The organism is Flexivirga caeni, from assembly GCF_003724155.1.
Classification (GTDB): Bacteria; Actinomycetota; Actinomycetes; order Actinomycetales; family Dermatophilaceae; genus Flexivirga; species Flexivirga caeni.
On sequence record NZ_RJJQ01000001.1, the window covers coordinates 283,406 to 396,140 of the forward strand.

At 67.5% G+C, this 112,735-nt stretch carries 116 protein-coding genes, 3 tRNA genes and 1 riboswitch (2 of these 120 cut by a window edge); of the genes, 62 read left to right on the plus strand and 57 right to left on the minus strand.

Translation table 11 applies throughout. The features are described 5' to 3' along the window. The 3 genes from dnaK to EFY87_RS01415 all read right to left on the minus strand — a co-directional run. Positions 1-702, minus strand: the beginning of a protein-coding gene (gene dnaK / locus EFY87_RS01405) for a molecular chaperone DnaK (RefSeq protein ID WP_123269509.1). Its footprint begins 1,185 nt before the window's first position; only the first 702 of its 1,887 coding nucleotides appear in the window; it begins with the start codon at positions 700-702; its stop codon lies off the left edge, out of view. A gap of 254 nt (positions 703-956) precedes the next feature. Then, complete coding sequence (locus EFY87_RS01410) at positions 957-1,457, minus strand: GNAT family N-acetyltransferase (protein WP_158607460.1); 501 nt, start codon at positions 1,455-1,457, stop codon at positions 957-959. Positions 1,458-1,707: 250 nt separating this feature from the next. Next, entirely contained in the window at positions 1,708-2,286 is a 579-nt protein-coding gene (locus EFY87_RS01415) for an NUDIX hydrolase (protein ID WP_181445419.1), read from the minus strand. Positions 2,287-2,336: 50 nt separating this feature from the next. On the opposite strand from EFY87_RS01415, the gene EFY87_RS01420 reads away from it, so the two are divergent. The 3 genes from EFY87_RS01420 to EFY87_RS19960 all read left to right on the plus strand — a co-directional run bounded on the left by EFY87_RS01420 (position 2,337) and on the right by EFY87_RS19960 (position 4,678). Then, positions 2,337-3,338, plus strand: a complete 1,002-nt coding sequence (locus EFY87_RS01420) for an isochorismatase family protein (RefSeq protein ID WP_123269511.1) — start codon at positions 2,337-2,339, stop codon at positions 3,336-3,338. Positions 3,339-3,441: 103 nt separating this feature from the next. Beyond that, positions 3,442-4,275, plus strand: a complete 834-nt coding sequence (locus EFY87_RS01425) for a protein phosphatase 2C domain-containing protein (protein WP_123269512.1) — start codon at positions 3,442-3,444, stop codon at positions 4,273-4,275. A gap of 133 nt (positions 4,276-4,408) precedes the next feature. Further along, complete coding sequence (locus EFY87_RS19960; protein WP_148043202.1) at positions 4,409-4,678, plus strand: hypothetical protein; 270 nt, start codon at positions 4,409-4,411, stop codon at positions 4,676-4,678. 61 nt (positions 4,679-4,739) lie between these two features. Here the strand turns inward: EFY87_RS19960 and EFY87_RS01435 are convergent, their stop codons facing one another. Further along, positions 4,740-5,186, minus strand: a complete 447-nt coding sequence (locus tag EFY87_RS01435) for a GNAT family N-acetyltransferase (RefSeq protein WP_123269514.1) — start codon at positions 5,184-5,186, stop codon at positions 4,740-4,742. A gap of 225 nt (positions 5,187-5,411) precedes the next feature. On the opposite strand from EFY87_RS01435, the gene EFY87_RS01440 reads away from it, so the two are divergent. After that, positions 5,412-5,957 (plus strand): GrpB family protein, encoded by a 546-nt coding sequence (locus EFY87_RS01440; RefSeq protein ID WP_158607461.1) that lies wholly within the window; start codon positions 5,412-5,414, stop codon positions 5,955-5,957. A 207-nt stretch (positions 5,958-6,164) separates the two neighbouring features. Here EFY87_RS01440 and EFY87_RS01445 read toward each other — a convergent pair whose 3' ends face one another. Then, on the minus strand, positions 6,165-6,755 hold the full coding sequence (locus EFY87_RS01445; RefSeq protein WP_123269516.1) for a class I SAM-dependent methyltransferase: 591 nt from the start codon (positions 6,753-6,755) through the stop codon (positions 6,165-6,167). A gap of 52 nt (positions 6,756-6,807) precedes the next feature. On the opposite strand from EFY87_RS01445, the gene EFY87_RS01450 reads away from it, so the two are divergent. From EFY87_RS01450 to EFY87_RS01460, 3 genes are all read left to right on the plus strand, one after another. After that, positions 6,808-7,425 carry a TetR/AcrR family transcriptional regulator gene (locus EFY87_RS01450; RefSeq protein WP_123269517.1) on the plus strand — a complete coding sequence of 206 codons (618 nt, stop codon included), beginning with the start codon at positions 6,808-6,810 and terminating at the stop codon, positions 7,423-7,425. After that, positions 7,422-7,961 carry a hypothetical protein gene (locus EFY87_RS01455; RefSeq protein ID WP_123269518.1) on the plus strand — a complete coding sequence of 180 codons (540 nt, stop codon included), beginning with the start codon at positions 7,422-7,424 and terminating at the stop codon, positions 7,959-7,961. Before EFY87_RS01450 ends, EFY87_RS01455 begins: the two co-directional genes overlap by 4 nt. A 118-nt stretch (positions 7,962-8,079) precedes the next feature. Further along, a complete protein-coding gene (locus EFY87_RS01460; RefSeq protein ID WP_281276140.1) occupies positions 8,080-9,798 on the plus strand; it encodes a GTP-binding protein in 1,719 nt (572 codons plus the stop codon). 362 nt (positions 9,799-10,160) lie between these two features. On the opposite strand, the gene EFY87_RS01470 is transcribed toward EFY87_RS01460, so the two are convergent. From EFY87_RS01470 to EFY87_RS01490, 5 genes are all read right to left on the minus strand, one after another. Then, positions 10,161-10,364: a FitA-like ribbon-helix-helix domain-containing protein gene (locus EFY87_RS01470; RefSeq protein WP_123269520.1), complete on the minus strand. Its 204-nt coding sequence runs from the start codon at positions 10,362-10,364 to the stop codon at positions 10,161-10,163. A 210-nt stretch (positions 10,365-10,574) separates the two neighbouring features. Then, positions 10,575-11,018, minus strand: a complete 444-nt coding sequence (locus EFY87_RS01475; RefSeq protein ID WP_123269521.1) for an HIT family protein — start codon at positions 11,016-11,018, stop codon at positions 10,575-10,577. A gap of 187 nt (positions 11,019-11,205) precedes the next feature. Then, positions 11,206-11,550: a hypothetical protein gene (locus EFY87_RS01480; RefSeq protein WP_148043203.1), complete on the minus strand. Its 345-nt coding sequence runs from the start codon at positions 11,548-11,550 to the stop codon at positions 11,206-11,208. Beyond that, positions 11,543-11,779, minus strand: a complete 237-nt coding sequence (locus EFY87_RS01485) for a hypothetical protein (RefSeq protein ID WP_123269523.1) — start codon at positions 11,777-11,779, stop codon at positions 11,543-11,545. The genes EFY87_RS01480 and EFY87_RS01485 overlap by 8 nt, the downstream gene beginning before the upstream one ends. A gap of 40 nt (positions 11,780-11,819) precedes the next feature. After that, on the minus strand, positions 11,820-13,514 hold the full coding sequence (locus EFY87_RS01490; RefSeq protein ID WP_123269524.1) for an amidase: 1,695 nt from the start codon (positions 13,512-13,514) through the stop codon (positions 11,820-11,822). A gap of 116 nt (positions 13,515-13,630) precedes the next feature. On the opposite strand from EFY87_RS01490, the gene EFY87_RS01495 reads away from it, so the two are divergent. Next, complete coding sequence (locus EFY87_RS01495; RefSeq protein ID WP_123269525.1) at positions 13,631-14,212, plus strand: nitroreductase family protein; 582 nt, start codon at positions 13,631-13,633, stop codon at positions 14,210-14,212. A 50-nt stretch (positions 14,213-14,262) separates the two neighbouring features. Here the strand turns inward: EFY87_RS01495 and EFY87_RS01500 are convergent, their stop codons facing one another. Continuing rightward, the gene (locus EFY87_RS01500) at positions 14,263-14,694 is read right to left on the minus strand and encodes a histidine phosphatase family protein (RefSeq protein ID WP_148043204.1); all 432 of its coding nucleotides are present in this window, start codon (positions 14,692-14,694) and stop codon (positions 14,263-14,265) included. Positions 14,695-14,865: 171 nt separating this feature from the next. Here EFY87_RS01500 and EFY87_RS01505 point away from each other — a divergent pair, with 171 nt between their 5' ends. Next, positions 14,866-15,333: a hypothetical protein gene (locus EFY87_RS01505; protein WP_123269527.1), complete on the plus strand. Its 468-nt coding sequence runs from the start codon at positions 14,866-14,868 to the stop codon at positions 15,331-15,333. A gap of 107 nt (positions 15,334-15,440) precedes the next feature. On the opposite strand, the gene EFY87_RS01510 is transcribed toward EFY87_RS01505, so the two are convergent. Next, positions 15,441-16,694, minus strand: coding sequence for an MFS transporter (locus tag EFY87_RS01510; protein ID WP_123269855.1), 1,254 nt, complete (start codon positions 16,692-16,694; stop codon positions 15,441-15,443). A 104-nt stretch (positions 16,695-16,798) separates the two neighbouring features. Continuing rightward, on the minus strand, positions 16,799-17,260 hold the full coding sequence (locus EFY87_RS01515; RefSeq protein WP_123269528.1) for a phage tail protein: 462 nt from the start codon (positions 17,258-17,260) through the stop codon (positions 16,799-16,801). Between the two features lie 151 nt (positions 17,261-17,411). Here EFY87_RS01515 and EFY87_RS01520 point away from each other — a divergent pair, with 151 nt between their 5' ends. The 8 genes from EFY87_RS01520 (at position 17,412) to EFY87_RS01555 (ending at position 22,710) form a co-directional block, all read left to right on the plus strand. Continuing rightward, positions 17,412-17,768, plus strand: a complete 357-nt coding sequence (locus EFY87_RS01520) for a YciI family protein (RefSeq protein WP_123269856.1) — start codon at positions 17,412-17,414, stop codon at positions 17,766-17,768. An 80-nt stretch (positions 17,769-17,848) separates the two neighbouring features. Beyond that, positions 17,849-18,352 (plus strand): NUDIX hydrolase, encoded by a 504-nt coding sequence (locus EFY87_RS01525; RefSeq protein WP_123269529.1) that lies wholly within the window; start codon positions 17,849-17,851, stop codon positions 18,350-18,352. 4 nt (positions 18,353-18,356) lie between these two features. Beyond that, positions 18,357-18,803 carry an AAA family ATPase gene (locus tag EFY87_RS01530; RefSeq protein ID WP_123269530.1) on the plus strand — a complete coding sequence of 149 codons (447 nt, stop codon included), beginning with the start codon at positions 18,357-18,359 and terminating at the stop codon, positions 18,801-18,803. A gap of 83 nt (positions 18,804-18,886) precedes the next feature. Further along, a complete protein-coding gene (locus EFY87_RS01535; RefSeq protein WP_123269531.1) occupies positions 18,887-20,008 on the plus strand; it encodes a 13E12 repeat family protein in 1,122 nt (373 codons plus the stop codon). Then, complete coding sequence (locus tag EFY87_RS01540; RefSeq protein ID WP_123269532.1) at positions 20,005-20,478, plus strand: HNH endonuclease signature motif containing protein; 474 nt, start codon at positions 20,005-20,007, stop codon at positions 20,476-20,478. The genes EFY87_RS01535 and EFY87_RS01540 overlap by 4 nt, the downstream gene beginning before the upstream one ends. 106 nt (positions 20,479-20,584) lie before the next feature. Then, entirely contained in the window at positions 20,585-20,995 is a 411-nt protein-coding gene (locus tag EFY87_RS01545) for a YciI family protein (RefSeq protein WP_123269533.1), read from the plus strand. Positions 20,996-21,021: 26 nt separating this feature from the next. Continuing rightward, positions 21,022-22,161, plus strand: coding sequence for an RNA polymerase sigma factor (locus EFY87_RS01550; protein WP_123269857.1), 1,140 nt, complete (start codon positions 21,022-21,024; stop codon positions 22,159-22,161). A gap of 9 nt (positions 22,162-22,170) precedes the next feature. Next, positions 22,171-22,710 (plus strand): NUDIX hydrolase, encoded by a 540-nt coding sequence (locus EFY87_RS01555; RefSeq protein WP_123269534.1) that lies wholly within the window; start codon positions 22,171-22,173, stop codon positions 22,708-22,710. 28 nt (positions 22,711-22,738) lie between these two features. Here the strand turns inward: EFY87_RS01555 and EFY87_RS01560 are convergent, their stop codons facing one another. Further along, entirely contained in the window at positions 22,739-24,403 is a 1,665-nt protein-coding gene (locus tag EFY87_RS01560) for a peptide-N4-asparagine amidase (protein ID WP_123269535.1), read from the minus strand. A gap of 131 nt (positions 24,404-24,534) precedes the next feature. On the opposite strand from EFY87_RS01560, the gene EFY87_RS01565 reads away from it, so the two are divergent. Genes EFY87_RS01565 through EFY87_RS20175 form a run of 3 tightly spaced genes read left to right on the plus strand, consistent with a single transcriptional unit; the run spans position 24,535 to position 25,803 of the window. Beyond that, positions 24,535-25,209 (plus strand): class I SAM-dependent DNA methyltransferase, encoded by a 675-nt coding sequence (locus EFY87_RS01565; RefSeq protein ID WP_123269536.1) that lies wholly within the window; start codon positions 24,535-24,537, stop codon positions 25,207-25,209. A gap of 33 nt (positions 25,210-25,242) precedes the next feature. After that, the gene (locus tag EFY87_RS01570; RefSeq protein WP_123269537.1) at positions 25,243-25,617 is read left to right on the plus strand and encodes a nucleoside triphosphate pyrophosphohydrolase family protein; all 375 of its coding nucleotides are present in this window, start codon (positions 25,243-25,245) and stop codon (positions 25,615-25,617) included. Between the two features lie 27 nt (positions 25,618-25,644). Beyond that, positions 25,645-25,803 carry a hypothetical protein gene (locus tag EFY87_RS20175; protein ID WP_158607462.1) on the plus strand — a complete coding sequence of 53 codons (159 nt, stop codon included), beginning with the start codon at positions 25,645-25,647 and terminating at the stop codon, positions 25,801-25,803. Here the strand turns inward: EFY87_RS20175 and EFY87_RS01575 are convergent. Then, complete coding sequence (locus tag EFY87_RS01575; protein WP_342769090.1) at positions 25,787-26,287, minus strand: nucleoside deaminase; 501 nt, start codon at positions 26,285-26,287, stop codon at positions 25,787-25,789. The two genes, EFY87_RS20175 and EFY87_RS01575, sit on opposite strands and share 17 nt — an antisense overlap. A 16-nt stretch (positions 26,288-26,303) precedes the next feature. Here EFY87_RS01575 and upp point away from each other — a divergent pair, with 16 nt between their 5' ends. Further along, positions 26,304-26,942, plus strand: a complete 639-nt coding sequence (gene upp, locus EFY87_RS01580) for a uracil phosphoribosyltransferase (protein WP_123269538.1) — start codon at positions 26,304-26,306, stop codon at positions 26,940-26,942. On the opposite strand, the gene EFY87_RS01585 is transcribed toward upp, so the two are convergent. The 3 genes from EFY87_RS01585 to EFY87_RS01595 form a co-directional block, all read right to left on the minus strand. Further along, entirely contained in the window at positions 26,927-28,177 is a 1,251-nt protein-coding gene (locus EFY87_RS01585) for an MFS transporter (RefSeq protein ID WP_123269539.1), read from the minus strand. The genes upp and EFY87_RS01585 overlap by 16 nt on opposite strands. Then, positions 28,174-28,734: an ArsR/SmtB family transcription factor gene (locus EFY87_RS01590; protein WP_123269540.1), complete on the minus strand. Its 561-nt coding sequence runs from the start codon at positions 28,732-28,734 to the stop codon at positions 28,174-28,176. The genes EFY87_RS01585 and EFY87_RS01590 overlap by 4 nt, the downstream gene beginning before the upstream one ends. A 69-nt stretch (positions 28,735-28,803) precedes the next feature. Continuing rightward, positions 28,804-29,790 carry a small ribosomal subunit Rsm22 family protein gene (locus EFY87_RS01595; RefSeq protein WP_123269541.1) on the minus strand — a complete coding sequence of 329 codons (987 nt, stop codon included), beginning with the start codon at positions 29,788-29,790 and terminating at the stop codon, positions 28,804-28,806. 212 nt (positions 29,791-30,002) lie between these two features. Here EFY87_RS01595 and EFY87_RS20480 point away from each other — a divergent pair, with 212 nt between their 5' ends. The 6 genes from EFY87_RS20480 to EFY87_RS01620 all read left to right on the plus strand — a co-directional run bounded on the left by EFY87_RS20480 (position 30,003) and on the right by EFY87_RS01620 (position 33,158). After that, the gene (locus EFY87_RS20480; RefSeq protein ID WP_181445420.1) at positions 30,003-30,176 is read left to right on the plus strand and encodes a hypothetical protein; all 174 of its coding nucleotides are present in this window, start codon (positions 30,003-30,005) and stop codon (positions 30,174-30,176) included. Between the two features lie 12 nt (positions 30,177-30,188). Further along, positions 30,189-31,004, plus strand: coding sequence for a PH domain-containing protein (locus EFY87_RS01600; RefSeq protein WP_123269542.1), 816 nt, complete (start codon positions 30,189-30,191; stop codon positions 31,002-31,004). A gap of 69 nt (positions 31,005-31,073) precedes the next feature. After that, positions 31,074-31,649: a peptide deformylase gene (gene def / locus EFY87_RS01605; RefSeq protein WP_123269543.1), complete on the plus strand. Its 576-nt coding sequence runs from the start codon at positions 31,074-31,076 to the stop codon at positions 31,647-31,649. Between the two features lie 24 nt (positions 31,650-31,673). After that, a complete protein-coding gene (locus EFY87_RS01610) occupies positions 31,674-32,543 on the plus strand; it encodes an SMP-30/gluconolactonase/LRE family protein (RefSeq protein WP_123269544.1) in 870 nt (289 codons plus the stop codon). 74 nt (positions 32,544-32,617) lie between these two features. Then, positions 32,618-32,690, plus strand: a tRNA-Arg gene (locus tag EFY87_RS01615). 72 nt (positions 32,691-32,762) lie between these two features. Next, positions 32,763-33,158, plus strand: a complete 396-nt coding sequence (locus EFY87_RS01620; RefSeq protein WP_123269545.1) for a (deoxy)nucleoside triphosphate pyrophosphohydrolase — start codon at positions 32,763-32,765, stop codon at positions 33,156-33,158. Between the two features lie 18 nt (positions 33,159-33,176). On the opposite strand, the gene EFY87_RS01625 is transcribed toward EFY87_RS01620, so the two are convergent. Both EFY87_RS01625 and EFY87_RS01630 read right to left on the minus strand, forming a co-directional pair. Next, positions 33,177-33,854, minus strand: coding sequence for a response regulator (locus tag EFY87_RS01625; protein ID WP_123269546.1), 678 nt, complete (start codon positions 33,852-33,854; stop codon positions 33,177-33,179). Next, entirely contained in the window at positions 33,851-35,005 is a 1,155-nt protein-coding gene (locus EFY87_RS01630) for a sensor histidine kinase (RefSeq protein ID WP_123269547.1), read from the minus strand. Before EFY87_RS01630 ends, EFY87_RS01625 begins: the two co-directional genes overlap by 4 nt. 129 nt (positions 35,006-35,134) lie before the next feature. Between EFY87_RS01630 and EFY87_RS01635 the strand changes: the two genes are divergently transcribed. From EFY87_RS01635 to EFY87_RS01650, 4 genes are all read left to right on the plus strand, one after another. Further along, positions 35,135-35,812: a hypothetical protein gene (locus EFY87_RS01635; RefSeq protein ID WP_148043205.1), complete on the plus strand. Its 678-nt coding sequence runs from the start codon at positions 35,135-35,137 to the stop codon at positions 35,810-35,812. A gap of 62 nt (positions 35,813-35,874) precedes the next feature. Next, the gene (locus EFY87_RS01640; protein ID WP_123269549.1) at positions 35,875-36,786 is read left to right on the plus strand and encodes a glutaminase; all 912 of its coding nucleotides are present in this window, start codon (positions 35,875-35,877) and stop codon (positions 36,784-36,786) included. A gap of 41 nt (positions 36,787-36,827) precedes the next feature. After that, positions 36,828-38,945: a phosphoinositide-specific phospholipase C-related protein gene (locus tag EFY87_RS01645; RefSeq protein ID WP_148043206.1), complete on the plus strand. Its 2,118-nt coding sequence runs from the start codon at positions 36,828-36,830 to the stop codon at positions 38,943-38,945. A gap of 213 nt (positions 38,946-39,158) precedes the next feature. Then, the gene (locus EFY87_RS01650) at positions 39,159-39,971 is read left to right on the plus strand and encodes a hypothetical protein (protein WP_148043207.1); all 813 of its coding nucleotides are present in this window, start codon (positions 39,159-39,161) and stop codon (positions 39,969-39,971) included. Positions 39,972-40,017: 46 nt separating this feature from the next. Here the strand turns inward: EFY87_RS01650 and EFY87_RS01655 are convergent. Continuing rightward, positions 40,018-40,104: transfer RNA gene (locus EFY87_RS01655), tRNA-Ser, on the minus strand. A gap of 149 nt (positions 40,105-40,253) precedes the next feature. Between EFY87_RS01655 and EFY87_RS01660 the strand changes: the two genes are divergently transcribed. From EFY87_RS01660 to EFY87_RS01670, 3 genes are all read left to right on the plus strand, one after another. Beyond that, complete coding sequence (locus tag EFY87_RS01660; protein ID WP_123269552.1) at positions 40,254-40,628, plus strand: hypothetical protein; 375 nt, start codon at positions 40,254-40,256, stop codon at positions 40,626-40,628. Positions 40,629-40,826: 198 nt separating this feature from the next. Beyond that, on the plus strand, positions 40,827-41,105 hold the full coding sequence (locus EFY87_RS01665; RefSeq protein WP_123269553.1) for an HU family DNA-binding protein: 279 nt from the start codon (positions 40,827-40,829) through the stop codon (positions 41,103-41,105). Between the two features lie 99 nt (positions 41,106-41,204). After that, entirely contained in the window at positions 41,205-41,498 is a 294-nt protein-coding gene (locus EFY87_RS01670; RefSeq protein ID WP_123269554.1) for a DUF2087 domain-containing protein, read from the plus strand. Between the two features lie 54 nt (positions 41,499-41,552). Here the strand turns inward: EFY87_RS01670 and EFY87_RS01675 are convergent, their stop codons facing one another. From EFY87_RS01675 to cysK, 3 genes are read right to left on the minus strand one after another with little or no spacing between them, the layout of a single operon-like run. Beyond that, positions 41,553-42,326 carry an SDR family oxidoreductase gene (locus tag EFY87_RS01675; RefSeq protein WP_123269555.1) on the minus strand — a complete coding sequence of 258 codons (774 nt, stop codon included), beginning with the start codon at positions 42,324-42,326 and terminating at the stop codon, positions 41,553-41,555. 25 nt (positions 42,327-42,351) lie between these two features. Continuing rightward, a complete protein-coding gene (gene epsC / locus EFY87_RS01680; protein WP_123269556.1) occupies positions 42,352-42,987 on the minus strand; it encodes a serine O-acetyltransferase EpsC in 636 nt (211 codons plus the stop codon). Positions 42,988-42,993: 6 nt separating this feature from the next. Then, positions 42,994-43,926: a cysteine synthase A gene (gene cysK / locus EFY87_RS01685; protein WP_123269557.1), complete on the minus strand. Its 933-nt coding sequence runs from the start codon at positions 43,924-43,926 to the stop codon at positions 42,994-42,996. 185 nt (positions 43,927-44,111) lie between these two features. Here cysK and EFY87_RS01690 point away from each other — a divergent pair, with 185 nt between their 5' ends. After that, positions 44,112-46,388, plus strand: coding sequence for a (Fe-S)-binding protein (locus EFY87_RS01690; RefSeq protein ID WP_123269558.1), 2,277 nt, complete (start codon positions 44,112-44,114; stop codon positions 46,386-46,388). A gap of 82 nt (positions 46,389-46,470) precedes the next feature. On the opposite strand, the gene EFY87_RS01695 is transcribed toward EFY87_RS01690, so the two are convergent. The 3 genes from EFY87_RS01695 to EFY87_RS01705 are packed head-to-tail and all read right to left on the minus strand — an operon-like array spanning position 46,471 to position 49,253. Next, positions 46,471-47,214, minus strand: a complete 744-nt coding sequence (locus tag EFY87_RS01695; RefSeq protein ID WP_123269559.1) for an amino acid ABC transporter ATP-binding protein — start codon at positions 47,212-47,214, stop codon at positions 46,471-46,473. A 1-nt stretch (position 47,215) separates the two neighbouring features. After that, positions 47,216-48,313, minus strand: a complete 1,098-nt coding sequence (locus EFY87_RS01700) for an amino acid ABC transporter permease (protein WP_123269560.1) — start codon at positions 48,311-48,313, stop codon at positions 47,216-47,218. Positions 48,314-48,350: 37 nt separating this feature from the next. Continuing rightward, the gene (locus EFY87_RS01705) at positions 48,351-49,253 is read right to left on the minus strand and encodes an ABC transporter substrate-binding protein (RefSeq protein ID WP_123269561.1); all 903 of its coding nucleotides are present in this window, start codon (positions 49,251-49,253) and stop codon (positions 48,351-48,353) included. A 237-nt stretch (positions 49,254-49,490) separates the two neighbouring features. Here EFY87_RS01705 and EFY87_RS01710 point away from each other — a divergent pair, with 237 nt between their 5' ends. Genes EFY87_RS01710 through EFY87_RS01720 form a run of 3 tightly spaced genes read left to right on the plus strand, consistent with a single transcriptional unit; the run spans position 49,491 to position 51,894 of the window. Next, positions 49,491-49,799 (plus strand): hypothetical protein, encoded by a 309-nt coding sequence (locus tag EFY87_RS01710; protein WP_123269562.1) that lies wholly within the window; start codon positions 49,491-49,493, stop codon positions 49,797-49,799. Next, entirely contained in the window at positions 49,796-50,437 is a 642-nt protein-coding gene (locus EFY87_RS01715; RefSeq protein WP_123269563.1) for a hypothetical protein, read from the plus strand. Before EFY87_RS01710 ends, EFY87_RS01715 begins: the two co-directional genes overlap by 4 nt. Further along, positions 50,434-51,894, plus strand: coding sequence for a PGAP1-like alpha/beta domain-containing protein (locus EFY87_RS01720; RefSeq protein ID WP_123269564.1), 1,461 nt, complete (start codon positions 50,434-50,436; stop codon positions 51,892-51,894). The genes EFY87_RS01715 and EFY87_RS01720 overlap by 4 nt, the downstream gene beginning before the upstream one ends. 27 nt (positions 51,895-51,921) lie before the next feature. Here the strand turns inward: EFY87_RS01720 and EFY87_RS01725 are convergent, their stop codons facing one another. From EFY87_RS01725 to dcd, 9 genes are all read right to left on the minus strand, one after another. After that, a complete protein-coding gene (locus EFY87_RS01725; RefSeq protein ID WP_123269565.1) occupies positions 51,922-53,928 on the minus strand; it encodes an ABC transporter ATP-binding protein in 2,007 nt (668 codons plus the stop codon). Beyond that, complete coding sequence (locus EFY87_RS01730; RefSeq protein WP_123269566.1) at positions 53,928-55,664, minus strand: ABC transporter ATP-binding protein; 1,737 nt, start codon at positions 55,662-55,664, stop codon at positions 53,928-53,930. The genes EFY87_RS01725 and EFY87_RS01730 overlap by 1 nt, the downstream gene beginning before the upstream one ends. Next, entirely contained in the window at positions 55,664-56,296 is a 633-nt protein-coding gene (locus tag EFY87_RS01735) for a TetR/AcrR family transcriptional regulator (protein ID WP_220093454.1), read from the minus strand. Before EFY87_RS01735 ends, EFY87_RS01730 begins: the two co-directional genes overlap by 1 nt. 86 nt (positions 56,297-56,382) lie before the next feature. Beyond that, positions 56,383-57,312, minus strand: coding sequence for an ABC transporter substrate-binding protein (locus EFY87_RS01740; protein WP_123269567.1), 930 nt, complete (start codon positions 57,310-57,312; stop codon positions 56,383-56,385). A 37-nt stretch (positions 57,313-57,349) separates the two neighbouring features. Continuing rightward, positions 57,350-58,084 (minus strand): ABC transporter permease, encoded by a 735-nt coding sequence (locus EFY87_RS01745; RefSeq protein ID WP_123269568.1) that lies wholly within the window; start codon positions 58,082-58,084, stop codon positions 57,350-57,352. Continuing rightward, positions 58,081-58,725, minus strand: coding sequence for an ABC transporter permease (locus EFY87_RS01750; RefSeq protein WP_123269569.1), 645 nt, complete (start codon positions 58,723-58,725; stop codon positions 58,081-58,083). The genes EFY87_RS01745 and EFY87_RS01750 overlap by 4 nt, the downstream gene beginning before the upstream one ends. Positions 58,726-58,730: 5 nt before the next feature. Then, positions 58,731-59,873 (minus strand): ABC transporter ATP-binding protein, encoded by a 1,143-nt coding sequence (locus EFY87_RS01755; protein WP_123269570.1) that lies wholly within the window; start codon positions 59,871-59,873, stop codon positions 58,731-58,733. Between the two features lie 171 nt (positions 59,874-60,044). Next, positions 60,045-60,692 carry an alpha/beta hydrolase gene (locus EFY87_RS01760; protein WP_123269571.1) on the minus strand — a complete coding sequence of 216 codons (648 nt, stop codon included), beginning with the start codon at positions 60,690-60,692 and terminating at the stop codon, positions 60,045-60,047. A gap of 3 nt (positions 60,693-60,695) precedes the next feature. Continuing rightward, complete coding sequence (gene dcd / locus EFY87_RS01765; RefSeq protein ID WP_123269860.1) at positions 60,696-61,271, minus strand: dCTP deaminase; 576 nt, start codon at positions 61,269-61,271, stop codon at positions 60,696-60,698. 99 nt (positions 61,272-61,370) lie between these two features. Between dcd and EFY87_RS01770 the strand changes: the two genes are divergently transcribed. From EFY87_RS01770 to EFY87_RS01790, 5 genes are all read left to right on the plus strand, one after another. Next, positions 61,371-61,441, plus strand: a tRNA-Gly gene (locus EFY87_RS01770). Positions 61,442-61,726: 285 nt separating this feature from the next. After that, positions 61,727-61,956: riboswitch (cobalamin riboswitch) on the plus strand. A gap of 123 nt (positions 61,957-62,079) precedes the next feature. Beyond that, positions 62,080-64,737, plus strand: a complete 2,658-nt coding sequence (locus EFY87_RS01775; RefSeq protein ID WP_123269572.1) for a ribonucleoside-diphosphate reductase subunit alpha — start codon at positions 62,080-62,082, stop codon at positions 64,735-64,737. Continuing rightward, the gene (locus EFY87_RS01780) at positions 64,728-65,744 is read left to right on the plus strand and encodes a ribonucleotide-diphosphate reductase subunit beta (RefSeq protein WP_425459339.1); all 1,017 of its coding nucleotides are present in this window, start codon (positions 64,728-64,730) and stop codon (positions 65,742-65,744) included. Before EFY87_RS01775 ends, EFY87_RS01780 begins: the two co-directional genes overlap by 10 nt. Before the next feature lie 2 nt (positions 65,745-65,746). Further along, positions 65,747-66,988, plus strand: a complete 1,242-nt coding sequence (locus tag EFY87_RS01785) for an Nramp family divalent metal transporter (RefSeq protein ID WP_245988295.1) — start codon at positions 65,747-65,749, stop codon at positions 66,986-66,988. A gap of 45 nt (positions 66,989-67,033) precedes the next feature. Continuing rightward, the gene (locus tag EFY87_RS01790) at positions 67,034-67,648 is read left to right on the plus strand and encodes a TetR/AcrR family transcriptional regulator (protein WP_123269577.1); all 615 of its coding nucleotides are present in this window, start codon (positions 67,034-67,036) and stop codon (positions 67,646-67,648) included. 3 nt (positions 67,649-67,651) lie between these two features. On the opposite strand, the gene EFY87_RS01795 is transcribed toward EFY87_RS01790, so the two are convergent. After that, a complete protein-coding gene (locus tag EFY87_RS01795; RefSeq protein WP_123269579.1) occupies positions 67,652-68,560 on the minus strand; it encodes a LysR family transcriptional regulator in 909 nt (302 codons plus the stop codon). Positions 68,561-68,609: 49 nt separating this feature from the next. Here EFY87_RS01795 and EFY87_RS01800 point away from each other — a divergent pair, with 49 nt between their 5' ends. The 7 genes from EFY87_RS01800 to EFY87_RS01830 all read left to right on the plus strand — a co-directional run bounded on the left by EFY87_RS01800 (position 68,610) and on the right by EFY87_RS01830 (position 77,942). Beyond that, complete coding sequence (locus EFY87_RS01800; protein ID WP_123269581.1) at positions 68,610-72,092, plus strand: bifunctional proline dehydrogenase/L-glutamate gamma-semialdehyde dehydrogenase; 3,483 nt, start codon at positions 68,610-68,612, stop codon at positions 72,090-72,092. Positions 72,093-72,256: 164 nt separating this feature from the next. Further along, a complete protein-coding gene (locus EFY87_RS01805) occupies positions 72,257-73,579 on the plus strand; it encodes a lipopolysaccharide biosynthesis protein (RefSeq protein WP_123269582.1) in 1,323 nt (440 codons plus the stop codon). After that, positions 73,567-74,589: a glycosyltransferase family 2 protein gene (locus tag EFY87_RS01810; RefSeq protein ID WP_148043208.1), complete on the plus strand. Its 1,023-nt coding sequence runs from the start codon at positions 73,567-73,569 to the stop codon at positions 74,587-74,589. Before EFY87_RS01805 ends, EFY87_RS01810 begins: the two co-directional genes overlap by 13 nt. Further along, positions 74,580-75,317 (plus strand): glycosyltransferase family 2 protein, encoded by a 738-nt coding sequence (locus EFY87_RS01815; protein WP_123269586.1) that lies wholly within the window; start codon positions 74,580-74,582, stop codon positions 75,315-75,317. Before EFY87_RS01810 ends, EFY87_RS01815 begins: the two co-directional genes overlap by 10 nt. Further along, on the plus strand, positions 75,314-75,745 hold the full coding sequence (locus tag EFY87_RS01820; RefSeq protein ID WP_123269588.1) for a DUF2304 domain-containing protein: 432 nt from the start codon (positions 75,314-75,316) through the stop codon (positions 75,743-75,745). Before EFY87_RS01815 ends, EFY87_RS01820 begins: the two co-directional genes overlap by 4 nt. 74 nt (positions 75,746-75,819) lie before the next feature. After that, positions 75,820-76,404, plus strand: a complete 585-nt coding sequence (locus EFY87_RS01825; protein ID WP_123269590.1) for a class I SAM-dependent methyltransferase — start codon at positions 75,820-75,822, stop codon at positions 76,402-76,404. 35 nt (positions 76,405-76,439) lie between these two features. Beyond that, a complete protein-coding gene (locus tag EFY87_RS01830) occupies positions 76,440-77,942 on the plus strand; it encodes a DUF6020 family protein (RefSeq protein WP_148043209.1) in 1,503 nt (500 codons plus the stop codon). Positions 77,943-78,071: 129 nt separating this feature from the next. Here the strand turns inward: EFY87_RS01830 and paaE are convergent, their stop codons facing one another. From paaE to paaA, 5 genes are all read right to left on the minus strand, one after another. Further along, the gene (paaE, locus tag EFY87_RS01835; RefSeq protein WP_123269593.1) at positions 78,072-79,160 is read right to left on the minus strand and encodes a 1,2-phenylacetyl-CoA epoxidase subunit PaaE; all 1,089 of its coding nucleotides are present in this window, start codon (positions 79,158-79,160) and stop codon (positions 78,072-78,074) included. Positions 79,161-79,162: 2 nt separating this feature from the next. Next, positions 79,163-79,675, minus strand: coding sequence for a 1,2-phenylacetyl-CoA epoxidase subunit PaaD (gene paaD / locus EFY87_RS01840; protein ID WP_123269861.1), 513 nt, complete (start codon positions 79,673-79,675; stop codon positions 79,163-79,165). A gap of 5 nt (positions 79,676-79,680) precedes the next feature. Then, complete coding sequence (paaC, locus tag EFY87_RS01845) at positions 79,681-80,607, minus strand: 1,2-phenylacetyl-CoA epoxidase subunit PaaC (RefSeq protein ID WP_123269594.1); 927 nt, start codon at positions 80,605-80,607, stop codon at positions 79,681-79,683. Positions 80,608-80,680: 73 nt separating this feature from the next. Continuing rightward, the gene (paaB, locus tag EFY87_RS01850; protein ID WP_123269596.1) at positions 80,681-80,974 is read right to left on the minus strand and encodes a 1,2-phenylacetyl-CoA epoxidase subunit PaaB; all 294 of its coding nucleotides are present in this window, start codon (positions 80,972-80,974) and stop codon (positions 80,681-80,683) included. Continuing rightward, positions 80,967-81,911, minus strand: a complete 945-nt coding sequence (gene paaA, locus EFY87_RS01855) for a 1,2-phenylacetyl-CoA epoxidase subunit PaaA (RefSeq protein ID WP_123269862.1) — start codon at positions 81,909-81,911, stop codon at positions 80,967-80,969. The genes paaB and paaA overlap by 8 nt, the downstream gene beginning before the upstream one ends. 82 nt (positions 81,912-81,993) lie before the next feature. On the opposite strand from paaA, the gene paaZ reads away from it, so the two are divergent. Beyond that, entirely contained in the window at positions 81,994-84,021 is a 2,028-nt protein-coding gene (gene paaZ / locus EFY87_RS01860; RefSeq protein WP_245988299.1) for a phenylacetic acid degradation bifunctional protein PaaZ, read from the plus strand. Here the strand turns inward: paaZ and EFY87_RS01865 are convergent, their stop codons facing one another. Next, positions 84,022-84,477, minus strand: a complete 456-nt coding sequence (locus EFY87_RS01865) for a Fur family transcriptional regulator (protein ID WP_123269598.1) — start codon at positions 84,475-84,477, stop codon at positions 84,022-84,024. 260 nt (positions 84,478-84,737) lie between these two features. On the opposite strand from EFY87_RS01865, the gene EFY87_RS01870 reads away from it, so the two are divergent. The 4 genes from EFY87_RS01870 to EFY87_RS01885 all read left to right on the plus strand — a co-directional run bounded on the left by EFY87_RS01870 (position 84,738) and on the right by EFY87_RS01885 (position 90,409). Further along, positions 84,738-86,591, plus strand: coding sequence for a CDP-glycerol glycerophosphotransferase family protein (locus tag EFY87_RS01870; RefSeq protein WP_220093455.1), 1,854 nt, complete (start codon positions 84,738-84,740; stop codon positions 86,589-86,591). Further along, positions 86,588-87,334, plus strand: coding sequence for an IspD/TarI family cytidylyltransferase (locus tag EFY87_RS01875; RefSeq protein WP_123269599.1), 747 nt, complete (start codon positions 86,588-86,590; stop codon positions 87,332-87,334). The genes EFY87_RS01870 and EFY87_RS01875 overlap by 4 nt, the downstream gene beginning before the upstream one ends. Then, positions 87,331-88,395, plus strand: coding sequence for an NAD-dependent epimerase/dehydratase family protein (locus tag EFY87_RS01880; RefSeq protein ID WP_123269601.1), 1,065 nt, complete (start codon positions 87,331-87,333; stop codon positions 88,393-88,395). The genes EFY87_RS01875 and EFY87_RS01880 overlap by 4 nt, the downstream gene beginning before the upstream one ends. Positions 88,396-88,549: 154 nt before the next feature. Beyond that, on the plus strand, positions 88,550-90,409 hold the full coding sequence (locus EFY87_RS01885; RefSeq protein WP_123269602.1) for an acyl-CoA dehydrogenase: 1,860 nt from the start codon (positions 88,550-88,552) through the stop codon (positions 90,407-90,409). Positions 90,410-90,440: 31 nt separating this feature from the next. Here the strand turns inward: EFY87_RS01885 and aroQ are convergent, their stop codons facing one another. Genes aroQ through EFY87_RS01900 form a run of 3 tightly spaced genes read right to left on the minus strand, consistent with a single transcriptional unit; the run spans position 90,441 to position 93,214 of the window. Further along, on the minus strand, positions 90,441-90,881 hold the full coding sequence (aroQ, locus tag EFY87_RS01890) for a type II 3-dehydroquinate dehydratase (RefSeq protein ID WP_123269865.1): 441 nt from the start codon (positions 90,879-90,881) through the stop codon (positions 90,441-90,443). Between the two features lie 40 nt (positions 90,882-90,921). Continuing rightward, on the minus strand, positions 90,922-92,757 hold the full coding sequence (locus tag EFY87_RS01895) for an NHL domain-containing thioredoxin family protein (protein WP_123269604.1): 1,836 nt from the start codon (positions 92,755-92,757) through the stop codon (positions 90,922-90,924). Positions 92,758-92,785: 28 nt separating this feature from the next. Continuing rightward, positions 92,786-93,214 carry a hypothetical protein gene (locus EFY87_RS01900; RefSeq protein WP_123269606.1) on the minus strand — a complete coding sequence of 143 codons (429 nt, stop codon included), beginning with the start codon at positions 93,212-93,214 and terminating at the stop codon, positions 92,786-92,788. A gap of 119 nt (positions 93,215-93,333) precedes the next feature. Here EFY87_RS01900 and EFY87_RS01905 point away from each other — a divergent pair, with 119 nt between their 5' ends. Then, positions 93,334-93,960, plus strand: coding sequence for a LysE family translocator (locus EFY87_RS01905; protein WP_123269607.1), 627 nt, complete (start codon positions 93,334-93,336; stop codon positions 93,958-93,960). A gap of 194 nt (positions 93,961-94,154) precedes the next feature. Here the strand turns inward: EFY87_RS01905 and EFY87_RS01910 are convergent, their stop codons facing one another. Together EFY87_RS01910 and EFY87_RS01915 are read right to left on the minus strand one after the other, a co-directional pair. Next, complete coding sequence (locus tag EFY87_RS01910; RefSeq protein ID WP_123269609.1) at positions 94,155-94,949, minus strand: carbon-nitrogen family hydrolase; 795 nt, start codon at positions 94,947-94,949, stop codon at positions 94,155-94,157. A gap of 5 nt (positions 94,950-94,954) precedes the next feature. Next, the gene (locus EFY87_RS01915; protein WP_123269611.1) at positions 94,955-96,976 is read right to left on the minus strand and encodes a bifunctional copper resistance protein CopD/cytochrome c oxidase assembly protein; all 2,022 of its coding nucleotides are present in this window, start codon (positions 96,974-96,976) and stop codon (positions 94,955-94,957) included. Between the two features lie 74 nt (positions 96,977-97,050). Between EFY87_RS01915 and EFY87_RS01920 the strand changes: the two genes are divergently transcribed. From EFY87_RS01920 to EFY87_RS01930, 3 genes are all read left to right on the plus strand, one after another. Further along, positions 97,051-97,938, plus strand: coding sequence for a maleylpyruvate isomerase family mycothiol-dependent enzyme (locus EFY87_RS01920; protein WP_123269613.1), 888 nt, complete (start codon positions 97,051-97,053; stop codon positions 97,936-97,938). Between the two features lie 243 nt (positions 97,939-98,181). Further along, a complete protein-coding gene (locus EFY87_RS01925; protein WP_123269615.1) occupies positions 98,182-98,688 on the plus strand; it encodes a MarR family winged helix-turn-helix transcriptional regulator in 507 nt (168 codons plus the stop codon). Then, on the plus strand, positions 98,685-100,442 hold the full coding sequence (locus EFY87_RS01930) for an MDR family MFS transporter (protein ID WP_245988300.1): 1,758 nt from the start codon (positions 98,685-98,687) through the stop codon (positions 100,440-100,442). The genes EFY87_RS01925 and EFY87_RS01930 overlap by 4 nt, the downstream gene beginning before the upstream one ends. A 63-nt stretch (positions 100,443-100,505) precedes the next feature. On the opposite strand, the gene EFY87_RS01935 is transcribed toward EFY87_RS01930, so the two are convergent. Beyond that, positions 100,506-101,186 carry a GntR family transcriptional regulator gene (locus EFY87_RS01935; protein ID WP_158607463.1) on the minus strand — a complete coding sequence of 227 codons (681 nt, stop codon included), beginning with the start codon at positions 101,184-101,186 and terminating at the stop codon, positions 100,506-100,508. A gap of 16 nt (positions 101,187-101,202) precedes the next feature. Here EFY87_RS01935 and EFY87_RS01940 point away from each other — a divergent pair, with 16 nt between their 5' ends. Next, positions 101,203-104,049, plus strand: a complete 2,847-nt coding sequence (locus tag EFY87_RS01940; RefSeq protein ID WP_342769091.1) for an FAD-binding and (Fe-S)-binding domain-containing protein — start codon at positions 101,203-101,205, stop codon at positions 104,047-104,049. Positions 104,050-104,054: 5 nt separating this feature from the next. Here EFY87_RS01940 and EFY87_RS01945 read toward each other — a convergent pair whose 3' ends face one another. Beyond that, positions 104,055-104,363, minus strand: coding sequence for a DUF805 domain-containing protein (locus EFY87_RS01945; protein ID WP_123269618.1), 309 nt, complete (start codon positions 104,361-104,363; stop codon positions 104,055-104,057). 102 nt (positions 104,364-104,465) lie between these two features. Between EFY87_RS01945 and EFY87_RS01950 the strand changes: the two genes are divergently transcribed. Further along, positions 104,466-104,984, plus strand: a complete 519-nt coding sequence (locus EFY87_RS01950; RefSeq protein ID WP_123269620.1) for a gamma carbonic anhydrase family protein — start codon at positions 104,466-104,468, stop codon at positions 104,982-104,984. 13 nt (positions 104,985-104,997) lie between these two features. On the opposite strand, the gene EFY87_RS01955 is transcribed toward EFY87_RS01950, so the two are convergent. The 5 genes from EFY87_RS01955 to hisC form a co-directional block, all read right to left on the minus strand. Then, a complete protein-coding gene (locus tag EFY87_RS01955) occupies positions 104,998-105,693 on the minus strand; it encodes a maleylpyruvate isomerase family mycothiol-dependent enzyme (RefSeq protein ID WP_123269621.1) in 696 nt (231 codons plus the stop codon). Positions 105,694-105,747: 54 nt separating this feature from the next. Further along, positions 105,748-107,196, minus strand: a complete 1,449-nt coding sequence (locus tag EFY87_RS01960) for a dihydrolipoamide acetyltransferase family protein (RefSeq protein WP_123269623.1) — start codon at positions 107,194-107,196, stop codon at positions 105,748-105,750. A gap of 14 nt (positions 107,197-107,210) precedes the next feature. Continuing rightward, a complete protein-coding gene (locus tag EFY87_RS01965; protein WP_281276136.1) occupies positions 107,211-108,191 on the minus strand; it encodes an alpha-ketoacid dehydrogenase subunit beta in 981 nt (326 codons plus the stop codon). Beyond that, positions 108,188-109,408 (minus strand): pyruvate dehydrogenase (acetyl-transferring) E1 component subunit alpha, encoded by a 1,221-nt coding sequence (pdhA, locus tag EFY87_RS01970; protein WP_181445421.1) that lies wholly within the window; start codon positions 109,406-109,408, stop codon positions 108,188-108,190. The genes EFY87_RS01965 and pdhA overlap by 4 nt, the downstream gene beginning before the upstream one ends. A gap of 195 nt (positions 109,409-109,603) precedes the next feature. Then, on the minus strand, positions 109,604-110,698 hold the full coding sequence (hisC, locus tag EFY87_RS01975) for a histidinol-phosphate transaminase (RefSeq protein ID WP_123269624.1): 1,095 nt from the start codon (positions 110,696-110,698) through the stop codon (positions 109,604-109,606). A 118-nt stretch (positions 110,699-110,816) separates the two neighbouring features. Here hisC and EFY87_RS01980 point away from each other — a divergent pair, with 118 nt between their 5' ends. Beyond that, positions 110,817-111,212 carry a phage holin family protein gene (locus EFY87_RS01980; RefSeq protein ID WP_123269626.1) on the plus strand — a complete coding sequence of 132 codons (396 nt, stop codon included), beginning with the start codon at positions 110,817-110,819 and terminating at the stop codon, positions 111,210-111,212. 79 nt (positions 111,213-111,291) lie between these two features. Here EFY87_RS01980 and EFY87_RS20180 read toward each other — a convergent pair whose 3' ends face one another. Further along, positions 111,292-112,242 (minus strand): NUDIX hydrolase, encoded by a 951-nt coding sequence (locus EFY87_RS20180; protein ID WP_158607464.1) that lies wholly within the window; start codon positions 112,240-112,242, stop codon positions 111,292-111,294. A 120-nt stretch (positions 112,243-112,362) separates the two neighbouring features. Further along, positions 112,363-112,735: the 3' portion of a hypothetical protein gene (locus EFY87_RS01990; protein WP_148043211.1), read on the minus strand. It continues 290 nt past the right edge of the window; the window shows 373 of its 663 coding nt (coding positions 291-663); its start codon lies beyond the right edge, outside the window; it ends in the stop codon at positions 112,363-112,365.

Below are 112,735 nucleotides of genomic sequence, written 5' to 3' on the forward strand. Positions count from 1 at the left end.
CTTGTCCTTGGACAGGTCGACGCCGGTCTGGTTCTTCACCTGCTGGACGAGGTGGTTGACGATGCGCTGATCCCAGTCGTCACCACCGAGCTTGTTGTCGCCGCTGGTGGCCTTGACCTGGATGGTCGAGAAGCCGTCGTCGGGGTCCTTGCCGACTTCGAGCAGGGACACGTCGAAGGTGCCGCCACCGAGGTCGAAGACCAGGATGAGCTCGTCTTCCTTGCCCTTGTCGAGGCCGTAGGCGAGCGCCGCGGCGGTCGGCTCGTTGATGATGCGCAGCACGTTGAGGCCGGCGATCTCACCGGCCTCCTTGGTGGCCTGGCGCTCGGCGTCGTCAAAGTATGCCGGGACGGTGATGACCGCGTCGGTCACCGGCTCGCCGAGGTAGGACTCCGCGTCCCGCTTCAGCTTCTGCAGGATGCGCGCCGAGATCTCCTGCGGCGTGTAGTCCTTGCCGTCGACTTCCTTCTTCCAGTCGGTGCCCATGTGGCGCTTGACCGAGCGGACGGTGCGGTCGACGTTGGTGACCGCCTGGCGCTTGGCGATGTCGCCGGCCAGCACGTCACCGTTCTTGGCGAAGGCGACGACGGACGGTGTGGTCCGCCCGCCCTCGGCGTTGGCGATGATTTCGGGGTCGTTGCCCTCCAGGACCGCGACCGCGGAGTTGGTGGTGCCGAGGTCGATGCCTACCGCACGTCCCATGTTCGTTTCTCCCTTGGTTGTGGGTTCGTATGTCGTGTCACGCCGGACACAGAGCAGCTTCGCCGTTGTCTGCGAAGTTGACTGCCTCCGACTCAACTCCGGCGCCGCGGCCATGTCAAACCGGCGGCTCCAAAGTTGCGCTTACTAGACTCAACTTTAAGGTAGGTCGAATGATTCCCGGTTGCGGGGAGAATTTTCGGCGGGCGCTGCTGCTGGCCGCACGATCGCCCGGGCCGAGCGAGGCGGGTCCAGTCTCAAGGACGTGACCAGCAGACTTCTCCCTCTTCGACTCGAAGCCTGCTGAAGCCGGCTCGGGCTACAACAGACTCCGAAGCGCTGTTGCTCGGGTCAATCCGAGCGTAGATGTGTCGAAATCCGGCGTGTAGTGCAGCGTCACTGAGCGCGACCAGCGCCGCAGTTGCCCATCCACGACCACGGTGACGGGGATGGATGAGGAACGACACATCACTGGCGACCTCCGACGTGGCGATGTTGTGCAGGTATGCGGACCCCAGGACGGTGTCGGCGTCGGGCAGAGTCACCGCGTAGTGGAATGCGGTCCCCGCAGCGCGAGACCCAGCCGCTCGAAGCACGAACTCGGTCGCGCGGTTCGCGTCATACGGCTGGGGAACGTCGATGTACTGCATGGACACCGGATCGCGATAGATCTCCGTCAGTGCCGTGACGTCCTGTGCGCACCACGGGCGCAAGATCACGGTGCTGGCAACGATCACGGGCTCGGGCTCGATCCGCACGATTGGACCGTACCAAGGCAGTTGACAATTCAGGCTCACCTGACGCCCCCACGGCCTTGATCACCAGCCAGGTGCGGCGACGATCCTGCGCACGTGGCTCACGGTGTGACTGCCCGGCGCCGTCCAACCTTCGATCCAGCGATCAAGCCGATGGAGAGGCACGCGATGGTCCTGCTCGGCGGACGCGGTTGAATACTGCCAGCCACATCTCGACTCGATGGAACTACGCGTGCCAGCCGCCCTGCGCGCCCTACCAGCCGTTCGCGGTCAGCGCACTGATAGCACGAGGCAAGTGAGGTTCGCGGCGCATTGGATCAAGAGCGTCGAGTTCTGTTTCCGTCCACCAGCGCACTGCAGCGAACTCGCGCTCATCGGGCCGCAGCGGTTCGTGAATCTCGCCGACGATGGCGTACCACAAGGTGACATCGACGTGCCGAGATTCGGGTGCGCCGACGGTCTCGGTAACAGTCAGAAAGAACGGCTGCTCGTGGTGGGCGGGGTGAAAGTGCGCGTCGATACCAAGTTCCTCACGCGTTTCCCGACGGACAGTCTCAGCCGGGTGCTCGCCAGGCTCGACATGCCCACCTGTTGGGAGCCAGAGCCCAGCCAGCCGGTGGTCACACAACAGCACCTGGCGGGCGTCGGGGTCGCCCAGGAGGAAATACGAAACCAAGTGCGGCGACGGAGTCTTGGGTTTGGCTCGTCGGAACACGTCTGCTGTTGAGCTCAACCAGTCAAGCGCCCATTGCTTGTGTCCCGCCGCCAGTTCATCTCGCGTCTCCATCGCGCGGATGGTCTGAGCAACGCTGGCCACGACCGCTTCGTACATGCACGGGATGGTGCCACAGCGGACAGACACGCATAGTTAGCCTGTCACGCATGTGTGCGCCGCCTCAGGCCACCGCACTGATTGTGGTGGACATGCAAGCGGGATTCGTCGACGGCGACTGCGCATTGCCGCAGATGCCAACAGTGGTGCCTGCGGTGCGGCAGCAACTGGAGTCAGCTCGAACAGCCGGGGCACTGGTGATCTTCCTGCAGAACGATGGATCGGCTGGTGCCATCGACGAACCCGAGACACCGGGCTGGGAACTGGTCCTCGACCTCAGAGCTGATGACGTACTCGTGCGCAAGCAGCACGACAGCGGCTTCGCTGGCACCGACTTGGCAGCGATCCTGAAACGAAATCGGGTTGAGACGATCTCGATCTGTGGGGTGATGTCCGAGATGTGCGTCGCCGCTGCGGCACGGGATGCGATGGAGCGCGGCTTCACCGTCGTGCTGGCGCACGACAGTCACGGAACCTACCCCGTGCCGGCATATGCGGATGGCGAGCGCGCGGTCAGCGCCATTGATGCCGCACGAGCTGCTGAATGGTCGCTCGGGGATGGCATCCACATTCCACCCCGCGCGGTCGATGTGCAGTTCGGCGCTGTTCTTCGACGCCAACGTGTAGCGGCCCTGATCCAGCGTGACGGGCTCCTCCTCGTCGTCCGTCACCGTGCGCGGGGGCGATCGGGCCGCCATGACGGTGAGCTCTACCTAACACCGCCGGGTGGCAGTGTGGAGCCGTCGGAGGCTCTTATCGACGCATTGACCAGAGAGGTGAAGGAGGAGGTCAATCTCGTTGTGTCAGCCGCAGAGTTCGTGACCTGCATCGAACACACCGGCGGCAGCACGACACTCTTCGAGACCTCCGTCGAGGCAGGCGATCCAGTGCTGGGAGTCGACCCAGAACTGGAGTGTGACTGTCCCGTCCTGGTTGGCCTGGACTGGATCCCCGCTCCGCCGACTGAGTCCTGGAGTGGTCCAGTTGGTCTCTCCCAACTCAGTATCAGTGTCTCTGCGCAAACAACGACGGGACCGCAGGCGGCAGAGTGAGTGATCTGGCGAGCCACCCGGACGCCATACGAGGCCACCGTTGCGAGGCTGTGACCACGATCGGCAGTTCCGGTGCCACCATGCGCGGCGGTAGGTTGACGCGGTGCGCCCCACGGTCACCTCGGTAGCTCAACCTGGCCACGCCAATGAGGACGCTGTCGCCCTCGGACCTGGCGTGGTGGTGCTGATTGATGGCGCCGGGCTTCCGGCGAGGCTGCGCAGCGGGTGCACCCACACGGTCCGGTGGTATGCCCGCACGTTGGCCGACGCCTACCGAGACGCTCTCGGCCGCGCCGACGTCGACATTCGCACCGCCTTTGCGCGGGCTCTGAGTTTGGTTGCGGCAAGCCATGGACCAGGCTGCGACCTGGACCGCGGGTCGCCGAGCGGCACTGTCGCCGCCTGGCGGATCGGCGCCGAGCAGGTCGAGTACCTCGTGCTTGGCGACGCGTCCGTCATTCTCAGCGACCCCGCCGGCGGCGTCAGCGAAGTCACTGATGACCGGCTCGCAACCGTCACTGCACCAATCATCGCCAGCCACCTGAGAGATCGAGCCGCACGGGGACTGACAACCACACCTGATGACCTGCGTGAGGCGCGTCGGGCCGCGGTGGAACTGACCCGCAACACGTCGGGCGGATTCTGGTGCTGCCACCACGACCCGGCGGCGGCCGACCATGCGATCGTGGGAACGCTTTGTCGCACTGACGTGGCTTCTCTCGTCGCCGCTTCCGATGGCGCCACCCGCGGGTATCAGCTGCTCGGGATCCACACGGTGCAGGACGTCGCGCGCCTCGCCGCCAATGGCGACGGCGACGAGGTGATCGCCGAGATCCGGGCTGAGGAAGAACGAACCGACCGGCTCACCGATCAGGGGATGAAGAAGGACGACGACGCCACCCTCGTCGCAGCTGTCGTCACAGCTCTCAGCAGCTGATACCGCCGGATATTCCGCCTTCAAGAAGCCAGAGGCAGTCGCCGGGTCGCGGCCGGAGCGAGCTCATTCAGGATGCTGCACAGATGCGCGCCGACCAACAAGCTGGTCGGCTGGCAGGTCGTAAACTGACTGCATGGGCCTGACGCTGGCGGAAGTGCTCGACGCGGCTCGCGCACTGTCACGTTCGGAACGGGCTACGGTCGCCCAGGAACTCATCGCCACGCTTGCGACCACTGACGATGTCGATGAAGCCCGTCATACCCAGCTGAAGGACGCCGTTGATTTCGGGCTTGACCAGATCGAACGCGGAGAGGGCATCCGCGTGCCGGCAGGGGAATTGCGCGACTACCTCCACGGGTTGGGCCGCGAGGCGACTGAGCGAGTCACGCGACGACCAGCGTGACATTTGACATTGATCTTGCCCCGGCTGCTCGTGCCGACATCGTTGACGTGCTGGCGTGGACCTATGGCTCGGTGATGTTCAGCGTGTAGTAGCGCGTGGCTCCGGATGCGTGATGCAACTGAAATCCTGCCGCCTCGTACAGCCGTATGGCGTCGGGCTGGCGATCGCTCGTGTCGAGGCGGATCAGCGTGCAGCCATCCCGGCGGGCCGTTGCGACGGCAACTGCGAGAAGCCGCCGGCCGAGCCCGCAGCCGCGCTGCTCGGGCCGCAGGTACATCCGCTTGAGCGTGGTCACCCTGTTGTCTGGCGGGGTGAGAGCGACTGAACCGACGACGGCACCGCCGAGACGGACCACCCATACGTGCCCGTAGTAGGCGGTCGGGTCTTCGAGGTCCGCGTCAAGCTCCGGGTCGAAGCCGAAGCCGAACTCAGCATGGACGTCGTTGACCAGCTCGGCGAATCCGCGCCGGTCCTGCTCGGTGTAGACCGTCACGGTCGGCTCGCTCACATCTGCATCGTGGCATCCGGGACAGCCACCTCACCGGCGGCAGCCCACCGGCTTTCCCACAACGAGAAGGTGGAGGGTGCCGAAGCCCGGATGGCTTCGGCCCGGCGCACCTTCGCGGATGCCCTCCACGACCGGCAACCTGGTCGCCGGGCGCGTTCCGGATGACCGCTCCACCAAGTGCAGCGGTCAGCGATGCTCTGGCCGTCCGCACATATTCTCGGGTTCGTGGAGGACCGATCGACATACCCAGCCGCGGGAATCATTGCCTACGACCCCGCGTGGACCACTCGGTATGACGAAGTCGCCGCGCAGCTTGCTGAAGCCACGGGTGGGTGGCACGCCGAACACATCGGGTCGACCTCCGTGCCCGGGCTTGCTGCCAAGCCCGTCATCGACATCGCGGTATGCGTCCCGCAGGGCCGTCACGCACATGACCGAACCGCGGAACTCCTCGCCGCCGGCTGGACTAAACCAGCCAGCATCGGGTCCCACGACTGCTGCTTCCTCCTCGTCGACGATGTCCGCACCGCGATCGCGCACTTCTTTCCCGAGGCGCACTGGGACACGGCCCATCAACGATTGTTCGCCCAGTGGTTGCGCGAGCATCCATCTGATCGAGACGTGTACGCAGCACTCAAAATCAGGCTGCACCAGGACCGCACGTGGGGACGTGCGTACACCCGTGGCAAGACCGCCTTCATCCAGCGGATCGTCGACAAGGCCCGAGCGCAACACGACCTGCCACCGATCCCGATCTGGGACAAGGACTGATGACCGAAACCTGCTCAGCAGCGCGGTCCAACTATGCGAGACCGCCGGGTCTCGAAGCTGCTGTGCGGCATAGTTATTCGGGGAGCTGAGCCGAGGCGAGGACACGGTGCACCTTCCCGTGGAACGCCGACCACCCGCGTCCCTCGCGAATCAGATCTTCAATAGCAGGGTCGGGCGAATCAATCTCGGCCGCGCGTCGATAGATGATCAGTTGACGCTCCAGCCAGGCAGGTCGTCCTGCAACGACGTCGACGCGCAATCCTGCGGACTCCAACAGGGCGCGCACGCTTCGCGGGAAGCGGGTCGCCGCATCGTCATACCCCTCCCACGTGGTGAAGACGAAGCGGCCCCAAGCCGCAGCACTCGTGCCGCTTCCGCGACGAGCGCACGGGGATCCTCGACCAACTGCAGCACGTCGATGCTGACCACGGCATCCGCGCTGCCGGACGGTAGCCCGGCCGCCGCAACGTCGCACACGAGGAAGTCGGCAGCGACATTCGCGAAGGACGTTCTCCTACTCCGGGCGTCGGCTATGGCCACTGTCGAGGAGTCCACCCCGATCAACCGCGCACCACTCTGCGCAGCCAGCCACAAACCCGGTCCGCCCCGTCCACACCCCAGGTCGACCAGCGTGTCCCCGGGTCGCAACTGCAGCATCCGGCCGACTTCGCGCATCCCCGACAGGGGAACGAAGGAGAAGGGCGCAATCTCCGGCGGCATACCCCCGCCGAAAAGCGCCGCGTGAGAGTCACTGCGCCGCCACCGGAGGTAGCCCTCGTCAAAGTTGCTATCGATCACGGACCCACCTTTCCTTCTTGCCACAGATATTTACCAGTTGGAAAATAACTGTATGACGACACCGCGGCGCCGGCGCACTCCGGAACAGGCACGCTCCGAGATCCTGCGCGCGGCAACCCAATTGATCGCTCGCGACGGGCCGGACGGGACCAGTTTGCGCCGCATCGCGCAGGTTGCGGACGTCACCCACGCGCTGATCGTGCACTACTTCGGCAGCTACGCCCACCTGGTGGAGGAGGTCCTGATCGCCGCCAACCAGCGATATCGCGAACAGCTGCGTGACCGGATGCGTGCCGATCACGGCATTCCCTACGCGGAGGGGGTGACCGCCGTGCTGTTCGAGCTGCTGGCCGACGAGCAGTATCTGCGGCTGTGGGCATGGACGATGCTGCATGCCGGCCCGGACCTGGCTCCGTCCGGCCTGGCGGGTTTCGTCGACACCCTCGAGGAAGGAATCCGGATCGTGTTGCCCGGCACCACTCCCGACCGGGCCCGGATCGAACAAGTAGTGCTGCTCGCCCTCGCCAGTTCGTACGGCTTCGCGCTGGGCCACCGGAGCTGGCTCACCGGACTCGGGCACGACCCGGACAACCCGGCGCAACTCGAGGAATTCCGCCATTCGGTGGCGCGAATTCTCGCGTGGTATCTCGAAGCCAGCGACGACTCATGACAGCGGCGGTGCACACAGCGGGGGCATCTCAGGGGCCGGGCGCCGTCCCGCTGCTGATCGGGCTGGCGGTGATCGTGCTGCTCATCGCACGCCGGACCCGAGGCACGCGGCTGACCGCGCACCGGCTCTTCGTGCTCCCGGTGATCGTGACGGTGTTCGGGCTCGCTGTCCTCCTCCCCGGGCTGAACCCGGGTCACTTGCGAACCGTCGACTACGCCGTGCTGACGCTGGACGTGCTGCTCTCGTTGCTGCTCGGCGTGGCGCGGGGCGCTTCGGTGCTGATCTACCCGTATGACGGCACGACCTGGTTTCGCTACCCGTCGCTCACTGTCGCGCTCTGGGTGGTTTCCCTCGTCGCACGAGTTGCACTCGGCGTGGCCGGACGGCACGAGGGCGCCACGCCGGTCGTCACCACTGACGCGGTGTTGTTCATGCTCGGCCTGTCGCTGCTCACGCAGAACGTCGTCGTGTGGGTGCGGCGCGGACAGGTCCGCCATACAGGTAATTCACCAGCCGAGAAGCCGGCCGGCCCGTAGACTGCAGGGCGTTCAGGTCCACTGCGAGCAGGAAGGGGGAGGGTCATGCGGCGATTTGTCGTGCCTTCGCATCCGATGACATCGCACCCAAAGGACCTGACCCCTGAAGACTCTGAACCTGGGCATTCTGGCTCACGTCGACGCCGGTAAGACCAGTCTCACCGAGCGTCTGTTGTATGACGCCGGAGCCGTCGACCATCTCGGCCGTGTCGATTCCGGTGACACCAGCACCGACACGCTCGCCCAAGAACGCCGCCGCGGGATCACGATCAAGACCGCCGTGGCGACCTTCACCATCAACGACCTCGTGGTCAATCTCATTGATACGCCGGGTCACCCGGACTTCATCGCCGAAGTCGAGCGTGCCTTGCGGGTGCTCGACGGAGCTATCCTCGTCGTCTCCGCGGTTGAGGGAGTTCAACCACAGACCCGGGTGATCCTGCGCGTGCTGCGCCGCATGAAAGTGCCGACCCTGGTCTTCGTCAACAAGACCGACCGGCCCGGTGCGGACCCTGACCATGTCGCGGCGCAGATCCCCGACGCGATCCCGATGTGGCGCGACGTCCGCGAGGCCATCGCCGAACACGACGATGACGCTCTTGCGGCATTCGTCGGCGGTCAACCGATCCCGGACGACGTGTTGCCACGCCTGGTAGCGAACGGCCTTCTGCTGCCTGTGTTCCGGGGCTCTGCGGTGACTGGCGACGGCGTGTCCGACCTGACGAATGCGCTCGCAACGATGCTGCCTGCCGCGAGCGGCGATCCGGATGCGGACCTCGATGCGGTCGTGTTCTCCATCGACCACGATCGCGCTGCGTGGGTGCGAGTCCGCCAGGGCACGATGCAGGTCCGGGACCGGATCGGCGACGAGCGGATCACGGCGATCGATGGCGCGGATGCGATCCGTGCGGGCGGCATCGGCCGCATCCACGGCGTGCGGGCGGCGCGCATCGGTGATGTGCTCGGACAAGGTGTTCGCATGCCTGCGGTCTTCCCGCCACCGACGCTGACGGCCACGGTCGAACCGGTAGACCCGCAACGACGCTCCGCGCTCGCCGTCGCGCTGCGCGCCCTCGCCGACCAAGATCCACTGATCGACGTCCGCCTCGACAAGCACACCCAGCAGCTGTCGGTCTCGCTCTATGGGCAAGTGCAGCAAGAGGTCCTCGGCGACACCCTGCGGGAGGACTTCGGCATCGACACACTCTTCGGAGAGGCGACAACGCCCCTGCGCGAACAGATCGCGGGTCCGGCCGCCGCCGGGGCCGTCATCGGCGAAGCCGACAACCCGTGGATGGCGACGCTGGAACTGAGGATCGCGCCTGCGGCGGAGACCTCAGTACGGCTCGCCGTGCCCGTCGAAAACCTGCCACTGTATGTCTACGGCTCTACCGAGACCTTCCGCGGCGCGATGGAGAGCTACGTGCGCGAGGCTTTCGCGGCCGGCGGGCCACGCGGGTGGGAGGTCGTCGACGCCGCTGTCGTCGTCACCCGTTGCGGTTACGCATCACCGATATCCGGCGCACGCGACTTCCGGCATCTGACTGCCGAACTCCTCGGCCGGGCGATCGCCGGCGCGGGAACTGTTCTGTGCGAGCCCGAACAACGAATCGTCGTTGAAGGACCTGCTCGCGCGGCCACCGCGCTGCTCAGCGCACTGCCCGGTCTCGGCGCGCAGATCACCGACTGCATCGTCAATGAGGTCAGCTGCACGGTGACGGGGCTCTTGCCGGCCGCACGGGTGACGGAGCTGGAACGTGCGCTCCCCGGCCTGACCCACGGTGAAGGCACGCTCGACGCCGAATTCGCAGGCTGGCGAACGCTGCCCGACGGATAGCCGGTGGTCGCACTCGCGGCGCGACCGGACGCCACTATCGCAGGCGCGGTCTCAGCGCATCTGCCATGGGTTGACCACCTGGATGCCCACCGACTCGAAGTCACCCGTGTTCCGGGTGGCCAGGTTGCGTTCCTGGATGAACAAATCGCGGAGATCTGCGCATCTGCCGCAGCGATGGCGCGCCCCGCCGCTGCCGCGATCTGCTCACGCCTACGGCCCGCAGACAGACGGGCGATGCCGAAACCCCCTCCGCGACAGTGGTAGCCGTCGTGTGCAGCGGCCCGGCAGCACTGCCCAGGCAAGGACCGCCACATCAGGGTCGTCGCGCATCATCTCCGACACGATGTTGGTATCGAAGAGAATCACGACGACAGTAGATCGGCGGCACGAGGCATCTCCCGTCGAGTTGGGATCTCCAACTCGACCCCGCCTATCGCGCCGAATCTTTCCCGGATGGCTTCCGCAAGATTCGGGCGCTCGTTGTCGTCAGCCGTCACAACATCGGTCAGGATCGTTCGGACCTCGGCTTCCATGGGTCGTCCGTGTGTCGCCGCCCGCAGCTTCAGCTGACGGGCAACACCTTGTCAAGATCTCGCACGCTGATCGCCAACGCAGGGGCAGTTGTGACCAGCAGGTATGGCGGATAGTCTTCCGCGATCTCGACCGAACCATCCGCCCAGGTGAAGAGCAGCCAATCGCCAATCTACTTGCGCAGGAAGAGATTTCGGAACGGCTCTACGCGAACCGCCACCTATCCGTCAACGAGGTCGTCGTGCTCATCGAGTGTCGATGGTCCGCAGGGTCGTCACAAGCTCAGCCGCCGCCGCGGAGTCGACGCGGCGGGCGCCGTCCCAGTCATCGACGTGCATCCACGAGATCTCCCTCGGCGTCCCTGGCCACCGGGGAATGAGATGCACGTGCAAGTGGTCAACCCCATGACCGACACGAACCACGTACACGTGCTCGGCTCCGGCGGCTTCCAAAGCACGCGACCAGCGAGCAATCGCGACGCCGACGGCTCCGGCCTCAGCGTCCGTCAAGTCGCTGAACCCCGGCACATGCCGATGAGAGACGACGAACAAATACCCGGAGAAGACCTCGGTTGCGGGCGCAACGATCGGGCAGTGGAACACCGACACCCGGTCGTCCTCTTCAAGATGACCACCCGGCACCCGGATCTGCCCGTTGACCTCGTCACACACCAGGCACGATTCGCTCATCACTCGAGCGTGGCACAACTCAGCCCGATAAGTATGTCGAAGGCGGGTCGTCGTCCGGCATCGCGGTACTGCGTTGCGCGGCGTCCCAAAGCGTCACGACATACGACTCCGCCTGGAAGGTGAGAGAGCCGGGGACGCCGTCTTCCGGGGGAAGGGATTCGTGGCCGTTCTCCCAGGCGAAGGCTCTTCAGGATATTTCGGCATCGCTCACGTGCAAGCTGGCGGTGAGCGCCCCGCAACCCAGGTCGCCGCAGTCTGCGCAGATATACAGCGCGGTGCGGCCAGCGCTCAGCCCCTCGGTCGGGCGCTGGCCGAGCAGTTCGTCGGCTGACTCGCTCGCGCTGCGCAGCCGCCACTCTCGACTGAACGCCGTGACGAATCCCTCCGACACCCGCATGCGCTCCCGCAGACTCGTGCCGTCCACCACGAAGTCGAGGTAGTGCACCTCGCGGTGTCTTGCTCGTGGCGCACCAAGAGCTTTCACGCTGCAGACCGCAGGCTCCAGCTGCAGCGTTGCCTGACCTTTACTCATGCTGCAGGGGGGACGAACCGTTCGTGGCGTTGTGCTTCGGCCTTCCGACCCAGGCGAGTGCTGGCGACGGCCCGCTCAGTGAGCCCGGACCTGGATTGACCACGATCGAACCGGCAGCAGCCTGAACACGCCGCAGCGCCGCCATATCCGGGACGACCACGCCGGGCATCGGCACCGTGTGCTGGTGAGCCGGCATGCACGTGACCGGGATTGCCGCTGCATCTCCCATGAGCCCTCCTCCATGGTCACGCCTCACCATACCGAAGTGGCTACGCCAGCCGCGGGGTCCTCGGCGGGGCGATCCGACGCGGCCCGAGCGCCTCGAAAGCGACCGCGAGTTGCAGAAGCGCCGTGTCGTCATACGCACGACCGGCGAAGGTCAGCCCGACCGGCATACCGATGTCCACCATGACGCCGAGCGGCGCCGTGACGGTCGGTATGCCGAGGTGCCGGATCGCCAGGTTGCCGTTGGCGACCCAGGTGCCGTTGCGCCACGCGAGGTCGGCGGACGCCTCGTTGACGTCCGCGTCGGCCGGTCCGACATCCGCGACCGCTGGGAAGACGACAGCGTCCAAGCGCTGCGCGTCCATCCACTCCTCCAGGTCGACGCGGCGGGTGCGTTCCAACCCGGCCAACCCGTCGGCAAGCGTGGCCATGTCGTCCAGGGTTGCGTCCGGGTGCGCCCGCACCCAGTCGGGGTAGGCGGTGATGTCGTCCGGAAATCCGGTGTAGCGATCCAGCACGCCTTCGGGCGCCGGGAAGATCGTCGCGCCGTCGACAGAGGCGAGGGACGGCAGCGCCGGGTCGCCGTTCGCGGCCAGGAAGTCCTCCCAGGCCCACGCCGACAGGTCCTCGATCTCCTGCGCCAGGAACGCCGGCGCCACGAAGCCTCGGGTGCCGATGGTGGGCGCGCCGGCCCGGTCGCCCTCGTAGTTCGACACGACCGGGAAGTCGACGTCCACCACCTCGGCACCGGCCGCGGTCAGGTCGGCGCGCGCCTGCTCCCACAGCACGATCACCGACTCCCGGGTCTCGATGCGCTCACCGGTCGGCCCGCCAATGGTCGTTCCGGTGCCAGCGTCCGGGTCGGCGTTGACGTACATCCGCGGTATGCCGAGGCGTCTGCCGGCAAGCGAAACACCTTCTCGCAGAGCGACATACGACGTCGGCCGCACGGAGGACGCCGCCGGGATCGGCACCCACGGCTGCACCCGCCAGAAGTCGCCGCGTGTGTCGGCGTCGTCCGCGACCACGACGTCGAGCACCTCCAGGAGATCGGCCATCGTGCGTGCGTGCGGCACGACGACGTCCATCGTCGGCACCAGCGGCCAGTTGCCGCGGACCGAGATCACGCCGCGCGACGGGGTGTAGGCACACAGACCGTTGTTCGACGCCGGGCCGCGACCACTGGACCAGGTCTCCTCACCAAGACCGAAGGCGGCGAAACTCGCCGCGGTCGCCGTACCCGATCCGTTGGACGACCCGGACGCGAACGGAGCCGTCAGGTAGTCGGCGTTGTAGGGGCTCTCCGCCCGGCCATAGACGCCGCGCTGCATGCCGCCGTTCGCCATCGGCGGCATGTTCGTCAGCCCGAGACAGATCGCACCGCCGGCCCGCAGCCGCTCAATGGTGAACGCGTCGCGCTGCGCGACCAGGCCCGCGAACGCCGGGCTGCCGGCCGCGGCGGTCAGGCCCTTGACCAGGTAGCTGTCCTTCGCGGTGAACGGGATCCCGTCCAGCGGCCCGAGGGTCTCACCTGCCGCCCGTCGGCGGTCGGACGCGGCAGCCTCGTCCCTGGCTTCGGGATTGGGTACGACGAGGGCGTTCAGTGCGGTGCTGGTCTCCAGCCCGTCATACGCGTCGATCCGCGCGAGGTAGGCGTCGACCAACTCAACAGCAGTCGTCTCACCGGACTCGAGTGCCGCGCGCAATTCGGCGATGGAGCGTTCGACGACATCGATCACTGCGGGTCTCCTGGCGGTCGTGGGTTCCGGCTTCGCCAGAGTCTCTCACCGAGTGCTCCGTCCGGTCTCGCGTATGCCCATCGCGCGGTATGACGCGCGCCCGGCATACTCGGCGGATGGCGACGTGCGAGATTCCGGCCGTTCCCGAAGTGCACCCGGCGCTCCGGCGCAGGTTCAGCCCAGTGCGGTTCGACCCGGACGCGATCGTCACCGCCGCGCAACTCGACACCTTGCTGCAAGCCGCAGGGAACGCCCCATCGGCCGGCAACTCCCAACCGTGGAGTTTCATCGTCGGAAGACGTGGGGACGAAGTACACGACCGGATCGTCCAGTACCTGGCGCGCAGTTCAACTGCGTGGGCTCCGGGCGCTTCGCTGCTGGTCGTGAACCTCGCGCACGTCCGCGTCGAGGACACAGACAACTGGGAGTACTCGGAATTCGCCCGGTACGACCTCGGGCAAGCCGTCGCGCACATGACCATCCAGGGGCTCGTTCTCGGGCTGGACGCACATCAGTTCCGCGCGTTCGACCGGGACGCAGTGGCGGCCGAGTTCGACGTGCCCGGGCACTGGGAGGTCACCTCGATGACGGCGTTCGGGGTTGCCGCGCACGCTCCTGGGGAGATCGCATCGCCGGGCACCAGCCGCGAGCGCGCGGAGATCGACGAGATCACCTGGGCGAGGGCGGGCGGCAGCTGACCGCGCAGGAACGCCAAGTCCCACCTCGCCAACTCCCCGGGCCGGCTCGCTCACCGCAACGGCAGGTCGACCGAGACGATATCCGGGAACGCCAGCGCTTCCCAGAACAGGGCCGCGGACTCGCCTTCATCGAGGATCCCGACGGAGACGAGCCAGGCCGTCAGGATCATGCCGTGCGATGCGACAACCACGTTCTGCGAATTGCTGGGGATGCGAACGACGGCGTCAAAGCGTGCAGCCGCATCGGTCGGCGTCTCCCATCCCTCGTGCCTGGAGTCGAGTTGTCCCGAGACCCATGCTCGTCGGCATGGTCGGACATCGCCGCCCAACGGTTCCACGGGGCGCCGAACCTCGTTGAGTCTCCGATCGACATCGAATGAGTCGTCCACGGCGAGCCGCAGGGTCTCCTGAGCTTTGCGCTCTGCCGAGGCAATGCAGCACGAGCCGGTGGGTAGTCGTCCCCGCAGCTTGCCCGCCGCCATCCGGCCCTCGCCCGAGAGGCGCCATTCGTGCGGCTCCGACACTGGGTCCAGTTCCGGCATCGCGTGGCGCACAGCGAAGACTCGGCCCATGGGATGCGACGATACCGATCGTCGCGACATCCGTCGGCGTCGCCAAGAACGCGGCATACTCGGCAGATGAAGCGTGGGTGAGTGCTGCTCGGGGCGGTGCTACCGGTCATCGCCATACCGATCGGCGGACTCTGGTTGTGGGGCAGGCCGCGTGCGGAGGTGTCGTTGCCGACATACCCAGCCTCGCCCGCGGACGTCGTCAAGCTCTACGTGCGCGCGATGGACGTCCGTGACTTCGACGCGTGCCGACGAATGGGAATCGCCGATCGGACCACGGTCGGCGCGAACTGGATGAGCCTGCACGCACCCAATGTCACGAACCTCCGAATCGATCGAGTCCACTCGATCGTGCCCGGAGCGCGGGCTGCGAAGGAGCAGTACAACTCGCAGTTGCGTGGCTGGGAGCAGACAGTTGCCGTCGACACGACCGCGACCTTGAACAACTTCAACGGCTTTCAGGCAAGTCGGCCTGGCGAACCGTGGTCCTACGAGCTGGTGCGCCACGACGACTCCTCGCCGGGGCTGATCTTCGACCAGGGCCAGGGCTGAGCCACTTCGACCGCACCGAGTGGACAGTCGTTGCGGTGAGGGGTCGACTCTCACGACAACTGCTGTCCACTCGGCGTCGCTCGCCACGAAGTGGGCGGAACCCGAAGCTACCCCGACCCCACCGGCACCGACTCCACCAGCGACTCACTCGGCTGCCGCTGGCGCCAGGGCAGCAGGGCGGCGCTGGCGATGATGAGCACGGAGGCGAGCCCGATCGACAGGCGGATGCCGGACAGGGCCGCGACGAGGCCACCGAGCGCGACCATCAGCGGCTGCGCCACCTTGGAGCTGATCGACCACGCGGTGTTGACCCTCGCCTGCAGGCCATCGGGCGTGACCGTCATCCGATAGGTGCCGAACGTGGGGTTGAACATGCCGGCGAAGAACAGCAGCGTCGTCTCGGCGAGGGTGACGACGATCAACCCGGCCCAGCCGCGCGGTGCGACTGCCAGTAGACAGACCGGCAGGCAGCGGGCCGTGCCGGTGACGAGCATCAGCCGGAAACCACTCGAGCTGCGGATTCGTCGCTTGGCGACCAGTGCGCCGACCAAGCCACCACAGCCCTGTATGCCGAGGGAGAGCCCGTACTGCCACGGCGCGAGGTGTAGCTCCCGCAGCATGAAAACCGTCAGCAGCGGGGAGATCCACATGATGCCGCCGCCGAAGAGCAACGCGTTCAGGAACAGCGAGCGCAACACTCGGTGCCGCCAGATGTACGCCCAGCCCGCGCCGATCTCCGCGGCCCGGCCACGCTGCGACGACTGTGCCGGCGGCGAAGGTTCGGTGCTGCGCAGGCTGCGGACGAACGCGGCCGAGAAGAGGAAGCTGACGGCGTCCAGCAGCACCGTGGACACCGCGCCGAACGCCGAGATCAGCACACCGCCGATCGGTGGTCCGGCGGTGGTCGCCGTCCACGAGGTCGCTTCCAGATCGGCATTCGCCTCACCGCGGGCGGATGCCGGAAGCAGCGACTTGAGGTGCGCGGTGGACGCAGCCCCGAACACCATCGCGCCACCGACCTGGATGACGCCGACGACGCACAACTGGACGAACGTCAGCCAGCCGAGCACTGCGGCCGCGGGCACCGTCGCCAGCGCCGCGAAGCGCACGAGGTCGGCCCCCATCATCACCGGCCGCTTGCGGCGAAACTCGATCCACGGGCCGAGGGGCAGCACCAGCGCCGCCGCAGTCAGGCCGGAGAACGCAGCGATCACGGACACCTGCCACACCGGAGCATGCAGCACCAGCGCCGCGACAATCGCCAGCTCGCCACTGCCGATCGCGCTCCCGAGCTGGCTGATCGCATAACCGGACCACAGCCGGCGGAAGTCCCCACGCCACCAACCCGGCTCCGTCGTCACCTGCAGCAACCTAGACCCGAGTGGGGACAGGCCTCGCCATACCGGCTGGTCAGCGCCGGTCAACCGACAGCGTTGTCCTCCAGCATGGAAACCCAACCGTGCGATCAGTGCTCACGCTTGATGACGAAGAATGACCCGCGGATGGTGCCGGCCAGCTTCGACTTCTGCCGTACGAACTTGAAGGCGCCGAGTTCCTCGGGGACTTCCATCCCGTCCGAGAGCTTCAGCCCGACCGCACGCTTGCCGACGTCGGCGAGCGTGTACATCACGTTGATCGACAGGCCGCTCTCGTAGAACACGTAAGCCATCCGGATGCCGTTGACCTCGAATTCCGTTGCCTCCAAAGGCGGTGACGCGATCACGATGTCGCGTTCCTCCTTGAGGATGCCGCTCACCCAATCGACGGTTGCCTTGGCGTCGGCAGCGGGCTCAACGGTGAAGACGTGGTCGTACTTGTTCTTGAAATAGCGCGCCTCGTTGGCCCGCAGGCCGGCGAGTGCGTCGGCGACGGACGACGACTCGAGCCCCACGGTCGAGACGTCGGCGAAGTCAACTGCATGGGACATGGCGGCGCTGCGCGGGTCGGAAGGGTTCGGTCTGACCGGCCACACGCTACCGATCTCGCCTTCTGCCATCCGAAAGTGTCCGATCGCGGCATGCTCGTTCGTGGAATCAATGAGCGGCCAGTGGTGGCCGCCGGATGATGAAGGAGTCGCAATGCCCAACTATCTGATCGCGTTCAACGACGAGTGGGTGCCCGACCAGACACCCGAGCAACTGCGTGCCAAGGGCGCGGCCTCGCGGGCGGTCCTGGAGGAGATGAAGGATGCGGGCGTCTTCCTGTATTCCGACGGCGGGATCGACGCATCGACCGCGATCTGCAGCGTCGTGAACGACGGCGGGCAGCCGGTCTTCTCCGACGGCCCGTATGTCGAAACCAAAGAGCACCTGGGCGGATTCGCGGCCATCACGGCCCCCGACGACGAGGCGGCACGTTACTGGGCGGGCCGGCTCGCGACGTGTCTCGACTGGCCGCAGGAGGTTCACCGCTTCCCGTCCGCGTGGACGAGGTGATCGAACGACAGACCGAGACGAGCGCCTGACGCGGATGGCTGTCCCTCGGCCGGACCGCTGATCCGGCATACGCTGGTCGTATGGCGAACCGTCGCTACGCGAGTGTTGTTGCGTTCGAGGCAGATTCCGTTGCTCTGGTGCGGGAGTCGTATCCGGCATGGGGTGGGAGCTTCTGGAGCGTTCCGAGCGGCGGCGTCGAGGAGGACGAGACGCCCGCGGAAGGCGCCGCGCGGGAGCTGGCTGAGGAGACGGGGCTGACGGTCGATCCCGCGCACTTGGTGCTGGTCTCGACCAGTCGCAACCGGCTCGACGACGCGATGTCGGAGGCCTGGAACTACGTCGGGCGCGCCGGCGCGCGGACGTTGCAGGCCGACGACCCGGACGGAATCATCGAAGCCACAGCGTGGTTCACACGCGACGCAGCGATCCAGGAGTTGACACAACTCCCCTACGCGCCGTTGCGCGAGCCGGCGCTCGCGTTGCTGTCGGCTCCGGACTCCTTGCGGTCGCGGTCGGTCGCAGTCGTCCATTGGGAATTCGAGAACGGGTCGCTGGTCGGCTCCACGACACGTTCGCCGAGCTGACCACATGACTCGCGTGCTGATCACCGGGATGTCCGGGGCCGGCAAGTCGACCCTGCTGGCCGAGCTGGCGCGACGCGGATTCGTCACTGTCGACACGGATTACGACGGCTGGGAATTACCGGACGCGACCTGGGACGCTCCACGAATGACGGTACTCCTCGCCGATCACGAAACCCTGGCCGTGTCCGGCACCGTCCGCAACCAGGGTGACTTCTACGACCGGTTCGAGCGTGTGGTGCTGCTGAGTGCACCGGTCGAGGTGCTGCTGGCCCGGGTCGCCATACGCACGAACAATCCGTATGGCCGCACTGCCGCGCAGCGTGCGGAGATCACTGGGTACGTCGACTCGGTGGAACCTTTGCTGCGTGCGACAGCCACCGATGAGCTGGATGGAACGTGTCCGGTGACGTACTTGGCAGACACCGTGGAACGGATGCTTCTCGGTCACTAATCACGCTGATTTCGCTGAGAGTGAAAATAATTGATGCCTCTCGGATCTTCCATTCTCCATCAGACAAATGTACTATTGGTGGCATGAGGAATCCGGTGCTCCCGACCGCGCAGGAACTTTCCGGCGCGAGCAGCGGCGACCTGCTGGAAGCCGCGCTCGAGCTGGTCACCCTGGCTTTCGACAGCGCGCGCACCGACGCCGACCCGCTGACGAAAGACCAACTGCTGGAGCAGGTTGCGACGACCCAGCAGATCGCCAACTCGGCGCTCGCGGCACAGTCGGTGCGCATCGCCCAGGCCGCCAGCCACGAGACGGTCTTCGACCCGGCGATCGCGGACACGAAGACGGTCCGGCACCACCTCGGTTTCGCCGAGGAATGGATCGACACCGAGATCGCGCGACTCCTCGGGCTCGGGCCGCGGCAGGCCGGCGCGCGCATTCAGCACGCACTGGATGCAGTCACCCGAGCACCTCGCTTGCTCACGGCCGCCGGCACGGGCCGGCTCGACCCTGCGAAGGTCGGAGTGGTGACCGACCTGCTCGCCGGCACCAGCGCCCACACCGGCCGGTCGGTCGAACGCGAACTGCTCGCCCAAGACATCGCCGGCCTCACGACGACACAGCTGCGCCGTCGCATCCCGCGGCCGGTCGCCTCAGTCGAGCCCGCGTCCGTCAGGCCCGCCGCGACGAAGCGCCGCCGGGAGCAGGTCGGTGTGTTCGCGCGACCGCACCACGAGCCAGGACTCGCCGAACTCGTCGCGGTCCTCCCCACCGCCGACGTCACCAAGGCCATGCGCGCCGTCGACGACCTCGCCCGCCAGTTGCACGAAGACACGACCACCGACAAGCACTCGCGGAGTGCCGGGCCGACGCCTTCATCGACCTGCTGCTGCAGAACGCCAGCATCGACACCACTGTCGTGTTCCAGCTGCCCGTGCAACCACTTGCTGGCGACGGAAAATGCTCGGAGGCAACGCATCTCGGAAACAACGCGTCATCCACCGACTCAGTCGACGACGAACTCAACGCCCTGCTCGACCAACTCCTCGGCGCCCGTCCCGTCGGTGAGCGAGGAGACGATCCGCCGTGGGCAGACGACGGGCCACCGGACGAGCTCGACGAACTGTATGACGGTGCGATCGACTGGGACCAGCTGCTCGACGACGCCCGCGCTCAACTGCCCACGTCGCCGCCCGGCAGGGTGACTGTCGCGACCGCACCGGCGCCACCCGTCACGCTCATCCAGTCCGGCGACCTCGGATTGGGCGACGTAGTCGTGCCCGGAGTCGGCGTCATACCCGCCGCCGAGATCGCTCTACTGAGCCGCGCCGTCGGCACCCGAGTCACTCGTGCACTGGTCGACCCGGCAGCCGGCACCGTGCTGGAAACCATGACCCACAGCTACCGGCCGACCGCAGCGATCCGGCGCCTCGTGGTCACCCGGGACCAGCATTGCCGCTTCCCCGGCTGCACGATGCCGGCCGTCCGCTGCGACCTCGACCACGTCATCGCCTGGCCGGGCGGCATCACGGCAGCCATCAATCTGCACTGCTTGTGCCGTCACCACCACCGCGCCAAGCACGAGTCCGGCTGGGTGGTCACCATGACCGTCGATGGTGTCTGCACCTGGACCAGCCCGTCCGGACGACTCTACGTCACCAGGCCGGGAGACTGAGCCAGCGGCAGAAATCTCTTTGCCGATCAATGTCGAGTTCGCGCCGACAGCTTCGTCCCCCGGATATCAGCGACCAGAATGGGTCGCAGCGACGAAGGGAACGATCATGGCGAAGTACCTGCTGCTGAAGCACTACCGCGGCGCTCCGGCCGCGACGAACAACGTCCCGATGGACCAGTGGACCCCGGCGGAGGTCGATGCACACATGAAATACATGGACGACTTCGCAGCCGGGTTGCAACGCACCGGCGAATTCGTCCACGCCGACGCGCTTTCCGACCGCGGCATGTGGGTCAGGTATGACGGCGAGGGCCGGCCACCGGTGACCGACGGGCCCTTTGCGGAGACCAAGGATCTCATTGCCGGCTGGATGATCATCGACGTCGACTCCGAGGAACGCGCGATCCAGCTGGCCGGCGAGCTCTCCGCGGCGCCCGCCTCAGGCGGGAAACCGAACGGTGAGTGGCTCGAGGTACGGCCATTCCTCACCTGGGACCGCGAGACGACGGCCGACTGACTGCACCGCGCAGCGTCGTCGTGGTGATGCAAGAGGAAGTGGTCCGGGACCTGGTCCCGCCGGCCATCAGCGCCCTCTGCCGGCGCGGTGCAGACTTTGCTTCGGCAGAGGATGCCGTGCAGGAGGCGTTGCTCAAAGCTCTTGCCAACTGGCCGGACTCGCCGCCCCGAGATCCGCAAGCCTGGCTCATCACGGTCGCCTGGCGGCAGTTCCTGGATCAGCTGAAGTCGGCCGATGCGCGAAACGCGCGCGAGCTTCGCCTCGCGCAGCAACCGGCCCCGGGAACGCCGCCGGGCACGGACGACAGTCTCCGGCTCTACTTCCTGTGCGCGAGTCCGGCACTGACTCCCGCCTCGGCGGTCGCTCTGACACTTCGGGCAATCGGCGGGCTCACGACGAAGCAGATCGCCGACGCCTACCTGGTGCCCGAAGCGACCATGGCACAACGCATCAGCCGGGCGAAACGACAGCTCGGGGGCATCCGTCTGGATGCGGCCGGCGACCTCAGAACTGTGCTGCGCGTGCTCTACCTCGTCTTCAACGAGGGATACAGCGGATCGCTCGATCTCACCGCGGAAGCGATCCGTCTCACCCGCCAACTCGCCTCTCTCACCTCGGATCCCGAGGTGAGAGGTCTGCTCGCGTTGATGTTGCTGCACCACGCGCGACGCAGTTCGCGGACCGGACCGGACGGGAGGCTCGTGCCGCTGCGCTCGCAGGACCGGACCCGCTGGGACACCGAGACGATCGCGGAGGCCGTCGTCATCCTGCAGGACGCCCTCGCCGCGGACCAGCTGGGCGAATACCAGGCACAGGCCGCGATCGCAGCACTGCATGCCGACGCGCGGACCGTCGAAGAGACCGACTGGGTCCAGATCGTCAGCTGGTATGACGAACTGCTCGCGATCACGGATTCGCCTGTCGTCCGGCTCAATCGAGCTGTCGCCGTTGCAGAGGCGGACGGTCCCGCAGTGGGCCTTGCGGCGCTGGCCGAGGTCGACCCGAGCGTGCCCCGGCATACAGCTGCTGCGGCATACCTGCACGAGAACGCGGGCGACCTCACCCGGGCAGCGCACCTGTATGCCGAGGCGGCCCAAAAGGCCGGCAACACCAAGGAACGCGATCATCTGCTGCGGGAAGCCGCCCGGCTTCGAAGCAGCAGGTAACGTCGCGGCGTGGCCTCCATCCCGACAGGATTCGACGCGCTCTTCGGACCGGCATACGTCGACTACGCCAACGCCGACATCGTGGGAACCGTCGAGCGGCCGCCAGCGCACCTCATCCACCGCGTCCACGTCATCGCGACGCCGGCACCCGGCATCGTCACCGTCTGCGAATCTGCCGAAGGCTGGCGTTTCCTGCCCGGAGGTCGGCTGGAGCCTGGCGAGACACTCGAATCCGCAGCAACCCGAGAGCTTTACGAAGAAGCCGGTTCGCGCCCGACCGGACCCTTGCAGCTCTTCTTCAGCCACGTTGCCACCAGCCGCAACCCGGCGCCCTACATGCCGCACGCGCCGCACCCGGTGGCGTGGTGGGTCTTCGGCATCGCTCCGACCGTCGTGGTCGGGGCGCCACCGGCGGGCATCGACGGCGCCGAACAGATCACCGACGTGCAGCACCTGCCGGTGGCCGAGGCGATCTGCTGGCTGGCCGACGCCGCCGACCAGACCTCAGCCGACGTGCTGCGACTCGCCGCTCACCTCGAACTCATCTGACCGCACCGGAATTCGCCGCATCGGCGACTCAGCCGCCCTGCCGGTTGCTGACCACTTGCCCGTGGTCGGTGGTGATCCGGTGCCAGTAGAAGCGGCCCAAGTCGTCGGTGCCTGCGTAGCTCGTCGTCGAGTGCCCGTCCGCCTCGCTCGTCGCACCATTGACGCGCGCCAGGATACCGTATGACATGACGTTCCAGTCCCATCCCCGCCACTGCTGCTCGCGTCCGTCGCTCGTCATACTCGAGACTCGCTGCGTCATGTCGACGGTGCCCTTCAGCGAGAAGTTCTGGTCGTTCACGTACTGCGCTGCGGAGTAGTTCACGCTGATCGGGTAGGACTCGACGAGCGCCGACCTACGCACGACCCGGTGGCCGATGCGCGACACCGACCGGGAGACAATCGTGTCCCGCTGGGTGATGTCCTGCACCTGGCCCGCGTCCCCGACCGATCCCGAATTCGACCAGTTGCGAGACGTGTTCACCGTCGTGACGATCCGCCCTGCCGAAGTGTTCACATAGCCGACCAGCTGATCGGCGCGCCGCGCCGTCTCGCCATACTTCACCGTCCCGTTCACGGGCTTACCCGCAGTCGTCGCGGTGACCGGCGCAGCGGCCACGGTGTCCGAAGTCAGGGCCCCGGAGATCCGGGCACGGTGATGATCCGTCCAGAGGAAGAGCGCTGCACGCACGTTCCAGGTATCGCCGATCGGATTCATGCCGAAGGTGATCGTGTGCGGCATCCCGTCGACCAGCCGGCCGGCGAACGGCGTGAGATCGAGCGACTCCGTGCGCATGTCGAGAGTGTCGATCGCCACCACCGGGCGCCACAGAGTCGGGACGATGCCGCCGGAGTAGATGTGCGGGAAAGTGCCGACCGCGCCCGCGCGGGTGCCGTCCACCGACACCATCGCCTCCCGGTAGGCGCCGGAAGCGCACAGCCCGTCCCCGGGGAAGTCTGCGGCGACCTGGTCGGGGACCGCGGTGAACCATTGCTCGTCGCAGCCGTTGCCCTTGAGCGTCGTCTCGAGACGCGCGCGAATGATGTTGCGGGGCAAGCCATTCAGCGTCGCCGATGCTGTCGGTGCACCGGGTGACAGGTCCGCGATGGGCACGCCGATGACCTTGTCTGCAACGTCCGGCGCAGGGTATCTGCGATTGGCCATATAGAAGGTGACCCGCACCGTCTGGTCGTAGTTGCCGGTGTAGACGCTCGACATGTAGTTGGTGATGCCGCCGGAGAACTTCTGTGGCGTGCGGAAGAGGGAACTGAACTCGGTGATGTCCTTGCGGAACGAGAACGTCGTCGGCTTGTCACCGTTCGGCTCCTGCGTGGTGCCGAACCACACCGGGACGCCGCCGATCTCCAGCTCACCGGTCCGGTCGTACTGCCGTCCACTCACCGAAGTAGTAGAGCTGAGAACCACTTTCGACCACGAGCCCTTGCACCTGACGGGAACAGCGATCGTGCCGGAGTAGGTCTGCGGGCTCATGTCCGCAGCGTTCGACATGAAGTGATCTGCCAGCGTGACGGTGCAGTGCGGGGTATCCGGCAGCGAAACCGGCGGCTGCGCGGAGACGGTGTCACCGCCAGGCGCCTCGATCACTCCGCCAGCGGCACGGGCCCCAGGCGCGCCGGCCAGCGCCATACCCACACAGACGACGCCGACCCCGGCGGCACACAACACACGACGCATCACGACTCCTCGTGTTCGTTCCGACCCCGAGCATCCACGACGCTAGCCGCCCGAACGTCCCCGTGGGGCGTTCGCGCACGCGTCATCGACAACCCGTGGTCGCGCCCGGAGGGAGCGATTAACGTGGACGTATGACGCGTGAGCTGTCCGCCCCTCGACACGTCGCCGCGGCATACGACGCGGTAGCCACGGAGTATGCCGAAGCGATGCGCGACGAGCTGCGCGGCAAACCACTGGACCGGGCACTGCTCGCGGCCCTGGTCGAAATGTGTCAGGACGGCACCATCGCCGACATCGGTTGCGGCCCCGGCCACGTCACCGAGCACCTGGCGTCACTCGGTGCCCGCACCGTCGGCATCGACATCTCGCCGCGGATGATCGAGGTCGCCCGCACGGAGCACCCGAACCTCGACTTCCGGGTCGAGTCGATGACCGACCTCACCGAGCCCGACCAGAGCCTGGCCGGCGCTGTCCTGCTGTATTCGATCATCAACCTCACCCGCACCGAACGCGAGCGCGCCTTCGCCCAGATCTTCCGGTCGCTGCAGACCGGCGGGATGATCCTGGTGTCGTTCCACATTCGCAGCGAAGAGTTCGCGCCCGGGCAGATCCAGCACCTCGACACCTGGTTCGGGCAGAGTGTCGACATCGACGGCCACTTCCTGGAGCCGGACCAGGTGATCGACGAGATCGCCGACGCGGGGCTCGACATCGTCTCGGTCACCACGCGGCTGCCGCACCCGGAAGTCGAGATCCCCACCGAACGCGCCTACGTGCTGGCCCAGCGGCCCGCGCCAGCCGACTGAGCAGGTGTCGGCGCCGGCTGGCACGATGCCCGGATGGACCTCGCCGCCTGGACCAGCCGTCTCGAGAACGTCTCCGCCGGGTATGCCGAGGTCTACTCGATCGACCGCACCCCCGACTGGATGCTGCTCAAGCTCCTCGAAGAGCTCGGCGAGCTGAGCCAGGCCTGGCTGGTCGCCAGTGGTCGCGGTCGCGACCGCGACAAGTCGCTCGACGAACAACGGGCCGATCTCGCGGCGGAGTGCGCCGACGTCGTCGCCATGGCACTCCTGACCGCACACCGGATGGGTGTCGACGTCGAGTCGGCCCTGCGGGACAAGTGGCTGCCGTGGGAGGAATACCACGCGAAACGTCGTGAGGGCACAGCTACGCCGCCAATTCCGTTGGACAACAATGCTTTCGGCGTATGACGGGCCACGTGTGCGAGACTTTCCCACATGAAGAACTGGCCGACGTCGGCGAAGGTCGTCGTCCTCCTGCTGATCGTGATCATCGTCCTGCCGTCGATCTTCCGACTCATCTGGCTCGCGGTGATCGGCGTGATCGTGGTCGGACTCGGCTACGTCGCCTTTCAGGCGATCACTCGGAAGCGCTGAGCGACCCAGCTGCCGCCGCCGTGCGCCGGGCACGGAAGAAGCCGGTGAGCAGCGCCGCGCACTCCTGCTCCCGCACACCTCCGATCGCGTCCAGCCGGTGCGGACTCGGGTTGTCGGCGACGACGTCCCAGGCGCTCCCGCACGCGCCGGCCTTCGGATCCCACGCACCGAAGATCAGGTGCGACACCCGCGACTGCATGATCGCCCCAATGCACATCAGGCACGGTTCGAGCGTCACGACCATGGTGCAGCCGTCCAGCCGGTAATGCCCCAGTGCCGCCCCCGCGGCTCGGATCGCAACGATCTCCGCGTGCGCCAGCGGATCGCCGTCGGCGACCCTGCGGTTGGGTCCGGCACCGAGCTGCGCACCGTGCTCGTCGATCAGCACCGCCCCGACCGGCACGTCCTGGGTGGTGAGTGCCAGCCGCGCCTGCTCCAGCGCGAGGGACATCCAGTCGTCGGCAGTGCTGTCGGGCGTGGGCACCACTAGAGTTTGCGACATGCGCGTCGAGCTGGCCAACCACCCCCTGATCGCCCACAAGCTGACCTATCTGCGAGACAAGCGCACGGACAGCCCCACCTTCCGGCGCCTGGCGGAGGAGCTCGTCACTCTGCTCGCCTACGAGGCGACCCGGGAGGTGCGCGTCGAACCGTTCGAGATCGAGACACCCGTTGCCCCCACGACCGGCATCAAGCTGTCCTCGCCGAAGCCGCTCGTCGTGCCGATCCTGCGGGCTGGCCTCGGCATGCTCGAAGGCATGGTCCGGCTGCTGCCCAGCGCCGAAGTCGGCTTCCTCGGCATGCAGCGCAACGAAGAGACGCTGGAGGCGATCACCTACGCCAACCGGCTCCCCGACGACCTGTCCGGCCGTCAGTGCTACGTGCTGGACCCGATGCTGGCTACCGGCGGCACGCTCGCGATGGCGATCCGCTATCTCGCCGAACGCGGTGCCGACGACATCACTGCGGTCACCCTGCTGTCGGCACCCGAGGGCATCAAGGCGGTCGAGGAGCAGCTCGCCGACCTGACGATCCCGATCACCCTGGTGACCGGGGCGATCGACGAACGCCTCAACGAGAACGGCTATATCGTGCCCGGCCTCGGCGATGCCGGCGACCGGCTCTACGGCGTCGTCTGAAGGTCGCCCTGGGGTTCGTCGGCCATCCGGTTGAGCCCGCGCACGGCTGGCACGAGAAGCGTGCCGAGTGCGATGGCCGCATAGCAGCAGCCGGCAGTGATCATCAGCGGCCGGACCTGGACGTGGCTGGCCAGCCAGCCGAAGAGCAAGGTCCCGATCGGTATGGCGATGAACGACCCCAGCATGTCGTAGCTCGACACTCGCGACAGCACCTTCGACGGAATCTGCTCCATCATCGCGACCGTCCAAGCTGTGCCGAACACCTGCGTGCCCGCGCCACCGACGAACGCAGCGATCGCGAGCACCGCCGTCTGCGGATGAATCCCCAGCAACAGCAACGGGATCGCGATGAGGGAAACACCCGCCATACCGTTCAGCAACAGGCGGTGGATGCGCACCCGCAACAACACGACCGACATCACCAGCATCCCGACGGCTTCCGAACCCACCACGATTCCCCAGCCGCGGATGCCGAGGTCCGGGTTGTTCTTGGCGATCACCGGACCGACGACGACCCACGCTCCCGCCTGGATCGCATTGAGCAGGCCGAACGCGAGCACGATGACCCACAGCCAGGTGCGCGAGACGAATTCGCTCCACCCCTCACGCAACTGCGTCAGCATCGACGTCGCCTGCCGCGCCGGCGCCGGCAACACAACCCGCGCCAGCAGTGCCGCTGCCACGAGGAAGGAGAATCCGTCCACCGCGAGCGCCAGCTCCGGGCCGATCGAGGCGACCAGCAGGGTGCCGATCACCGGCCCGATGAAGGTTGCGCCGTTGCGCACGAACGACATCAGCGAGTCGGCCTGCTGCAGGTGCTCGCGTGCCACCAGTTGCGGGATCAGGCCCTGTTGCGCCGGCATCGAGAAGGCAGATGCGCCGCCGGTCACCGCGCCGAGCAGTGTCATCGACAGCACCGTGGCCCACCCCGCCCACAGCGACACGCACATCGTCAGTTGCACGGCCGCCATCAGCAGATAGCACGTCTGCATCACCATCCGGCGCGGGAGCCTGTCGGCGATGACCCCGCCGAAGAGCAGGCACAGCACGTTCATGCCCATCTCCGCGGCGAGCACGATGCCGAGCGAACCGGCCGAGTTGTCGATCTTCAGCACGGCGAAGGCGATCGTGACCGGCGTCATCATGCCGCCGACCGTGTTGATCGACCGGGAGAGGAAGAACCACCGGAAGTTCTTCTCGCGCAGCACCGGCAGCGCCTCGCGGAGATTGCTCACTTTTCCGGCTGCTCCCCGTCGCGGTCGTCGTGCATGGTGAAGAGCTCCACCTGGAAATTGACGTGCGCCGAACCCGGCGCGTGCGGGCTCAACGCCTCGTCATGAACCAGCCGGGACGCCTTCTTCACCAATTCCCTTGCCTTGCGCCAGGTTTCGGGTGTCAGCCATACCTCTGCGTCGGCGCTGATCGCCGGGCCGTCGATACGCTGCTCCGAACGCCGGACCAGTTCGCCATACATCACGTGGATGTATTGCTGCCATTCGGTGCGTGAAACCCCTTGGGGTCGCTGCCCGTTCGGGTTCGGACGCTGCTCGGGGTATCGATAGCGATATTTCTTCGCCTGCCCACCGCGCACCGACTCGGTCTCGACAACCTGCACCTGACCGGCCTTGGCGAGGGTGCGCAGGTGGTAGCTCGCGTTCGCCTGGGTGATATCGAGTTCGCGTGCCAGCTCGGCAGCGCTCATCGGCGCCCCGGTCAGCAACGAGAGCATGCGCAGCCGCACCGGGTGTGCCGTGGCCCGCAACTCGGCGATCGCCTCATCCTCCAAAGACATGTTGGGGAGTATGGCGCGCCGCCGATCCCACTGTCAAACAGTTATTTGGCGGTTGTCGCAGGGCAGCTACTACCCCACCGGCCAGGAGTCGCCCCAGCGGACGTCCCGTGCCTGTTTGTATGCCGCACCCTGCCGCTTCGTCACCACCGCGCGACCCGCCGAGCCGTCCGGCCGGCACAACTCCAGCTCGACCAGACCCTTGCGCTTGCCCGGATGCCGCAGGACCCGCGCGGGCGCGCCCTCGTCGACGGCGGCGGCGCGGTCACCCGGAACTGCCACGACATACGAGAACTTCTCGTCCTCGTAGCCCAGTTCGCCGCCCTTCAGCTGCCGGTGCAGCGCGGAGCGCTCGACCCGCGCACTGAAGTGACACCAGTCCGAGCCGGTCAGCGGACACTCCCCCTGGTGCGGGCACGGAGCGACGACCCGCCAGCCCGCGTTGAGCAACACCGAGCGCGCCGCGAGGATCCGCTGCCAGCCGCTCGGCGTGCCCGGCTCGACCACGGCAACAGCTTTGCGCGCTGCGCCGAGCGCGGAGCGCACCACCGCCTCGCGACCGCTCTCGGCGAGCTCGGAGAGCACGTAGGACACCGTGACCAGGTCAGCTTCCGGCACCGCGGATCCCGCCCGCCAGGGCACGAAATCGACCGCTCCACCCTCGGCGGCGCGCAGCCGGCGACCGAGCGCGAGCGCGTCCGTGACCTGGTCGAGCACGGTCACCCGCGCATCCGGCCACTCCTCGATCGCTGCCCACGCCGCCGCACCCGTACCACCGCCCATATCGATGACCGACACAATCGGGGGAAGCCGAAGTACGCTGTGCTGCAACATGTTCCGGCACGCGGCGAGGGTCGCCGGCATACGGTAGACGGCATACGCGAGCACGTCCGACGAACCGCTCAGAATGGGTGCATCGGCCGCACCTCCGGCGCGATAGCGCCCGATCAGCCGCTCCACGGACGCCGCGAGCGCGGCACGTGACACGCCGCCGACCGCCGCGTCGAGCGCATCGCGCAGCCGCAACTCGGCCGGGCGCAGGGACGGACTGGGCGGCATACGGAGATCCTCGGCGGGCACGATCAAGGGCAGAGAAGGCGACAGCGATCGTAGCCACGCGGAGGCGAAAGGCCGTAATGTGAAGAGTTGGCGACCCGCCATACGACACACCACGACCCCACATCACCAATCACACCAGCAACATCTGTCACAATGATGCTCAGATCCGTGCGTCCACTGCCCGGACCGTTCCCGCAACGCCGGAGGAAATGATGGCCCTCGACAAGGTCCGCAAGGTCGTGATCTGGTTGGTCGTCGCCTTCATCGCCTACGCGATCTTCACCTCGCCCGACAAGTCCGCCGACATCGTCCACAACATCTGGTCGATCATCAGCAACGGCGTCACTCAGATCGGCCACTTCTTCCACAAGCTCCTCAACGGCTAGGCCGGTTCGGCGATGGATCACGTCGATCCGGGCGCCGACAAGGCCACGGCCCGATTCCTCCTCGACGACGAAACCCTCGTCGTCGCGCAACGCCAGCACTGGATGGCGCTCGCGAAACCCGTCGGGATGGCCGTCAGCGGCCTGTTCCTCGCACTCATCGGCGGATTCAGCGCGCCCGCCAACTACGGCGTGCTGACCGACCTCGCCTGGAAACTCTGGTTCATCCTGCTGGCGTATGCCGCCTGGCGCTTCATCCAGTGGCGCGTCGACTGGTTCCTCGCCACCGACAAGCGGCTGCTGATGACGTATGGCGTCCTGAAGCGCCGCGTCGCAATGATGCCGCTCGCCAAGGTGACCGACATGTCGTTCAACCAGACCCTGCTCGCACGACCGCTGCGCTACGGCCAGTTCATCCTGGAGAGCGCCGGGCGCGAGCAGGCGCTGCGCCAGATCGACTACATCCGGGACGCCAAGGAGACCTACCTGGCGATCGTCGGCGAGATCTTCGGCGAGGTGGTCAACGAGGATGTGGACGACGCCCCGGAGGAGCGGGATCCGGACGACACCGACCCCTTCCTGGCGCGGCAGCTCGCGGCGGCGCGAGCTGCGTCATACACCGGAGAGGACCCGACCGACGTGCCGATCCGCCCGATCGGCAAATACCAGCCGCGACCCGAGCGCCCGCGACAGAGCGGGCTGCGCCGGCGGATCCTGCGCCGGGCCAACGAAACGCCCCCGCGTGCCTTCGGGCACGAGAACGACGTCGGCTGGAACGCGTCCCCGGAGCCGCAGCCGCGCCGCCAGCCGCGCGACCTGAGCGACGACTGAGCAGCTCGCGCCGGATACGCTGCGTCGTCGAGTCAGTGCGTCCGTCGCCTGCGGCAGGAGTTGAGAACCATGGCAGTCCGTCCGATTACCGTCATCGGGCACAAGGCGTTGCATCAGCCGACCAAGAAGGTCCGGGAGATCACGCCGGAGATCCGCACGCTCGTGCAGGACATGTTCGACACGCTGGACGCCGCGAACGGCGCCGGCTTGGCTGCCAACCAGGTCGGCGTGCGACTGCGGATCTTCGTCTACGACTGCGCCGACGGCTCTGACGTCGAGCAACGCGGCGTCGTCATCAACCCGGTGCTGGAGAAGGGCACCGTGCCGCCCGGCGACCCGGCGCCCGAGGACGGCGCCGAAGGCTGTCTGTCGGTGCCCGGCGAGTGGTTCCCGACAGCGCGATCGGACTGGGCCCGCGTCACCGGCATCGACCTGGACGGCAACGAGGTCGTGGTCGAAGCCACCGGCGGCACGCTCGCCCGCTGCCTGCAGCACGAGACCGACCACCTTGACGGCAAGCTGTATGTCGAGCGGCTCACCCCGACCTACCGGACCAAGGCCCGCGAGGCGATGAAGGCCCGCGGCTGGGAGGCCCGGCGCATCACCAAGTGGGACCCCGCCACCCAGCAGGCCGAGAAGGTATGACGCCCTCCTCGTAGGCTGAACTCCATGCGCGCCGAGCCGATCGCCAAACCACACGCCTTCCACGCCGAAGGGCCCGTCTGGTGGCCGGAATGGTCGCTCGAAGGCCCCGGTGAGCTGCGGTATGTCGACATGTTCGCCGGCGACGTACTGACCGTGCGCGGTGACGACGTCGACCGCGTGCACGTCGGCACGATCGCGGCGGCGCTTCGCCCGCGCGGCTCCGGCGGCGCGCTGATCGCCGTCGAGCGCGGTTTCGCCCTGTCCGCCCAGAACGACCTGTCGGACCTGCAGGTCATGCAGCCGATCTGGGACGACCCGTCGGTCCGCTTCAACGACGGCGGCTGCGACCCGGCGGGCAACTTCTACTGCGGCACGATGGCCTACGACCAGCACGAAGGCGGCGCCTCGCTCTACCTGCTGACGACCGAGGGTATGGCGAGCCCGGTCCTCGGCGGGCTGACCATCGCCAACGGCATCGGCTGGTCGCCTGACGGCCGCACGGCATACTTCAACGACACCCCGACCCGCACCATCTGGGCGTTCGACTGGGAGCCGGCGACCGGCCTGACCGAGCGGCGTCCCTGGGTCGAGCTGCCGGACGACCTGCAGGGCAGCCCCGACGGCCTGTGGGTCGACCAGGAGGGCGGCGTCTGGATTGCGCTGTATGGCGGCTCGGCCGTCCACCGGTATGTCGACCGCACCCTCAGCCAGGTCGTCGAGGTGCCCGGTGTCACCAACGTCACGGCCTGCACCTTCGGCGGCGACCAGTTGCAGACGCTCTACATCACCACCACGAAGGAAGACGTCCCAGCGGGCGAACAGCCACTGGCCGGAGCGGTTTTCGCTGTCGAACCCGGAGTGGGCGGCCTGCCCGTCGCACCGTTCGGCGGCTGAGCCCGATCCGATTTCACCGCCACCGCGTTCCTCGGGTAGAGTGTCTCGACGTTGCGCGGGAGACCGCACAGCACGCACCCGTAGCTCAACGGATAGAGCATCTGACTACGGATCAGAAGGTTTGGGGTTCGAATCCCTACGGGTGCACTCTGTGTTGAGACAGAGGACGAGCCCTGGTAGCGGACACGCTGGCCGGGGCTTCGTCGTGGAGGGGGTCGCATGACCGCACCCATCGAGGTCGTCGGTGCCGCCGTCGTGCACGACGGCCTGGTGCTGGCCGCACAGCGCGGCCCCACGATGTCCATGCCCGGGTCATGGGAATTCCCCGGCGGCAAGATCGAGCCTGGCGAGTCGCCGCAGGAGGCACTCGTCCGCGAGCTGCGGGAAGAGCTGCTCTGCGATGTCACGGTCGGCGAACACGTCGAAACCACCTCGCATTCCTACGATTTCGGCATCATCATACTCTCGACGTATTTCGCCGCGATCGAAGCCGGCGAGCCGCAAGCCACCGAACACGCCGAACTGCGCTGGGTGCCGCCGTCCAAGCTCCACGGTCTCGCCTGGGCACCCGCCGATCTGCCGGCGGTCGAGCGCGTCAGCCGCGTGCTGGGGTAGCGCGGGGGCGGCCGACTGCTACATGGTGTCGCCGTACCGGCCGGTCGGCTGGAGGTAGCCGGTCTCGTAGGCGAGGACGACGACCTGCACCCGGTCACGCAGGCCGAGTTTTGCCAGGATGCTGGCGACGTGTGTCTTCACCGTCGCGTCACCGACAATCAGAGCGCCCGCGATCTCGGCGTTGGACCGGCCGCGGGCCAGGTGCCCGAAAACCTCCAGCTCCCGCTCACTCAGGCTTTCAAGCACCTCCGGCAACTTCACCGACGGCGGCGGCACCGACACGAAGCGCTCGATCAGCCGGCGAGTGAGCACCGGCGCGAGCACTGACTCGCCACGAACCACCAGCCGCAGCGCGGCGATCAGCTGCGCTCGCGGTACGTCCTTGAGCAGGAAACCGCTGGCACCAGCGGCCATTGCGGCATACACCAATTCGTCCAGATCGAAGGTCGTCAGCATGAGCACTTGACTCGCTGAGCCGGCAGCAACGAGCGTGCGGGTCGCCTCAATGCCGTCCATGCGCGGCATCCGGACGTCCATCAGCACCACATCGGGCGTCAATTCGGCGGTGAGGCGGAGGCATTCACGACCGTCAGCGGCCTCGCCGACCACTTGGATGTCGTCCTCCAGGTCCAGGATCAGCCGGAAGCCGGCTCGCACCAACTCCTGGTCGTCACACAGCAGCACGCTGGTCGTCATGGCACCACCATCTCTTCGGTGTCGTGAACGGGCAACCAGACCGCAAGCCGGAAGCCGCCGTCCGATGTCTGTCCGGACTCAACACGACCGCCTGCCGCAAGAGCTCGTTCACGCACTCCCACAAGTCCGAGACCGCTCGAATCCCCTGGTATGACGTGGGTTCGTCCCGTTGGTGAGTTGACGACCTCGATGCAGATCTGCCCGTCCTCGCGCACCACCCGCAGGGATGCAGGCACGTCGCCCGCGTGCTTGCGCGCGTTGGTGAGCCCTTCCTGGACCACCCGATAGACCGTCAGCTCGGTCCCTGAAGAGAGTGAGCCGAGCCGTCCCAGCTCGGCCGTGAGCGGCGCGCCAGACTCCTGCATCTCGGCCACCAGCCGCGGGAGGTCGGCTATGCCGCGCGCCGGAGCGAGCACGTCGACCGGTTCGTCCTCGTCCGCACGCAGCACGTGCAGCAGTTGCCGCATGTCACCCAACGCGTCCCGGGCACTGCTGCGAATCGCGCGCATCGGTGCGGCCGCCAGCCCCGGGTCCTTCTGCAGCGCTGCCTCGGCCGCATCTGCCTGCACCGCGATCACGCTGAGGCCGTGCGCGACGACATCGTGCAGTTCGCGGGCAATCCGCGTGCGTTCGTCGGCAACCGCGATCCTTGCCAGGTCATGCCGGTGCTGCTCGGCATACGTTGCCCGCTTGCGCCACGATCTGGTCCCGCGCCCGAAGAGCCACACACCGCCGAAGACGAGTGCATCGAACGGATAGTCCGAGCCGTGATCGAGCCACTGACACAGAAACTGGCTGCCCATCGTCATACCGAGCCCAAGAAGTGCTGTGCCTTCGTCGCATTCGGCACCGACGGTGTACGACATCACCAGGAAGACCACGAGCGACCAGAGCGACCTGGACTCACCGTTCGCGAGGACCGTCTGGGCGATCGCCATACCGGCGATGAGCGCGGCGACTGGTAGTGGGAAGCGGGTCCGCCAGGCGACCAGAACGGTGCTCAATGCGGCGATCGGCAGGGTGACCACCAACGGGTGCTCGTCGACGGCACCGGTGACGAGCCCGCCGACGGCCAGCACGCACAGCACCACAGCGAGCACCGTGTCGAGCACCGGCAGCCCGCCGGGCCGACGCGCCCGGAGCAGCTCCATGGTCGATGGTACGGCCGCCGGCACGCCTCGCGACTCCTCATCGAGAATGATCGCGCTCCACCACCAGGTGGAGCGGAATCAGCAGCGCGGACGAAGCGGTGTATGACGCTGCCGCCGCACCGTTACTGCATGAACACCACGACCCGCAGCCGTGTCGCTGCCACCCTCCTCGTCCTCGGGCCACTGACCCTCACCGTCGGCGACCTGCTGCGCCGGATCATCGTCCCATCCGGCAGCCCCTCCGCGGTCGCAATCACCCACGCCGTTGCCGACCACCAGAACATTTGGCTCGTCGCGGGTCTGCTCAATCTCGCCGCCGCGGTGTCCCTCGTGCCGGCAGCACTGGCACTCATCCCGGGTGCCGGCTCCCGCGGCGCTCGCACTACGACAATCGGCGCGTGCCTCGTCGCCACGGGATCCGTTGCCGCGGCTGCGCATACGGTCGCCTTCTTTTCCCCCTACGCTCTCTACGGGAACGCCGGCACACCGCATTCCGCGATCACCGCGTTCGACGACGCCTCGGAGTCCTACCCACTGCTCGTCCTGGTCATTGCGCTCTTCATGATCGGGCTGATGCTCGGGTCACTGGTCCTGTTCGTCGGTCTGCGCCGGGCACGACGGGTGCCGATCTGGGCAGTGGTCGCCGCCGTCGTGTTCGTCGCGTGCGGCAGTTCCGGAGGCGTCGCGCCGGGGATCCTCGGCGTGGCCGCGGCACTCGTGGCCTTCGTCCCGGCGGCCCGTTCTCTCGTCGCATCCACCCCCGTCGCCGGGCAACCGGCCACCGGAGGGTTGTCACTCACCAGCTGAGCCCCGCTACACCGGCCCGTCGTCTCCCGCGGCGGGCCGGTTCACCCTGCCATCATGGCCCCGTGGACATCGACCGACTGCTCTCCCAGATCCGCACGGAGATCCAGCCTCAGATCGGCCGCGGCCGGGTCGCCGACTACATCCCTGCACTCGCCGAGGTCGCCCCCGACCAGTTCGGCATGGCGATCGCACTCGCCACGGGTGAATGCCACGGCGTTGGAGATTGGCTGAAACCCTTTTCATTGCAAAGCATCTCGAAGATCTTCAGCCTTGCGCTCGCTCTGGCCGAGAACGAGGAGAGCATCTGGACCCGGGTCGGCAGGGAACCTTCGGGCAACGCCTTCAACTCGCTGGTGCAGCTGGAATACGAGAACGGCATACCGCGCAACCCCTTCATCAATGCCGGCGCGCTCGTCGTGACCGACCACTTGAGCGGTGTCGTCGACTGCGCGGCCGACGCCGTGCTGCAGTTGCTGCGCATCGAGTCCGGCAATCCGGACATAGGCTACGACCTCCAGGTGGCGGAGTCGGAGACCGCGCACGCCGACCGGACGCTGGCACTCGCGCACTTCCTCGCGTCATACGGCAACCTGCGCGGCGACGTCCCGACCGTCGTCGACGAATACGTCCGCCAGTGCGCCATCGCGATCAGCTGCCGCGATCTGGCGCTGGCCGGCCTCTTCCTCGCCCGGCACGGGTTGCGGCGCGACGGATCGCGCATGCTGTCGCCGAGCCAGACGAAGCGCATCAACGCAGTCATGCTGACCTGCGGAACGTATGATGCCGCCGGCGAATTCGCCTACCGCGTCGGCCTGCCCGGCAAGAGCGGGGTTGGCGGCGGGATCCTCGCAACTGTGCCCGGACGGTGCTCCATCGCCGTCTGGGGACCGGGCCTGGACAATCGTGGCAACTCGGTCGCAGGCGTGGCCGCTCTGGACCGCTTCACGACGCTTACCGGGTGGTCGGTGTTCTGAGCACACTGCCGAGGCGGGCAGCCCGCTGCTAGTGTCCCGCCATGAGACGCTGGTCGGCGGGATGCACCGCTCTGGCGGCGCTATTGCTTCTGCTCGGTGTGTTCGCTGCGGTCGTCAACCACAACGTGCTCGACGAGCAACGGTTCGCACGGAACGTCAACACGGTGCGCCAGGACCTGGCCGTCGCCCATGCCGTCGGCGAGCGCATCGCCCAGCAGGCGATCAATGCCTACCCGGACCTGATCGTCGCGCGCCCCGCGGTGGAGGGTCTATCCATCTCGGTCGCGGGTAGTTCGGCGCTCGGTCCGGTCGTCCGGCATTCCGCCGCCGTGCTCCACCAGTCCCTGAGCGGGCAGCGGTCCGGCGATGTCGCACTGCGGCTGCTGGACGTCGGCACCGTGCTAACCGGAGTCCTGCCGTCGGTCTCCCCGCAGGCCGCCGAGCACATCTCGCCCGACATGTCGGTGACACTCGCGCACGTCAGCAACCACTCCATGTCCGGACGGCTGATCCAGTTGGTGCGGCTCAGTGGTCTGTTCAGCTGGCTGCTACCCCTGCTCGCCGTCCTGTTCTTCGCAGCCGGCATCCTGCTGGCTCCCAGCAGGCAGCGCTCTGTCGTGCGCACCGGGTGGGGAATCACGTTGTGCGGTGGGACGATCGGTCTGGTGGCGGTCGCCGGATCGACCGTCGCCTCCGCGCAGGACAGGGGCACCCTGACGGGCGCTCTGATCGCTGCCGGATGGCACGTTCTGGCGCCGCAGCTGTGGTGGTGCGCGGCCCTGGCCGTGCTCATCGGGCTGGTGATCGCCTCGGCCGGCTCGGCACGCCTGCCCGATGCCGACCTCGGCATGCTCGCAGCCCGCTCGTGGCACCTGATCAACCGCCGCCCGGAGGGCCGCTGGGGCATCGCAGCCCGCGGCGCGCTGTTGGTCGTCCTCGGATCCGGAGCGGTCTTCCGGCCAGGTCTCACCTTCGGTGTCCTGGCCGGTCTTGTCGGCATCGTCGCACTGGTCTCCGGCATTGCCGAACTGACGTTCGCAGCCGGGTTCCGGCCGCAACAACCGGCTGCGAACGCCAAACTACCCGCACGGCGTTCGATGGGAACGCGCATCGCATTGGCGACCCTCGCCGCGATCGTCGCCGTCGTCGTAGCCGTGACGGCCCTGCCCTCAAGTCCGCCGACCAACTCGGCGGACGCTGTCGCCAAGGGCACCACCACGGCCGCAGATGCGTGCAACGGCTACGTCCAGTTGTGTGACAGGCGGTATGACGAGGTGGCGTTTCCCGCCGCGCACAACGCAATGTCGGCCGCCGACGAAAGTGGTTGGTATGCCGCCGAACAGTCGACCGGCATCATCGGCGACCTCAACGCCGGCATCCGCGTGCTCCTCGTCGACAGCTACTACGGCCAGCGCTCGAAGAAGAAGGGCCTGGTCATCACCGCCCCGGCCAGCCGCGCCGAGGCGATCGCGGCAGCCACCAAGGACTTCGGACCGGACGTGGTCGCGAGCGCAACGCGGCTGAGGAACTCCGTCACCTCGGCCCCTGTCGGACCGGTCAGCGAATACCTCTGCCACGGCTTGTGCGAGTTGGGTGCCACGCAGTGGGAGCCAGTGATGGCGCAGGTGCGCACCTGGCTGGCAGCCCACCCGCGCGAAGTGATCACGTTCTTCGTGGAAGACACCGTCTCCCCCGCCGACACGGCAAAGGTTTTCCGCGCCGCCGGGCTTCTGCCGTACGTCTACACGCCACAGGACGGCAAGCCGTGGCCGACGCTCGGCTCGATGATCGACTCCGGCCACCGCCTGGTCGTGCTGATGGAGCGTCACGGCGGCGGCAGCGAATTCCCTTGGCTACTGCAAGGATTCGACTGGGTGCAGGACACGCCATACACCAATCCGACACAAGCCTCGTTGACCTGCCGGCTCAATCGCGGTTCGAAGACGGACGATCTGTTCATGCTCAACTACTGGCTGGCCAACTTCGACAGCCTGGTGACGGATGCCCGCACTATCAACAAGTTCGACGTGCTGTGGCCCTATGCATCCCGGTGCCAGCGGGAACGCGGACAGATCCCGAACTTCGTGGCCGTCAACTACGCCAGTGAGGGTGACCTGCTGAAAGTCGTGGACAAGCTCAACGGGGTCGGGCCGAGCTGACGGCACAAGCCTCGCGAGATCACCCTGACTCCGGCCAGTGAATTGGCTCGCCTTGTCCACGACTTTCGCAACTCTGGCCCCTCCCCTTGCAACCTGTGAGTAGCCTGTCCCTGCCCCGGGTGGCCACGCGGAGCATTCAGACGGCAGGAAGGCACACCCATGGGGATCACCGGAAATGGCGGCAGACGAACTCTCCCGGCGGTGGGGTTCGCGATGCTCCTCGCAATCTTCGTGCTGTTCTCGACGGCCGGACGCGCAGTGGCGGACCCGTCGAGTCCTGGTGGCGGTCCCACCGCTGCCGTGACTTCGTCACCCGCCGGGAAACAGGTGACTGCTGTCGCGCCGACCTGGAAGACCGTCGGCTGTGGCGGGGTGGACAACGTGCTCACGATCCCAGGTGTGACCGGCGTGGAGTATCTCGTCAACGGCGTGGTCACGCCGACGGGCGAATACGGGATCTACCAGTTCGGCGACAACCCCACGAAGCTGGCGGTGGCTGCGAGGCCGCTCCCTGGGTACGTCCTGGGCGGACGAACTTCCTGGAGCTTCGATGCGCAGGCGCCCGAATGCGTCGCGCCCCACATTGCGGTGCACTGTGGCGGGTTCACGGTCACCAACAAGGCGACGTATGACATCGGCTTCGCCTGGCAAGCGCCCGGCGCATCGGCGCCGGAGAAGTACTTCCCGAGGATCGCACCGGGTGCCACGGTCCGGATCACGACCAAGCTCGCGAGAGGGGACTACCTCTACGCGCCGTCCGACGACGGGACCCTGTTCAGCATCGCGCAGCTCACCGTGCCGCAGAACTGCACGACGCCGACACCCTCCTCCACGCCGCCCGCACCGACCACCACCCCATCCGCACCGTCCACGAGCAGCACCGTCACCGGCCCGCCGATCGTGACCGACGGACCCAGCAGCGCCGCAGGAGACAATGCCTCCCTCCTGCTGGGCGGCGCCGCGTGCGCCGTGGGCATGGTGCTCGCCGGTTTCGGACTGCGGCGGCGACTGCGACTGCGACGCTGAGCGTCCCTCATGAGCGGCCCTCAGAGACCTCACTCCGTTCGGTGAGCGGAGGGCGAGGGATTCGAACCCTCGATGGGCGTAAACCCATAGCGGTTTTCAAGACCGCCGCACTAGGCCACTATGCGAGCCCTCCATCGCTTGCGGTGCCACGGCAGCGCAAGCGCGCACCATCCTAAGCGCGCCCGGGCGGCGCACCCAACCGGCAGGACCACGACAGTCGCGCCCGGACCGGCAAACAGCCACGGCAGGTAGGGTCGGACGAAATCGACGAAAGGAACCGTGATGAGCAAGCTGACCTTCGCCGTCGGCATCGCCGCCGGTTACGTGCTGGGCGCCCGCGCGGGCCGGGGTCGCTACGAGCAGATCAAGCAACTCGCTGGCCGGGCCTGGAACCACCCCGCAGTTGCCGAGCAGCGCCAGAAGACGACCGCGCAGATCAAGGAGCGCGGTCCGGAGGTGGCCGCCGCGGCCGGGCAAGCAGCTGTCAAGGGCATGGGACAGGCCGCGAAAAGTGCTGCCACTGCAGGGTTTCAGGCCGCCGTCGGGCGCCGCCCGGGTCCGGTGGTGAACGGCGAACTTCAGGAGCCGGCAGCCCCGTCCCAGGCAGCAGACCGCACGACGCCCACGACGTCGGAACCGGTCGACGCGACGCGCTGAACGCGCCGAAGACGGGGCGTCTTGGACCTTGTCGCACTGTGCGTCTACCGTGGTGCGCGGGTCACACCCTTGCAATGGCGCGGAATATCCGGGCGTATGGCGTGGGCGGACCCGACTGTCGCCGGCACCACGGCGGCGCACCATGATCGACGGACCGGATCACACCGGTCCCCCAAGACAAGGAATAGGACCCTATTCATGAACCGCACTGACCTTGCCAGCACCATCGCCCAGCGCACCGGTGTCAGCGTCAAGGACGCCAACGCCGTCATCGGCGGCCTCAACGACGTCATCCTCGAGGCGATCGGCCGCGGCGAGAAGGTCCAGCTCCCGGGCCTGCTGACCATCGAGCGCGTCGACCGCGCCGCCCGCACCGGCCGCAACCCGCGCACCCGCGAAGAGATCCAGATCCCGGCGTCCAAGGCCGCCAAGGTGACCGTGGGCTCCAAGCTGAAGGCCGCCGCCAAGGGCGAGTGACCTCCTGCGACATACCCGAAGGGTGTGCTGACCGCCCGGTCAGCACACCCTTCGCTATATGACCTGCGTCTCGCGACTCCTGGTGCTCTACTGGATCTCATGCCCACCCCGCTCGACGCCATCGTGCACCGCGAACCGCGGCTGGAGTCTTTCGTGCGAGACGGCGAACTCACCCGCATCCCACGGCGTCCGGCGATCGCCGCCACTCTGTATGCCGCTGTCGCCGCTCAGCTGCCCGCGAACCTGACGATGTCCGAGACGGAGGTCAACAACCTCCTGCGCCCGATCTACCCTGACGTCTCGACACTTCGTCGTGCCCTCGTCGACCACGGTCATCTGCTCAGATCCGCGGACGGCAGCAGGTACGAGCGGTCACGCTCAGTCCAGGATTGAACCCACGTGGTCGTGTACGCCACCGGCCCGTCGGCACTCGGAAAGCTCCACGGTTCAGCCACGTCCCACGAACGGCATGTCCGCCGCGGCGACCGTCAGGTCGAAGACCGCGGCATCCTCCGGCATGGTCGCCATCAGCACGACCGCGCGCACCACGGACTCGACAGCCATCGTGGGCTCGGGGCGGGTGGAACCGTCGGCTTGGAGCATGCCGGTCGCCATACCAGCCGTCATCGCGGACGCGGCGTTGCCGATGTCGATCTGCCCGCACCGCACCCGGTGCGACCGTCCGTCGAGAGCGATCTGCTTGGTCAGCCCGGTGATCGCATGCTTGCTGACGGTGTATGGCGCGGCCTGCGGCCGGGGCACGTGTGCCGAGATGGAACCGTTGTTGATAATGATCCCACCGACTGGGCGCTGAAGCCGCATGTGCCGGAACGCTTCTCGCGCAGCGAGGAACATTCCCGTGAGGTTGACGTCGATCACCGACTGCCAGTCGGCGAGCGTGATCTCGTCGAACGGCGTGGTGAAGGAAGACACCCCGGCGTTGTTGAAAAGCACATCCACCCGCCCGAAGCGCTGCGCGGCCCGGTCGAAGAGCCGTGCGACCGCGGCTTCGTCGGTGATGTCGGTCGGGATCGGCATGCCGGCATCCGCCCCGATGCGCGAAGCGGTTTCGGCGAGAGCCGCTTCGCGTCGCCCGGCCAGCGCGACGACGAATCCGGCGCGTGCCAGGCCGATCGCGACCGCCCGCCCGATGCCACTGCCGGCACCCGTCACCACAGCGACCTGGCGCAACTCGTCCCGGGTCACGGCTTCCTCGGTCATAGACCGAGCTTAGAGACCGCCCGGCTCAGATGAACAGTGCCGGGTCGGCATACGGATCCGGTTGCACGGCAACGGGTTGCGGGCGCCGGATCTTCGCCGGCACGCCGACGGCAACACTCGCATCCGGCACGTCGTGCACGACCACCGCGTTCGCCCCGATCTGCGCGTCGTCGCCGATCGTGACCGGCCCGAGGATCCGTGCGCCTGCCCCGATGGTCACCTTGTTGCCGACCGTCGGGTGCCGCTTGACCCGGTCGAGCGACCGCCCGCCGAGGGTGACGCCGTGATAGATCATCACGTCGTCACCGACTTCGGCAGTCTCACCGATCACGACACCCATGCCATGGTCGATGAAGAAGCGTTTGCCGATCTGCGCACCGGGGTGGATCTCGACGCCGGTCGCGGCGCGCGCGACCTGCGAGACCAGCCGCGCAGGCAGCCGCCACCGGCTGCCCTTGCGCCACATCGAGTGCGTTAGCCGGTGTGCCCACACCGCGTGCAGCCCTGGCGACGCAAGCGCCATCTCCAGGCGCGAGGTCGTCGCCGGGTCCCGCTCGATCGCGGCGTCGAGATCCTCACGGATCGACGCGACGGCGGCACGAACCGACTGGGTCAACGGCGTGCGCCGGTGACCGGTGGTCAACAAGGTGCTGTGTGCCATGCTGGTTCAGTCGACCAGGCCCTCGAAGAGGATCGTCGACAGGTAGCGCTCGCCGAAGCTCGGGATGATCACCACGATCGTCTTCCCTGCGGACTCCGGCCGGGCAGCAACCTGTGCCGCCGCGGAAAGCGCTGCGCCCGAAGAGATTCCGACCAGTAGGCCCTCCTGCGTGGCAGCCTTGCGTGCCCACTCGACCGCGGTCGGCGCGTCGACGTCGATGACCTCGTCATACACGCTGGTGTCCAGGATCTCCGGAACGAAGTTGGCGCCCAGGCCCTGGATCTTGTGCGGGCCGGGCTGGCCCCCGTTGAGGATCGGGGACTCGGCGGGCTCGACCGCGACGATGCGCACGTCGGGGTTGCGCTCCTTGAGGACCTGGCCGACACCGGTGATGGTGCCTCCGGTGCCGATGCCGGCGACGAGGATGTCGACCTTGCCGTCGGTGTCCCGCCAGATCTCCTCCGCGGTCGTCTCGCGGTGGATCTGCGGGTTCGCCGCGTTCGCGAACTGCCGAGCGAGTATGCCGCCCCGTTCCGCCGCGATCTCCTCGGACTTGGCAACGGCTCCCTTCATGCCCTCCGAACCCGGCGTCAGCACGAGCTCGGCGCCGAATGCCTTGAGCAGGGCCTTGCGTTCGGCCGACATGGTCTCGGGCATGGCCAGCACGACGTTGTAGCGCTTGGCAGCACCCACCATCGCGAGCGCGATGCCCGTGTTGCCGCTGGTCGCCTCGACAATGGTGCCGCCCGGCTTGAGCTCGCCGGACTCCTCCGCGGCCTTGATGATCGCGGCGCCGATGCGGTCCTTGACCGACGCGGCCGGGTTGTTGAACTCGAGCTTGGCGGCGACGGTCGTCCCTTCGGCGGAGTCGACGATGCGGTTGATGCGCACGAGCGGCGTGTTGCCGATCGCCTGGGTGACGTCGTCGAGGATGGGCACGTCGTTGCCTTTCGTCTGAGCTGTCGCGCGGTTACGCCGAGTGCATTCACTCGGGGCATGGACGGTCCAACCCCGGACCGATTATCCATATTCCAACAGGTCGTTATCGTTCGCGCAAACGAACAGTGAGCGGTCCAGCGCCATGCGGAAAGTTACTCACGAGTAACAATCGCTAGACTATATCTATGTCAGCCCTGCAGATCATCGCCGCGGTGATCACTCTCGGCATCACTGCCGTCGGTGGCGCGCTCGCCATACCCGCGATCCGGGCGTTCATCGCCACCTTCCAGCTCGGCCGCCCGGAAGACCGCGGCGACCGCAAGGGCCGGCGCTTCGGGACCGTCGCGCGCGAGATCTTCGGCCACACCCGGATGTCGCGACTGCCCATTGTCGCCGTCGCCCACTGGCTCACGATGACCTCGTTCATCGTGCTGTCGCTGGCGGTGCTCGCGTCCTACTTCCAGGTGTGGAACCCGACCTTCGCGCTGCCGATCATCGGCCACTTCTTCCTCTTCGAGTGGCTGGTCGAATTCCTCGGCTGGACAGGGCTTTTCGGCATCTGCTGGCTGATCTGGAACCGCCGCGACAAGCATCCGGCTCGCGCCGAGGGCCAGGACGGCCGCCGCTCGCGGTTCTTCGGCTCGATGTTCTGGCAGGCCTACTTCGTCGAGATCGTCATCCTCGTCGAGATCATCTGCGTGCTCACGCTGCGCGGCCTGGAATACGCCATCGGGCGCTACGAGGGCGAGGGCACCGCGAACGGCCTGCACTACCCGCTCACCGCGTGGTACGGCCAGTGGCTGCACCATATGTCGCTCGGCAACGTCAAGGCGCTGATCGTGGTCGTGTCGACGATCAAGATCGTGACCGCGATGACCTGGCTGATCGTCATCGCGCGCAACATCACCATGGGTGTCGCCTGGCACCGCTTCCTGGCGTTCTTCAACATCTTCTTCAAGCGGCACGCGGACGGCCGCACGTCCCTGGGTGCTCTGCAGCCGATGACGGTCGACGGCAAGGCGGTGACACTGGAGTCGCTGGAGGAACTCGACGAGGACGCGACCTTCGGTGTCGGCGCGGTCGAGGAGTTCACCTGGAAGGGCCTGCTGGACTTCTCCACCTGCACCGAGTGCGGCCGCTGTCAGAGCCAGTGCCCGGCGTGGAACACCGACAAGCCACTGTCGCCCAAACTGCTGATGATGACGCTGCGCGAGCACGCGCACGCCAAGGCGCCATACCTGCAGGCGGCGCAGGTCGCAGCGGGCACCGGCCCGGCAACGGCAGAGAACCCGATCATGGAGATCCCGCTCATCGGGGCGACCGGGTATGACGAGATCGCGCCGCTGACGGCATACAACCCCGGCGGCGACGCGGACGCTGTTATCGACGCAGACGTGCTCTGGTCATGCACGACCTGCGGTGCCTGCGTCGAGCAGTGCCCGGTGGACATCGAGCATGTCGACCACATCGTCGACATGCGCCGCTACCAGACGCTGATCGAGTCGGCGTTCCCGTCCGAACTCGGCGGACTCTTCAAAAACCTTGAAGGCAAACAAAACCCGTGGGGTATGGCGCCCCGCGCCCGCCTCGACTGGGCCAAGGGGCTGCCCTTCGACGTCTTGGTCTTCGGACAGGACGTCGAGTCGCTCACCGAGGTCGACTACCTCTTCTGGGTCGGTTGCGCCGGCGCCTACGAGGACCGCGCGAAGAAGACCACCCGGGCGGTCGCGGAACTCCTTGACACTGCTGGGGTTTCGTTCGCGGTGCTCGGCGACGGTGAAGCGTGCACCGGTGACTCGGCACGCCGCGCAGGCAACGAGATGCTCTTCCAGGCGCTCGCTGCGCAGAACGTCGAGACGCTGAACGAAGCGGGCGCGACCAAGATCGTTGTGACGTGCGCGCACTGCTTCAACACCCTGAAGAACGAATACCCGCAACTGGGCGGCAATTACGAGGTCGTGCACCACACCCAGTTGCTCAACCGGCTGGTCCGCGAGAAGCGACTCGTGCCGGTCGCCCGCCCGGACGAAGCGGAGATCACCAACAGTGCCATGTCCACCGGCGCATCGGTGACCTATCACGACCCGTGCTACCTGGGCCGGCACAACGGCGTCTACGCCCCGCCACGCGAGTTGCTCGGCGCGCTGCCCGGCGTCGAATACCGCGAGATGGAGCGCTCCGGGATCCGCTCGTTCTGCTGCGGCGCCGGCGGTGCCCGCATGTGGATGGAGGAGAAGCTCGGCTCGCGCATCAACCTCAATCGCACCCAGGAGGCCGTCGCGACCGGCGCCGAGCGCATCGCCGTCGGCTGCCCGTTCTGCCGGGTCATGCTCACCGACGGCCTGACCGCCGAGCAGTCCGACGGGCGCGCCGGCGAGGACGTCGAGGTCGTAGATGTGGCGAACATGCTGCTCGCCGCCGTGCGTCGCGGCGCCGAGCCAGAGCCGGCCGCGGCGGAGTAGCCGGGCGGGGCACTCGGACGTAACAACACTGAGCGGCCCGCGAAATGTCTCCATCTCGCGGGCCGCTCGGTGTCGAAGTGCGTTACAACCGGCCTGATTTCACCACCCGGCTGAGGAATTGCTGGGTTCGTTCTTCCTGCGGGTTCTCGAAGATGTCCTTCGGGGGACCCATCTCGAGGATGGCGCCCTGCTCCAGGAAGCACACCTTGCTGGCGACCTCCTTGGCGAAGCCCATCTCGTGGGTTGCCAGCAACATGGTCAGTCCGTCGTGGGCCAGCTGGCGCACGATCTCCAGGACGTCGCCGACCAGTTCCGGGTCGAGCGCAGCCGTGATCTCGTCGAGCAGCATGATGCGCGGCTCCATGGCGAGCGCGCGCACGATCGCGACCCGCTGCTGCTGACCGCCGGAGAGCATGTCCGGGTAGGAGCCTGCCTTTTCCGCCATACCGACCGACTCGAGAAGGGCCATCGCCTTCTCCTTGGCCTCCTTGCCGTTGACCCCGGCGACCATCGTCGGCGCGAGCATGACGTTCTTCAGCACCGACATGTGCGGGAAGAGGTTGTAGCTCTGGAAGACGATGCCGACGTCACGGCGCAACCGGTTGAGGTCGACGCCCGCACCGGTCACCGTGTCGCCGTCGATAAGGATCTCCCCGCCGTTGACCTCCTCGAGCTGGTTGACACAACGCAACAACGTCGACTTGCCGGACCCGGAGGCGCCGATCAGGCAGACCACCTCGTGACGCTCGACGTTGATCGAGACGCCCTTGAGCACCTCGAAATCTCCATACGATTTGCGAACGTCCTTGATCTCCAGGAATGCCATCTCAGCCACCCGCCCGTTTCGCTGCGTCCTTGTTGACCAAGTAGTCGACGAACCGGGCCTGCGGGATGGTGATGATGATGAAGAACACCGCCGCCAAGGTGACCGGCGCCAGCGTGAACAACTTGCTCTCCCACAATTTGGTGACTGTGAGAACCTCCGGAATTGCCGCGATCGACAAGAGTGCGGTGTCCTTCTGCAGGCTGATGAAATCGTTCAGCAGCGGCGGCACCATCCGGCGCACCGCCTGTGGCACCAGCACCGCCCGCAGTGTCTGCGCATACCCGAGGCCAAGGGACCGGGCCGCCGCAGTCTGGCTCGGGTGGATGGACGCCAGACCCGCCCGGTACACCTCTGCGACGTATGCCGAGTAGGTCAGCGTCAGCGCGACGACACCCAGGTATGCGGAGTTCCACGTCTGGGTGAAGGTGAACGCCAATGGCACACCGAAGACGACCAACAGAACCGTCACGATGGCCGGGATGGCCCGGAAGACGTCGCAATAGACAGTCGCGATCAGCCGCAACGGCGCACCGGCGCGACCTGGCAGCATGCGCATGATCGCTAACACCAGGCCGAAGATCAACACCAGCACGAACGACACGACCGCCACCCAGATGTTGATCCAGAATCCCTGGATCGCCTGGGAGAACGACTGGCTCCATGCGTTGACCCGGAAGAAGGTGTCGGCGACCGCGCCCTGGTTGGTCAGCGCCAGCCACATCAAGCAGCCGACGATGATTGCGGCTACGCCGTACCCGAGGCCGATCGAAGCGTCCTCACGTCCACGGGCGGCGGCCCGCCGGGCAGCAACCAACTGCCCGCCACCTAGCAGGCCGGACCTCTTTCGCGCGCCGGAGAAGCCCTGGATCGTCGGCCACAACGGGTAGAGCGAGATCAGGACCAGGAGCGCGCCCACCAAGGTGGCCAGCACATGGCCATGGTTATAGTCCCGCAGCAGCTTCGCGCCGTACACGACGAGCGCGATGCCGAAGAGGTCGACGACCAGCGCGAAGACGGCGAGGTTTGCTACCTGCTGCGGAGGGCTTGGCTCCGGGGCAGGCTGGAGGTCGTCCCGGACGAGCCCCGGCGCGCTTGTCATCGGGGCCGACCCCCAACCTCATCCAATATGAATCGGATCACTTCAGCGACCACACCGGCACCGACGACGGGTCGCCACCGAAGGCAGGACCGAGATAGGTCTTCGACAAGTATTTCAGGACGCCGTCGGCCTGCAACGTCGTGATGCCCTTGTCGAGCTCGGCAGCATTCGCCGAACCCTTGGGATAGATCGCGCCGTACTTCTCACCGGTCTTGTATTGGCCCGGCACCTCGAGCTTGTTGCCGGTCTGCTTGGCCTCGGCCAGCACGATTGCGGTGTCCAGCAGCGCGACATCGGTCTGCCCGGAGAGCACGGCCTGGTAAAGGGTCTGGGAATCCGGGTAGATCTTCTGCGACTTGCACTTCAGCTTCGTCTTCAAGAAGTCTACCGACGTCGTGCCTGAGTATGCCGCACAGCGTTTGCTGGTGATGTTATCGGCGGTGACACCCGCGCCCTTCTTGGTCAGCACCCCAATGTTGGAGTCGAAGTACGGCTTGGAGAATTCGACGACCTTGGCCCGCTCGGGCGTGATAGAGATCTCCGCGAGTGCGATGTCGAAGTTGTTGGTGTGGCCGGCGACGAGCTGGTCGAAAGACACGTTCTTGATCGACAGCTTCTTCAATCCGGCCATATTGGCCAACTCGGCTGCCATGCAGTATTCGTAGCCATCCTTGATGGAGTCGGCGGTCGTGCCGTTCCACCAGCCCTGCGCCGGCAGTGTCGTCTCCACGGTCAGCGTGTCAGGAACGACCGGCTTAATCTTGATGCTGTCGGGCTTGCTGGTGATCTTGCAGTTGCCATATTTCGCTGTGGTCGCCTTTGCCGGCGCGCCAGATTCGGAGCCACCGTTCTTCGAACCGCCGGAACTCGAGCTGCACGCGCCGAGCGAGGCGGCGAGCGCGACCGCGCTCGCGATGGTTAGGGTGCGCTTCAATGCCATGACCAGGTTCCTTCCGGCAGGAGAATGCTCAGTCATGCGCAGTAGACCCACGCAGCTGGGCTGTCCCGGGACAGCGTAGGGCCCGGGCCAGCTCAGGACGCGGATTTCCGCGAAGGTGTGCCCATTATGTGATCTACCCCCAAGGACCCGTCCACAACACCGGCGATTACGGGCGCCGTCCACAACGCCGGGCATCGCGACGGACGACGGGCGAGCGAGAAACCTATCGTCCTGGGCATGTCCGATGACCCAGAGCAGATCCGAGCGCAGGCCAGGCGCGCCGCCCGACTCGCAGCCGAAGCCCGCCAGGCGGCCACGGCCGTGACGAGCAACACGTCGATCCAATGGCACAGCAGTGGTGCCGACCGCTACCGCAGCAAGCTCAGCGAACGTGCCGCCGAGTTCCGGCATCGCGCCGGCGACTTCGACGAACTGAGCCGCCTGCTCTATAGCCACGCCCGCCACGTGGAAGATCACGAACGCGCGATCGGCACGGTGATGGACGGCGCCGGCAAGGTCATCGACCCGCTGCGGCTGTTCTCATGACCGGGCATTCGGGCGTACGACGCGAGGCGCTCGACGGCGACACCGTGCTCGCGGTCGGGGAGAGTATGACGTCGGGCAGCTACGGCAGCATCTTCGCGGCCACCCGCACGCGCGCCTGGCTGACGCTCGTGACCGCCGGTCACGACGAGTTCCGCGTGTTGCGGCAGTCCCGGACCGGCTGGACCCTGACCACCGGGCACACGCAGCGGCTGCCCGGTGAGCTCGTCGGCCTGCCTGCCGAACTCGAGACGCTGACCGTCACCCGGCCGGAGGTGGACCCGCCGCCCGCACATCCCCGACCGTCCACAGCCCTCGGGCCGGGCGAGGTGCTGGCGCTCGCCGAGCTGGTGCGCACCGGCGACTCCGAGCGCATCCACATGGCATGCGAGGATCTCGGCCTCGCGGGGATCCCTTGGTGGATCACGCAATTCGCGTGGGGAGCGGAGGCCCTGCTGTCCATGACGATGACGATTGACGACAACCCGCAGTTCGCATCCGTCGTCCACCTGCTGCCGTCCGGATGGGGTTGTCTGCACGCGGGCACCGACGATGACCTGGCGTTCCGGCCCATGTCGACGGTCGAGGTGCAGGGCCGCCTCGGCGCGTTCGCGGCCCGGCTCGTGGAGTGTGCCGCATGACCGACGGATCGTCCTGGCGGTGTCGCGTCTCCGGCGGTGCCGCATCGACGCAAGCAAAGCTCACCGACATGCGCACGGCCGCGGGGCGCCTGGACACCTACGGCGGCGATGCCGGAGACCTGTGCGCGTCGGCGCTCGGCATCGGCGCCTCGGTCCCGGCCAAGAGCGCGCTGCTCTCGCCGGGCTCCGCAATGCGCATCGCCGAGCTCGTCGCCGGCCTGTCGATCAACCTGGGTGCCCTCGGGGTGCGGATGGAGTTCGTTGCGCGGACGTTGCGCTGGAGCGCGACCGCCTACGAACTCACTGACGAGGCACAGCGCAGGCTGCTGTCCGGCATCAATGTCCTGACCGCCCCCGCGCGGCTCGGCAACGACGTCGGAACTGCGGCCATCCACGCCTGGTCCAGGCATCCGATGACACTCTCGATGCTCGGTGGCGGCGATCTGCGCCCGTGGACGGAGTCGTTCAGCGACGAACTCAACGAAGAGGTGACCGCGGACCCAGGGTTGGCCGACGGTCTGGTCCCCTGGCTCGAAGCGGGCGTCTGGGTGGGAGGCTCCACCCTCGCCGCAGGACAGTTCGGCGCGGCCAGCTTCGCGTCGGGGCGCCACCTGACGCCCCCGCCACTCCCCGGGAACTTCGAGGACCAGATCGGCTGGCTGCTCGCCTCGGGCCGAATGTTCGGCTTCTTCAACGACACTCAGCCGCTGAGCGTCACGCAAACCGCTGCACGCACGTCACCCGTCACGACACGCGACCTCGCCGACCTGGTGCAGGCTTCGGCCGACGTCGAGCATCGTTCTGACAAGGCCAAGTCGGTGCTGTCCGTCCGTCGGGTCGTCGGCGCCGACGGCAAAGGCGCCTGGATCGTGGTCATTCCCGGCACCACGCACTGGTCGGCATACACCGACAATGGCCCGTCCGACGCCACCGCCAACCTGGTGACGATGACCGGACAACCGTCATCGCTCTACCCGGCGATCGGCAACGCACTCGCCACGGCGATGAAGGAGTCCGGGGTGCAGCCCGGTGCCGAGCCGGTGCTGCTCACCGGGCACAGTCAAGGCGGCATCGTGGCGACCCGGCTCGCGGTCGACGACACCTTCCGGTCGACCTACAACGTGCGGGAGGTGGTCACGGCCGGCTCACCGATCGACCGGATGAAGGTGCCGCCGGACGTCAACGTCCTGTCCCTCGAGAACACCCACGACATCATCCCGCGCGTCGACGGGCGCCCAGCCCCGGATGCAATCAACCGGGTGGACGTCGGCTGCGCAGCGCCCAGCAGCGAGCACGTGCGCCAGATCACCGACGCACACGACGCGTCACGCTATGTGCGGCAAGCCCGCGAACTCACCGCCGACAGCGATGAGACCCTGCAGCAGTGGTACGACCGCAACGGGAAGTTCCTGACCGGCCGGGAGACCGACTACGAGTTCCAGTTGCGACGACCATGAGCGCCGCGCAGCCCCGGCCGGGCCCGCTCACGGGGCCGGTGCCAGGGCGTTCGGGTCTGCCTCGGTCATGGCCCCCTCGAACTGCGACATGTAGAGCCGGTAGTAGGCACCACCTGCAGCCAGCAGCTCAGAGTGGTCACCCTGTTCGACGATGCGCCCGTCCTCCATGACCAGGATGGTGTCGGCATCCCGGATCGTCGAAAGCCGGTGGGCAATCACGAAACTCGTGCGGTCCGAACGCAACGCAGCCATCGCTTCCTGCAGCATCACCTCGGTGCGCGTGTCGACGGAGGAGGTCGCTTCGTCCAAGATGAGCATCGCCGGATCGGCCAGGAATGCCCGCGCGATGGTGATCAGCTGGCGTTCGCCCGCCGACACGCCGGAACCCTCTTCGTCAATCACCGTGTCATATCCCTCCGGCAGGGAGTGCACGAAACGGTCAACGAACGTTGCCCGCGCCGCGGCGCGGATCTGGTCCTCGGTGGCGTTCAGCTGACCGTAGGCGATGTTCTCGCGGATGGTGCCATGGAAGAGCCACGCGTCCTGCAGCACCATGCCGATCCGGGAGCGTAAGTCGCCGCGCGGCACGGTGCGGATGTCGACGCCGTCCACCAGGATCCGGCCGGAGTCCAGCTCGTAGAAGCGCATCAGCAGGTTGACCAGGGTCGTCTTGCCGGCGCCGGTCGGGCCGACGATCGCCACCGTCTGCCCGGGCTCGACCCGCAGGCTGAGCTCCTGGATGAGCGGCGTGTCCGGGGCATAGCCGAAACCCACGTCGTCGAACTCCACCGCGCCGCGTGTCGGCGGGAGTTTCGCGTCCCCTTCGGGCTCCTGCTCAGGGGCATCGAGGACCTCGAACACTCGCTCCGCGCTGGCCACCCCCGACTGCATGAGGTTGACCATCGACGCGAGCTGGGTGAGCGGCTGGGTGAATTGCCGCGAATACTGCACGAAAGCGGTTACGTTTCCGAGCGACATACTGCCGTTGGCAACTTGCAGCCCGCCCAGTACGCAGACCACGACATATTGCAGGTTGCCGACGAACATCATGATCGGCATGACCAGGCCGCTGACGAACTGCGCGCGCCAGCTGACGTCGGCCAGCGCCTCATTCGTCGTGTCGAACTCGGCCTCCACCTCGCGTTCGCGCCCGAACACCTTGACCAGATCGTGCCCGGTGAAGGTCTCCTCGATCTGGCCGTTGAGCCGGCCGGTGTGGCCCCACTGCGCGACGAAGAGCTTCTGCGAGCGCTTCATCACCTGCCCGGTGACGACCATGACGACCGGGATGGCGACCATCGCGACCATCGTCAGCCACCACGAGATGGTGAACATCATCACGATGACGCCGATGACGGTCAGTCCGTTGACCAGCAGCTGGCTGAGCGTCTGCTGCATCGACTGGCCGATGTTGTCGATGTCGTTGGTGACCCGGGAAAGCAGTTCACCGCGCGGCTGGCCGTCCAGGTAGCTCAGCGGCACCTTGTTGATCTTCGCCTCGACGTCCTTGCGCAACGTGTTCATCGACCGCTGCACGACGTTGTTGAGCAGCCGTGCCTGGATCACCTGGAAGACCCCGGCGCACACGTAGAGCGCCAGCACCGTCAGCAAGATGCGGCCGACCGTGTCGAAGTTGATGCCGACGCCGGGCACCACATCCATTCCGGCCAGCATGTCGGCCCGGGTGTTCTCGCCGTGGGCGCGCAAGGCAGCGACGACCGCCGCCTTGCTCTGCCCGTGCGGCAACAGGGCACCGACCGATCCGGCGAAGATCTTGTCGACCGCCTGGCCGAGCACCTTGGGGCCGAGCACATTGAGCGTCACCGAGGCGATGGTCAGGACCAGAATCGTGCCAAGGGTCAGCCGGTATGGCGCAAGCCGCCCGAGCAGCCGGCGAGCTGATCCGGAGAAGTCCTTGGACTTCTCCGCCATACCGATGCCCATGCCGGGTCCACCGCCGCGACGAACCGGTTTGGCCGCCCGGTCGCCCGCAGGCACTGCGGGAGCCGGTGTCGCTTCCTTGCGGCGGGCCATCACGCGACCTCCTCGTCCGCACCGTGTTGCGACGCGACGATCTCCTGATATTCGGGGCACTCCGCGAGCAGTTCGTCGTGCGTGCCCTGCCCGACCACGACCCCGTCATCGAGAACGATGATCGAGTCGGCTGTGCGGATCGTCGAAACACGTTGCGCCACAATGAATACCGTCGACTCCCGCACATGTGGAGCGAGCGCGGCGCGCAGCCGCTGGTCGGTCGCCAGGTCCAGTGCCGAGAACGAGTCGTCGAAGAGATAGATCCGGGGCCGGGCCACCAGGGCTCGCGCGATGCACAGCCGCTGCCGCTGGCCACCGGAGACATTGGTGCCGCCCTGGGTGATCGCGGCCTCCAGCCCGCCGTCCATGCGCTGCACGAAATCGCGTGCCTGAGCCACCTCCAGCGCCTCCCACAGGTCGCTCTCGGTGGCATCCGGGTTGCCGTAGCGCAGGTTGCTCGCCACGGTGCCGGAGAAGAGATACGCCTTCTGCGGCACGATGCCGATATGGCCCCATAGTTGCTGCGGGTCCAGCTCCTTCACGTCGACCCCGTCGACCAGCACGGCGCCCGACGTGGTGTCGAAAAACCTTGCGATCAATGACAACAGCGTCGACTTGCCGGAACCTGTCGACCCGATGATCGCCACCGTCTGTCCCGGCTCGGCGCGCAGGCCGACATCGCGCAGCACGGGCTCGTCGGCGCCGGGGTATTGCATGCTCGCCCGCCGCAGTTCGACTATTCCGCGCAGCCGGTCGGGTGTCACCGGATGCTCTGGCGGACGCACCGACGCCTCCGTGGTCACCACGTCGGTGATGCGCTCGGCGGCGACCGACGCCCGCGGGATCATCATGAACATGAACGTCGCCATCATCACCGACATCAGGATCTGGATCAGATAGGTCATGTATGCCGACAGCGAGCCGATCTCGATGTGCCCGTCCGCGACCTGGTGCGCCCCGAACCACCACACCCCGATCGTCGACACGTTCATCACCGTGAAGACCAGGGGGAACATCAGCATCATCAGCCGGCCGACCCGGAGCTGGACGTCGGTTAGATCGTCGGTGGCGATGTCGAACCGGCTCTGCTCGTAGCCCTCGCGGGTGAATGCGCGGATCACGCGGACGCCCGAAAGGTGTTCGCGCATCACCCGGTTCACGCGGTCGATGCGTCGCTGCACGAGGCGGAAGGCGGGCACCATCAAGCGGACGATGAGGCCGACCGAGACCCCGAGCACCACGACGGCGAGCAGCACCAGCCAGGACAGTCCGGCGTCCTGACGCAGCGCCATGATCACGCCGCCCACCATCATGAACGGCGCCGTCACCATCAGCGTGCAGCCCATCAGCACGAGCAACTGCACCTGCTGGACGTCGTTGGTGCTGCGGGTGATCAGCGACGGCGCCCCGAACTGGCCCATCTCCCGGCCGGAGAACCGACCGACGGCACGGAAGATCGAGGCGCGGGTGTCGCGGCCGAAGGACATGGCGATCTTCGCGCCCAGGAAGGCGGCACCGATCGAGCCGATCGCCTGGACCAGGGTCACGCCGAGCATGAGTCCGCCGGTGTCCCAGATGTATCCGGTGTTTCCCTTGCTCACGCCGTTGTCGATGATGTCCGCGTTCAGCGTCGGCAGGTAGAGGTTGGCGCCGACGTTGATCAGCTGCAGCACCACGAGGCCGAGCAGCAATCGTCCGTATGGCGCCAGCCGCTTCCGCACGAGCTTCAGAAGCATCAGTTCCCCTCGGGTTCGTGGTGGATCCGGACGTCGGTCGTCACTCCGAAGAGGATCGTGTGCACGATCTCCTCCGGTGCGAGGATCTCGCCGTCGTTGATGCGCTGGTGACTGCCGCTGAAGGTGAGCAGCCGCATCAGCTGCGCGACCCTATTGACGGGAAGGCGCAACTCACCGGCATACGGCTCGAGCAGTCCGTGGATCAGTGCGGCGCCATGTTCCTCCTGCTCGCGCTGCGCTTTCGGGTCGCGGAATCGTTCCGGCGGACCCATCAGGCTGAACGCGCCCATCACCTCGAAGAGTTGCACGAACCGGGCCTGCAGCTGGCTGACGATGTCGATCATCACCTGTTCGAGACCGGCCGCGCCATCGATTTTCGCCAGCCTGTCGAAGAACGGCCCCGCCTCGAAGGTGCGGTCCAGCACGGCGTCGAAGAGCTCGTCCTTGGTGGCGAACGCCCGGAAGATGGTGCCCTCCGCGACCCCGGCGGCCTGCGCGATCTCGCGCGTCGTGGGCAGCATATGACGCTCCCGGATCAACGCGATCGCCGTCACGATCAACGCCTCCCGTCGCTCGGGCAGCGGCAGCGGTGCCGCCCGGCCGGTCGCGGTCTGCTTGCGTGCAGTGCTCACGGGAGGTGAACTTAGCACAGTGAGTGAGTGCTCACTCACTGTGCTGGGTTCCGGCAGGCCGAAACGTCAACCCGCCGGACCGAGCGTCAGCCCAGACCGTTGTCGGAGATGAATTGTTTCGCGACGGTGGCGATGTCCTTGTGGTCGACCTGCACTTCCTTGTCCATCTCGGCGAGGTTGTCGGTCGTCAACTTGGCCTGGACCGCGTCGAGGATCGTCTGCACCTGCTTGGTCGCCTTCGCCTTGGTGATCAGCGGCACCACGTTGTCGGTGCCGAAGACGTGCTTCGGGTCCTGCAGCACCACGAACCCGTCGGTCTTGATCGACGGGTCGGTGGAGAAGATGTTCGCGGCCTGCGCCTGGTTGTTCTTCAACGCCTGCGCGATCGCCGTGCCCTGCAGTGCCCGGAAGGACTTCGGCACCAGGTTGTACTTCTCCTTCAGCCCCTTCAGACCCTGTTCACGGCCCTGGAACTCCGGCGGCGCGGCGAAGGTGACCTGACTGGAGTGCTTGGCCAGATCCGCGATGGTCTTCAGGTCCCATTTGTCAGCGGTCTGCTTGGTGACCGTGACAGTGTTGGAGTCCTCCGCGGCCGCCGCGTTGAGCAGCATCTCGGTTGCCGGCAACTTCTTGATCACCGCGGCGCGCACCGCGGCCGGCGCCGTTTGGGTGGCGGACGGTTGGTAGTAGGTGAGCAGCGAGTAGGCATATTCAGGCACGAGGTCGATCGACCCTTGCTGCAGCGCCTTCAGGTAGACCTCGCGCGCGCCGATCGGGTCACCTGTCGTCGCCTTGACGCCCTTCGCGTTAAGTGCCGCCGCGTAGATCGCCGCAATCAGTTGAGACTCGGGGAAGTTGGCCGCGCCGACTCGGATGGCACCCGCCGCAGCAGTGCCGGCCGGGGCCTTTCCGGTGCTGGAGTTCTTGCTGAGCGGGTTGCTGCTGCCTCCGCCGCACGCGGCGAGCGCCAACGTCGCGGTGAGGGTCAATGCCGCAACTGACATGGTGCGCTTCATGATGGTTTTCCTCAATTTCATTGTGGGGTCGAGGTTTTCAGCCAGTCGGTGACGCCTGTGTCACCGCGGAGGCACGCCGTCTGCGACGTGCCGAACGTGCCGTGCGCAGTCCGCCCGGCACCACGAGTCGTTGCAGCGCGGCGAGCACACCGTCGACGACGAGAGCCAGCGCTGCGACCAGGACCGCTCCGCCGGCCATCTCGGTGTAGTCGCTGTTCGCGAGCCCGTCGATGAGATATCGCCCGAGACCGCCGACGCTGATGGAGGCCGCAATCGTGGCGGTCGCGATCACCTGCAGTGCCGCACTGCGCAGCCCGGAGAAGATCAGCGGCAACGCGCACGGTAGTTCGACGCGGGTGAGCACCTGGCGGTGCGTCATACCCATGCCGTATGCCGCGTCGCGCGCCGCCGGGTCGACCTCGCTGACACCGCTGTAGGCGCCGGCCAGCAACGGGGGCATCGCCAGGATGACCAGCACGATGATCGTCGGCACGAGGTATGCCGCATCGCCCTGCAACCGCGACACGAACCACATGGCCACCACGAAAAGCAGGCCGAGGCTGGGGATCGCGCGAAAGGCATTGGCAACAGCGATGATCCACTTCGCTCGGCCCGCGTGCCCGATGAATGCGCCGATCGGCAGCGCGATGATCGCAGCGATGAGCACACTCATGCCGGAATACTCCAGGTGCTCGAGCAACCGCTGGGCGATGCCGGTGCCGCCTTGCCAGTGCGCGCCGTCGACAAGCCACCGCCATACCTGGGCGATCACGACGCCACCGCCCGCTGCCAGGGGGTGATCACGCGCGTGATCGCCTGGATCAGCACGTCGAAGATCAACGCCAGCACCAGGCACGCGACGATGCCGGTCCAGACCTCGGCCCAGTAGTTGAGCTGGTAGCCGTCGGTCAGGTAGAAGCCCAGCTGCCGGATGCCGAGCAGGGCAGCGACGCTGACGATGGCGACATTGCTGACGGCCGCGACGCGCAGGCCGGCGGAGATGACCGGCACGGCGAGCGGCAGCTCGACCCCGAAAAAGCGTCGGATGGGCGTGTAACCCATGGCGATTGCAGCTTGTCTGGTCTCGTCGGAAACCGCGCCCAGCGCGTCTGCCACCGTCCGCACGAGCAGTGCCACGGTGTAGATCGTCATCGCAATGATCACGTTGACCGGATCGGTGATCGTGGTCTTGACGACGATCGGCATCAGCACGAAGAGCGCCAGCGAGGGAATGGTGTAGAGCAGGCTCGACCCGCCGACCAGGATCACCCGCAGCCACGAGGCACGGCGAGCCAGCCAGCCGAGCGGCAGCGAGATCGCGAGGCCGAGGAGCAGCGGCAGACCGGCCAGCCAGGCATGGTCGATCGCCCGGCTGAGGATGTCCGACCAGTGGCCATGGATGAAGGAGAGCATGGTCGCTACCTGTCGGCCCGCGACGTCGGACCGGCCGGGGCAATGTCGGCCTCGTCCACTTCGGGCCGGTCGGTGGCCTCGATCGCCTCCAGCACCTGATGCGCGCGCACGGTCCCGAGCAGGATGCCGTCGTCGTCAGTGATGACTCCCCTGCGACTCGGGGAGGAGAGGGCAGCGTCCAGGGCCGCGCGCAGCGGGCCGGTGGCCCGGGCGACGGTGCCGCCGCGGTGCAGCATCGCCGGCTCGATGGCGGCGGTAATGTGCTCCGGCTCCACCCAGCCGACCGGGCGACCGTGGTCTGCGACGAGCAGCCAGCCGTCCCGGGTTGCGGCGCGCGCCTCCTGCGGGGTGGTGCCGAGCGGGACGGTCGGCTCGGCTGCCAGCGGCAGCGCAGGGGTCTGGGCAAAGGTCAGCGCGCGGTAACCCCGGTCGCGGCCGACGAATCCGGCCACGAAGTCGTCGATGGGGTGTGCGAGCAGGTATGCCGGGTCGGCCAGTTGCGCGAGCTTGCCGCCCACGCGCATCACCGCGATCTGGTCGCCGAGCTTGAGGGCTTCGTCGATGTCGTGGGTGACGAAGACGATGGTCTTGCCCAGCTCTCGCTGCAGCCGCAGGAATTCGTCCTGGAGTTGCTCGCGCACCACCGGATCGACCGCACTGAACGGCTCATCCATCAGCATTACCGGCGGGTCAGCGGCCAGCGCACGCGCGACACCGACGCGCTGCTGCTGGCCGCCGGACAGTTGCGACGGCCAGCGATCGGCGAAATCTCCGGGCAATCCGACGAGTTCGAGGACTTCGCGAGCGCGCGTGCGGGCCTGTGATCTCGGTGCGCCGAGCAGGATCGGCACCGTGGCGACGTTGTCGACCACCCGCTTGTTGGGGAAGAGACCGGCGTTCTGAATGACGTAGCCGATGCCGCGGCGAAGTCGCGCTGCGTTGACCGACTGCACGTCTTCGTCGTCGATGGAGATGTGCCCGCTCGTGGGCTCGATCATCCGGTTGATCATCCGCAGCGACGTCGTCTTGCCACACCCGGACGGCCCGACGAGCACCGTGATCTGGCCGGTCGGCGCCTCGAAGGTCAGGTCGTCGACCGCGGTCTGCCCACCGGCATAGATCTTGACCACCTGCTCGAAGCGGATCATGCGCCCATCACGTCCTGTCCTTCGGTCCGGTCACAACTCGGATCCCACCTCGGTTGGCGCTCGCGAAGTTCGCGCATCGGCCAACCAACGTAACAAGGACTACTGACAACCTGTTCCGGACGACGCACGCCGATTGTTCTACCCCGCGGACGGCAGGTCATGCCTGCGCGCTCAGGACAGGAGGGTCTCCTGCAGGAACTTGGTCGTATGCCGGTGCCAGGCGCGCGCCTGCAGCAGCATCGCGTGCCAGTCGGGCAGCAGCACGATGCGCACGTCACCACCGGCAGCACTGATGCGTTCGGCCAGCTCGGCGGTCTCCCGCGGCGAGGTGACGAAGTCCTTGCTTCCGTGCAGCAGCAAGGTGTGCCGGGTGAGGAAGGGGCTTACGTCATACTGCTCGGGAATCCAGGGGGCCAGGCCGACCACAGAGGTCACGCCGTCCTCGCCGGCGAGCTCGAGTGCCACCCGGCCACCCATCGAGTGCCCCACGAGCGCGACCGGCCGGCCGGGGTAAAGCTCACGCAGCCGCGACACCGCCCATCGCGCGTCCACGACCGGTGACCGCGCCTCGTCGTTGTAGCCGCGCACAGCGTCACGCAGCGTTGCGACCGCTACCCGGCCACCGGTGCCGCGCTCGATGCCGCGTCCGACGGCGACCATCCGCAGCACTGGAGGGCTGTGTTTGGTCGTCGGCTGCATTCCCTGCTCGGCACCACCGTGCAAGAGCAGCGCGACCGCCTCGACCTCACGCCGTCCGTCAGGCAGGGCGAGGAACGGGTGCGCCCCGTCGTGGGCCGGGCCGACTTCGAAGCGGGACACCGGTCAGACCTGCGCCCGGTTGAAGTTGACGTGCGACCGGCTCGCGGTCGGGCCTCGCTGCCCCTGGTAGTGGGAACCGTATTTCTCGCTCCCGTAAGGGTTTTCGGCGGGACTGCTGAGCTGGAAGAAACACAGCTGGCCGATCTTCATCCCCGGCCAGAGTTTGATCGGCAGGGTCGCGACGTTGGACAACTCCAGCGTCACGTGGCCGGAGAAACCCGGATCGACGAACCCTGCGGTTGCGTGTGTGAGCAGACCGAGCCGCCCCAGGCTCGACTTGCCCTCCACCCGTGCGGCGACGTCGTCGGGCAGCGTCACCTGCTCGTAGGTAGACCCGAGCACGAACTCGCCGGGGTGCAGCACGAACGGCTCGCCGGGATCGGTCTCGATCAGCCGGGTCAGCTCGTCCTGCTCCGCGGACGGGTCGATGAAGGGGTACTTGTGGTTGTCGAAGAGCCGGAAATAGCGATCGAGCCGGAAGTCGATGCTCGAGGGCTGGATCATCGCCTCGTCATACGGTTCGAGGCGCACACGGCCGGCGTCGATCTGGGCACGGATGTCGCGGTCGGAGAGCAGCACAGTGGTCACGGTACCGGCCGGGCTGATGCTCGGTGGCTCAGCCGGTGGGTTAGACTCCTGCCGTCTCGAGCACGGGAGCTGTCCCGCCGCTCGCAGCGCGCGAGTGTAGTTCAATGGTAGAACATCAGCTTCCCAAGCTGAATACGCGAGTTCGATTCTCGTCACTCGCTCTTCGGAGCTTTCCCTTCCTGCTCTTCCCGTCCCGAACTCTCGACCGTCGCGACTTCGGGACGGTCTCAGCCCGGTTTCCCGTCCCGAACTCTCGACGGTCGCGACTTCGGGACGCTCTCAGCCCGGTTTCCCGTCCCCAACTCTCGACCGTCGCGACTTCGGGACACCCTCCCCGCAGTGCGGGCCCTCGCCATACCCGCGCCATTCCGCCGATTTGACATCGCTGAAATTACAGCGTTGCAACTACAGCATCTAGGGGCTTGGCAAACAGGCAACCACTAGATAATGTGTCTCTCGCAGCTGGTTCGGCTGTTGCGGCCACCGTAGGAGGTGACCGCAACAGCCGACGAAAGAGGGAAGCCGGTGAGAGTCCGGCACTGCCCCCGCAGCGGTGAGTGAGGACGACCGTCGTCATCAGCACTGGGCCATGAGCCTGGGAAGCGACGACCAGTAGGTGTGCGCGCGAGCGCACGGAGTCACGAGTCCGAAGACCTGCCACTGCCCCGCCCGCGCACCCGCGGACGGGACCGACCGCAGCCCGCGAGGGAAGGGCTGACGAACGAGCGGGCAGCCAGCTGTCCTGCCCGCTTCGCCGTCTTCCCACCGGGCCAGCGAGGGACGACGGGAGACACCGCACGTGGCCATCAACGTGACCAAGCGCGACGGTTCACGGGAGCCGTATGACGCAGACCGCATCAACCGCGCGATCGAACGGGCCGCAGCCGGCCTGCCGAACGCCATGTCGATGACGATGCAGATCGCCTCGGAACTGGCGATCACGCTCTTCGACGGCATCACCACTGAACAGCTCGACGAGGCTGCGATCTCGGTCGCCGTGCAGAACGTCAAGGACGATCCCGACTTCGACGTCGTCGCCTCGCGCCTGCTGCTCAAGACCATCTACAAGAAGGTCCTCGGCGACTTCGAGACCCAGACGGAGCTCGCGCTGCTGCACCAGGCCCGGTTCCCCGGGTACATCCGCGAAGCGGTCGAGGACGGCCTCTTCGACGCGCGCCTCGCCTCCGCGTTCAACCTCGAACAGCTGGCCGCCGCGCTCGACCACCACCTCGACGACGGTCTGCGCTACATCGGCATCGTGACCCTCCGAAACCGTTACATGGCAACGGATTCGCGGCGGAAGCCGCTCGAGGTGCCGGCATACTTCTGGATGCGTGTCGCCATGGGCATGTCGGTGAACGAGAAGGACCCGACCCAGGCAGCGATCGGCTTCTACCGCAAGATGGCCTCCCTCGACTACCTCGCGGCCGGATCGACACTGGTCAACGCGGGCACCAACACGCCACAGCTGTCCAACTGCTTCGTGATGCAGATGGACGACGACATCGAGCACATCGCCAAGTCCATGCGCGACGTCATGTGGCTCACCAAAGGCACTGGTGGCATTGGGCTTTCGGTGTCGAAGCTGCGTTCCGAGGGCAGTCCGATCCGCAGCAACAACACGTCCTCCACCGGCCCGATCCCCTTCATGCACACCATCGACTCGATCCTGCGCGCAGTCTCCCGCGGCGGGAAGAAATTCGGTGCGCTGTGCTTCTACATGGAGAACTGGCACCTGGACTTCCCGCAGTTCCTCGACCTGCGACAGAACGCCGGCGACCCCTACCGGCGCACCCGCACGGCCAACACCGCCGTCTGGCTGTCCGACGAGTTCATGAAGCGCGTCGTCGCCGACGACGACTGGTACCTCTTCGACCCGCTGGAGACCCCCGACCTGGTCGAACTCGTCGGTGACGACTTCTCCCGCAGGTACAAGGAGTATGTCGCCCTGGCCGAGACCGGAAAACTACGCTCGTTCAAGAAGATTCGCGCCCGCGCGCAGTGGAAGGCGATCCTCGTCTCCCTGCAGACCACGTCGCACCCCTGGCTGACCTGGAAGGACACGATCAACCAGCGGGCACTTAACGACAACACCGGCACGATCCACCTGTCCAACCTGTGCACCGAGATCACCCTGCCGCAGGACCGCGACAACGTGTCCGTCTGCAACCTGGCGTCCATCAATCTCTCTCGCCATCTCAGCGACGACGGCACCTGGGACTGGGACCGACTCGCCGAGTCGGTGCGCCTCGCCGTGCGGCAGCTGGACAACCTGATCGACATTACGCGCTCGTCGGTGCCCGAGTCGGAGCACTCCAACGACCAGAACCGCGCAATCGGCCTGGGGTTCATGGGCTTCACCGACGTCGTCGAGAAGCTTGGCCTCTCCTACGCCTCCGAGGAGGCCGCCGATCTGATCGACGAACTGGCCGAGTTCATCAGCTGGCACGCGATCGACACCTCGTGCGATCTGGCCCAGGAACGCGGCGCCTACGCCAACTTCGAGGGGTCGGGCTGGTCGCGCGGACTCGTCCCGATCGACACCCTCGAGACGCTGCAGCAGCGACGCGGGGTCGAGGTCGACGTGCCGCGCACCTCGAAGCTGGACTGGGATGCACTGCGCAACCGCGTCAAGGACGGCGTGCGCAACGCGACGCTGATGGCGATCGCCCCGACCGCGTCCATCGGCCTGGTCGCCGGCACCACGCCCGGTCTGGATCCACAGTTCTCCCAGCTGTTCTCACGCACCACCTCCTCCGGAAAGTTCCTCGAGGTCAACCGCAATCTCGTTGCCGCCCTGCAAGAACGCGGCATCTGGGACTCGGTGCGCGACGAGTTGCTGCGCTCCCACGGCGACCTCTCGGTCGTGCACGGTGTGCCGGAGGACCTGCTGGAGGTCTTCCAGACCTCGTTCCAGTTGCCGCCCACGGCATACCTGCAGGTCGCCTCGCGCGCGCAGAAGTGGATCGACCAGGCGATCAGCCGCAACATCTACCTCGAGTCGCGCGACATCGGCGGCATGAGCGACCTGTATGTAGATGCGTGGCGCAAGGGTGTCAAGACGACCTACTACCTGCACATGAAGCCGCGGCACAAGGCCGAGCAGTCGACGGTGAAGGTTAACAAGGCAGCCGAAACCGGCCGGGCCGGAGGTGGATTCGGGTTTGCGCGACGAGCAGCGGCACCCTCGGCCATAGCAACAACCATTGCGGAGGGGGCTGAGGACAGCGGGCTTCGATACGCTCCCCCGCTTCGCTCCTCGGCTACTCAGCCAGCCACACCGGATGGGTTCGCTTCGGCTACTCAGCCAGCCAGCGACAAGGGATCCATCGCCGTCACACCGGCCGATCCGATGGCCGAACAGGCACCGACGGCAGCTCCGGAGGTCGTCTTCGCCGAGGGCTTCACCTGTCCCACGGACCCCCAGGAACTCTTGAACTGCGAGGCATGCCAATGACATCCACCACCCCTGTGCACAGCAGCTCGATCCTCGGCGCCGGCATCCAAGACGCACTGCTGCTGAAACCGATCCGCTACCAGTGGGCGTACGACCTCTACAACCAGGCCGTCGCCAACACCTGGTTCCCGCACGAGATCCAGCTCGGCGAGGATCTGGCCGACTTCGAGCGGATGACCGACGAGGAACGGCACGCGGTCACGTTCCTGATGAGCTACTTCAACCCCAACGAGCTGCTCGTCAACAAGGCGCTCGCGTTCGGTGTCTACCCCTACGTCGGCGCGGCCGAGGCGCACCTGTACCTCGCCAAGCAGATGTGGGAGGAGGCGAACCACTGCATGGCGTTCGAGTACGTGCTGGAGACCTTCCCGATCGACCGCGCCGAGGCGTACGCCGCGCACATCGACATACCGTCGATGGCCGCGAAGGAGGAGTTCGAGGTCCGCTACATCCAGCGGATGGCGGAGCAGACGCTCGACATCTCCACGACCGAGGGTAAGCGGGACTTCGTGCGCAACCTGGTCGCGTACAACGTTGTGCTGGAAGGGATTTGGTTCTACAGCGGCTTCATGGTGGCACTGAGCTTCCGGCAGCGCAACCTGCTGCGCAACTTCGGCTCGCTGATCGACTGGATCGTGCGCGACGAGTCGTTGCACCTGAAGTTCGGGATGAATCTCATCCTGACCGTGCTGGAGGAGAACCCGGACCTGCAGACCCAGGAGTTCGCCGACGAGATCCGGCAGATGATCCTGGACGCGGTGGAGATGGAGGAGCAGTACAACCGCGACCTGTTGCCACGCGGGATTCTCGGGCTGAACGCCGACTACATCAACACCTACGTGCGCTACCTGGCCGACCGCAGGCTCGAGGAACTCGGCTTCGGACCACACTGGGGCGTCAGCAATCCCGCGAAATGGATGGCGACCGCCAACGACACTCTCGAGCTGGTCAACTTCTTCGAGTCGATCAACACCAGCTACGAGGTGGACGCACAAGCAGGGTCCTGACCGTGAGCGCGGAGTCGGTCGGAGACGTCCCGGCATACCGCGCCGGCCGCAGGACGGGTCCGGCCGCTCGGGGTGCGCACCTCGTGCGGCTGGGCCCGGCGTTCGTCGCCGCGATCGCGTATGTCGATCCCGGCAACGTCGCCACCAACACCACGGCCGGCGCGCAGTACGGCTTCGGCCTGGCATGGGTCGTCGTCCTGGCGATCGCGGTCGCCGGCCCGGTGCAGTATCTGTCGGCGAAACTCGGTGCCATCACCGGCAGTTCGCTGCCAGAACTACTCGGTGCCCGTATGTCGCCGGCGAGCCGGTTCCTCTACTGGTTGCAGGCCGAAGCAGTCATCATCGCCACCGACCTCGCCGAGGTCGTCGGCGCGGCCATTGCGCTGCATCTGCTCTTCGGCATGCCGATGTGGCAGGGCGCGATCGTCACGGCCGTCGTGGGCGGTGCGCTCCTGATCGTCCGGGACCGGGCCGGCGACCGATGCTTCCAGCTGGTCATGATCGGTGGACTCGCCCTGATCGGAGCCGGATTCGTGCTCGGTGTCGCCATGGGTCCGGCGCCCGCCGGCGTGGATCTGCGCCCGCAACTGCATGATCAGCAGATGGTGCTGCTCGCGACCGGCATCGTCGGCGCCACCGTCATGCCGCACGCGATCTATCTGCACTCGTCGCTGACCACCCAGCAAGGCGGCACGCTGCGGAAGCGGTTGCGCACCAACCGCATCGACGTGGTGCTCGCGATGGTGCTGGCCGGGTCGGTCAACGTCTGCATGCTGGTGCTCGGCGCGACTGCGCTCCGCGGGAACACCGACCAGGACTTCAGCGCGATCGCGCATTCACTCGGCACCCGGATCGGCGACGGCGCGGAGACCGCCTTCGCGCTCGCGCTGCTCGTCAGCGGACTCGCCTCGACAACGGTCGGCATCCAGTCCGGTGAGGTCGTCATGTCTGGCCTGCTGCACCGACGGATCCCGGTGCTGGCCCGGCGGGCCGGTGCCGTCATACCTGCGGTCGCGCTGCTCGCACTCGGCACAGCTCCGGTCAGCCTGCTGGTCTGGTCACAGGTGGTGCTGGCACTCGGTCTGCCGTTCGCGCTCATTCCGCTGGTGCGGCTGACCTCGTCGCGCTCGGTCATGGGCAGCCGGGCCAGCCGGCGTGGCTTCGCCGCGTGCAGCTGGTCCATCATCGCCGCCGTCGTCGCACTGGACCTGGGGCTGCTCGCCATACCGCTGGTGAGTGGTTGACGCATGCCGGGGATCCCGGCCGCAAATCTGTGACAGTCTCGGGGCATGACATCCGAAGCCGCGCAGCCGGCGCCGCGTCGCCGCGGCCGCCCAGGCAATGATCAGGCGACGGTCTTGCGCGAAGCGATTGAGCTGTTCAACCTACAGGGATATGACGCCACGAGCATGGGCGACCTCGCTGCTCGCCTCGGATTCACCAAATCTGCTCTCTACCACCATGTTCCGAGCAAGGAACACCTGCTGCAACAGGCGCTGGACGAGGCGCTGGACAGCCTTGCGACGGTGGTCGCCGCGGCTCGCTCCGAGACGGACGCGACGGCGATCGAGCGGCTGCGCCACGCGGTCCGAGGCAGCGTGGACACGCTCATCGAGCACCTTCCGGCCGTGACCCTGCTGCTGCGGGTGCGCGGCAACAGCCCCGCCGAACTCGCCGCGCTGGCGCGCCGCCGTGAGCTGGATGCGGCCCTGGCGGAGCTGGTCGCGCAGGCCGCAGCCGAGGGCGGCATACGCACCGACATACCGCCGGATCTGATCAGCCGGCTGCTCTTCGGGATGGTCAACTCGCTGTCCGAATGGGTGCGCCCGAGCGGCCGGACCAGCCCAGAGGCGATCGCCGAGGCACTGACCGCCATCGCGTTCGAGGGGCTGCTCGCGCCCTGACGCTCACTCGAGCCGCACCGCCTCTGGGAAGACCTCCGCGAGCACCGCGCGGCAGGCGACAACGGCCGGCGTGCGGGCGCTCGACGTGCGCACGCAGGTAAAGACGGAGCGCTTCGGATCACCGGGCAGGTCGATCAGCCGCGCGGCGGGGCGCCGCGGCACCAGCATCAGATCCGGCAGCACGGCGACCGCGTTGCCGGACTCGATCAGGGCGAGATGAGCCTGCAGGTCGTCGGTCTCGAAACGTATGTCGGGCTCGAATCCCGCTTGCCGGCACAGCTGTTCGGCCCAATGCCGAGAAGCTGCCCCACCCGGCTCCATCACCCACGGGAGGTCCCACGCCTGTGCGATGGAATGTACGGCCGCGAAGCGCTCGCCGGTCAGCGGGACCGCGAGGTGCAGCGTGTCGGCGGTGAGCGGCACCCGGTCCAGCGACGGGTAGCGCGGGGCGGCATGGTGGGGGTACTGCTCGGCGATGACCAGGTCGAACTCGTGTGCCGCGGTCTCCCGCATGCCCTCCTCCGGCTCGCGTTGCGACATGGTGACCCGCAGCCTGGGGTGTGCCTCCGCCAGCTCGGCGAGCAGGCGCGGCATGAACGCGACGGCCGCCGACTGGAAGACCGCGATGCGCACCGTGCCGGATGCCTCACCGGAGACCCCGACCGCCGCGCTCTCGGCCTCCTCCAGCTCACTGAGGATCCGCTCGGTGTGCTCGACCAGGACCTCGGCGGACGGGGTGAGTTCGAGCCGGCGGCCGACTTTGCGCAGCAGCGGCACGCCGACCTCGCGCTCCAGCTGGCTGAGCTGCTGCGACACCGAAGACGGGCTCAGGTGCAGCGCGTCGGCCACCTCGGCGATCGTGCCTCGGCCGCTGAGCTCGCGCAGCAAGCGCAGTCGTCGCACCTCGAGCATGCTTCAGATTATCCGAAGCGAATCCATCAGAAAACATCGCTTTACCCGAATGGATGGTTGGCTCGATACTCGTGCTGAAGCACTCTGTCCCGCACACCCCGAGGAGAACCCCGTGACCGGCACCACCGTCGACCCGCAGCTCGTCGCCGACGTCGAGAAGCAGGTGCGTGCCTGGCTCGACGCAGCCGCTGCGCAGCCGGTCCACTCCTCGGCGAAACGGCTCGCTGAGGTGCTGAAAGACCCGCACGGCCTGGACTTCACCGTCGGTTTCGTGGACCGGGTCATCCGGCCCGAAGACCTGGCGGTCGCGGCACAGGCATTGCGCGAAATCGTCCAGGAGACACCACAATTCCTGCTGGCATACCAGCGAGCGGCCTTGCGGACCGGTGCGACGCTGTCCACCGCCGCACCGGGTGTCGTGATCCCCGTCGCGCGGAGGGTGCTGCGGCACATGGTCGGCCACCTGCTGATCGACGCCACCGACTCCAAACTCGGCGCGCAGATCAGTCGCATCAAGAAGCGCGGCGTCAAGCTCAACATCAACCTCCTCGGCGAGGCGGTGCTCGGTGAGGCCGAGGCGAACCGGCGCCTGGAAGGCACCCGGCGGCTGCTCGAACGGCCCGATGTCGACTACGTCTCGATCAAGGCTTCCGCGTGTGTGGCGCCGCACTCCCCCTGGTCGCATGACGAGACGGTGGCCGACGTCGTCGACCGGCTGATGCCGCTCTATCAGTATGCCGCGGCCCAATCCGCTTCCGGTTCAGCGAAATTTATCAATTTGGATATGGAGGAGTTCCACGATCTCGACGTGACGATCGACGTCTTCACGCAGATCCTGGACCGCCCCGAACTGCTCGGCCTGGAAGCCGGGATCGTGCTGCAGGCCTACCTGCCCGACGCACTGTCGGCGATGATCCGGCTGCAGGAGTGGTCGGCGGCCAGGCGGGCGCGCGGCGGGGCCGCGATCAAGGTGCGCCTGGTCAAGGGTGCGAACCTGCCGATGGAGCGGGTGCAGAGCTCGCTCTTCGGCTGGCCGCTCGCCACGTGGGGCAGCAAGCAGGAGACGGACACGTCATACCTGAGCGTGCTGCAGTACGCGTTCCAGCCGGAGCGCACGGCGAACGTTCGTGTCGGCGTCGCCGGGCACAACCTCTTCGACGTCGCGTATGCCTGGATCCTGGCCGGCCACAACGGCGTTCGCGATGGGGTCGAGTTCGAGATGCTGCTCGGTATGGCGGAGGGCCAGGCCGAGGCCGTGCGGAAAACCGTGGGCGACCTGCTCCTCTACGTGCCGGTGGTGCACCCCAAGGACTTCGATGTCGCCATCTCCTACCTGGTGCGCCGGCTCGAGGAGGGCGCCAGCCAGGACAACTTCATGTCCGCGGTGTTCGAGCTGCACGACAGCGAGGCGCTCTATCGGCGGGAGAAGGAGCGCTTCGTCGCATCGCTGGGCGCGGTGACCGGCGAGGTGCCGGCATCGAACCGGGTGCAGGACCGGCGGGCAACCGTCTCCGACGAACCGCTCACACGGTTTGCGAATACGCCGGACACCGACCCGTCACTTGCGGGTAACCGGGAGTGGGGTGCCGGCATCATCGCGCGCATCGCGGACTCCACGCTGGGGACTGACCTGGTGACCGCGCACACGGTCGACGACGTGGCTGCCGTCGAGACGATCATCGACGAGACGCACGCGGCCGGTGCCGCCCGGGGTGCGCGACCCGCCGCTGAGCGCGCGGCCGTATTGCGCACTGCCGCCATCGAATTCGAGAAGCGACGTGCTGAGTTGCTTGAGGTCGCCGGGTCCGAGTGCGGCAAGACCCTCGACCAGAGCGACCCCGAGGTCTCCGAAGCGATCGACTTCCTCAACTACTACGCCGATCTCGCCGAGGGACTGGAGTTGGTGGACGGCGCCGCGCCGGTGCCGGTGCAACTGACGCTGGTCGTGCCACCGTGGAACTTCCCCCTCGCCATACCGACGGGGGGTATGGCGGCAGCCCTCGCCGCCGGCTCTGCGGTGCTCGTCAAGCCGGCACCGCAGGCCGCCCGGTGCGGTTCGCTGCTGGTCCAAACTCTTTGGGCCGCAGGCGTTCCTCAGGATGTGCTGCGCTTGGTGCACGTGCCGGAGAACGAGGTCGGTCGTGCTTTGGTCGCGTCGCCGAAGGTCGACCGGCTGATCCTCACCGGGGCCTTTGACACGGCCGCACTCTTCCGCACGTTCCGGCCGGACCTGCCGCTGCTGGCCGAGACGTCCGGGAAGAACTCGATCATCATCACGCCGAACGCCGACCTCGACCTGGCAGTCAAGGATCTGGTCAACTCAGCGTTCGGGCACGCGGGACAGAAGTGTTCGGCTGCGTCGCTCGGCATCCTGGTCGGCTCGGTGGCCCGCTCGGAGCGCTTCCACGGCCAGCTGGTCGACGCGGTGCGGTCGCTGAAGGTCGGCCTCCCGAGCGACCCCACCACCCAGATGGGACCGATCATCGAGCCGGCAAGCGGCAAACTGCGCACCGCGCTGACAACGCTGGATGCCGGCGAATCGTGGCTGGTGGAGCCGAAACAGCTGGATGCGGAGGGCCGGTTGTGGTCGCCCGGCGTGAAGACCGGGGTGCGACGCGGCTCGGCATACCACCTCACCGAATACTTCGGGCCGGTGCTCGGTCTGATCGAGGCTGCGGATCTCGACGAGGCCATCGCCATACAGAACGAGACCGACTACGGCCTCACCGCCGGCCTGCACTCGCTGGAGCGTGCCGAGCTGGAGACGTGGATCGGGCGGGTCGAGGCGGGCAACGCCTACATCAACCGCACGACCGTTGGCGCGATCGTTCGGCGGCAACCGTTCGGCGGCTGGAAGAAGTCGGCGGTCGGTGCAGGCACAAAGGCCGGTGGCACCAATTACCTTGTGGGACTGACTGATTGGTCGCCGCGCGAGGCAACACAGGCGGCGCCGGTCACGGCAAAGGTGCAGCGGCTGCTCGACGCGTCGGGGTGCACCGGCGACGACGCCGACTTTCTGCGCCGGGCCACAGGCTCCGACGCCGCGGCGTGGCGCGACGAATTCAGCACGGTCAAGGACGTTTCCGCGCTGCTCGCCGAGAAGAACGCCTTCCGCTACCTGCCGGTCCCGGTCACTGTCCGGGTCGAGGCCGATGAGCCCGCCATGGTGACGCGGGTTGTCGCTGCCGGTGTCACGGCTGGGGCGCCGGTGACGGTGTCACTCGGGGTGTCCCTCGATGAGTCGCTGACTCGCGCGCTGACGGCAGCCGGCGCGCGCGTGGTGAGCGAGGACGAAACCGCCTGGGCTGCGCGCCTGCAGGGCTCGGGCGCTCCGCACCGGGTGCGGCTGATCGGTGGCAGCCGTGCCGCGTTCGCAACGGCCAGCGCGGGCCGGGCGGACGTCGCGCTCTATGCGCAACCGGTCGTCGAGGCCGGCCGCATCGAGTTGCTGCCGTTCCTGCACGAGCAGGCCATCGCCGTCACCGCCCACCGGTTCGGGTCGCCGACCCCGCTCGCGGAAGGGCTCTTCTGACGGGAGCGTTCGCCCGCCGAGTGGTCAGTAGTTGCGACGAGCCGCGCCCTTTCACCGCAACACCTGTCCGCTCGGTGACGGCGGCGACGTCCACCCTCCCGCTGCCCGGCCGGTCCCCGTCGTCTGTAGTCTCGGGACTCGACAACGGGGAAGGGTGGTATGGCGTGCAACGTGCACGGTGGACTTCGCTGACCGCACGATTGCCCGCCGGCACCGTTCAAGTCGGTCTCGGACTGGGCCTGTTCGGCCTCAGTTCCTACGTGTTCCTGGCCATCGGCGCGCGCCATCTGGGCCCGGAGAAATTCGCCGTGCTGTCGACGCTGTGGGTGCTGATCTACACCGGTGGTCCCGGAGTTTTCCTACCGTTCGAGCAGGCGATCGGGCGCGCCATCGCGGTGCACCGCGCGGATCCCGCACAGGAGCGCGCGGTGGTGCGGACCTTGATCCGGACCTCCACGGTCGCGCTCGCCATACTCCTCGTGATCGCCGTCGCCCTCCACGGAGTGCTGGTCGACCGGCTCTTCGACGGCTCCGAAGCGACATACGCCGCTCTCCTCATCGCAACGGTCGGCATGTGGGGCGCGTACGTGACACGGGGCATCTTCGCCGGCCACGACACGTATGCCGCCTACGGCGCCCAACTCGCCATCGAAGGCGTGATCCGGATGGTCGTCGGCGTGGCGGCGGTCGCCCTGGCCTGGTCACTCGCCGGCTTCACCCTGGGTATGGCGCTCGCGCTCGTGATCTCGGTGATCGTGACGCTCGGACCGACCCGCGGCGGGCATCAGCGCGAATTCGACGTCACGGTGACCGAGGAGGACCCGGGGCGCCGCACCCAGCTGACCATCCTGGCCTGGCTGATCGTCGGGGCCCTCGCCATGCAGATCCTGGTCAACATCGCCCCGGTCATCGCCAAGGCCGCACCCGGCCAGTCGCCCGGCGTGGCCGGGCGCTACCTGGGCGGGCTGATGGTGGCGCGGCTCCCCCTCTTCGTCTTCGCCGCCGTGCAGGCCGCGCTACTGCCCGGGCTGGCGCACACCGTTGCCGACGGCGACCGCCGGGCATTGCGACGGCAACTCGGCAACCTCTTCGCGCTGGTCGGCGCGGGCATGGGCCTGTTCACCGGCCTCCTGGCGATCTTCGGGCCGACGCTGGTCGGTGCGATGTACGGGCACGGCTACGGGATGGGCCGCGGCGACCTGACCCTGATGGCGGCCGGCACCGCAGTCGCGATGCTGGCCATCGTCGCGGGCAACGCCGTCGTCGCCGTCGGCTCGGCCGCCCTGTCCGCGGGAGCGTGGACACTGTCGGTCGTCGTGCTGGTCGCAGTCGTCGTATTGATGCCCGGATCGCTATTCTTACGCTTGGAGTTGTCCTACGTGGCTGGGGGGATCGCAGCTCTCGCCGGACAGCTGCTCGCCCTCTTCGCCCGGGCCCGGGCGGGCGCCACCACTTCACAGGACGGAATCAACACGTGGCTCACCTAGACACGGCCTGCGTCGTCATGGTCGCCTACGGCCCACAGCCCGACCTGAACGAAGCCGTCCGGTCGGCCCTGGCCTCCACCGGTGTCGCCATACAGGTGGTCATCGTGGACAACGGTGCCGAGCCTGCTGCCATCGAGGCCGTGCGAACACTGGACGGCGTGACCGTGCTGTCCGCCGGAGACAACCTGGGCTTCGGCGCCGGCTGCAATCTGGGGGTGCAGTCGACCGACGCCGAGGTCGTCGTGCTGCTCAACTGCGACGCGGCCGTCCGCCCGGACACCATCCGGGCACTCGTCGACGCGGTGTCGGACCCGCAGGTCGGCATCGCGACCGCGAGCCTGCGGCTCGCCGACGACCCCGAGGTGATCAACAGCGTCGGCAACCCGGTCCACTACCTCGGCCTCGCTTGGGCGGGCGGGTATGGCGAGCCCGCCGACCGGCATACCGAAGCCGGACCGGTCTCCAGCGCCAGCGGCGCATGCTGCGCACTGACGCGTGCGTGGTGGGACGAGCTGGGCGGCTTCGACGCGAGCTATTTCGCCTACCACGAGGACGTCGAGCTCTCCATCCGCACCTGGCAGCGGGGCCGCACCGTCGTCTACGTCCCAGGTGCCGTGGCGACCCACCACTACGAGTTCAGCCGCAACCCGGGCAAGCTCTATCTGCTCGAGCGCAACCGGCTGATGACGCTGCTGACCACATACAGCGGCCGCACGCTCGGCCTGCTCGCGCCCGCCCTGCTCGGTCAGGAGGTCGGCCTGCTGGCGATGTCGGCCAGCCAGGGCTGGCTGGGCAAGAAACTCGCCGGCTACGGCTGGCTGCTAAGGCACCGGCGCCAACTGCTCGACCGGCACCGGCAGCTGCAAGCCGAGCGCAGCCGGCCCGACCGAGAGGTGATGCAGCGATTCACGGCGACGCTCGACCCGGCCAACGTGCCCGTGCCGGGGGCGATCACCGCGGTCAACGCCCTGTCCACGACATACCGGAAGCTGGTGAACCTGTGGCTCTAGACGACGACCGGCTCCTGGTGATCATCCCCTGCTACAACGAGTCCGAGACCATCGGCGCCGTGCTGCACGAGGTCCGGGCGTGCCTGCCGAACGCCGATGTCCTTGTCGTCGACGACGGATCGACCGACCACACCCGTCCCGTTGCCATAGCCGCGGGTGCCCGGGTGGTCACGCTGCCGTTCAACCTCGGCGTCGGCGGAGCACTGCGGACCGGCTTCCGCTACGCGATCCGCCACGGCTATCGCGTCGCGCTGCAGATCGACGGGGACGGCCAGCACGACCCGGCGACCGCGCACACGCTGCTCGCCGAGCTGTCCGGAGCCGACCTGGTCATCGGTGCGCGGTTTGCCGACGAGGAGGACGACTATGAGGTCGGGCTCGTACGCCGGCTGGTGATGCGTGCCCTGGCTCGCTCGGTGAGCCGGCACAGCGACACGACACTCACGGATGTCACCTCGGGGTTCCGGGCGTTCGGGCCGCGCGCGTTGTCCCTCTTCGCCGCTCACTACCCGGCCGAATACCTGGGCGACACGGTCGAAGCGCTGCTCATCGCGACCCGGCACGGCCTGAAGGTGCGCCAGGTCGGCGTGGCGATGCGTCCCCGGCAGGGTGGTGCTGCCAGCCAGACCTCCGCCCGGTCTGCCATCCACGTCCTGCGGCTGGTGCCCGCGTTCCTCGTGCCGGCCCGGCTGAAACACGAACTGCCTGCTGTAGAGGAGTCGCCGTGACAGCGCAACTGTTCGGAGCCGCCCTCGGGGTGATCACCCTGGTGCTGATGTACCTGTTGATCCGCCGCGGGTGGCTGAAGGAGAAATACACCCTGGTGTGGTTGTTCGCCGGGCTGGTCACCCTCGTCGTGGCCGTCTACCCGCCGATCATCAACGGGATCGCACGCGCCCTCGGCATCCATCAGGGCATGAACCTGCTCTTCGTCTTCGCCGACGTGGCAATGATGCTGGTCTGTCTGCAGCTGTCGGTCGAAGCCAGCACTCTGACCTATCGCACCCGGGCACTGGCCGAGGACGTCGCCATCCTCCGGCTGGAGGTCGAGAACCAGCGCCGGCAGATCGAGTCCATGAAAGGGGCCACCCCACCCGCCGAGCCGGCCTCCGGGGCGCTCGCGCCGGGCGCGCGACGAGAGGGCGAAGAGCTGTGAAGCCCGGCACGGAGCCGGCCGGGGACTCCCACCGCTCGAACCAGCCGGCAGAATCCCGGTCTACACTGCCATCCGTGCGAACCGACGACGCGACGTATGCCCAGCGACTGCGGACGTTGCAGTTCGCGAAATGGAAACAAGTCCTGCATGTGCAGGCGCCATACCAGGCGAATCTGCGGCGGCAGCACCTCGGCCGGACACTGGATGTCGGCTGTGGCATCGGGCGCAATCTCGGTGTGCTGGAAGCAGGTTCGGTCGGTGTCGACCACAACGAGACGTCCATCAAGATCGCCCGGGAGGCCGGGTTCACGGCATACACGCTGGACGAGTTCGCCGAAGCGCAACTGCCGCACGAGTCGTTCGACGGCCTGCTCTTCGCGCACATCCTGGAGCACATGGACGCGGCGACCGGTGTCGAGCTGGTGGAGGGCTACCTGCCCTACCTGCGGCACGGCGGCACCGTGTTCATCATCTGCCCGCAGGAGCGCGGGTTCGCCACCGATGAGACGCACGTGGAGTTCATGGACGGCCCGAAGCTGCGCGCCCTGTGCGAGCAGGTCGGGCTGACACCAGGACGGGTGCGCAGCTTCCCGTTCCCGCGAGCGATAGGTAAGGCGTTCGCGTACAACGAATTCTGTCTACGCGCCACCAAGCAGTGAAACGCGACCTCAGCGCACACGCGGCAGTGTACCGGGTGATCGAGGAGGCTAAGCGACACGCTGTGCCGCTGCTGGTCTACGGCTGGGCGCAGCTGGTGCTGCTTGGCTGGTGGGCGATCAACTTCCCGGCGCAGCTGACGGCAGATTCCACGACCTACATCCGGCACGTGACGGTCGGACCGTGGATCGCCGACCACTCGGTGCTTTACGACTTCTTCATCCTGTGCTCGCTGAAGCTCACCGACAACGTGTGGCTGATCGTGTTCCTGCAGACCATCGTGTATGCGGTGGTGCTGGCGGTGATCGCGGCCGCGGTGCACCGGATGGGCGTGCGGTGGCGCTGGGCGGCACTGCCCTGCATGCTGATCGTCCTGGTGCCGTCGTTCGGGTCCTTCACCAGCATGCTCTGGAAGGACGTTCCGTTCACCGCGGCCAACCTGTTCTTCGCGGCGACGCTGCTGAAGGTCATCGCCGACCGGCGTGCGCGGCTGCCGATGACGGTGCGGACAACGGTCATCATGGCGGTGGAACTCACCGCCATAACCCTGTTCCGGAACAACGGCTTCGTGGTCGTCGCCTTCATCGCGATCGGGTTGCTGATAGCGCTGAAAAGCTCACGGCGAAAAGTGATCGCGGCGGTCGTGGCGACCTTCGTGATCTTCGAATTCGCCAGCATCGTCGTCTATCCAGCGGCCGGCATCAAGTCGGCCGGCTCCTCGGAGTCGTATGGTGTCTTCTACGGAGACATCGCGCTGGTCTACAGCGAACGCCCGTCGGCATTCACCGCCGGCGAGCTGTCCACCATGAAGAAGGTCGCACCGCTGAAGACCTGGCGGTCCTCCAACGACTGCCTGTCGTCGGACCACCTTTTCGCCAGCAAGCACTTCAGCACCGACCGAGCCGCCGCACACCGGCACCAGCTCGCCGAGATCTGGTTCTCGTTGCTCAAGCGAGCACCGGAGCAACTCATCAGGGGCCACCTGTGCCGTGCCGCCATCGCCTGGCGGGTGCCCCCGACCTGGCGCTTCAGTGGGTTGCCGAGAGTCACGAACCACAACCTTTACACCAAGGCGCTCATCCTCGGCTACACCAACTACCCTCCGCTGCCGAGCTACCTCATCCCCCGGCTGCGCCCGCACCCGATCAACAAGCAGCTCTACCTCAAGGCTGCCGACTCGCGAAGGGCGATCGCCCGGGATCCGCTGTTGCAGTTGCTCTTCTCCCGAGCACCTGGATGGACCTATCTGACGTACCTGGCGATCCTCATCGCCGCCTTCCGCAACCGCTGGAAGATGCTGATCCTCGCCGGGCTTCCGCTGCTGGCCAACCAGCTCACCGTGATCGCCGCGAACCCCGCGCAGCTCTACCGCTACACGGCCGCACAACTGTTCCTCGGCATGCTCTTCATCCCGTTGGTCAGCGCCTGGTCACCGCAGCGCCCCGCGCCGCCGGACGAGGCAGATCCCGCCGACGCGCCCGACCCGGATCGGCGCCCGGCTGTCCCCGCAGGCCCAGCCAGTCCGGAGCCGACGCAGTGACGGGGGTCGCTCAGGGGATTTGGCGCAGGCCGGGCGCGTAGCTTCGACTTCGCCCGCCGAGTGGACAGTCGTTGCGATGAGCCGGGTTTTCTCGCCGCAACTACTGTCCACTCGGCGACCGGGGCGGGCTCAGGCGTCGTAGTCGACGGTGACCTCGTCGCTGATCGGGAAGCTCTGGCAGGTGAGCACGAAACCCTGCTCGACCTCGGCGTCCTCCAGGGCGTAGTTGCGGGCCATCTCGACCTCGCCGGAGGTGACTCTCGCGCGGCAGGTGCCGCAGACGCCGCCCTTGCACGCGAACGGCATGTCCGGTCGCTTGCTCTGCGCTGAGTCGAGCACCGTCGTGGTCTTCGGAGCTGCGAAGGTGGTGTTGCGACCATCGAGCACCACTGTCAACGCAGCGGTTTCACCCTCGATGACCGCGTCGGCGTGGCGCAGCTGTGGCGGCGGCGCGTCGACATAGAAGAGTTCGTAGTGGATGCGCTCCGCCGCGACGCCCAACTCCGCCAGCACCGTCCGGCACTCCTGCAGCATCTCCATCGGACCGCACAGCCAGACATGGTCGACCGTGTCCAGCGGCACCAGCTCCCGCAGGATGGTCCGCAACCGATCGCCTTCAAGCCGACCGGAGAACAGCTCGACGTCGCGCGCCTCCCGGGAGAGCACGTGAATCAGGTCGAACCGCTGATGATTCGCGTTCTTCAGGTCCGCGAGTTCCTCGGCGAACATCACCGTGTTCGTCGTCCGGTTGCCATAGAGCACCGTCACGGATGAATCCGGATTGCCCACAACCGAACTCGCGATCGACAGCATCGGCGTGATGCCTGAGCCGGCCGCGATGCACAGGTGCTGGGCGGCACGGTCGGGGTCGGCCCGGAAGCTGCCGCTCGGACGCTGCACCTCCACGATGTCGCCGGGCCGCACCTCGCGCACCAGCCACCGCGAGAACAGACCGTCCGGGATCTCGCGCACCCCGATCCGCGGCAGGCTCCCGACCGGGGAACTGATCGAATAGGTGCGGCGGTGCTCGACCCCGTCCACGATGCGACGCAGGGTCAGCGCTTGCCCTGCGGCAAAAGCGAATTCGTCGGCCAGCTCTTCCGGCACGTCGAACGTCACCGCCACGGAATCGTCGGTCAACTGCTCCACGTCACGCACCACCAGCGGGCGGAACGGCGCCGTGCGGGAGTTGATGCCGGTCTCTGTGGTCACGGTCATGATTAGTGCTCTTTCAGGTGGTCGAAGGGCTCACCGCACGCGCGACACCGATAGAGCGCCTTGCACGCGGTGCTGCCGAACTCGCTGGTCACCTCCGTGTCGCCGGACCCGCACTGCGGGCACTGTATGGCGCGGCGCTTCGGTTTCAGAGTCAACGCAATCGGGCCGCGGGAGGACGTCCCAGGTGGGGAAATGCCGTTCTCCCGCAACGCTTTCCGCCCTTCGTCACTGATCCAGTCGGAGGTCCACGGTGGGCTGAGCTGGACCCGCACCCGCACCGGCGCGATGCCCGCCTCGGTCAGCCGGCGCACCAGATCATCACGCATCGCCGCCATCGCAGGGCACCCGGTGTAGGTCGGGGTGATCGAGACTACGATGGCGCCGACCGCGTCCTGCTCGACATTGCGCAGCACGCCCAAGTCGGCCAGGGTCAGCATCGGCAACTCCGGATCGGTCACTTCGGATGCGATCGCCCAAACACGTTGCAGGTCAGTGCCTTTCAGCGTCGCCACCATCAGCGTCACCACCGGCCCCTCGGGTGGGCGCGGGCGACGACCTGCATCTCCGCGAGCATCCGGGAGAGCGCCTCGGAGTGCATACCCTGCCGTCCGGCCCTCCCCCGGACACGTGCCAGCCCAGGGACGTCCGGGGCCGTCATACCGCCGACGGCCAGCACCTGATCGAGCACGACGCCGACCTCCAGTGCGACCGCGGCAGGGTCGACGCCGACGGTGCGTTCGGTGTCCGTGCCCTCCCCCAGCTCAGGGATCAGCGGCCAGACCGCGCGCATGGCGTCAGTCAGCCGGCGGCGCGACTCCGACGTGCCACCGGCCAGGGTCACGAACCACCGACCCGCGAAATCCCGATGATAGGCAAGTTCTTTCACGCCCTTCGCCGCGATCGCCGACACCACCGCGTCCGGGTGACCGACCAGCCGCTCGAAGATCGCCAGGCGCCACGTCGACAGCACCAGCAGCCGGGTCACCAGCTCAGCGAAGTCGCCGTTCGGAGTCTCGGCCAGCCGCACGTTGCGGAAGTCTCCGGCCTCGCGGAAGAACGCCAGCCGGTCCTCGTCCGGCACCGGCGACCCCTCCGGCAGCACGGGCACAATCGACGAATCAGCGGCAGCCGCCCGGGCCAGCAGCAGCCGCGCCTGTCCGACCAGGTCGAGCGCCAGATTGGCGATCGCGATGTCCTCTTCGAGGTCCGGCGCACGGCTCGTCCACTCCGACAAGCGGTGCGCGTAAACCAGCGCGTCATCGCCCAACATCAGGCAATACTGCGCCAATTCGGCTGCGTCGAGCCCGTCGGGGATGGTCGTGTCGACCCCGGCAAGCGGGTCCTCGAAGTCCGTGCCGAACGCCCAGTGCGCGTCGTTGCTGAGCAGCCCGGCATACGCGTTGTCGTGCGCGTCCTCAGCGTCCTGCTGGATGTGGATGTCGTTCATAAGGTTCCTTGAGATCTACCGAGCATCGAACCCGGGGTCCCCGGCGAAGCGGAGGAGAACTTCGTGGGGTGGGTCACATGTGAGGGACGTTGGAAGGGATGTCGTAGAACGTCGGATGCCGGTAGACCTTGTCACCGCTGGGCGCGAAGAGCGGGTCCTTCTCCTGCGGGCTGGAAGCGGTGATGTCGGCCGACGGCACCACCCAGATCGACACGCCCTCGTTGCGCCGGGTGTAGACGTCCCGCGCATGACGCAATGCGAGCTCGGCGTCCGGCGCGTGCAGCGAGCCAACATGCACGTGGTTCAGGCCGCGCTTGCTGCGGATGAAAACCTCGTAAAGCGGCCATTCTGCTTGGTTCTCAGTCATTCTCGTCCGCCCTCGCCTTCGCCGCGAACGCCAGGGCAGCCTCGCGGACCCAGGCGCCGTCGTCATACGCCGCCTTGCGGTGCGCGATCCGCTGCGTGTTGCAGGGGCCGTTGCCCTTGACGACCTGCCAGAACTCGTCCCAGTCGGGCTCGCCGAAGTCGTAGGAACCGCGCTCCTCGTTCCACTGCAGCTCCGGGTCGGGGAAGGTCACCCCGAGCGCTTCGGCCTGCGGCACCGACATGTCGACAAACCGTTGGCGCAGTTCGTCATTCGTGTGCCGTTTGATGCCCCACTCCATCGACTGCGCGGTGTTCGGCGAGTCGCCGTCGGGCGGACCGAACATCATCAGCGCCGGCCACCAGAAGCGGTTGACCGACTCCTGCACCATGGCGCGTTGCTCGTCGGTGCCGCGCATCATCGTCATCAGCAGCTCATACCCCTGCCGCTGGTGGAACGACTCCTCCTTGCAGATCCGGATCATCGCCCGGCCGTACGGCCCGTATGACGTCCGGCAGAGCGGCACCTGGTTGCAGATCGCGGCACCGTCGACCAGCCAGCCGATGGAGCCGACGTCTGCATACGTCAGGGTCGGGTAGTTGAAGATCGAGGAATACTTCTGCTTCCCCTCGATCAGCCGCCGGGTCAGCTCGTCGCGCGAGACCCCGAGCGTCTCGGTCGCCGAATAGAGGTAGAGCCCGTGCCCGGCCTCGTCCTGCACCTTCGCCAAGAGCACCGCCTTGCGACGCAGCGACGGCGCGCGGGTGATCCAGTTGCCCTCCGGCTGCATGCCGATGATCTCCGAATGCGCATGCTGCGCAACCTGCCGGATCAGCGTCTGGCGATACTTCTCCGGCATCCAGTCGCGCGGCTCGATGCGGTCGCCCGCGCCGATGGTCGCGTCGAAGGCCTTCTCAAGCGGCGCCTCGTCCACCTGCACGACATCCTCCTATTTACAGACCGAATGGTCAGTTATTAGTCTGGCATGTGATGGCGCCGATGGCAACGACAAGGGAGTGCCCGTGACAGACGCACGCACGCTGGAGAGCTACGCAGCCGGATCCTGGTTCCGGTCCGACGCCGAGGGACAGCCCCTGGCCGACGCCACGACCGGCGAGACCGTGGCGCGGATCAGCAGCAGTGGCCTCGACCTGGCCGCAATGGTGCGGCACGCCAAGCAGGTCGGCGGCCCGGCCGTGCGCGCACTCACCTTCCACCAGCGCGCGCTGCTGATGAAGGACGTCGCGACCTACCTCTCGCGGCCGGAGATCAAGGACGAGCTGTATGACGTGTCCTTCAGAACCGGTGCGACCACGAAGGATTCGTGGATCGACATCGACGGCGGCATCGGCACGGTCTTCAGCTACTCGGGCAAGGCCCGCCGCGAACTACCCAACTCCACCATTGCCCCCGACGGCCCACCGGAGCCGCTCGGCAAGGGCGGCACCTTCCTCGGGCAGCACGTCTTCACCTCGCGCCCGGGCGTCGCGGTGGAGATCAACGCCTTCAACTTCCCGGTCTGGGGCATGCTCGAAAAGCTCGCACCGGCCTTCATCGCCGGACTGCCGAGCATCGTCAAACCGGCCAGCCAGACGGCGTACCTCACCGAGCTCACCGTCCGCCGGATCATCGAGTCCGGCATCCTGCCCGAGGGCACGCTGCAACTGCTGTGCGGCAGCGCCGGCACCCTGCTCGACGAACTCACCGTGCAGGACTCGGTCGCCTTCACCGGATCCGCCCACACAGCGGGTGTGCTGCGACGGCACGAGTCCGTCGTGTCGGGCGGCGTTTCCCTTGGGGTGGAAGCGGATTCGCTGAACTGCTCGGTGCTCGGTGCCGACGTCACCGCGGACGACCCCGAGTTCGACCTCTTCGTGCGCGGCGTCGTCGCCGAGATGACGGTCAAGGCAGGGCAGAAGTGCACCGCCATCCGCCGGGTCATCGTGCCCGAGCCGATGGTGCAGCCGGTGATCGACGCGATCAGCGCCCGGCTCGACCGGATCACCGTCGGTGACCCGCGCGACGAGGCGACCCGTATGGGTCCGCTCTCATCTCTCGCCCAGCGGGACGAGGTCCGCAAGGCGATCGAGGCGCTGCGATCGAGCGCCGACGTCGTGTATGGCGACCCCAACGCGGCTCTCGGCGACGCCCGCGGCGCATTCCTCGGGCCGGTGCTGCTGCGCACCCACCCCGGTTCGACCCAGATGCACGACGTCGAACCCTTCGGACCGGTGGCATCAGTCGTCGGATACGGATCTACCTCGGACGCGGTGGAATTGGCCGCTCGCGGCAAGGGCAGTCTGGTCGGTTCGGTAGTCACGCACGACCCCGACGTGGCCCGCGAGCTCGTGCAAGGACTCGCGCCGTGGCACGGCCGCATCCTCGTGCTGGACCGCGACGACGCGAAGGAGTCGACCGGCCACGGTTCGCCGCTTCCGGTGCTGGTGCACGGCGGTCCGGGCCGGGCGGGTGGTGGCGAAGAACTCGGTGGGGTCCGCGGCATCCTGCACCACCTGCAGCGCACCGCCATCCAAGGGTCGCCCGACATGCTGACCGCGATCACCGGTCGCTGGACGACCGGCTCCGCCCGGGACGCCACCGGCATGCATCCCTTCCGGAAGTCGTTGGCGCAGTTGCGGATCGGCGACACGATCGCGACGGCCAGCCGCACGGTCACCCTCACCGACATCGACGACTTCGCCGCGAAGACCGGCGACACGTTCTATGCGCACACCGACCCCGAAGCGGCCGCGCGCAACCCGATCTTCGGCGGCATCGTCGCGCACGGTTACCTCGTCGTGTCGCTGGCGGCTGGGCTCTTTGTCGAGCCCAGCCCGGGTCCGGTGCTCGCGAACTTCGGCATCGACAACCTGCGCTTCCTGACTCCCGTGCGGGCGGGCGACTCGATCAGCGTGCTGCTTACCGCGAAGCAGATCACGCCGCGGCAGTCCGCCGACTACGGCGAGGTGCGCTGGGACTGCCTGGTGAGCAACCAGGACGGCGAGCCGGTCGCGACATACGACGTGCTGACGCTCGTCGCCAAGGAGTAGCTAGCGCGCCCGGCAGTCGGCACAGGTGCCGAGCAACGCCGCGTGCTGCGCCTCGAGCTCGAAGCCGAGGCCGTCGCGGACCCGCTGCGCCAGCGGTGCCAGCCAGTCGGCAGGTATGTCGAAGAACCGCTCGCACGTCGCGCACTGCAGATGGGCGTGGCCGACCGGAGCGCCCGCCGAGTGCCGTAGGTGGTAGATCGTGGCGCTGTTCGGGACGTGGGTGTGCGCCACGATGCCGAGCTCGGCCAGGGACTGCAGCGAGCGGTAGACCGTCGCGCGATGCACCCCCGGCTCCGCATCGTCCACGCACGCGGCAATCTCCTCAGCGCACAGGTGCCCGTTGGCTCCGTCGAGCACCTGGAGCACGGCGCGCCGGGCCACTGTGACCCGCTCGCCCTTGGCGCGCAGCAACTGCACCGCTTCGGCCACTGCGGGGGAATCCTCGCTCTGGCGCATCGCACACCTCCTGCCCCAAACCGTCCCGTGGCAGCCCGACCGGTCCAGCTCCCGCGCGAAACGGGCGCGGAAAACGGCCCGTGCGCGCCGACCATGTCGTGGTCAATCTTCGCACAATAAACTTCGGTGCCCGCGACGCTCCGCGACGACCGCCCCGCCGCCTCGCGGCCGCCCGGACGAACTCCGACTACCATCCGTGTGGGCAGACCGCTGCCCGGTAAGGTTCGAAGTCGCCTGATTTCGTCGAGAGGATCCAACGGGTGCGCGTGAAGACAACGGTCAGCGAGATCGCCTGGGACCGGGTGCACCTTGGCCTGCTGATCCGGATCGACGACATCGATCCGGCCGCTGCTCCCGCACCGGCACCGGCCGACCCGCTCGCCGAGCCCGAACCCCTCCTGATCGCCGAGCCGTTCGACGCTCCGGTCGACCAGGTGCTCGACTGCATCGCGCCGCAGGATTTCGTGCCGCCGGAACCCCCAGCCGACCGCGCGGCGCTCGCACCGCAGCTGGGTTTCGCGCTCCGGGACGGCATCCGGATGCTTGAGGTCCCCGTCGAGATCGATAACGACGGCAGCTACCGGATCACCATCAACATCACCAATTTCCACAAGCGCAAGGCAGTGCCGAACGGCTCCTGGAAGCTCGTGCCGACCTACGGTGGAGTCGCCGTCGGCCCCGGCGCGACCTTCCCGCTGAACCGGTTCGAGGAACTTGAGCCGGCATCGCGCAGCTACCTCTACAACAAGAATCTCTCGGCATACGTCGTCAAGTTCGACGTCACCGAGGACGACGTCCGGCCCGAGTTCCTGGTGCGCTGCTATGCCTTCGGCCGCGGCGCCGGCAAGAAGACGCGCAACCCGTTGCGCAAGCTGCAGCAGAAGGTCACCGGTCATGACACCCGGGTCAAGCTGGCCAACAACCTCTATCGCGTGGCGCGCGCCGTCCGGCCCCCCAACGGCAAGCGGATCCTCTTCGCCTCGGAGGCACGCACCGCGATCGGCGGCAACCTGCTGCAGGTCCGGGACCGGATGGTCGAGCGCGGCCTGGACCAGGAATACGAGTTCCGCTACTCCTTCCGCATCCCCCAGACCGCGACCAAACTCGGCACCGCACGCACCATCTGGCTGATCGCCACGTCCGACTACGTGCTGATCGACGACTACTTCAGCATGCTGCTCGGGCTCAAGCTCGATCCGCGGACCGTGCTGGTGCAACTGTGGCACGCCGGCAGCGGCTTCAAGACGATCGGCTTCAGCCGGTTCGGCCGGTACGGGTCGCCCAAGCTGACGAATTCACACCGCACCTACACCTACGCCATCTGCGGGTCGACCCACCTCACCGGCGTGTATGCCGAGGCGTTCGGCATCGAGGAGAACGCCGTCATACCGACCGGGCTGCCGCGCATCGACGTCTTCCTCGACCCTGAGCGCACCGCGCGCGTGAAGGCCGAGTTCGCTTCTCGTTACCCTGGTTTCGTCGGCAAGCGAGTCATTCTCTTCGCGCCGACCTTCCGCGGCCGCGGGATCAAGGACGGCTATTACGACTACGACCGGCTGGACCTCGGCGCGATCCACGAGGCGATGGGAGACGATTCGGTCTTCCTCTTCCGGATGCATCATTTCATCCACCAGGCGCCGCCGATCCCGGCACAGTATGCCGACCGGCTCTTCAATGTGGGCGACTACCCGGACACCAACGACCTGCTGCACAGCGTCGACGTGCTGATCACCGACTATTCCTCGATCATCTACGAGTTCTCCCTGCTCAACAGGCCCATGGTGTTCTTCGCCTACGACCAGGAGATCTACTCGGTCACCCGCGGCTTCCACCGCGACTACGCGCTGACCGCACCGGGCAAGATCGTCGCAGACTCCGCCGGACTGGTGCGTGCTCTCGTCGAGAACGACTTCGACACCTGGAAGGTCGCGGGCTTCCGCCGGGAGAACTTCGACCATGTCGACACCCACTCGTCCGACCGTGTCATCGACTGGCTGATCCTCGGCCGGCCGCAGGAGCGACAGCTCGAGACCGCAGCGGACCCGCACACCAGCGTCGACCAGGCATCCGGCGAGATCTCGCCCGACGCGATCGTCAGCGAAAGGACACCATGAGCGCCCAGGGTGAGCAGAGCAGGCCGGCGAGCGTCGCCGTGATCTTCGCCGGGGGCGTCGGCTCCCGGATGGGCAAGGCGGCGGTGCCGAAGCAGTTCCTGGAGATCCATGGCAAGCCGATCATCGTGCACACCCTGGAACACTTCCAGGATCACCCGGAGATCGACGCCATCGCCATCGCGATTCTGCCCGAGATGCGTGACCAGCTCGAGCGACTCGTGCGCTGGTACGACCTGTCCAAAGTGCGCTGGGTGGTCGATGGCGGCGCCACCGGGCAGGAGTCGCGGCACAACGCGCTCAAGGCGGTCTCGGCCGACTTCGAGGGCGACACGATCGTGCTGCTGCACGACGGCGTGCGCCCGCTCATCGACGCCGAGCTGATATCGGCGAACATCGCCGCTGCACGCGAGCACGGCGCGGCGACGACCTGCACGAAATTTAACGAGACGATCGCCTCGTCCCCGTCCGAGGTGATCGTGGACATCATCCCGCGAGACACCATCTACTCCGCGCAGGCACCGCAGACCTTCCAGCTCGACGAGGTGCTCAGCGCCTACGACCGCGCGGTGAGCGAGGGCGAGCACGACTCCATCGACTCGCTGTCCCTGATGTTCCGTTACGGCCACGAGGTGCACCGGGTCGAAGGTCCGCGGTCCAACATCAAGATCACCACGGCGGAGGACTTCTACATCTGCCGCACGTTCTTCGAGCTGATCGAGAATCGGCAGGTGACCGGGCTGTGAGCGGGACCGATCCCGGCAACCGGGTGATCGACGGCGATGTCGAGCGGATCCTGGGCAGTGACCTGCCCTGGGGAGACCTCGCGGGCCGGCGGGTGCTGGTCACCGGCGCGCGCGGAATGCTCGGTTCCTATGTATGGCGCACCCTGCTCGGCCTCAACGACCGGTCGGCGGCCGGCATCGAGGTCGTGGCCCTGGTGCGCGACATCGCAGCGGCGACACCGACTTTCGGGGCGGCAGCGGACCGCACAGACCTGACCCTGGTGCAGGGCGATGTCTCAGACCTGGACCCGGCTCTCATCGACGGTCCGCTCGACGCCGTCATCCACGGTGCGAGTCCAGCGCGTCCCGCATTGCACGCAAGCAACCCCATCGGCACCATCCGCGCCAACGTCGACGGCACTAGGAACATGCTGCAGCTGGCGGTCGACCGCGGCGCCACGATGTTCCTCACCATGTCGTCCGCAGAGGTCTACGGTGCACAGCCAGCCGACCGGAAACTCATCGGGGAGAACGACTTTGGCGGTTTCGACATACTGAATCCGCGTGCGTGCTACTCCGAGGGCAAACGGGCTGCCGAGACCTATTGCGCGTGTTACCGCGCGCAATACGGCCTGGGCGTGCGCATCTGCCGCTTTGGGCACATCTACGGTCCCGGTATGGCGCTCGACGACGGCCGGGTCCAGGCCGACTTCGCTGCTGCCGCCGTCGCCGGTCGCAACATCGTGCTGAACAGCGCGGGCACGGCCGTGCGCACCTACACCTACGTCTCGGACGCCATTGCCGGGCTTTTCACCGCCTGGCTGCGCGGGGGTGCCGACCTGGCCTACAACATCGCCGACAAGTCCGGCCTGATCTCGATCCGTGAGCTGGCGGAGCTGTTCGCCCGGTCGCGGCCGGGTCTCGACCTGCAGCTGGAGTTCACCAACCCGGACGACTCACGGTCCTATCAGCCGTCGCCCGGCCAGGGCCTCGACAGCTCCCGGCTGGAGTCACTCGGCTGGCGGGCGCAGGTGCCACCGGCCGAGGGTGTCGCTCGGATGGTGGCGCACCACCTGGAGTGATCACATCGGTGGGATCTACCGGATGATGTTTCCGCTCAACCGGTTTCGCGGCCGACGTGCGGCGACGCTCCCGCCATACCGACCCCGGGTGCGCAAGCCTTACTCGTCAGTAGCACAATGAAGTTACTGATGAGTAGGGCCACCTGGAGGAACCATGTCCCATTACAAGAGCAATGTGCGTGACCTGGAGTTCAATCTCTTCGAGGTGCTCGGCCGCAGCGAGGTGCTCGGCTCGGGCCCGTACGACGCGGTTGACGCCGAGACCGCGCGCGAGATGCTCAAACAGCTGGCGCAGCTGGCCGAGAACGAGCTCGCGGACAGCCTGCTCGACTCCGACCGCAACCCGCCGGTCTACGACCCGCAGACCAAGAGCGCGACCCTGCCGGAGGGCTTCAAGAAGTCCTACCAGGCATACCTCGACTCCGGCTTCACCGCCGTCGACCTGCCCGAGGAGCTTGACGGCACCGTCGTGCCGCCGTCGCTGAAGTGGGCAATGAACGAGCTCATCCTGGGCGCCAACCCCGCCATCGGCATGTATGCCGCGACCTTCGCGTTTGCCCGGCTGCTGTTCATCCTCGGCACCGACGATCAGAAGAAGCTGGCCAAGTGGATGGCGGAGGGCGCGTGGGGCGGCACCATGGTGCTCACCGAGCCGGACGCGGGCTCCGATGTCGGCGCCGGGCGCACCAAGGCCGTGCAACAGCCGGACGGCACCTGGCACATCACCGGTGTGAAGCGCTTCATCACCTCCGCCGAGCAGGACATGACCGACAACATCGTGCACTTCGTGCTGGCGCGTCCCGAGGGCGCGGGCGCCGGCACCAAGGGGTTGTCGCTCTTCATCGTGCCGAAGTTCCACGTCGACCTGGAAACCGGCGAGCTGGGCGAACGCAACGGCGTCTACGTGACCAACGTCGAGCACAAGATGGGCCTGAAGGTCTCGACCACCTGCGAGCTGACCTTCGGCGACGGTGCGCCGGCCGTGGGGACGTTGCTCGGCGACGTCCACGACGGCATCGCGCAGATGTTCCGCGTCATCGAGCACGCGCGAATGCTGGTGGGCACCAAGGCAATTGCGACCTTGTCGACCGGATATCTGAACGCACTCGACTACGCCAAGCAGCGCGTGCAGGGCGCCGACATGACGACGCCGGCCAAGGACGCGCCGCGCGTCACGATCACCCACCACCCGGACGTGCGCCGCAGCCTCATGCTGCAGAAGGCGTACGCCGAGGGCCTTCGCTCGCTGGTGCTTTACACCGCGTCGCAACAGGACATCGTGGACGCGGAGTTCCTGCGCACCGGTTCCGAGCAGCCCGAGCCGGGTTCGCCCGCCGAGATGGCCGGCAGACTGAACGACCTCCTGCTGCCGATCGTCAAGGGCGTCGGGTCCGAACGCGCTTGGGTGCTGCTCGGCACCGAGTCACTGCAGACGTATGGCGGGTCCGGCTTCCTGCAGGACTACCCGATTGAGCAATACGTGCGTGACGCGAAGATCGACACTCTCTACGAGGGCACCACCGCCATACAGGGCCAGGACTTCTTCTTCCGCAAGATCGTCAAGGACCAGTTCGCTTCCCTGATGTACCTCGCCGGCCAGATCACCGAGACGGTCAAGGGCGGCGACGGACACGATGGGCTGCACCGCGAGCGCGAACTGCTCGGCACGGCGCTGGCGGACGTGCAGGGCATCGCCGAATGGCTTGCCACCACGGCGATGTCGGCGCTCGAGGAGGGGAAGGCGACGGAGATCTACAAGGTCGGCCTCAACACCTCGCGCTTCCTGCTGGCTGCCGGCGACCTGGTGATCGGCTGGCTGCTGCTGCGCGGCGCCGAGGTCGCGCAGGCTCGGCTGGACTCCGGCGACGCTGGCGCGGACACTGCGTTCTACCAGGGCAAGGTCGCTGCAGCGCGGTTCTACGCGGCGAACGTGCTGCCGAAGATCGCCGCCGAGCGTGCCATCGCGGAAGCCACCGACCTGGCGCTGATGGAGTTGCCGGAGGAGTCCTTCTGATTGAACGGAGGTGGGGCGGCGCCGCGTCCGCTCAGCGCTGGGTGAGGGCAGCGAGCCGGCGGAGCGCGAACTCGTAGCCGTCGGCACCGCAGCCGACGATGACGCCCGACGCGAGGTCCGAGAGGTAGGAATGGTGCCGGAATGCCTCGCGGGCGAAGACATTCGAGACGTGCACCTCGACGAACGGCACCAGCCCCGCGGCCAGCGCGTCGCGGATCGCCACAGACGTGTGAGTGTAGGCGCCGGCGTTGAGCACGATGCCCGCGTCGTCCCGCCGCCGCTGAATCTCGTCGACCAGGGCGCCCTCGTGGTTGCTCTGGAAGAACTCGAGGTCCAGGTCGAGCTCGGCCGCCACCTCGGTGCAGCGCCGCTCGACGTCCGCGAGAGTCGTCGCGCCATACAACCCGGGCTCACGGGTACCGAGCAGGTTGAGGTTCGGGCCGTTGAGCACGGCGATCGTCGAGCGCGTCATGCGCCCATTATGGTCGTCCGCGAGCCGGTATGACGGAACGTCACCCGCCCGCCGCACGCAGCGCAAGCCGCAGCTCCGCGGGCGCGCCATCGACCAGTCGGACCGGAATGCCCCAATCCTGTTGGTAGACATGGCATGCCGCATGCTCGGGCAGCTCGCCGGTGATCGGATCGCCGTCACAGGCAGCCGCTCGCACCGAGATGTGCAGGACGCCTTCGCGGACGTCGCCGGCAAGCTGCAGGGTCCGCTCCAGACCCTGCGCAGCGCCGGCTCCGGATCGCAGCAGCGCCTCGGGGGCGGCCGTGACGGTGAGCTGGGTCGGGTCGCCATAACGCTTGTCGAGCTTCTGGCCGGTTGGCGGCACGAAATCGACGACGACGCGCACCGGCCCGGAGGCGAGCTCTGTCGCCGGACGCTGTGTCTGCAGCGCAGCACCCGAAACCCGTGCCGCAGCAACAGGTATGGCGACCCGAACCACTGCATGGGCAGCCGACTCGACGACGATCAGCTGGGCACCGTCCGGGCCGTCCTCGACAATCAGGTCACTCGGCTCAGCCAATCCCGTTGCGAGCGTGGCGACTTCGTTCGTGCCGGGGTCGTATCGCCGCACAGCACCGTTGTAGGTGTCGGCGATGGCGACGCTGCCGTCGGGCAGTTCGGCGAGCCCGAGCGGGTGCTGCAGCAGCGCCTCACTCGCCGGACCGTCGACGTGGCCGAAGTCGAAGAGACCCTTGCCGATGGCAGTGTGAATCTGAAAGCCGTTGTCGGACAGGTCGATCCAACGCAGCGCCGACGTCTCGGAGTCGGCAAACCAAACTCGCGAACCATCCGCACTCGCCGCCAAGCCGGATGGCTGCGCAAGCAGGGCGTCATAGGCGCCATCGTCGAGCAACCCCTCCTGACTTGTGCCGGCGAGCACTGCGACCGAGTTGTCCTTCGGGTCGGTCGCGAGATGCAGCGCCCATAGTTGATGCGTGCCGGCCATGGCGACGACGACTCGGTCGATCCACCACGCGAGATCCCATGGCGTCGAGAGCGGCTGGGTCAGTGCAGCGCCGCTGCCGGAACGCTCGCGCAGCTGCTCTCCGGTGCCGGCTTGTAGCCGAATCTTCCCGTCCGACAGGCGAATAGAGAAGATCTGATGCCGTACGCTGTCCGCCACCACCGCGTCGTACCCGAGGCGTTCAGCCGTATCGGCCGGCAGCACGAGCACGCCATGAGGTGAGTCGAAGACCGACGCGTCCCCGAATCGCGCACGCTCGGTCTCCAGGTCTGCCTCCAACTGCACCACCTGATGGTGCGCGGTGTCGGACACCAGGTAGCTGCCATCGCCGACGGCAGCGAGCTTGCCCGGAAAGCGCAGTGCGGTGACGGGTGTGGCGGGCTCGACATACGGCCTGGACCCGGAGCGCAGCGTCCCTTTCGCTGCGTGCTCGTCCAGCAGCTCGCGGATCAGCACCTCGAGGCCGTACGCGTGTCCCTCTCCGGAGAACTGGCCGACGACGTAACCCTCAGGGTCGATCACGACGAGCGTCGGCCACGCGCGAGCCCCGAAGGCATCCCAGGTGCGCAATTCCGGGTCGTCCAGGACCGGGTGGTGCACGGCGTAGCGCTCGACGGCCTGCCGGAGCGCAGCCGGGTCGGCTTCGTGCTCGAACTTCGGCGAGTGGACGCCGATCAGGACCAGTTGATCGGCGAATTCGGTTTCCAGCGGGCGCAATTCGTCCAGGACGTGCAAGCAGTTGACGCAGCAGAAAGTCCAGAAGTCGAGCACCACAACCTGGCCCTGCAGGTCGGACAACCGGACATCGGCGCCGCCGGTGTTAAGCCAGCCGCGGCCGATCAGCTCGGGTGCGCGCACGCGCAGTCTCGTCATACGCCCATGGTCGCGCGGCGGTGAGCCGCTACCGCACGCGGCCCCGCGTGGTCGGGTAGTCCGGCCGTGACCGGTGGAGCGCGGGCAGGCCGCCGCTCGCGATCAGCTTCGCGATCTGCGGGATGCGCTCGCGCGACGGACCCCAGCCCTTGACCTGCTCCGCCGCTTGCAACCGGCCGCGCTGTGTGACCTCGATGGTCCACGGTTTGCCGAAGATCGACCGCGCAATCATCACGAGCGGGAAGAACAGGAGCAACAGCAGAAACTCACCGAGGAAGATCACGAGGATCACGATCATCGGCACCAGGATGATCCCGAGGATGATCAAGCTGATCGGATCGTCGCCGATGTCCGGGATGTTGATCCAGTCCAGATCCCTCGCCTTCGCCTTGCGTCGCCACGGCAGCCACTTGCGGCGCACGCGGTACTTCTCGCCGTTCGGTGCCACGACCTTCATCTGGTGTCCTTCACGTCCGGTGGGTCTGCGATGCAGACGGTAGCTGCAGGGTCCGTTCCGGCGGTCAGCTGGTGGGACGGCGGTGTCCGTATGCCGGGCACCGTCATACCATTTCGCGTATGACGCAGTACCTCTCGTTCGTCGCGCTCGCCATCGTGCTGGCCATCGCTCCCGGCCCTGACTCGCTGCTGACCCTGCGCAGCACGCTGATCGGTGGCCGGCGACGTGGAGCGTGGACAGCAGTCGGCATCCTCGTCGCCAACATCGTGCAAGGCGTCCTCGCGGCGTCCGGGCTCGGTGCGATCCTGGTGCACGCCGAGACCGTCTTCCGGATCATCAAGTGGGTCGGCGCGGCATACCTCGCCTATCTCGGGTTCCTCGCGATCCGGGCTGCCTGGCGGATGCAGTCCGGGGAAGCCGCGGTGGTGACCGGTGCCGCGATGCGGCGCAGCCCGTGGTCGGCCGCCCGGCAGGGCTTCCTGTGCAACATCACCAACCCGAAGGTGCTGGCCTTCAACATCGCGGTGCTGCCGCAGTTCGTCGGCGAACACGCAAGCGTGGCAACGCTGCTCACCTATGCGATGACCCTCGCCGCAGTGGGTTCCGTCGTGCTCGTCGCCCTCGTCGCGATTGCCGGCATCGCGTCGCGCGTGCTGCAGCGAGTCACCGTCCGACGCTCCATCGAAGGCGCCACCGGTGTCGTGATGCTCGGCTTTGCCGGCGCGCTCGTCGCCGAATCGAGCTGAGTTTCGGGTCGGGTCGCTGCGCGGCGGGCCTGGGGCGTCCCGAAGGCGCGACCGTCGAGACTTAGGGACGCGAAACCGGCGGTATGGCGCCCCGAAGGCGCGACCGTCGAGACTTAGGGACGCGAAACTCGCCCCCGACCGTCCCGAAACCTCGACCGTCGAGACTTAGGGACGGACCGCGGGCGGCGCGTGGCCTACAGCCGGCGGTCGCGCAGCACTGGGAAAGCGTCGCGGAACTCCGCCACCGCAGCCGGGTCGATGTCGACGCGCAGCACTTCCGGGCCGGTGCCCGCCTCAGCCAGCACCTCGCCGGTGGGCGCGATGACCGCGCTGTGGCCGCCCATCTCGGTGCCTGCGTGCGTGCCCGCGGTGTTGCAGCCGATCACGAAGCACTGGTCCTCGATCGCCCGGGCCCGCAGCAGCAACGACCACGCCTCGACCCGTGCTGCCGGCCACGCAGCAGGTATGACGAAGAGCGCCGCCCCGCGATCCACCTGTGCTCGGTAGAGCTCGGGAAACCGCAGGTCGTAGCAGGTCGACAGGCCCGCCTGCACCCCGGCGAGGTCGGTGACGACGACGTCCTCGCCGGCCTCCATCAGCTTGGGTTCGCCGCCCCCGAAACCGAAACGGTGGATCTTGCGGTAGGTCGCGGCGACCCTCCCATCCGGCGCGATCAGCACCGACGTGTTCCACAACGACTTCCCTTCGGGCCCGGTCTCGCCGGACGACGGGTGCTCCGCGATCGAACCGCCGTGCAGCCAGACGCCGGCGTCGCGGGCAGCGTCCGCGAGCGCCGCGATGACCGGGCCGCCCAGGTCCTGCGACCGCTGTGGCCAGTCTCGGTAGGAGAACCCGCCGGCCGACCACAGCTCAGGAAGCACCACGAGGTCTGCGCCACTCTCGGCATGCACCAGCCCGGTCACCCGCGCGGTGCGCTCGGCGACCGACTCCGTGTCGTCATACGCCAACTGGACGACGGCAATTCGCATGGCGATCAATCCCTTTCGGTAGTCCGGCTTCCGGTGGCCTCAGCACGAGCACGCGCCGCGAGATAGTCGTTGTACGCATTCAACTCCGCGTCGCCGTCACGAGCAGCCTGGCGCTCGGCTCGCTCGCCCGCGGCGCGATCGCTGCGATACCACTCGGAGGCGATCAGCATGGCGAACATGAACGTCGGGAACTCCCCTGCGCCCCACGCGACGGTGCCCGCGCGCTGCTGGTCGACCAGCGGGTTCGGCACCCAGGACAGGTGCAGCACCGAGAAGAAGTCGGGCGCCAGCAGCGTGGTGCCCGTCATCATCGCGACGCCGAAGAACGCGTGGAAGGCGATCGCGATCAGCAGGACGAGCATCCGGATCGGCGGCGCCCAGCGCTTCGGCCCGGGGTCGATGCCGACGAGCGAGTAGGCATAGACGTAGCCGGTGATCATGAAGTGGGTCACCATCAGCACGTGCCCGGTGTGCGTGGTGAGCGAGAGGTAGAACCACGGCGAGTAGTAGAACGCGATCAGCGTGCCGAAGGAGAGCGTCGCGGCGATGACCGGGTTGGCGAAGAACCCGAAGATCCGTGAGTGCATGACCGCCAGCAGGATCTCCCGCGGGCCGAGCGTGCCGTCGGAGCGCTTCGGCAGGGCGCGCATCGCAAGGGTCACGATGCCGCCGCGCACCAGGCAGATCGGCACCAGCATGGACACGCCCATGTGCATCAGCATGTGCATGGAGAACACGACGTGGCCGTAGATCGCGGGGGCACCGTCGACGAAGTAAACGAAGCACGCCCACCCGCAGATCCACCAGACGGTGCGGGCGACCGGCCACTTGTCGCCACGGCGGTGCAGCCGCCATACCCAGTGCAGATAGACCCCGAGCGCGATCACGGCGACCGCGGTGAACAGCCACTCGACCCGCCAGGCCGCGAACCAGCTGCTGGTCACCAGCGGCGCAGGCGTCGGGAAATCGGTCAGCGAGAACGCGATATCGGTTTTCTGCAGCGGTGATTGGCCGGACACGGGCGGCTGCGAGCGCGACAATGCCGCGCCGAGGCCGATGGCGACCACCATCACCAGCCCTTCGAGTGCCGCCAGTCGCCCGAAGGCCGCCCGACCCGTCTTCGACGAACTGTCGACCCGGAGCCGGTCGACCACCCGGTGCCGCTGGAACCAGCCGAGCACGCCGAGCGCGAGCAGCGCCGCGACCTTGGCCAGCGCGATCACGGAGTACCGCGAGTCCAGCCCGCCGAAACCGCCCAGCCGGATCCACGCGTTGAGCAGGCCGGAGAGGCCCACGATCGCATAGCACCAGGTCGCGATCGCCGAGAACCGCGCGACCACGTCGGGTGCGCCCTTGCCGAGCCGCGGCCACATCAGGAGTATGGCGAGCAGCCCGCCCACCCACAGCGCCACGCCGAGCAGGTGGAACGCCAGCGAGTTGACGGCCGCGTCGTGGTCGTTGCTGCCGGCGGCGTGCCCGACCAACGCGAGCGGCCACAGCGAGACGAGCGCGCCGAAGAAAAGCCACGCCTGCCCGTCACGGCCGGCTCCCGCGAAGCACGCGATCGCGATGGCCAGCCCCACCAGCGCGGTGATCGCCGGGTTGCGCAGGAGTTCGAGTTGCCAGGTCCAGCGCCATACTCCGGTCCAGAAACCGCTGGACCCGACGCGCACCCCGGCGTCGTCGGCATACCCGAGCACGACGCTCACGACACCGAAAAAGGCCCAGGAGAGGGCCGACCAGGCGGCATACCGGCCGACGCGGAAACGACGCGCGGTCTTGGCGCCCTCGGGCATCAACAGCCCGCCGAGCAGCAGCAACCCGACGGTTAGCGCGATCGACAGCTCGAAGAGCATCGTGGCGAGCGGCAGCCCCCAGCGCACGGTCGCGCCGGGGTCGAGCAGTTGCAGCTTGTCGGCCGCTCCGGTGAACTGCAGCGCGGCGGCGCAGGCGATCAGCCCGGCAAGCGCGGCGATGGCGATCGGCCGGCCGGTCGACGTCGGACGGGCGCTGGGCTGACTGGTCACCCGAGAAGGTTAAGTCCCGCAGCCTGTGGTCGATCCGGTCGGTGCAGCGGCGGGTAGCGGCTACCTTGGTCGGTATGTCGACACGACCGCTCCCACCGGAAACCCTCGACGAACTGGTGGCGGCGTATGCCGGCACGGCGCAGGCCGTGCTCGACCTCGGCCTCACCTGCCGGCCCGAAGACTTCGGCAAGCCGACCCAGTGTCCCGGATGGACCGTCAAGGATCAGATCTCGCACGTCGTCGGGCTGGAGTCCGGCTTCGTAACCGGCGAGTTCAACCAGGTGGAGGTGCCCGAATATCCGTGGATCCGCAGCGATTTCGGGCGTTTCATGGAGCAGGCGGTGGAGGAGCGCCGCTCCCGCACCGGCCACGAGGTCGTCCAGGAGCTCGCACACGTGCTGCCCCGCCGGTTGCGGGCGCTGCGCGATCCTGGCAACACCCTGGACACTCCCGTCACCCCGGTGCTCGGCGGACTCGCCACTCTCGGGGAGCAGCTGCCGGTGCGCATCATCGACATCTGGTGCCACGAACAGGACCTGCGCGAGGCGCTCGGCCGCCCGGGCAACCTCGACTCGCCGGCCGCGGCAGCCTTCGTGAACACCGTGCTGCAGGCGTTCCCGGCCCGGGCCGCCAAGGCCGGACTGCAGCCGGGCACCTCGGTGATCATCGAGTCCACCGGGCCGGTGCTCGCGCGGGAGGGCGTGCGCATCACCCCGAAACCGGACGGCACGCTGTGGGGCGAGTCGCTCTTCTCGGGGCAGGCGCACGTCGACGAGACGGACGAAACCACCGGCGAAGTCATCATCGTGCCGAAGGGCTCGATCACCACGATCCGGCTGACCACTGAGGCACTCACCCGGCGCGGAGCGGGCCGGGTGCCGACCGCAGACCTGCGCTACACGGTTGACGGCGACCCGTCCGTCGCCGCCGCCGTCCTGAACCGCCTGGCCGTCACCCCCTGAGCCCCGGGCTGTATGCCGCCCGCGGCGTCGCTGCGCCGCCTGCTGACTCGGTCGCGCCGCCCGCTCGGGGCGCCGCGTGACACCCCTCACAGCGTTTCGATTTGGAACATCGGCCCCCAATGCATATAGTTGCTTGTTGCAAACAAATGAGCAGACCCGCGGACTTCTGCCGGGCCATGGACCAAGCAGCCGCCCGGCTGCCGGCCCGACCTCCTCGACCGGCCCGAACCTCAGGAAGACCCCATGTCCGTCGATCACGCAATTGCGAGCGAGCTCTCCGTCGAGCTCATCCACCTGGTCAAGAAGATCGAAGCCCGCCGGCTGCACGCCAAGCGGCAAGCCGACGTGGAGGCTTCGTCATACCCGGTGCTGTTCGACCTGCACCGGGGACCGGCCAGGGTGTCCGCCCTGGCCGAGCACGTGCACTCGGACGTGTCCACGGTCAGCCGCCAGGTGACCAGCCTGGTCACTCAGGGGCTGGTCGCGAAGGTCTCAGACCCCGACGACGGTCGCGCCCAACGAGTGGCACTCACCTCCGACGGCGACGCCCTCATCGCGCGCCTGCAGGACCTGCGCGTGGCCTGGATCCAGGGCCTGCTCTCGGACTGGACGAACGACGAAGCGATCACCTTCGCGAACCAATTGCACCGGCTGTCCACCGCACTGGGCGGGGAACTCGACCGCTCCCGCGGGCAGTCCGTCGACCTCGACTACCCCACGGCCCCCACAACTCGAAAGGATGCTTCGTGAGCGCCTCTACGGCGGCCAAGACTGCCCCCTCGGACGGTGAATACACCCACCGGCAGGTCCTGACGATCCTGATGGGTCTGATGCTCGGCATGTTCCTCGCCGCGCTCGACCAGACGATCGTCAGCACGGCAATCCGCACCATCTCCGACGACCTGCACGGTCTGTCGATCCAGGCCTGGGTGACCACGGCATACCTGATCACGTCCACGATCAGCACGCCGATCTACGGCAAGCTGGGCGACCTCTACGGCCGCAAGAAGCTCTTCCTCTTCTCGATCACGGTCTTCGTGATCGGATCCCTGGCGTGTTCGTTTGTGACCTCGATGTACGAACTGGCCGCGTTCCGCGCCTTCCAGGGCATCGGCGCCGGTGGCCTGATGAGCCTCGCCCTGGCGATCATCGGCGACATCGTGCCGCCGCGGGAGCGAGCCAAGTACACCGGTTATTTCATGGCCGTCTTCGGCACCTCGTCGGTGCTCGGCCCGGTCGTGGGCGGATTCCTCGCCGAGAGTCACTCGATCCTGAGCATCACCGGGTGGCGCTGGGTCTTCCTGGTGAACGTGCCGATCGGCATCGTGGCGTTCTTCGTCGTCGTCAAGACGCTGCACCTGCCACACATCCGGCGCGAGGCGCGCATCGACTGGTGGGGCGCCATCACCCTGGTGGTCTGTCTGGTGCCCGCGCTGACCGTGGCCGACCAGGGCCAGACCTGGGGCTGGGGCGCCGGCAAGTCGATCGTCTGCTACGTCATCGCAGCCATCGGCCTGATCAGCTTCATCGCGGTCGAGGCCAAGATGGGCAACGACGCGCTGATCCCGCTGCGGATCTTCAAGCTGCGGGCCGCGACCGTCACCATCATCGCCTCGGTCATCGTCGGTATGGCGATGTTCGGCGGCATCACCATGCTGCCTCTCTACATGCAGATCGTGCACGAGGCGTCACCGATGAAGTCCGGGCTGATGATGCTGCCCATGGTCGTCGGCATGATGCTCTCCGGCATCGTCTCCGGCCAGATCACCGCTCGCACCGGCCGGCTGCGCCGGCTGCCGACGATCGGCACCTTCATCGCCACGGTCGGGTTCCTGCTGCTGTGGCAGATCGGTGCGGACACCAGCCTCGGCCTGGTCATGGTCGACATGTTCGTCGTCGGCGTCGGGATCGGGCTGTGTATGCAGCCGCTGACCCTGATCGTGCAGAATGCGGTGCCGCCCGCCGAGATCGGAGTGGCCACCTCGGCCGCCACCTTCTTCCGGTCCACCGGTGGCACCCTGGGTGTCGCGATCTTCCTGTCCATCCTGTTCTCGACGGTGGCCGGCAAGATCCAGTCGTCGATCGCGTCGGCGATCCATCAGGACCCGTCACTGGCCACGCACGCAGCGGACTTCAAGCTCATCGGCGCACAGGTGCTCAGCAACTCCGACGTGCTCAACAACTACCCCGCCGAAGTCACGCACCCGTTCAAGGTCGGCTTCTCCAAGTCCATGGTGCTGGTCTTCCTCTGCGCCGCCGTGCTGATGTTCGTGGCGTTCCTGGTGACTTGGCTGATGCCGAAGATCACCCTGCGGAGCCAGTCGGCGATGCAGGCAGCGGCCGCCGAAGCCGTGCAGGCCGAAGGGGCGTCCTTCGACGCGGTGCACGAGTCGGCCGAACCGGTCGCGGCGGGCATCGGTGTCCCGGGCAGGCACGAACCCACGGACGGCAGCACCCTGAGCGAGGTCGACGAGTCGCGGCAGCCGAGGCACAGCGCGGACTGAATTTCAGATAGCCCGAAGGGCGCTCGGCGTATGCCGGGCGCCCTTCGGCCGTATGGTGGACCGCTACCCGCTGACCAGGCGCTCCCACGCCTGCTCGGCCTGCGCGTCACCGTCCGCGTGGGCCTGCGCGATCAGCAGCCGGCCGGTGGTCAGCAGGTGCGCGCGCATCTCGGCGGCTGCCTGCTCGGCGTCGCGCGCCTCGATCGCGGTGACGACCGGCTCGTGCTCGGCGAGGATCTGCGCCAGCGAACGCGAGCGGCCTGCGGTCGACGCCCCGATCAGCCGGGTCGTGTCACGCAGACCCGCGATGAGCGAGACCAGGCGCGTGTTTCCGCCTGCGGCCAGGATCGCGGTGTGCAGCCGCTCGTCCGCCGCAGCGAATCCGGGGTCGTCGCCTGCCTTCGCGGCGTGACGCATGGCGGCGAGCTGCTCGCGCAGCTCCTCTCCGAGGGCAGCTGTGGCGTGGCGTGCGGCCGTCGCCGCCGCACCGGGCTCGAGGGCGAGCCGCAGGGCGAAGATTTCCGCGACGTCCTGCCCGCTCGGACGCACCGCCCGGAATCCGCGCTGTGGCACGAACTCGATCAGACCGGCTTCCGCGAGCGAGAGCAGGCCCTCCCGGACGGGACTGCGGGACATGCCGAGACGGTGGGCGATCCCGGGCACCGAGTGGAAGGTGTCGTGGCCGATCGTGCCGTCATACAGCCAGCCGCGGACCTGAGCCGCGGCGGTTTCCGCCAAGGACATGGGTAACATGTTACCTATGTCTCTCCCCGTGGCGCTGCGCTCCGCCGGACTCGAGGTCCGCGATGACGCAACTACACGCGCGGCATACAGCTCGGACGCCTCGCTCTATCGGGTGCCGCCCGCGGTCGTCGTATTCCCGCGCTCCGCCGAGGAACTCACCACCGCGTATGCCGTGGCGCGCGACGCGGGTGCGACCTTCACCACGCGCGGCGCCGGCACCTCGGTCGCGGGGAATGCCGTCGGCCCCGGCGTCGTGGCGGACCTGTCGCGGCACTTCAACCGGGTGCTGGAGATCGACGCCGAGGCAGGCACCGCGCGCGTCGAGCCGGGCGTGGTGCAGGACCAGCTGCAGCGAGCTGCCGCGCCATACGGGTTGCGCTTCGGGCCGGACCCGTCGACATCGACCCGCTGCACCATCGGCGGCATGATCGGGAACAATGCCTGCGGATCGCGCAGCCTGGGCTACGGCCGGACTGCGGACAACGTCCTTGCGCTGCGCGGGTTCTTCGGCACCACAACGGAATTCGCAGTTGTCTCCGAGTCGGATGACGCGATCGCCTCGGCGGAGGCGACCGCGTTGCGCGCGCTCGCCGCCGCTTGCCTCGCGCTCATCCGGACGCAGTTCGGCCGGTTCGGGCGGCAGGTGTCCGGCTATGCGATGGAGCACTTGCTGCCCGAGCGAGGCGCCGACGTGGCGCGCTTCCTGGTCGGCTCCGAGGGAACGCTCGGCGTCGTCACCGAGGCCACCGTGCGGCTGGTGCCCGACCCCGCGCACCGGCGGATGATCGCCCTCGGGTTCGCCGACATCGTCGCGGCGGGCACGGCAGCACCCGCCGTGCTGGCGCACCGGCCGACAGCGTGCGAGGGGCTCGATGCGCGGCTGACCGACGTGCTGCGCGACCGGCGCGGTGCCGACGCCGTCCCGGACCTGCCGCGCGGTGGGGCGTGGCTCTTCGTGGAGGTGAGCGGAGACGACGCTGCGGAGGTGGAGGCTCGGGCGTCCGCAGTTGCCGCGGATTCGGCTCTCGGAGCTGTGGATTCGCGGGTGGTCACCTCCGCCGCTGAGACGGCGCAGCTGTGGCGGATCCGGGCCGACGGCGCCGGGCTGGCCGGGCGGTCGCCTGCGGGTGAGCCGGCCTGGCCAGGCTGGGAGGATGCCGCAGTGCCACCCGAGCGGCTCGGCGACTACCTGCGCGATTTCGACGAACTGGTCGCTTCCCATGGGCTGACGTCCGCGCCGTTCGGGCACTTCGGCGACGGGTGCATGCACGTCCGGCTCGACCTGCCGCTGCAGCGCCCGGACGCGGGCACGGTGTTGCGGTCATTCATGACCGACGCCGCCGAGCTCGTCGGGCGGTATGGCGGGTCGCTGTCCGGTGAGCACGGCGACGGGCGGGCGCGCAGCGAGCTGCTCCCCCACATGTATGACGCCGAATCCCTCGCTCTTTTCGCCGCCGTGAAGCGGGTGTGCGATCCCGAAAACCTTTTGAATCCGGGCGTTCTCGTCGATCCAGCGCCGATCGATGCTGATCTGAGATTCCCGGCACCTGCCGCACCGGCCTCGACCCGCGGACGGCAACTCGCTCTCGCCTGGGCGTCTGACGGCGGTGACCTGTCGCAGGCGGTGCACCGCTGCACCGGGGTGGGGAAGTGCCGCGCGGTGGGCACCGGTCCCGACGCCGTGATGTGCCCGTCATACCAGGCGACGCGGGAGGAGAAGGACTCCACCCGGGGACGGTCGCGAGTGCTGCAAGAGATGATCAACGGCACTGTCGTGCAACCGGATTGGCGGGCGCCGGAGGTGCACGAGGCGCTCGATCTGTGCCTGTCCTGCAAGGGCTGCCTGTCCGATTGCCCGACCGGTGTCGACATGGCATCGCTGAAGTCGGAGGTGCTGCAGCAGGCGTATGCCGGGCGCCGCCGCCCGGTCTCGCACTACACGCTGGGCCGGCTGCCGCAGTGGCTGCGACTTGCCCGGCGTACGCCCCGAGTCTCCCGGCTGGCAATGCGTTTCGGCGACCGGGTCGGACTCGCCAAACGGATGGCGGGGGTTGACCCACGCCGGTCCATCCCGGTGATCGGACCGGTGTCGTTCGCCGAGTGGGCCACCGAGCACGGACTGCGGCCCTACCTCCCCGGCGTCACTGACAATCCGGCACTGCTGTGGGTCGACACTTTCACCGACCAGTTCACCCCGGAGATCGGCGCGGCGATGGTGACGGTGCTGCGGGACGCCGGCTATCAGCCGGTGCTGCCTCCACGCTCGGTGTGCTGCGGGCTGACACTCATCTCGACCGGACAGCTCGATGCCGCGAAAGCGACTCTGCGCGCGCTGGTTTCGACACTCGCCCCAGCGGCGAATGACGGCGTGCCGATCGTCGGTGTCGAGCCCTCGTGCACTGCGGTGCTACGGCACGATCTGCGGGAGTTGCTGCCCGCCGACGCCGGAGCGCGCGCGGTCGCGGACGCGACGGCCACGCTCGCCGAGCTGCTGAGCCGCACGAAGGGCTGGCAGCCGCCGGACCTGTCCAGGACCCGGGTCATCGCCCAGCCGCACTGCCACCATCACGCGGTGATGAACTGGGCTGCCGACGAGCAGTTGCTGCGGGCGGCAGGCGCGGACGTCACGCGAGTCGGCGGATGTTGCGGGCTGGCAGGCAATTTCGGCGTCGAGCAGGGCCACTACGAGGTGTCTGTCGCGGTCGCGGAGACCCACCTGCTGCCCGCCGTGCGCGCTGCCCAAGCGGGTGACGTCATCCTCGCCGACGGCTTCTCCTGCCGCACCCAGTTGCACGACCTGGCGGGAGCTGACGGCATACACCTGGCGCAACTGCTTGCCCGCAGCGCCGACAACGCAAGGTGACCGGCTCAGCGATAGCCGGCTGACCCTCCGCCATACATCGGCGGCCCCGGAGGCCCTGCGGAAGCCGCCCAGGCGCGCAGCTGCTTCAGCTCACGCTGCGCCGGGCTCTCCTTGAAGGCGAAGACCAGGAACATGACCACGTTGAGCAGCGGCACCAGCGCGATCAGCACCCACGCGCCGGAGTAACCCTCGCGGCTGATGATCTTGACCCACGCGATGATCATCACGATCGCCAGCGCGAGCCAGATGATGCTCAGAAGGACGAAGAACGCTCCGAAATGGAACGAGTCGGAGCCGCCGCCTGTAGAACCCATGCGCCGAAGCTACCGGACCGAGGGGCTCCGACGCCGACTCCTGGAGCGGATCCGTGACCGCACTATCGTGACCAGCAGACCAACCGGACCGAAGGAACCACCATGCTGATCTCTCTCGACGGCCACACCCCCGAACTCGGCGAGGACGCGTGGGTGGCGCCCACCGCGACGCTGATCGGTCAGGTCCGGCTCGGGCCGCAGGTCGGCATCTGGTACGGCACGGTGATCCGCGCCGACCTGGCGCCGATCGTGATCGGCGCCAACAGCAACATCCAGGACGGGTGCGCGCTCCACGCCGACCCGCGCTTCCCGCTCACCGTCGGCACCGGAGTTTCGGTGGGGCACAACGCGATCCTGCACGGCTGCACCGTCAAGGACGACGTGCTGGTCGGCATGGGCGCGACCGTGCTGAACGGCGCCCGGATCGGCGCCGGCAGCCTGATCGCCGCGGGTGCCCTGGTGCCCGAAGGCACCAAGATCCCGCCCGGCTCGCTGGTCGCCGGTGTCCCCGGCCGGGTGCGCCGGCAGCTGACCGAGACCGATCAGGACCGCATCCGCCAGAACGCCCGTATCTACCTGGAGTTGAAGACACTCCATGCCGGCGCAACCACGGATCTGTGACGCCGTCGCCCCATCATGGGGTGACTGCCACTGACGTGAGCACTCTTGCCGCCCTTGGGTCAGTCGTCTCCGCATCGGCGTCGACCCGATGCCAGAGCAGGCGCAGGAGCACCTCTGCCCTCTCCCTGACCATGGCAGCAGCTTCGCCGTCGCCGATCGTCACGTCACCGGGCACGTCAGTAGCGACCAGGCGCACCGCGGTCGGTAGTGGGCGGATGCGGGCGAGGCGAACCTGTCTGGGGTAGAAGACTTCGCTGACTTCGAGCACGCCGTTCCATGCGAGCAGGGGATCGATCGGCCGGGTTTCTCCGAGCGCTTGCTCCGCGTCCCATACGTGCATCACCGTCTCGTGGACCTGGCGTCGTCGCCAGAACCCAGCGGTGCGATCACGCTGGTCCATGGTCCATGCTGGCGCATCCGCGGGCGTGTCGGCGAGCACTGCGATGAGACGGGAGGCATGCTGCCGGTACCACGCCACCAGCTCCGAGCGTCCGCCGTCGAAATGTTCCGGCCGGAGATCCGGGTTGCCTTCGACAACGGCGTGGGCCGCCCAACGATGAACTCCGCCGAGGTGGATCACGAGATCGCGCAACGACCAGTTCGGGCAGAAGGTCACCGGCACGTCGAGGTCGGCATCAGCGATGAGGTCGGCGAACCTGTCGGTATGGGCGCGCAACAGACCTAGCCAGTCGAAACCCTCACCGGTCACTTTTCCTCCTGCGGATTCTGATGTCGGCGACCCCTTGCCCGAAGACGCCGCTCGTCAGCCCCAGACGAGCGCCTTGGCCGGGTCTTCGAGCAGCGCAGCGATGTCGGCGAGGAAGCGCGAGCCGAGGTCGCCGTCGATCAGCCGGTGGTCGAAGGACAAGCCGAGCTGGGTGACCTGACGCGGGACGATCTGGTCGACACCGTGCTCGTCGGTCACCACCCACGGCTGCTTGCGCACCTGACCGAAGGCAAGGATCGCCGACTCCCCCGGGTTGATGATCGGCGTGCCAGTGTCGACGCCGAAGACGCCCACATTGGTGATGGTGATCGTGCCGCCCGCCATGTCCGCGGGCGGCGTGCGCCCCTCGCGAGCCGTGCCGACGAGCGCGCCGAGTGCTTCGCCGAGCTCGCGCATCGACATCCGGTCGGCGTCCTTGATGTTAGGCACGACCAGGCCCCGCGGGGTGGCGGCCGCGATGCCGAGATTCACATAATGCTTGACGACGATCTCCTGGGCGGCCTCGTCCCAGGTCGCGTTGACGCCCGGATTGCGTCTGATCGCAACGCAAAGCGCCTTCGCCAGCACCAGCAGTGGCGTGACCTTGACATCGCGGAAGTCGCGGTCGGACTTCAGCCTTTCGACCAGCTCCATCGTGCGCGTCATGTCGACGGCCACGAACTCCGTCACGTGCGGCGCGGTGAACGCCGATCCGACCATCGCCTGTGCGGTCATCTTCCGGACGCCCTTGACCGGGATGCGGGTCTCCCGCGCTCCGTCGTATGACGCGGGCGCCGCGACCGGTGCGGCCTGTGCGGCCTGTGCCGCTCCGCCCGCCTCGATGAACGACTCCACGTCGGCCCGGCTGATCACTCCGTCCGCGCGGGTCGGGACAATCAGTGCCAGGTCGATCCCGTTGTCCTTGGCGAACTTTCGCACCGGCGGCTTCGCCAGCACCTTCGCTCCGGACTCCGGGCGGGTGACGCCAGCGGACCTGCTGCGGGACGGCGCCGGTGCGTCGTCCCGAGGTGCCGGCGCGCTGGGCAGTGCGTCGGTGGCGACGTGCACGTGCAGGTCCGGAGCGGGCAGCGGGTCACCCTGAGAGCTCGGGCCCTGATTGCCTTCGAACGCCCGGCGGGCACGCCGCGTGGTGGCACCGGACACCGACCCGTAGCCCACCAGGTTGGCGACTCGCTCCTCCGAATCGTCAGCAGCCGCAGCGGGTTCCGCGTCCGCCGGGCCGGAGGGCGCGTCGTCCTCGGCCCCCGCGACCTCGATCGACACGATCGGTGCGCCGACTTCCACGGTGTCGCCCTCGGCGACGAGCAATTCCACGACGCTGCCCTCCCACGGGATGGGCAACTCGACGAGTGACTTCGCGGTCTCGATCTCGACGACGATGTCATTGACCTTCACCGCATCGCCCGGCTTCACCTTCCAGGTGACGATGTCGGCCTCGACCAGGCCCTCGCCGGGATCGGGCAGCTTGAACTGCTTCACGCCCATGTTGCGTATCTCCTTCAGAAACCGAGCGCTTGGTCGACGCTGTCGAGGATGCGGTCGAGGTCGGGCAAGAAGTCCTCCTCGAAACGCGACGGCGGGTAGGGGATGTTGTACCCGCCGACCCGCAACACCGGCGCCTCCAGCGAGTAGAAGCACTCCCGCTGCACCTGCGCGGCGAGTTCAGCTCCCATGCCGAGGAAGGTCGATGCCTCGTGCACGACCACGCACCGGCCGGTCTTGCGGACCGAAGCGAAGATCGTGTCGGTGTCCAACGGCGAAAGTGACCGCAGGTCAATGACTTCCAGCGACTTGCCCTCAGCCTGCGCGGCGCCCGCGGCGTCCAGGCACGTCTTCACCATCGGGCCGTAGGCAAGCACGGTGACGTCGTCACCCGGACGTGCGACGCGTGCGCTGTGCAATGGCAGCGGCGCACCGGCCGCTTCGTCGAGCTCGACCTCCGCACGCTCGTGATAGCGGCGCTTCGGCTCGTAGAACATCACCGGGTCGTCGCTGGCGATCGCCTGCTGGATCATCCAGTAGGCGTCCGCCGGGTCTGCGCACGCGACGACCCGCAGGCCGGCCGTGTGCGCGAAATAGGCCTCGTTGGACTCGGAGTGGTGCTCGACGGCACCGATCCCGCCGCCGAACGGCACGCGGATCACGATCGGCAGTTTCAAATGCCCAAGGGACCGGGCGTGCATCTTGGCGAGTTGGCTGATGATCTGGTCGAACGCCGGGTAGATGAACCCGTCGAACTGGATCTCGACCACCGGCCGGTAGCCGCGCAGCGCCATACCGATCGCCGTGCCGACGATGCCGGACTCGGCCAGCGGCGTGTCGACGACCCGGTCTTCGCCGAAATCCTTCTGCAGACCCTCGGTGATGCGGAAGACGCCGCCGAGCTTGCCGACGTCCTCGCCCATCAGGACGACCTTGGGGTCGTCCTCCATGGCCTTGCGCAAGCCGGCGTTCAATCCCTTGGCGAGAGAGAGCTTCACTGCCCAGCCTCCGTCCCGGCGAACGACTCCTGGTAAGCCACGAACTCCGCCTTCTCCCGCTCCACCACGGGGTGCGGATCGACGTAGATGTTGTCGAACATCGCCGGTTTGGGCGGGTCGGGCATCTCGTGACAGGCCGTGCGGATGCGCGCGGCCAGCTCGTCGGCTTCCTTGTCCACCGCGTCGAAGAACGCCTCGTCGGCGTACCCCTTGCTCGCCAGGAAGCCACGCATCCGGGCGATCGGGTCCTTCTCCCGCCAGATGTCGACCTCGGCGGCGATACGGTATTTCGTCGGGTCGTCGGATGTGGTGTGTGCACCCATCCGGTAGGTGAACGCCTCGATCAGGGTCGGGCCCTGGCCGGCCCGGGCGGCGTCGAGCGCCGCCTTCGTCACGGCATAGACCGCGAGCACGTCGTTGCCGTCGACGCGCACGCCCGGGAAGCCGAAGCCGCGGGCGCGCTGGTATGGCGGGATCCGGAACTGTTTGTAGTTGGGCTCGCTGATCGCCCACTGGTTGTTCTGGACGAAGAAGACCATCGGCGCGTTCGCGACGCCGGCGAAGACGAGCGCCTCGTTGAAGTCACCCTGGGCGGTGCCGCCGTCGCCGGTGAACGCCATGACGGCCGCGTCCCGGTCGAGGTCGCCCGTGCCGACGTCGCCGTCGCGCTGGATGCCCATCGCGTAGCCGGTCGCGTGCAGCATCTGGTTGCCGATGACGATCGTATAGAGGTGGAAGTTGTTGGCGTTGCTGTCCCAGCCGCCGTGGTTGACGCCACGGAAGAGACCGAGCAGGTTCTCCGGCGGCACGTCACGGCACCAGGCCACCCCGTGCTCGCGATAACCCGGGAAGGCGTAGTCCTGCCTCCGCATCGCGCGACCAGCGCCGACCTGGGCGGCCTCCTGGCCGAGTAGCGACGGCCAGAGCCCGAGCTCACCCTGGCGCTGCAGCGCGTGCCCCTCCGCGTCCATCCGGCGCACCAGCACCAGGTCGCGGTACATCGACCGGCCGTCCTCGGGAGTGAGGTCCTCGACGATCTGCGCGTAGTCGGCGTTCGACGGGGACGTCGGCAGGCGATTGCCGTCCCCGTCGACGAACTGCACCATGTCGGGGCCGCCGTCGGTGATGTCGTGCTCCACCGGACCTGACACCACCGTCTCGTGATGTCGCACAGTAGCCGGCGCCGCTGACGCCTGCTCCATCCCATCGTCGGACATACGTTCTCCTTATCGGGCGGCCGCGGCCAGGGGTGTGCCGCGACGGATCGTGCACCGCGTCCGGGGTCTCCGGGCGGTGCCGAGCCGGCTCGTCATACGGCTCGCGAACGTGGCGCGAGGGGTATGACGCGGCTCACAAGTGCCTACTCGGGGAAGGTTACCCGCGCACCCGAGCACGGTTCGAACCCGGCCTTGTTACCGACCGGTAGCTGTGAATGCCGCTGCGACCTCGAGCAGCCGGTCGGTCGCTTCGACCTCTCCCACGCTGCAGCGCACGCCGTCGCCGGCAAACGGGCGCACGACCACGCCCGCTTCCTCCGCGGCCGCCGCGAAGTCGAGGGTCCGGTCACCGAGCGGCAACCAGACGAAGTTCGCCTGCGTGTCCGGCACGGCGTAGCCCAGGTCGCGCAGCCCGATGAGCAGCCGGTCGCGCTCGGCGACCAGTGCCACGACCCGCTCCTCGAGTTCGTCGTATGCCGCGAGGCTCGCGATCGCCGCGCGTTGCGCGATGTGCGAGACCCCGAACGGGACGGCGGCGGTCCGCAACGCGGAGGCAACCTGTTCGTGCGCGATGCAGTAGCCCACGCGCAGACCCGCGAGACCGTATGCCTTCGAAAACGTGCGCAGCACAGCGACGTTGGGGTGTTTGCGCCATACGGCCAGGGCGTCGGCGGCATCCGCGTCGCGGTTGAACTCCAGGTAGGCCTCGTCGAGGAGAACGAGCACGTCGCGCGGCACGTGGGCGAGGAACTCGTCGAGTTCCGCTGCGTGCACGGCCGGCCCCGTCGGGTTGTTCGGCGTGCACACGACGATCAGGCGGGTGCGTTCGGTGATCGCGTCGGCCATCGCCGACAAGTCGTGCCGCGCCTCGCCGTCCAGCGGCACCTGCACGCCGGTCGCGCCGGACAGCCCGACCACGATCGGGTATGCCTCGAAGGACCGCCACGCGTAGACGACCTCGTCGCCCGGCTCGCAGGTGATTTGCAAGAGCGTCCCGAGCAGGCCGACGCTTCCGGTGCCGGTCGCGATCTCGTCGGGGTGCACGCCGAAGCGTTCGGCGATCGCGTCGCGCAGCTCGACGGTGCCCATGTCCGGGTAGCGGTTCATCGTCTGCATCGCGTCGCGCACGACGTCGAGCACCGACGGCAGCGGCGGGTAGGGGTTCTCGTTGCTGCTGATCTTGTAGGTCGTCCGGCCAGGCTGCTCGGTTGCCGGCTTGCCCGCGACGTACCGGGGGACGGACTCGAGGGTCGCTCGCAGTCGCACGGTCCCTGATGTGGTGTCGGTCATACTTCCGCAGCTTAGGACGCCTGGCTGCCAGTCAGTCGGTCGGAGTGGAGGAGCGTATCGAGGCCAGCACCGCTGATCGAGGCCGCGATACCTGCTCAGACGTGTCAAGCTAGAACGCATGCGGAACTTCCTGATCAAAACCGGCATCAACGCGGTCGCCCTGTGGATCGCGGCAATCGTCGTGCCCGGCATCACCCTCGCTCAGGACAGCAAGACCACCGGCGCCAAGGTGCTGACGATCATCGTCATCGCCGCCGTCTTCGGGGTGATCAACGCGGTCGTGAAGCCGATCGCGAACTTCTTCTCGTTCCCGCTCATCATCCTGACGCTCGGGCTGTTCACGTTCGTGGTCAACGCGTTCATGCTGCAGATCCTGTCCTGGCTCTCCGACACGCTGGGACTGGCGTTCCACATCAACGACTTCTTCTGGACCGCGATCCTCGGCGCGCTCGTCGTGTCGTTCGTCAGCATGCTGATCAACCTGCTGCTCCCGGACCACCTCGAGCAGCGCTGATCGAGAGGACCCAATCCGCATCGAGCGGACCCGATAGCCGGGTCAGATATTGGGTCCGCTCGATGCATAAGGGGTCCGCTCAATCGAAGGTGGGCGGTCGGCCGTCCTCCAGGTAGACCGGAACCGCACCGGCGTCGAGCGCGGCAATCGTTTGCTCGGCGACGCGGACGGTGTAGTCGGCCGCGTGTGCCGCGAGGTCGGTGGTGTCGCACCAGTGCACGGCCCGGATCTCCCGCGGTTGCAGCCGTATGGCGCCAAGCTGCTCCGCCGGCACGGTCACGTCGAAGACGAACAGCGTCGCGTCGTCCCACCCGCGCCAGGCCGGCAACCAGCTCACCGCGGCGAGCGAACGGATCCGTGCGGTCACGCCGAGTTCTTCACGCAGTTCGCGGATGACGGCGTGCGCCGGTGACTCGGCAGGGTCCACCACCCCACCGGGAAGGTCCCACGGCTGCTTGTAGACAAGTTCGCAGAGCAGCACCCGGCCGGACTCGTCCCGCACCAGGGCCTGCGCGATCGCCCGCTTGGTCGGCAGCGAGCTGTTCAGCCAGGCGGTGAACGCGTCGCGCGTTCCCGGCCCCGGGTCCGTCGACAGCCGGCCTAGCACGACGGCATCCACGCCGTCGCGGTAACCACGCAGCACTCCCTCGACGCGCATCCCCGCGGCAGCGGCGGTCCGGAACGCGGATCGATTGCGCTGGTCGACGAACGCTTCGACCCGCCGCAAGCCGACGTGCGTGAAAGCGTGCTCAATGACCGCGCGAAGGGCCGCTCCCGCCAGCCCGTGCCCGCGGAAGCGCGGTTCCAGCTGCCAGGCGAGTTGCCCTGCGCCGCCGTCATATTCGGGCAATCGGAGAGCGACGAAGCCAGCCTGCTCGCCAACCTCGGTGATCGCGAAGCCCAGAGCCCGGTCGTCGCGCGCCCACGCCGGCACGTCCTCGCCCACCGGGTCGGGCAGGTCCGCGGCAGCGAGTCGACGAAGCGTGCGGCCGTCCCCCAGAGTCGGTGCGGGGCGGGGCTCCTGCGTCATACGACCAGCCTTTCACGTCTCGATCGAGCGGGTTCGCGCACGTATCACCGCAGCATCAGGTGCCCCCACCGCCGGATGGCGAGTGGGGGCACCTGGTGTTGCGTGGTCGAACGACCGACGTCAGCCGGTGACCGGGAGAGTCGTGGTCGTCGGGGTCGGGGTTGGCGGCTCCGTGGGGGTCGTCGTGGGCGAACCCGTCGGTGAGCCGGTCGGGGACGTCGGCTTCGTGGTCGGCGAGGTCGGCTTCGACGTCGGGGACGTCGGCTTCGAAGTCGGTGACGTTGGGGTGGTCGTCGAACCGGAGCAGCTCGCGCCCGTCAGCGCCACCCAGGTGCCATCCAGGCCCGGCGCCATGTTGATGTAGGCGCCTACCGTGTGGCCGCCGACCATCTGCGAACCGAAGGTAACCGTGCCGACCGCACCCCCGCCGACCAGCGACGCGAGGCTCGTACTCGTTCCTGGCTGGTAGGTCTTGCCATCGGCCGTGGTGACC

Excerpts from the sequence above, each read along its gene's own strand:
- EFY87_RS01530 (WP_123269530.1), top strand. The coding sequence starts at position 18,357 with ATGACTCGCGTGCTGATCACCGGGATGTCCGGGGCCGGCAAGTCGACC.
- EFY87_RS01780 (WP_425459339.1), top strand. The coding sequence starts at position 64,728 with ATGCCAATGACATCCACCACCCCTGTGCACAGCAGCTCGATCCTCGGC.
- EFY87_RS01905 (WP_123269607.1), top strand. The coding sequence starts at position 93,334 with ATGACGCAGTACCTCTCGTTCGTCGCGCTCGCCATCGTGCTGGCCATC.
- EFY87_RS01670 (WP_123269554.1), top strand. The coding sequence starts at position 41,205 with ATGCCCACCCCGCTCGACGCCATCGTGCACCGCGAACCGCGGCTGGAG.
- EFY87_RS01455 (WP_123269518.1), top strand. The coding sequence starts at position 7,422 with ATGACAGCGGCGGTGCACACAGCGGGGGCATCTCAGGGGCCGGGCGCC.
- EFY87_RS01495 (WP_123269525.1), top strand. The coding sequence starts at position 13,631 with ATGGCGACGTGCGAGATTCCGGCCGTTCCCGAAGTGCACCCGGCGCTC.
- paaB (WP_123269596.1), bottom strand. The coding sequence starts at position 80,974 with ATGACTGAGAACCAAGCAGAATGGCCGCTTTACGAGGTTTTCATCCGC.
- EFY87_RS01565 (WP_123269536.1), top strand. The coding sequence starts at position 24,535 with ATGACGCGTGAGCTGTCCGCCCCTCGACACGTCGCCGCGGCATACGAC.
- EFY87_RS19960 (WP_148043202.1), top strand. The coding sequence starts at position 4,409 with ATGGGCCTGACGCTGGCGGAAGTGCTCGACGCGGCTCGCGCACTGTCA.
- EFY87_RS01740 (WP_123269567.1), bottom strand. The coding sequence starts at position 57,312 with ATGAAGCGCACCATGTCAGTTGCGGCATTGACCCTCACCGCGACGTTG.
- EFY87_RS01725 (WP_123269565.1), bottom strand. The coding sequence starts at position 53,928 with ATGGCCCGCCGCAAGGAAGCGACACCGGCTCCCGCAGTGCCTGCGGGC.
- EFY87_RS01875 (WP_123269599.1), top strand. The coding sequence starts at position 86,588 with ATGAGCGCCCAGGGTGAGCAGAGCAGGCCGGCGAGCGTCGCCGTGATC.
- EFY87_RS01535 (WP_123269531.1), top strand. The coding sequence starts at position 18,887 with ATGAGGAATCCGGTGCTCCCGACCGCGCAGGAACTTTCCGGCGCGAGC.
- EFY87_RS01690 (WP_123269558.1), top strand. The coding sequence starts at position 44,112 with ATGTCAGCCCTGCAGATCATCGCCGCGGTGATCACTCTCGGCATCACT.
- EFY87_RS01910 (WP_123269609.1), bottom strand. The coding sequence starts at position 94,949 with ATGCGAATTGCCGTCGTCCAGTTGGCGTATGACGACACGGAGTCGGTC.
- hisC (WP_123269624.1), bottom strand. The coding sequence starts at position 110,698 with ATGACCGACACCACATCAGGGACCGTGCGACTGCGAGCGACCCTCGAG.
- EFY87_RS01700 (WP_123269560.1), bottom strand. The coding sequence starts at position 48,313 with ATGACAAGCGCGCCGGGGCTCGTCCGGGACGACCTCCAGCCTGCCCCG.
- EFY87_RS01900 (WP_123269606.1), bottom strand. The coding sequence starts at position 93,214 with ATGAAGGTCGTGGCACCGAACGGCGAGAAGTACCGCGTGCGCCGCAAG.
- EFY87_RS01710 (WP_123269562.1), top strand. The coding sequence starts at position 49,491 with ATGTCCGATGACCCAGAGCAGATCCGAGCGCAGGCCAGGCGCGCCGCC.
- EFY87_RS01625 (WP_123269546.1), bottom strand. The coding sequence starts at position 33,854 with ATGACGACCAGCGTGCTGCTGTGTGACGACCAGGAGTTGGTGCGAGCC.
- EFY87_RS20175 (WP_158607462.1), top strand. The coding sequence starts at position 25,645 with ATGAAGAACTGGCCGACGTCGGCGAAGGTCGTCGTCCTCCTGCTGATC.
- EFY87_RS01595 (WP_123269541.1), bottom strand. The coding sequence starts at position 29,790 with ATGCCGCCCAGTCCGTCCCTGCGCCCGGCCGAGTTGCGGCTGCGCGAT.
- epsC (WP_123269556.1), bottom strand. The coding sequence starts at position 42,987 with ATGGCACACAGCACCTTGTTGACCACCGGTCACCGGCGCACGCCGTTG.
- paaD (WP_123269861.1), bottom strand. The coding sequence starts at position 79,675 with ATGGTGGCGACGCTGAAAGGCACTGACCTGCAACGTGTTTGGGCGATC.
- EFY87_RS01570 (WP_123269537.1), top strand. The coding sequence starts at position 25,243 with ATGGACCTCGCCGCCTGGACCAGCCGTCTCGAGAACGTCTCCGCCGGG.
- EFY87_RS01960 (WP_123269623.1), bottom strand. The coding sequence starts at position 107,196 with ATGGGCGTGAAGCAGTTCAAGCTGCCCGATCCCGGCGAGGGCCTGGTC.
- EFY87_RS01485 (WP_123269523.1), bottom strand. The coding sequence starts at position 11,779 with ATGGGAGATGCAGCGGCAATCCCGGTCACGTGCATGCCGGCTCACCAG.
- EFY87_RS01590 (WP_123269540.1), bottom strand. The coding sequence starts at position 28,734 with ATGTCTTTGGAGGATGAGGCGATCGCCGAGTTGCGGGCCACGGCACAC.
- EFY87_RS01755 (WP_123269570.1), bottom strand. The coding sequence starts at position 59,873 with ATGATCCGCTTCGAGCAGGTGGTCAAGATCTATGCCGGTGGGCAGACC.
- EFY87_RS01945 (WP_123269618.1), bottom strand. The coding sequence starts at position 104,363 with ATGGGTTCTACAGGCGGCGGCTCCGACTCGTTCCATTTCGGAGCGTTC.
- EFY87_RS01730 (WP_123269566.1), bottom strand. The coding sequence starts at position 55,664 with ATGCTTCTGAAGCTCGTGCGGAAGCGGCTGGCGCCATACGGACGATTG.
- EFY87_RS01885 (WP_123269602.1), top strand. The coding sequence starts at position 88,550 with ATGTCCCATTACAAGAGCAATGTGCGTGACCTGGAGTTCAATCTCTTC.
- EFY87_RS01415 (WP_181445419.1), bottom strand. The coding sequence starts at position 2,286 with ATGTACGAAGCGGTCGTGGCCAGCGTTGCTCAGACCATCCGCGCGATG.
- EFY87_RS01645 (WP_148043206.1), top strand. The coding sequence starts at position 36,828 with ATGAGACGCTGGTCGGCGGGATGCACCGCTCTGGCGGCGCTATTGCTT.
- EFY87_RS01715 (WP_123269563.1), top strand. The coding sequence starts at position 49,796 with ATGACCGGGCATTCGGGCGTACGACGCGAGGCGCTCGACGGCGACACC.
- EFY87_RS01620 (WP_123269545.1), top strand. The coding sequence starts at position 32,763 with ATGACCGCACCCATCGAGGTCGTCGGTGCCGCCGTCGTGCACGACGGC.
- pdhA (WP_181445421.1), bottom strand. The coding sequence starts at position 109,408 with ATGTCCGACGATGGGATGGAGCAGGCGTCAGCGGCGCCGGCTACTGTG.
- EFY87_RS01980 (WP_123269626.1), top strand. The coding sequence starts at position 110,817 with ATGCGGAACTTCCTGATCAAAACCGGCATCAACGCGGTCGCCCTGTGG.
- EFY87_RS01480 (WP_148043203.1), bottom strand. The coding sequence starts at position 11,550 with ATGAGTAAAGGTCAGGCAACGCTGCAGCTGGAGCCTGCGGTCTGCAGC.
- EFY87_RS01600 (WP_123269542.1), top strand. The coding sequence starts at position 30,189 with ATGGATCACGTCGATCCGGGCGCCGACAAGGCCACGGCCCGATTCCTC.
- EFY87_RS01750 (WP_123269569.1), bottom strand. The coding sequence starts at position 58,725 with ATGCTCTCCTTCATCCATGGCCACTGGTCGGACATCCTCAGCCGGGCG.
- def (WP_123269543.1), top strand. The coding sequence starts at position 31,074 with ATGGCAGTCCGTCCGATTACCGTCATCGGGCACAAGGCGTTGCATCAG.
- paaE (WP_123269593.1), bottom strand. The coding sequence starts at position 79,160 with ATGACCGTGACCACAGAGACCGGCATCAACTCCCGCACGGCGCCGTTC.
- EFY87_RS01895 (WP_123269604.1), bottom strand. The coding sequence starts at position 92,757 with ATGACGAGACTGCGCGTGCGCGCACCCGAGCTGATCGGCCGCGGCTGG.
- EFY87_RS01940 (WP_342769091.1), top strand. The coding sequence starts at position 101,203 with ATGTCTCTCCCCGTGGCGCTGCGCTCCGCCGGACTCGAGGTCCGCGAT.
- EFY87_RS01550 (WP_123269857.1), top strand. The coding sequence starts at position 21,022 with ATGCAAGAGGAAGTGGTCCGGGACCTGGTCCCGCCGGCCATCAGCGCC.
- EFY87_RS01695 (WP_123269559.1), bottom strand. The coding sequence starts at position 47,214 with ATGGCATTCCTGGAGATCAAGGACGTTCGCAAATCGTATGGAGATTTC.
- EFY87_RS20180 (WP_158607464.1), bottom strand. The coding sequence starts at position 112,242 with ATGACGCAGGAGCCCCGCCCCGCACCGACTCTGGGGGACGGCCGCACG.
- upp (WP_123269538.1), top strand. The coding sequence starts at position 26,304 with ATGCGCGTCGAGCTGGCCAACCACCCCCTGATCGCCCACAAGCTGACC.
- EFY87_RS01420 (WP_123269511.1), top strand. The coding sequence starts at position 2,337 with ATGTGTGCGCCGCCTCAGGCCACCGCACTGATTGTGGTGGACATGCAA.
- EFY87_RS01545 (WP_123269533.1), top strand. The coding sequence starts at position 20,585 with ATGGCGAAGTACCTGCTGCTGAAGCACTACCGCGGCGCTCCGGCCGCG.
- EFY87_RS01450 (WP_123269517.1), top strand. The coding sequence starts at position 6,808 with ATGACGACACCGCGGCGCCGGCGCACTCCGGAACAGGCACGCTCCGAG.
- EFY87_RS01665 (WP_123269553.1), top strand. The coding sequence starts at position 40,827 with ATGAACCGCACTGACCTTGCCAGCACCATCGCCCAGCGCACCGGTGTC.
- EFY87_RS01560 (WP_123269535.1), bottom strand. The coding sequence starts at position 24,403 with ATGCGTCGTGTGTTGTGTGCCGCCGGGGTCGGCGTCGTCTGTGTGGGT.
- EFY87_RS01790 (WP_123269577.1), top strand. The coding sequence starts at position 67,034 with ATGACATCCGAAGCCGCGCAGCCGGCGCCGCGTCGCCGCGGCCGCCCA.
- paaC (WP_123269594.1), bottom strand. The coding sequence starts at position 80,607 with ATGAACGACATCCACATCCAGCAGGACGCTGAGGACGCGCACGACAAC.
- EFY87_RS01630 (WP_123269547.1), bottom strand. The coding sequence starts at position 35,005 with ATGGAGCTGCTCCGGGCGCGTCGGCCCGGCGGGCTGCCGGTGCTCGAC.
- EFY87_RS01720 (WP_123269564.1), top strand. The coding sequence starts at position 50,434 with ATGACCGACGGATCGTCCTGGCGGTGTCGCGTCTCCGGCGGTGCCGCA.
- EFY87_RS01475 (WP_123269521.1), bottom strand. The coding sequence starts at position 11,018 with ATGAGCGAATCGTGCCTGGTGTGTGACGAGGTCAACGGGCAGATCCGG.
- EFY87_RS01515 (WP_123269528.1), bottom strand. The coding sequence starts at position 17,260 with ATGTCCCATGCAGTTGACTTCGCCGACGTCTCGACCGTGGGGCTCGAG.
- EFY87_RS01525 (WP_123269529.1), top strand. The coding sequence starts at position 17,849 with ATGGCGAACCGTCGCTACGCGAGTGTTGTTGCGTTCGAGGCAGATTCC.
- EFY87_RS01800 (WP_123269581.1), top strand. The coding sequence starts at position 68,610 with ATGGATGGTTGGCTCGATACTCGTGCTGAAGCACTCTGTCCCGCACAC.
- EFY87_RS01520 (WP_123269856.1), top strand. The coding sequence starts at position 17,412 with ATGCCCAACTATCTGATCGCGTTCAACGACGAGTGGGTGCCCGACCAG.
- EFY87_RS01500 (WP_148043204.1), bottom strand. The coding sequence starts at position 14,694 with ATGGCGGCGGGCAAGCTGCGGGGACGACTACCCACCGGCTCGTGCTGC.
- EFY87_RS01920 (WP_123269613.1), top strand. The coding sequence starts at position 97,051 with ATGTCGACACGACCGCTCCCACCGGAAACCCTCGACGAACTGGTGGCG.
- EFY87_RS01865 (WP_123269598.1), bottom strand. The coding sequence starts at position 84,477 with ATGCGCCAGAGCGAGGATTCCCCCGCAGTGGCCGAAGCGGTGCAGTTG.
- EFY87_RS20480 (WP_181445420.1), top strand. The coding sequence starts at position 30,003 with ATGGCCCTCGACAAGGTCCGCAAGGTCGTGATCTGGTTGGTCGTCGCC.
- EFY87_RS01635 (WP_148043205.1), top strand. The coding sequence starts at position 35,135 with ATGAACACCACGACCCGCAGCCGTGTCGCTGCCACCCTCCTCGTCCTC.
- EFY87_RS01935 (WP_158607463.1), bottom strand. The coding sequence starts at position 101,186 with ATGTCCTTGGCGGAAACCGCCGCGGCTCAGGTCCGCGGCTGGCTGTAT.
- EFY87_RS01660 (WP_123269552.1), top strand. The coding sequence starts at position 40,254 with ATGAGCAAGCTGACCTTCGCCGTCGGCATCGCCGCCGGTTACGTGCTG.
- aroQ (WP_123269865.1), bottom strand. The coding sequence starts at position 90,881 with ATGACGCGCTCGACGATCGCCGTGCTCAACGGCCCGAACCTCAACCTG.
- EFY87_RS01795 (WP_123269579.1), bottom strand. The coding sequence starts at position 68,560 with ATGCTCGAGGTGCGACGACTGCGCTTGCTGCGCGAGCTCAGCGGCCGA.
- EFY87_RS01610 (WP_123269544.1), top strand. The coding sequence starts at position 31,674 with ATGCGCGCCGAGCCGATCGCCAAACCACACGCCTTCCACGCCGAAGGG.
- EFY87_RS01675 (WP_123269555.1), bottom strand. The coding sequence starts at position 42,326 with ATGACCGAGGAAGCCGTGACCCGGGACGAGTTGCGCCAGGTCGCTGTG.
- EFY87_RS01925 (WP_123269615.1), top strand. The coding sequence starts at position 98,182 with ATGTCCGTCGATCACGCAATTGCGAGCGAGCTCTCCGTCGAGCTCATC.
- EFY87_RS01650 (WP_148043207.1), top strand. The coding sequence starts at position 39,159 with ATGCTCCTCGCAATCTTCGTGCTGTTCTCGACGGCCGGACGCGCAGTG.
- EFY87_RS01950 (WP_123269620.1), top strand. The coding sequence starts at position 104,466 with ATGCTGATCTCTCTCGACGGCCACACCCCCGAACTCGGCGAGGACGCG.
- EFY87_RS01705 (WP_123269561.1), bottom strand. The coding sequence starts at position 49,253 with ATGGCATTGAAGCGCACCCTAACCATCGCGAGCGCGGTCGCGCTCGCC.